This is a genomic window from Sphingomonas sp. Leaf38, from assembly GCF_001421825.1.
GTDB lineage: Bacteria > Pseudomonadota > Alphaproteobacteria > Sphingomonadales > Sphingomonadaceae > Sphingomonas.
The window spans coordinates 66392-174554 of sequence record NZ_LMLD01000009.1; the positions used below are offsets into that span (position 1 = coordinate 66392).

Below are 108163 nucleotides of genomic sequence, written 5' to 3' on the forward strand. Positions count from 1 at the left end.
CTCGACCTCTTCCGGGGTGACGAGCGTCGCGGGGACGCCGCCCATGTCGACCTGCTCGATGCGGACATCTGCAGGCGTCGGATGCTCGGCCATTTTGCGAACGTAGGATTGGCGGATCTCGTCGATCGTCACGTCCCTGGTCTCGCCGAGGATGACGGGGCCGAGGTCCTGCAGGCTCCCAGCCCATTGGTCGAGGCGATGTGTCACGATGTCGTTGAAGGCCATTTCATTTACTCCTGATGCCGATAATCTGTTCAGGACTTCCATATAGTTCATCGATTGGCGAACGGGCGTCGACACTGCGAAGGAGCGGGAGCGCCTCATGGCACCGGGAAATATCAACGACATCGTCGCCTTCGTGGCAGCAGCCGAAGCCGGGAGCTTCGTAGGCGCCGCGCGCGCGCGCGCGATGACGCGGTCGGGCATCGCCAAGAGCGTTGCCCGCCTGGAGGATCGGCTGGGCGTTCGGCTGTTCCACCGGACCACACGCAGCCTCGGGCTGACCGATGACGGCCGCGTTTTCCTGGATCGCTACACGCAGATCCTGGCCGACCTGGAAGAAGCGGAATTGTCGATGTCCGATGGCGGTGGAGAGCCGCAGGGACTGTTCCGAATGACCGCGCCGATGACGTTTGGACGCCTCCTGATCCTGCCGTTGCTCAACGACTTCCTTGCGTCGTGGCCCAGGCTGAAGGCGGATGTGAGCTTCACGGACCGGGTCAGCGACATCATCGAAGACGGTCTCGATCTGGCAATCCGCATTGGCGAGACCCGCGAGAACAGCAGCCTCATCACCAGAACGCTGACCCATCAGCATGACCTGGTAGTCGCGAGTCCGGCCTATCTGTCGGTCGCTCCGGCACCGCAGCATCCCGACGATCTGCTGGGCCACACTTGCTTGAATTACGTCAGCGCCGGCCAGACGCGTGGCTGGCGTTTCGCTGTCGAGGGTAAAACCGTCGTCGTTAAACCGCGGGCACGCCTTTCGCTCGACAGCGGGGAAGCGTTACGCGATGCCGTAGTCTCGGGGGCGGGACTGGCATTCCTGCCCAGCTATGTCGTCGACCAGGATCTGTCCGAAGGTCGTCTCGTCGCAGTGCTGACGACCTATGCCGCGCCCCCCGTGCCGATCAGCATGATCTATCCAAGTCGTCGACACCTCGCTCCGAAAGTCCGCCGCTTCATCGATCTACTGGCGGGTAATATCTGATACTCAGGGCGTCGGTTTCGGGAAAGCTGGCTGCGATGAAACCGTTACCGTGCGAGCCGTTTCCAGCCAAGCCAGATGCCGCTTATCGATGTCACCACACCGGCGATCGAGAACAGCCAGATCAGACCATCCCAGGCCGGGCGGTGCAGCGTCAGGATGTTCAGATCCCATTTGTGGAGGAGGTCGAATACCCAGCGGTACGCTCTTTGTCGTTCATCGACCGTCCGGAGAATTTCCCCGGTAGCAGCATCGATATAGAACCAGGTCTGCGCCGGATCGGCGAAACGGAGCTGCAACACTGGCAGACGCGGTAGCATCCCGACCGCATACCAATATGCATCGGGCGCCGTCAGGCGATCGACCGAGCGTAGCAGCGCGGGGCTCTCCAGATGCCGTGCGGCCCTCACGATGGCAGCCTCGGTGGCTTGAGACGGCGCGAGTGTTGCCGCATTCAACACTATTCGCCGCCCGTCGTGATAGGACAGCAGGATAAGCGGAGTTCTCGCATGGTCGGTCAACTCCGCTACAACCGCACCTGCGCCTGCTATGCGGAGACGGTCGAGTGCCAGGCCCGGCATCGGATCGGATGCCTGATATGTTCGCATCGCCGCCTCGCCCGGCTTCGTCCCGCCAAACAGATGGCCGGGGTCGACCGACAGCCACCCGCTGAAGATCCAGGCGACTAAGAAGGCGCCACCCACTAGTCCCGCGACATGATGCCAGAGCATCCAGCCTTTGTAGGGCGTCATCCGCGCGCCTTTGAAGCGCCGTGCGCCGATGCGGGTCCGCAGGATGCCGATCCACATCCCTGCAACCGCCGCGGCGATGCAGGGGCCGGATACCCACAGCACGACCTGACGCCAGGCCGATTGATCCCGTCGCAGCACCGTCGGATAGAGCCAGTGCGGCACCGAACCGAGCCAGTTCCAGAACCGCTCGCGACGCGTCGTTACTTGAACGACGGCGCCCGTAGTCGAGGACACATAGGCCTCCGTGCCGGACGCATTGGCAAGCGCAACCTTCCAAAGGGGACGGTGTCGATCGAAGCCGCCAGCGACCGTCCACTGATCGCGGGTCAGCCGTTCTACGTGCTGCGTCGGTGCGTTGCCAAAGTGGCCAGCGACCCGGCCGGCGTAAAGAGCGTCGACCGGTCGCAGGACAGCGCCGCGACTGGCCGAGACCGTCGTGTGCGTTCCGTTCCATCCGGTCACGCGCCAGACAGGCGTGCCGTCGCGCATTTCGAGCAACAGTGCCTGTGGTAACCGTCCGCCGTCCAGCGGAGGCGGCACGTTCACTGCTGGCCAGTCGATTGCCTCGCCCCCAGCCAGCGTCTCGGCTGGCGAGAGGGAGGGGTAGGGCACGTAGAGCATCACCAGCCCGGACAGAAACCACATGGCGAAGAACAGGCAGCTGGCGATGCCGATCCAGCGATGAACGAGGTACAGCCAGCGCCGGGCAGTCTTGCCAAGCGCCGGCCGTATGAAGGCGTTAAAAGCTGGCACGAAGCGACACGTCGATTGAGCGGGGACGACCAAGGACCCACTGCTGATTGTTGTACGTGCTTAACGCGTAGGCCCGGTCGAACAGGTTGTAGGCGTGGATATCGACCGCGAGGCGTCGCGTCACCGCATAGGAAAGCGTGGCATCGACCGTGGTGTAGCTGGGGACGCGGAAGCTGTTGGCGTTGTCCGAATAGCGGCGCCCGACGTAGCGCAGCCCGGCGCGTGCCTGGAGCGCACGCGTGGCGTTCCAGCGCAGCCAGAGATTGGCGAGCGTCTCGGGCACGTCCGGCGGGGTATTGCCGTTGAAGATCGAGCCGCCGGAGACGAAGTCGTCGAACGTCGCGTCGAGCACGCTGCCGTTTGCATCGATCCCGACACCGTAAGGCAGATCGAGCGACACCGCAGCCTCGATACCCCTGGCCGATCGCTGGCCGACCTGCTCGACCGGGCTTGTCGGGGTCAACTGTGCCAGCAGGCGTTTCTTGACGATGCGGTAGGCGGCGAGGGTGGCGGTGCCGCGACCGTCGAGGAACACCGCCTTGGCGCCGACCTCGACCTGATCGCCCACCGCGTTGCTGAACTGCACCTGCCCGGTCGAATAGGTGGTCAGCGTCCCCAGCGGGTCCACGCCGGTGGCATATTGCGCATAGAGCGACACCGTCGGGATCGGCTGATAGACGCTCCCGACCCGCCAGGTCACATTGTGCAGCCGCTTGTCGAGCGCGAACGTCTCGGTGCTGACGCCGCCTGGATCATCGATCCACCAGCGGCGGATCGTGTCACGCTCGTAGCGCACGCCACCGACGATCGAGACGTGCGTCCCGAGCTTCAGCCGGTCCTCGGCAAAGACCGCATATTCGGTGGTGCGTGTGCGATAACGCGGTGCGATGCCCTGTGTGTCGATGATCAGACCGGGATCGAACGCCGCGGGATCGACCTCCAAAATCTGGGGATCAGACCCGAAATTGTGTGAATAGGTCAGTTTGATGAGGTTGACGTCGAAGCCCACGATAAGGTCGTTGCCGACGCCATCGGCGACGTCCGTCCTGAGCGTCACGCTGCCCTGATCGCCCCATTGCGTCTGGTCGTGGACGATCCCGGTCATGTCGGTACGCAGGATGCCGCCCGGTGTGCCGGTGTTGCCACTGGCGTTGGCGCAGACGCCGTCCGCGGCGATCCAGCAATAGCTTTCGAGATTGAGCCAGGAGCGTTTGGAGGTGAGGCGATAGGCCTGGTTGCTGACGGTGACCATGTCGTTCGGCGTCCAGTCGACCTGCAGGCTGGTGCGGTTGTCGCGGTAGCGAATATAGCCGTCGCGCGTGTTGTAGTTGCGTTTCCGGATGCGGTCGTCGAGCCGTCCGCCGATCAGCGGCGTACCGAAATAGCGCATCGGCTTCTGATCGCCGTAATCGTCCCGCGCGGTGATGACGAGCGTGTCGGTCGGTGCCCAGCGCAGCGTCCCCGAGACGGCATGGCTGCGCGACTGGCCACGATCGACATAGCCGTCGGACCGCCGATAGCTGCCGTCGATCCGGTAGGAGAGGCGCTCGGTGATCGGCCCCCCTGCGCCGGCCGCCACATGCAAGCTGTCCTGCGAGCCATAGCCGATCTCGCCTTCCATTTGCGTCTGCTGCGTATGGGGTTTGCGCATCAGGACATTGACCGCGCCGCCCAGCGCACCCTGGCCGTAGAGAACCGAGGCCGGGCCGCTCAGGACGTCGATTCGTTCGACCATCCAAGGATCGGTCGGGAAGGTAATCGTGCCGGCAGCCGGAAACAGCCTTATGCCGTCGATGAGTTGGAGCACGGATCCCTGACCGCTGAAGCCTCGTGCGGCGAGCGCGGTGCCGCCATTGCCGGGGTTGCCAGCGTTGCTGATGCCCGGTGCGCGGCTCGTCGCGTCGATCACCGACATGTCGCCGCGCGCGCGGATCGTGGCGCCATCGATGACCGAGATCGTCGCGGGGGTCTCGAGCGGCGTGAGGCGCAGGCGGCTGCCGGTCTGATTTGGCGTGGTTAGCGTGTCGCGGGCATGCTGGCCGATAACCAGAATGTCCTCATTGTCGGTGGCAGGCAAAGACTGAGCGTTGAGCGGTGCTGCGAAAACAGGCGACAGCAAAGCGCCCGCGAACGCGAGGCGAGACAATTGGAACGGCATTACGGTAACCCCCGGGGCGTCGAGCGAACCCGGCAGGGACCTCCCGCGAACGGCCGACATTCGCGCCAGCCGGACGCCATCGCGACCGGCACGCATGCCAGTGCGGTCCCCACCGCACACGTCGTCGCTCGACGGAGTACCGTGCCGCGGCCACCCCCTGGGCCAGGCAAGAGCGACCAGACGCCGGCAGGTCTCCTGGCTCACGGGTCGTCACACGATGCACGGCCTTCCCAGGCCTTCGTAACTTACGTCCGGCCCAGTGGCTGCCCCTTCCTATGAGGGAAGGAGCGATATGCATCGCGCTCGCCGCTTACAGTTGCAGGGACAGCCTCGGATTCAGGCGGCGAACCACCTTCACCGCGTTCCCTATTAAGTCCCTCTCAGGACACCGACGCGATCATGCCGGCCTGCTTCAAAAGCAGATCAGCGCCGCCGATGTATCCCGACCAATGCCTTCGGGCAATCGCCATAGCCGAACGTCACGGTCTAGCGTCCCTACCGGCTTTCCCCATAGCGAGGGATCGCTCATCCATGATCATCATGTGGTGGTCAGATGTGGGAAAAACCGGTCTGCATCTCCACGTTGCGGCGACCAGTGTTTTGCGCCGCCTGCGCCGACCGGCCGGCGCTTGGCGCATATCTGGGGCCGTTCTATGTACCGACTCCAGAAACGGCGAGTGCGCAAAAACTTTGGCTGCGGAACGCCGTTCCCCGTCAAAGTGCGTCGTACCGGAAGTCGCGAAAGCATGCCTCTCCGCTACCCGCCGAGTGGAGGTCGGGACGCAACATGGGGGAGTCGCCCCGGACATCATGGTGATAGCCCGACACCTCGATGCCTCGATACACGCGTTGCCAGGTCTTGCCGGCATCGCCGCTGGTAGGGACCGCAACGATGTGGCGTGCGTTCGTGATCCGTGTCGGCATGCGGCGTCCATGCTCACTGGCCGGACGCCTGAGCGCAAAGCCAGGTCCGCGCGGCGCCTCAGCGGGTGGCATGCACGTCGGTATCGGGATCAACTTGGCCTCTCGCGGAGGTTCTGGAAGTAGAGGCGGGGAGGCACTCGTTCTTGGCGCGGTCGGGACCTCGCAGGTGCACTTGGAACGGCTTGAGACGGTCGCGGATGCTCGGCAGGGTCGCGAACCGGTCGATCGAGGGGAGCATGTGGTTCGCAGAAACATGCCCTCAAGGCCGAAGCTGTCGAACAGCGCTTCCGACGCTCTCGCCCGCTCGCTTATCATTGGCCCGTCTCCGCTCACCTCACGAAGATTGAATCAGACCATCGAGACTGTTGCAGGGTGAGCTTATCGCCATAATCGACCAAGCGCGGACATTCCGCGTTGCCTGCAATCCTTCTCCAACGGCCGTTCACGCAATTTCAAGCGTCGGTCCTTGCGATCAGGCGGTCAGGCGTTGGGTAACCTTGCCGCGCTGGGACTCGATTTCGGATCGGGCGCGTTCCAGCACTTCGACTTCGGTTGCGGCCAGCATGTCGTCGACTACGCGGCGGAGATGATCGCGCATCGTCTTGCGCGCCTGCGCGGAATCGCGGGCGCGCAGCGCTTCGACGATCAGGCGATGTTCGTCGACGCGGGGGTGGATGCCCTCACGGCGGGCCTCGGCGAACATATGCACACTCAGGGGTGACTGCTCGCGCAGATTCCAGAGCATCTCGACGACGGTGCTGATGACTGTGTTGCCGGTCGCTTCCGCGATCGAGAGATGGAAACGACGATCGGCATCCATCGCCTCCGGGCTGTCGGGGAGAGCCGATGCCATGTCCTCGAGTGTCCCGTCCAATATCGCCAGCGTTTCGTCGTCGATCACCGTCGCAGCGACCGCGGCTGCCTCGCCCTCGAACAATATCCGGGCCTCGATCAGTTCAAATGCGCCGACATCCAGCTCCGCCGGGTTCGCGACGTCGGTCGGCGACGCAATGACATAAAGACCGGAGCCATGGCGAGCCTCGACCAGTCCGCCGATCTCGAGCGCGATCATCGCCTCGCGTACCGTCGGGCGGCTGACCGAAAAGTCCTCGGCCAGTTCACGTTCGCCAGGCAGGCGCGTGCCGACGCGATAGCGGCCTTGGACGATACCTTCGGTGATCGCGGACGCGACCCGCTGGTAAAGCTTTTCCGTGCGCTGTTTCATTACTTGGAAGATCCCACATCACCCCGATTGACACAATAGGCCAATTCGGCCAAATTGGCCTTGCCAAAAGGAGAGGCCAATTTCCCGTCGCCGAGAGGCCCGGGATTGGCCGCCCTGATGACAAGCAATGCACTGCTGGCACCGACCGGGGACATACCACGGCGGACCATCGGACCGATGGAAGAATAGGGGGAGGTCTATGACGCACGTTGCGAATATTCGTCGGAATACGCTGGCCGCACTGCTCGGTGCGACAATGTTGACCGCCATACCGGTCGCTGCACAGCAAGCGCCCGCCACGCCTGCACCGACCGTGACGCCGGCATTGCCCGCGCCCAATCCGGCCACGCCGACCGTCGCGACGCCTGCCAATCCGTCACAGACCACTGCCGCCGATCCGCAGTCGCAACCAGAGGCAGCGGAACAGCCGACCGCGGACATCGTCGTCACCGGTTTCAAGCAGAGCTACGCCGACGCGATCCGGTCGAAGAGGTCGGAAATCGCGATCACCGACGGTATCTCGTCGGACGGTCTGGGCCGCTTTCCCGATCTCAACGTAGGCGAGGCGTTGCAGCGCGTGCCGGGTGTTCAGATCAACCGCGAGGCCGAGGGCCGCAACGCGACGATCAACCTGCGTGGCCTGCCGGGCGAATATGCACGTCTGACCTTGAACGGCGTCGCATTTGCCGAACCCGTCCTGACCGAAGCGGCGCCGCTCGGCGCGTTCAATGCCGACATCTTCAGCGCCATCGTGATCGACAAATCGCCGCTCGCCAACGCGCAGTCGGGCGGCCTGTCCGGCAATGTCGATCTCCAAATCGCGCCGGCGCTCAGCCGCAAGGAAGGCGGCTTCGTCAAGGGCGCAATGGAATATAACCAGTTGGGCGACAAGTTCGCGCCAGCCGGAACGGTGGGATACAACCACCTGTTCTCCGACAGCTTCGCCATTTTCGGCGTGCTGGCGTATAAGAAGGAGAATTTTCGCCGCGATACTGTGCAATTCAACAGCTATTCAGCCTTCTCGGCCGCGCAGGCCCAAGCCAATGCCTCGACGCTGGGTTCCTATTATTCGCGTTCGGCGGCATGCCCCTCGTGCACGGGTTCGAACGGCACCGCCGGGGTGCTCTACAACTCTCAGCTGCGCCAATATGCCCGACTGAACAACGGCGACCTGTACACCGGCGCCGCCGGCGCGGAATGGAAGCCGAACGCGCAGACACGGATCGGCGTGACCGGTTTCTACACCGATCGCAAGTTACCCAAGACCAATCAGTATTTCTCGATCCTCAGCAATAACGACGCCAGCTTCGTCACGCCGACCAGTACGCCGGTAAAACTGGCCGACGGGCGTTATGTCGTCACCGACTACGACTTCACGAACCCCGATGCGCGCATGTCGACGCGGCGGCTGGCGTTGCGCCAGAAGGCGTGGGGGATCAACGGCAAGGCGGAGTGGAGTGACGACGCATGGCGTGTCAGCACCATCCTCACCGCATCGAAGGCGAACAACCAGTCGGAAGAGACATCGCTCGATTTCGATCGCCTGCAGACGGCGAGCGGCAACGGCGCCAGCGGCACGATCCGCACCGGTGCCGGAGAGATTGGCGACCTGTTCTATTCGCTGGCGCCGAACCCGATCGTCTCAAGCATGGTGTCGAACGGCTGGTACTGGGGTGGCGTCGCCGATCCCACGCAATATTATAATTCGCCCACTGCCGCCGGTCGCACGCAGCGCCTGCAGCTGACGGGGACGCAAAGCTATGCACAGACCGATCTGCTCGCCTATCAATGGGACGTCGAGCGCAGTTTCGAGGATAGCGTGCTTAGCGGTATCCAGGCAGGATTCCGGTTCGAACACAACAAGTTCACGTCGGAAGGGTATCGGACGCAGGCGTTCGGCATTCAGACGCAGAACATCGACGGCACCTTCCTCGAGGCAGCGCCGGTAGTCGGGGATTTCTTCGGCGGCAAGGCAGGGACGACAAGCCCCAACTGGCAGTCGGCGCGGCTGGATTATGCGTTCGACAAGCTGAAACCAGTGACGGTATTTCCAGGCGGCGCGCTGTCCCCGCTGGGCTTCAACATCCGGTACAACGACAGCAACTATGCGCTGTACAACTTCACCAACCAGACCGACATCGCCGCCGGATATGGGCAGATCAAGTATGAAGTCACGGTGGCGGGTGTCCGCATCCGCGGCAATGGCGGCGTGCGGTATGAATATGCCCGCAACAAGATCGATGCGCTCGACCGGATCTCGTTGACCAGCACGATCGGCTCGCCCGCCGATTTCCGTACCAACACCTATTCGCGTACTTATGGCAAGCTGCTGCCGTCGTTTATCGCCGTGGCCGACATCAGCAGCAAACTGTTGCTGCGCGGCGCTGCCTATCGCACCTATGTCCGGCCGCAGCCACGCCAGTTCACGCCGTCGACAATCGTCGGCAATCCGGTGAACGGGGTGTATTCGGTGACGCTGGGTAATCCCGACCTGAAGCCCTATGATTCGACGTCGCTCGATCTGTCGCTGGAATATTATAATCGGCCGAATGGGATCATCTCGCTGGCCGGCTTCCAGAAGCGGATCAAGGGGCTGATCGCGACGGTAAACGATCCACGACTGCTGTGCCCGGCGGATTCGACCGCGCTGGGGCTGGGTCTGCTGACGGTCAATGGCGACCGGTGCGAGAGCAACCAGATCTACACCGGCGGTGCGGTACCGACGCCGTTCATCGTGGCAGCGACGGGATTCCTGAACCAGGACAATCCGATCACCGTGCGGGGCTTGGAGTTCAACCTTCAACAGTCGCTCGATTTCCTGCCCGGCGTGCTCAGCCATCTGGGAGGTGGCTTCAACTATGCGTTTACCGACATCAGCGGAAAGGCATCGAATGGCACCGCGGCGACGCTGCCGGGCGTGTCGCGGCACAACGCCAACGTTATCGGCTATTACGAGACGACCAGTTACGGCCTGCGCCTCGTCTACAACGTGCGCAGCAACTATGATCTGGCGTCTGCCGGTACGCTGACCGGCGCGGCGCGGCAGGTACGGTCGCGCGGCCAGCTCGATCTGTCGGCGTCGTACAACGTGTCGGAAGCGATCTCGCTGTCGTTCGATGCCTACAACCTGACCAACGCGTTGCGCATCGAATATGAGGGCGACGAGAGACTGATCCGTCGTGCCGACTATGACGGTCGGACGTTCACGGTCACCGCCCGCGCCACGTTCTAGACAAACGATCCTCCCCTACTGGCGGTGTCTCTCTTGCGAGAGGCACCGTTTTTTTTGTCAGTCGCCGACGCCGTAGCGCGGGCGGGCGCGGTCGAAGGTCAGTTCGATCCGGTCAAGCATCACGCCGGGGTCCAGCGGGAAGATGCGCAGGCGATGGGCGCCGGGCGCGACCGCTGCGATTGGAATCGCGGCGGTCGCCGTATTGGACAGGACATTCGCTCGCCACCGGTCGCTGCGCGCGACCGTCGCAAGATCGATCTCGACTAGGGGCCTATTATCGAAGCCCACCGCGATGCGCTGGCGATGGCCGGGGTCGATCGGGTGCGCAGGCAGCGCGACGATGCGCAAGTCCGCCCCCGTCGCCGTGACCGTCGAAAAGCAATAGGTCGCGGGGACTACGTCGACCAGATCGGCGATCTTGCGGGTCGGCAGCGTCAGTCGCGCGCGAATGGCCGCGCCAAGGCTGGCGAGCCCGGCGACCCGCTCCCAATCCGCTCCGGTCGTCGCCGCCACCGCAGGCAAGGTCACGCGGCGTTCGCGTTCGTCGGATGCAGTCGACGTCAGCGCCGTGTGGATCGGCAGAGTTGCGCCGCCGCAGGTGAGGGCGATGGGGCCGACCGGGCCACGGCCGTCATAGGATAGGGTCAGTCGCTGCTCGTAGCCGTTGGTCGCCGTCAATATGCCTGATCGGATCGACACCGACACGCCGCCGGGGCTGCTCTTTACCGCCCATGGCTGAGCGTGCGGCTGGCGACCGTAAAGAGTCACGGTGCGGCGATCGGGCTTCCCCTGCACGAACGTCAGCGTATTTTCGTCGTTGATCCATTCGCCCCACAAGGCGGTATCGCAGCCGGTTTTTGCGGAAGCGTCCCAATGCGGCCATTGCGGCTCGTCGAATACGGGCAGCCGTCGTGGGGCCATATCCATCATGCCGCGCCATTTGCCCTGAGCCAGCGCATCGTAGCGCGCGGTATCGGCAAGCAGCCCGGCATGCGCGCTGCGCGCGGCGGCGACGTACCAGTTTGCGCTTGCGCGGTTCTGGCCTGCGTAGAGGGTCGCCAGGTCGAGCCGCAGGATGCGCTCGTTCAATCGGGCCGCGGCACGAACGGGATAGAGGACCAGCTCGAAATACGCATCGCGCCGATCGGCGGGAAGCTGCGCCGCGATCGCCTCGGCTCGCGCAACCAGATCGGCATAGGCGACCAGCCGGGTCTGTGCTTCCTCGCCATCGCTCTGAACATAGGCGGTAGGGCGATTCGACGTCACCCATTCGGTTTCGCCAAAGCCCATAAACTCGGGCTTTCGTTCCCAGGCCAGCGCATAGAAGCGCTGCATGACTGCGGCAATGCGCGGGGCGAGCGGCAGACCGAACTGGTCGGCCATGAAGCCGGTCAGGTGGGTGATCGACGGTGTGCGAAGCAGCCGGTCGTCAAAGGCGAGATCGAGGAAATATTGCGATAGATATTCGATCGGCTTGATGTCGCCGACGTTGACGATCCACATCCGGCGAGCGTCCGTATCCCAGGCGCGGCCCATCTGTTCGCGGATCATTTCGGGATGGGTGGTGCCGAGCCAAAGATAATCATGCGGCCGCCCCCAATAGGAGAGATGGTAATAGATCCCGGCTCCACCCGGTCGCAGGCGTTCGGCGGGGGTGCTCAGGCGCCGGAGCCAGCCGTAATTGTCATCCGTCCACATCAGGGTGACGTCGGGCGGCACGAACAGGCCGGCGTCATACGCCTCCTGCAACTCGTGATAGGCGACGAAAACCTGCGGGATCGTATCGATCGGCCGCTTCAGCGTTTGCGCCAGCAGCCCCCGTTGCAGGCCAATCACGCGTTCCAGAATAGCGCGCCGAGCCTCTGTCGTCGTGGCGCCCTGCATCGGGCCGTCATGGATACCGCGCAGGCCGAGCGTGTAGATCGCGTCCACGCCCGATGTCGCGGCGACACGCTCACGCCAGTAATCGAGGATCGCGTCGGAGCGGCGGGTGAAGTCGAACGGCCCGCGAATCGCCTCGTCCCACTCGCGCAGGTTGTTGCGCATCATCGGTTCCGCGTGGCTCGTACCGACGACGATCGCATAGCGTGCCGCCATCGGCGCATTGCCGGGATCGCCGTAGAATGGCGTCGAGACGGAATGCATCGCCGGCCAGAGCGTGTTCGCCTTCAGCCGCCACATCAGTTCGAACACGCGCTGATAGGTGCGAGGGCCGATATTGCCCTTGGCGGCGTCATAGGTCTTTGCGGCCCAAGGCAGCAGGCCCCAGTCCTCGTCGTTCAGAAAGATCCCGCGATACTTCACCGAGGGTGCGCGGGAGACGAAGGCCGCATCGTCGATCGTGATGGCCGTGCGGCGGCGGGGCGTGACGTCGGCCCACCATGTCCACGGCGAAATGCCAAGCGCACGCGACAGGTCGACTACCCCGTACACGGTACCGCGCGGGTCCGATCCAGCGATCAACACGATGCGCCGGTCGCCGCGTCGGATCACCGCCCGGACATGGCGTTCCCATGTTCCGGCCAGCATCGAGAGGTCGACACCGCCCTCCCTGGCAAGGCGGGCGACGAGTGGGGAATCATAGCGGCCGATGACGACGCAGGTTTGCGGGCAGGTTGCCAGATCGGTCGCGACGCCCGGGCGGTGCGCGCCCAGCGCCGTCAGATCGCCCGCGAGCATGTCGGCGGCGATGGCCGTGACGTCACCAGTGCCGCTTCCGTCGTGAACGATCCCGGCGCGGGTCAGGTCTAGCGGCGCGGCGAAGGCGGGCGGGGCATACCATGCGGTTGTCGCCAGCAGGGACATCGCGGCATAGCGTCTCATCGGCGTTCTCCCAGGGGCGTCATGCCAATCCATAGTGGCTGGTCATGCCACTATGATCGCGCTAGGTCGAACGGACAAGCCGGCGCTGACCGGCGCCACGATCCGGGAGAGCCTGTCATGTCACGCATGGTCCGCACATCGTTCGGGATGGCCGCTCCGATAGGGTTGCTGTGCTCCACCGGTATCGGGGCGCAATACACCGTGTCACAGCAGGCCGGCTTGCCGGCGTATCGCTACGTCGATCCACGGATCGGCACCGGCAATGACGATCAGGGTGATACCGTACCGGGCCCGACGCGGCCCGCCGGGTCGATCCATCCGAGCCCCGAAACGCTGGTCGGCAGCAATGCCGGGTACGACAAGGATGCACCGATCAGCGGCTTTGCGCAGTTGCATACGCAAGGGTCGGGCGGGCGGACGACATACGGCACGTTCCTCGTCTCGCCGCAAACCGGCGCGCCGCAGTTCGATGAGCCGGAGCATCTTTCGCCCAAGGCGGACGAGCGACTGGCGGCGGATGCCTATGCGGTGACGCTGTCGCGCTGGGGCATCCGGGCCGAGGTGACGCCGGCGGAAAACGCGGCGTTGTACCGGTTCGCCTATCCCGCCGGGTCGCCCGCCACGATGGTGTTCGATATCACGCGCAAGATCCGCGGCGAGCTGGCGAGCGATGGCGCGGACGTCACGATCGATCCCGCGCGCGGAAGGATCGTCGCGCGGGTCAGAGCCAAGGATTACTGGAATCCGGCGCGGACCGATATATGGTTCGTGGCGCAGCTCGACCGGGCACCGACGCGCTGGGGAGTGCGTGCGGGCACCGCGGTCAAACCGGGCGTGACCACCGCCTCGACGCCGGCGGACACCAGACTGGCGGCGTGGTGGCAGTTCGATCCGACTCCCGGAAAACCGGTGATGATGAAGGTCGCGGTGTCGTTCACCAGCGCGGAGCGCGCGGCGGAATTGCTCGACGAGGATATCCCGGCCTGGGACTTCGATGCCGTTCGGGCCGGTGCCCAGACGGCGTGGAATCGCGAGCTGGCCCGGATAACGATCGACGGCGTCGGCGAGGCGGACAAGCGGCGTTTCTATACCGCCTTGTATCACAGCGTGATCCAGCCGCGCGACCGGAGCCGCGACCAGCACGTGGCGGATCGCACGACACCGCATTGGGACGATTATTATACGTTGTGGGACACGTACCGCACCGGCTTTCCGCTGATGTCGCTGGTCCGGCCAAGCGTCTATGCGGGCAATGTCCGATCGATCGTCTCGACGTTCCGGAAGTTCGGGGCGGCACATACCGCCTTCATCGGCGGTCGCAACTATCAGGTCGGGCAGGGCGGCGACGAAATCGATAACGTGCTCGGCGAGGGGTTGATCCGTGGCGTGACGGGGGTCGACTGGCGCGCCGCGGCCGAGGTCGCGTTGCACAATGCGTGGCAGGAACGGCGGCCGCGCTACCAGATTGACGGCTGGTTCGCGGTCGGGGATCGCAGCCCCGAGCCGGACAACCAACGCGCCCGGTCGGGGTCGTCGACACCCGCCTTCGCGCTCAACGATTTCTACGCAGCCAAGCTGGCGGCGGCGGCGGCGCGGCCGGAGGAGGCGGCGGCATTGGCGACGCGATCGGGCAACTGGCGCAAGGTGTGGGACAACGACGCGACGAGCGACGGCTTTTCCGGGTTCATCATGCCGCGCCATGCCGATGGCCGGTTCCAGGCGATCGACCCGAAGCTTGGCTGGGACGGCAAGAAATACGACAATGTCGGGTTCTACGAAGGCACGGCATGGGTCTATTCCTACGCGATGCTGCACGACCTGCCCGGCATGATCGCGGCGATGGGCGGACGGACGCGGTTCATCGCGCGGTTATCGCACGCGCTGGAGAGCAACCTGATCGATATCACCAACGAGCCGAGCTTCGCGACGCCGTGGTTGTTTAGCGACGTCGGCCGGCCCGATCTGGCAAGCTACTGGGCCGACCGTATCTTCCGGCGCTTTACCGCCGACGCGTATCCGGGCGACGAGGACAATGGCGCGATGAGTTCGCACTATGTGTTCAACCGGATCGGGCTGTTTCCCAAGCTGACGACGGACCTGTTCTATCTGCATGCGCCGCACCAGCCCAAGGCGACGATCACGCTGGAGGACGGGAAGACATTTTCGATCGTGACCCGAAACTGGAAACCAGGGCGAATCTACATCGCGTCGGCACGGCTGAACGGACGGCCGCTGACGAGGCCGTTCGTCCGCCAGGCGGATATTGTAGCCGGCGGCACGCTGGACCTGACCGTCGCGGCCAAGCCTACCGGCTGGTTACGCGACTGATGCGATCGGTGGTGGATCAGACCGAGGTCAGTCCGCCGTCGCCGGTCTGGCCGCGGCGATGGTCGTGCCCGCGCCCGTGAACGGTTCCAGCCGGAACGCGAACCTAAGAGGCGCGACGGGGACGCGGTATTGCGGAAGGGGGCGGCCATCCTTGTTCCACTGGGTATCGCCGCCGACCCCGGACTGGGCAGCATCGACCAGCAGCGTGACATGGCCGTGCGGCACGATATCGGTGCTCTTGCGGGTGCCCGGTGCCCGTCGAGACAGATCCTCATAGGGGAAGGCTAGCGCGTTCATCGCCAGCGGCACGCGGCCGGTGACGCGCAGGCCGGGCGCGGTGCCACCGGTCAGTTCCATCCAGCGAACGTCGGTCTTGTTGCCGGTATCCTGCGGGCGAATATAGTCATGATCCTGGGCGGCGATCGCCCCGCGCCACAACCCGATCATCGCGCTCGTCTTGCGGTCGACATAGCTTTCATGCGGCCCGCGGCCATACCATTCCACCGTCTCGAACCGGGTCGGCATGGCGTAGGCGAAACCGATCCGCAGGGGATCCGGCAGGTCGCTCGCCAGCGGGGTAAAGACGCCCTCCACCGCGACCGATCCGTCGCCGTCCATAGTGTAGCGGGTGACGAAACGGACCGCCTTGCCCGCCTTCGTGCCGTCGCCCATTGTTGCGTCGACAGTGACGGTCGCCCCGTCAGCGGTAACGCGGTCGATCGTGCGGGCATCCGACATCGCCTGCCATGTGGCGTGCTTCTTGTCCGGATCAGTACCGATATCATTGTCGGTCAGCGCCCGAGCGAAGTTGGGCGCACCGCCGCTGAGGATATCGGTGGTACCGACGCGGTAGCTGGCAATCAGCCCGGTCTTGCGGTCGACGGTCAACATGGCGCCGCCGGCCGCCAGCGACACCGTGCCCGGCTTTTCCGATAGCGTGACGCGACCGGGTCGCGGTGTCGGTACGGCGGGTGTGGCGGCCAGCGCAAACTGCTCCCACCCAACGATCGCGTTGGCAGGGACGAGCGGGATCGAGCCGGACTTTGCAAGGGCGCGGATCGTGACCAGATATTCGCTGCCGGGGGTGGCTGACAATGCCGGCAGCGCCAGCGCGAACGGCTGCGTGGTGCGCGCCTTGGTCGCGAGTCGTGGCCCCGCACCGCGCGCGACGACGACCCCGTTCCTGGTTACCTCCCAGTCGAGGGTAAACCCCGACAGGTCTTGGAAGTCGTGGTGATTGGTGACCGTGAAGCGACCCGATCCGGCATCGGCCGCGGCAAACTGGATCGGTGAATAGACCTTTTGCAGTTCGTAGAAATGCGGGTTGGGCGTGCGATCGGACTGGAGCAGGCCATCGCCGAATTCGATCTCGCCACCGGGGTTCGGTCCATATTCGCTGCCGTCGCCCCAATAGCGGTGGCCGGCCTTGTCATAGCGATACATCGACTGATCGACCCAGTCCCAGACAAAGCCCCCCTGCAACCGGTCGGGATGGGCGTAGATCGCGTTCCAATAGTCGGTCAGGTTGCCGCCCGAATTCCCCTGCATATGGGCATATTCGCACTGGATCATCGGTTGCCGATATTCGGTGTGCCGTGCGTACTCGATCATCTTGGCCGGGCTGTCATACATCGGCGCATAAATGTCGGAGAACGGGTTTGGGCGGAAATCCTCCAATTGGGTCCAGCCGAGATATGAGATCAGGCGGGTAGGATCGAGAGCGCGCGCGGCGGCCGCGGCGGCTTCGAAATTGGGGCCGTTGCCGGATTCGTTGCCGAGCGACCAGAAGATGATCGAAGGGTGGTTCTTGTCACGCTCGACCATGTTGACGACTCGTGACACCTGCGCCGCGCGCCACGCCGGGTCATAGCCGATCTCGTACTTCGTGCGGTCGACGTCGGTGCGACGGGCATTGATCATGTAGCCGTGGCTCTCGATGTCCGCCTCGTCCATCACGTACAAGCCGTATTCGTCGGCCAACGCATATAGCCGTTCGTCATTCGGGTAGTGCGAGGTGCGCAACGCGTTGATGTTGGCGCGCTTCATCAGTTCGATGTCGCGCCGCATCGATGCTTCGGAAATGACGTGGAAGGTTTCGGGATCATGTTCGTGACGGTTGACGCCACGGATCGTGATCGGTTTGCCGTTGACGGTGACGACCCCGTTGCGGATCGCGACGGTGCGAAAGCCAATCCGTTGCCCGGTCGCCTGAACCACCGTCCCCTTTGCGTCGATCAGTTCGACCAGCAGGGTATAAAGGTTGGGGGTTTCGGCGGTCCACGGCTTTACCGACTGAACGATGCCGGTGATGCTAACAACCGGCGTGGCGGGTGCGATCTTCGTAAAGAGAGCGCGCGTGCCGTCGATCAGCGTGACGCGCGCGGTCATGCCGCGAGCGGGATGAGTCGTCTTGAGCGAAAGCGCCAGCGTGCCATCACGCCATGCGTTGGTCAGGCCGGCTTGCGCGGATATGTCCGCGATCCGGGCCTTGGGCGCCGCAATCAGATAGACCGAGCGTTCGATACCAGAAACACGCCAGAAATCCTGGTCTTCGAGATAGCTGCCGTCGGACCAGCGGTGGATCTGGATCGACACGCTGTTGCGACCGGCCTTCACGAAGCGGGTGACGTCGAATTCCGACGGCAGCTTCGAATCTTCCGCATAGCCGATCTTGTGGCCGTTGACCCACACGACATAGGCAGACCCTGCCGCGCCGATATGCAGGATTACGTCTTCTCGCACCCAGTCGGCCGGTAGGTCGACGTCACGGCGATAGGAACCGACCGGATTGGTGGCATGGGGGATCAGCGGCCGGTTGGCGGGAAACGGATAGGTGATGTTGTTGTATCGTGGCTGGTCATAGCCTTGCGTCTGCCAGTCCGCAGGCACCTTTATCGCGTTCCAGCGCGATACGTCGTAATCCGCGCGCGCAAATTCGGTCGACGCCTTGTCCGCATCGGCGGAGAAGGCAAATTTCCACATCCCGTCGAGCGACAGGAAACGGCGCGACCGGCTATGGTCCCCCATCAGCGCGGCAGCGCGCGTTTCGAATGGAAAACCGGTGGCGTGCGCGGGCAACCTGCCGCGTTCGAAGACTGCCGGATTTTCCCAGTCGGGTCGGGACTGGTCGACCTGTGGCTGGATCGGCAGCACCATTTGTGCGGACAGCGGGGTGGCGCTCGACAGGAGCAGCCAAACGGTGCGCGAGGGTTTCATCGCTGGCCACGCCGCGACCAGGAGGCACGGCGGTTCGCCGTCGTCGCGCCGGGCGGGGCGGTGGCATAGGCGATGCCTTGTTCAAGCCCGCGCAATTCCGCTAGCCCGCGCAGCCGCCCGATCAGCGAATAGCCGGGATTGGTAACGCGGCCGAGATCGTCGAGCATCTGGTGGCCGTGGTCGGGACGCATCGGGATGCTGCGGCCGGACGCGGTCGACAGGCGATGCACGGCGGCGATGATCGCGGGCATGTCGGCGCTGCCACCCAGATGGGTTGCCTCGTGAAAGGCCGTCTCGCCTTCGCGTTCGACCGCGCGGAGATGCAGGAAGCCGATCCGCTCGCCCAGCCGGTCGATCATGCCAGGCAGATCGTTATCCGCCCGCGCGCCCAGCGATCCGGTGCAGAAACACAAGCCGTTGGAGTCATGGGGGACGCTGGCGAACAGCGTGGCGAGATCGGCCTCGGTACTGACGATGCGCGGCAGGCCGAAGATCGGAAACGGGGGGTCGTCGGGATGGACCACCAACCGGATACCCAGCGTGTCGGCATGGGGGCACACCGCCTCGAGAAAGGCGACGTGATTGGCGCGCAATCGCTCTGCGTCGATGGTCGCGTAATCGGCGATCGCAGCGAGGAAGCTGGCGGAGGTGAAGCTCTCCTCCGCGCCGGGCAGACCCGCGAGAATGGTGGCTTCGAGCCGATCGCGCTCGGTCTGGTCCATCGCAGCAAAGCGGCGTCCGGCGGCTTCGACGATCTCGGGGGCGTAATCGTCTGCCGCGCCGCGCCGGCACAGAATATGAAGATCATAGGCGGCGACCGCTTCCCATTCGAACCGCAGCGCCAACGCGCCGTCGGGCAACGCATAGGCAAGATCGGTGCGGGTCCAGTCGAGCAGTGGCATGAAGTTATAGGTGACGACGCGGATACCCTCAGCCGCGAGATGACTCAGCGATTCTTTATAGGCCTCGATCAACGCGAGGGCGCGCGGGCCACCGGTCTTCAACTCGTCGTGCACGGGCAGGCTTTCGACTACCGTCCATTCGAGGCCAGCCGCCTCGATCAGTGCACGGCGTTCGGCGATCGCCGCGCGGGGCCAGACTTCGCCGTTCGGGATGTCGTGCAGGGCGGTGACGATGCCGGTTGCGCCCGCCTGGCGAATGCCCTCCAGCCTGACGGGATCGGCCGGGCCGAACCAGCGCATCGTCTGCGTCATCAACACGTCATTCGTCTCCATCGATTCAAACCGCCATCGATCCCGCAAGATAACAGGCCAGTGTGAAGTTATTGGTCGGTCCACTTTATCGTCCGAGCCGCGCAATTGTGCAAGCGTATCGCCGTGGCCACCGGACGGTGCGACCGCTGCAGGTGTCGGACAGGTCGACATGACCGCCCCCCGCGCCGCCGTGGCTACGATTTCAACGCATTCGCCGCGAACCGAGCACAGTCACGACCTATTCGCGACTGGTGAGGATGGGCAGGCATTGCGCTGACGCTACGGGGGGCGACCGGGACCTCAATCCTCTCTCACGCGGCCACGGCGAAGGGCGAGTTGGCGTGATCCCTGGACGCCTTTTTCACATCCGTCCAGGACGCCGCCGGGCTTTCCCGGCCGCGCGGTTTGGCGGACGCGTGCGGTTGGGTTCCGCGATCAGCGCGCGTTGGGCAGCGACCGCCTCGTAGTGACCATGATCCGGTTGGCGATACCCCTCGATTTCCTCATGGGCGAACGCCAAGATTTGGCCCGGGATGCCGACCGTCACATCACTGCCATGGGAGAGGCGTTCGAAAGTCTCCGGGTTAATTGCGACGAGATCGGACCGATATTCGAACGATAGCGCTCGGTGCTTGATGCCACAGTTTGCAGATTCCAGCCTAGGCGGCATAAGCGAGCAATCCGATCGCGATTGGAGCGGCGCCATGGCGGCCTTGTCGAGCATGTGCGGCGTTACGAAGAGGTGCACGGTTCATTTGTGCAACCCAGCGCAATTGCTAAATGGTCGATCGTGTCCCGCCGGGTGATGTAGCTTTGGCGGCGTAGCGGTATTGATCGCCGGTCTGGCCGGCATTGGTCGGGCGGTCACGGATGGCAGCGTGACGGCGGTATCATCGTCCCATTGCGTAGCGTTTCCCGGCGTCATGTAGCGACCCCGGGAAACCGCCCGCTTATCGGCCTCCTCCAATGGCAAAGCGCTGGCGACGCGGGTAATGGCATCCTCGATGGGAAAAATGCCGACGATGCCGGCGTCTCGTTTGATCGCGCCGTTTGGCGGTCGAGTGGGTTGGCGCTGTGCTGTGCAGCGATCCGGTGGCGGGAACAATATGTAGGGGAGCACGTCGTCCTCAGCCGCATATCAGTCGCACGCGGCCGGTCAGGGCCCAGACACGCCCGATTGACCTCCTCGTCACCGCTATGCTGGTTACCCCAGCGCCGAGGAGCGCCTTGGCGATCTGGTCGTCCACGGGGTGCTCGCCGCTTGCGCCGAAAGCGCGCAGCCGGGCCGGACCATCGGTGCCACGCGCCCGGCGCGGTACCAGAGCAGGCGAATCCAGTTCGTGCCAGCCTGCTCGATGTCACCGCTGTGGGACTTCGGCGACGGCCCTCGCGAACCTCGTCCTGTCGCCCGGCACGAGGCTCCAATCGGTGCTGGACCCAGGGCCTATGATGGCCGGGGTATAGAGGTCGTCGACGTCGCGCGACCGCGAGCCGGGGGCGGCGGCGAGTGCCATGACCGTCAGGGCGTGTCGTTTGGGACCTGTGGGGCCACCATCGTCGCCGGCGCCTCGTACCGGCGCGGCTCCAGGGCTGCGGGGGTGGGGACGAGCGCCATCCACCGCGGCGCGTCGGCGGGCGCAGTCTCGCAGGCTGCGTACTCGCGGGCGAAACCGAACTTGGCGTTCACTAAGGTCCTTGGTGAGAAGCGACACCTTCACGACGGCCTTGCCGTCGAAGGCCCCAAGGGGCGCGTGTCAGGCGGCGCATCTGAAGTAGGGCCGGCCGGTGCCGGGATCTGCCAAGGGCGATGCCATCGCGCGCTTTGTCACGTCGTTCTGTACCCATGTGCGGTCCACATCGCGGGCAAAGATCACGTGAGTAAGAATATTTCCAAGCGTTGGTCGGAAATGGTGACCCCTACGAGAATCGAACTCGTGCTTACGCCGTGAGAGGGCGTCGTCCTAACCGCTAGACGAAGGGGCCGTGTAGCAGAAGCGGGCGTCTACGGAAGGGGGCGGCAGTCGTCAAGACGATTACCGCAAATTCCTTAGGCGCCCGCTGTTTTTTCTCAGGCGGCGACCTTCTTCCGCTCGGCCATTTCCTCGTTCAGCATCTCGGCCAGCAGGAAGGCGAGTTCGAGGCTCTGGCTCGCGTTGAGGCGCGGGTCGCAATGCGTGTGGTAGCGATCCGCCAGCGATTGCTCGGTCACGTCGACCGCGCCGCCGGTGCATTCGGTCACATTCTGCCCCGTCATCTCGGCATGAATGCCGCCGGCATGCGTGCCCTCCGCGCGGTGGACCGCGAAGAAGCCGCGGACTTCGGCAAGAATGCGGTCGAACGGGCGCGTCTTATAGCCGTTGGCGGCCTTGACGACGTTGCCGTGCATCGGGTCGCAGCTCCAGACCACCGGATGGCCTTCGCGTGTCACGGCGCGAACCAGGCGAGGCAGGTTTGCCTCGATCTTGTCATAGCCGTAGCGCGTGATCAGCGTCATCCGACCCGGGATTCGGGCAGGGTTGAGCGTGTCGAGCATCCGAAGCAGCGCTTCAGGCTCAAGACTGGGACCGCACTTGATGCCGATCGGATTGCCGATGCCGCGCAGGTATTCGACATGCGAAGAGCCTTCGAAGCGGGTGCGGTCGCCGATCCACAGGAAGTGTGCGCTGGTATCGTACCAGTCGCCGGTCAGTGAATCCTGCCGGGTCAGCGCCTGCTCATACTGGAGCAGCAGCGCCTCATGGCTGGTGTAGAAATGCGTCTGCGCAAGTTGCGGCACGGTCTCGGGGTCGATCCCGCACGCCGCCATGAACTCGAGCGCCTCGCCGATCCGGTCCGCGGTCTCGGCGTATTTCCTCGACCACGGGCTGCGGCCCATGAAGTCGTGCGTCCAGCGATGGACCTGATGCAGGTTCGCATAGCCCCCTTGCGCGAACGCGCGCAGCAGGTTGAGCGTCGCAGCCGACTGCGAATACGCCCGGATCATCCGCTGGGGATCGGGCGCACGTGCTTCGGGCGTGAAGGCGATGTCGTTGACGTTATCGCCGCGGTACGACGGCAGTTCGACGCCACCGATCGTCTCGGTATCGGTCGAACGCGGCTTGGCAAACTGGCCCGCCATGCGCCCGAGCTTCACCACCGGAAGCTTCGACGCAAACGTCAGCACGACCGCCATTTGCAGGATGACGCGGAACGTGTCGCGGATGTTGTTCGCACTATGCTCTGCGAAGCTCTCCGCGCAATCGCCGCCCTGCAGCAAGAATGCCTTACCGGCGGCGACCTCGGCGAGCGCAGCGGTCAGGTTGCGCGCCTCGCCGGCAAAGACGAGCGGCGGGAAGGTGGCCAGCTGATCGGTAGCAGCGGTCAGCGCTGCGGGATCGGTGTAGGTCGGGAGCTGGCGAGCTTCGTGCTGCGTCCAGCTGTCGGGGGCCCAGTTCACGGCCATGATATGTCGTCCGATTAGTGAATTGTGCGGCTGGCCATGCGCGAAAACCGGTTTTTGCGCAACGAAGTAAACCTTGGCTCCACATGGTACAGACCGGCATCCGCGAGTGTGCAATCACTTCGATGGATATTTTCATTCAGTGTGGCACAAATAATATATGGCGTGTTCGCTGTCGTTTAGGCATGAACCGTAAATGGATATGCCAATGCGAATTATCGTTGCGTTCTCGATCATCGCCGGCGGCGTCGCGCTTGGCGTGCCGGTGCTGATCATACTCGGCCGCCGCCGGCGCGCCGACAAACTGCGGCGGCGTGGCGTCAAAAGCTATAATCGCCGGCCGCAAGTCACGCCCGTCACCACGCGGTCGAGCGGTCAGTAACCCGCCGTCAGGTCGGCGACGTTCTGCAGCGGCGTACCGGCAAGAAATGCGGTCAGGTTCTTCATGAATAGGGTCGCACCGCGGGCGAACATCGTCGTCTGGCTGCGGCCCGACAGGTGCATCGTTATGATGGTGTTCGGCGCCGACCATAAGGGATGATCGACCGGCAGCGGTTCGGGGCTGGTCGGATCGAGGAATGCGCCCGCGATGTTCCCGTTTTCCAGTGCCGTGATCAGCGCGTCGTCGTCGATCATGTCGCCGCGCGCGATGTTGATCAGCCAGGCCGACGGCTTCATCCGTGCCAACGCGGCGCCATCGATCATCGCCTGCGTCGTATCGGTTGAGGGGGCGGCAAGGATGACCCAGTCGAATGCGCCGAGTCGATCGTACCAGGCATCCGGCGTGATCGTCCCGTCACGGCCGCTGCGGGTCACGCCGGTCACATCGACGCCGAACGCGATCAGGCGATCGCCGATCATCCGGCCAATCGTACCATAGCCGATCACCAGCGCCTTGGTTCCAGCAAGTTCGACCTTGCCGGGCGCATCCCTCAACCACTCGTGACGATCCTGCGCCCGCAGGACGGTATCGAACCGCTTGGCGGCCACCAGCACCCCCATCACGGCATATTCGGCGACGGTGACAGCGTTGATACCCGCGCCGTTGGTGAGCGTCACGTTACCGGTGCGCAGGACATCGAGCGGGAATGCGTCGAGCCCTGCATAGATCGTCGACACCCACCGCAACCGGGGACCGGCGGCGCGAATCGCCTCTGCCACGAGATGCGTCGGCTGCATGTCGACCCAGGCGATCTCCGCATCGGCGATCATTGCCTTCGCCTCGTCGGGGGTCGTGAACCAGGCGGCTGCGAGCGTTGGCGGCAGTTGCGGTTCGAGGAGGGGGCGAGCGGCGGCGGGCAAGACGGCTTTCATCCCCCCAGCATCGGCGCTGCGTGCCGTCTGTCAAGCATCGCGCGCACATCGTCCGGCCGACGGGCTAAGCGTACAATTTGGCGGAAGGGCCGAGCACCGCCGGTCGTCGCAGAATGACGATTGCACGAGCACAATCGGCTTGTGATTCGACTTTGCGAACACGTCTTTTGTTGCGACGCCGGGGCGTACGGCGATGCACTGAGAGTCTTATTGGCGGATCAACGATAGACGCCAGCAGAACCGGTCCCGGGGTGACCGAGGGGTTTGCGACTGCTGCGTCCCCATTCATCGCAGGACGACCGCTGTCGAGCCGGCCTTGCTCAAACCTCGCGCCACACGGACGGCGGGCTCCATCCCCGCCATTGTGTCGACCGTCAGAATGGCGGCGGCGTGACGGCCGAGCATTGCGCGCGGTGCGCGGCCGTCCGCTCAAGCGTCAACTGGCGTGGACGGTCTTCGTGATCAGATGTGCGGCGATGCCCTCGGGTCCGTCCTCGGAGCCGTGGCCACTCTCCTTGATACCACCGAACGGGCTGTCGACGTAGCTGAGGCGGACATTGTTGATCGCGATCATGCCCGCCTCGATCGCGTCGCCCAGAACGTTCTGGCGGCGACCATTCTCGGTAAAGCAATAGGCAGCGAGGCCGAACGACAGGCGATTGGCTTCGGCGATCGCGTCATCGTCGGTCGCGAAACGGCTGAGCAGCGCGATCGGGCCGAACGGCTCCTCATTCATCGCGCGCGCCGACAGCGGTACGTCCGACAGAACGGTCGGCTGAAAGAAAAATCCGCCTTGCCCGCCATAGTCGCCACCCGCGAGCAGCCTGGCGCCGTGGCTGGTCGCATCGCCGACCAGTTCGGCGATCGCCGCCGGACGGCGGGCATTGGCCATCGGGCCCATCTGGCTCGCCGCATCCATCCCGTCACCGATCCGCAGCGCACGAGTGCGCTCGGCAAACCCTGCGGCAAAGCGGTCGTAGATCCCGTCCTGGATATGAAACCGCGTCGGTGCGACGCAGACCTGCCCGGCGTTGCGAAACTTGTGCGCGACCAAGGTATCCAGTGTCTTGTCGAGGTCGCAATCGTCGAACACCAGCACCGGACCGTGGCCGCCAAGTTCCATCGTTGTCCGCATCATCGTGTCGGCGGCGAGCTTCATCAGCGCCTTCCCGACCGGTACCGAGCCGGTGAAACTCAGTTTCCGTGTGATCGGCGACGCGAGCAACTGGCGCGAGACCGCGTCGGGTACGCCGAATACGCATTGCGCGACGTCGCCGGGCAGGCCGGCATCCTGGAAGCAGCGCATAACCTCGACCGCGCTGCCCGCCGTCTCCTCGGACGGTTTGATGATGATCGAGCAGCCTGCGGCGACCGCCGGCGCGATCTTGCGCACGACGTTCATGATCGGAAAATTCCATGCACAGAACGCCGCGACCGGGCCGACCGGCTGGTGCAGGACGAGGCTGCGCGAGCCCGACGGGCGGGGCAGGACGCGGCCATAGATCCGCTGTGCCTCGGCCGCGTGGAATTCGAGTAGGCCCGCAGCGAACGCGATCTCACCCTTCGCCTCGGCCTGGATCTTGCCCTGCTCGAGCGTCGCGATCCGTGCGATATGATCGCCGCGTTCGCGCAGCAATTGTGCGGTGCGGACCAGGATCGCGCCGCGCTTTTCGGGCGGGGTCGCCCGCCACGCCACGAAGCCGCGCTGCGCCGCCTCCAGCGCCCGATCGAGATCCGCGGCCGTGGCAAGCGGCAACGCCGCCTGGCCCGCTCCGGTTGCCGGATTGAGCACGTCGCGCGTATCCCGTCCGTCACCGCTGAGCCATTCGCCGGCGATGTAGAGGCCGAGCGTCGTGTCATAGGGCGTGGTCATGGGTCGTCTCCGTTGCTGGCACCGCGTGAGGCTGCGTTGCTGCCGTCAGCCCAGGCCGTCAATGCGAATTCTCTGCTCGCCGGACGAGCGTTCGTCGGCGCGCCTGTGGCAATGCCGGACCGCGCGCGCTGGATGCGATAGGCGTGATAGCCGTAAACCTGCGCGCCGACCCGCGCAAAGCCGACAATGCCGTCCACCGTTTCGGACCAGCGGGAATTCTACAGGGCGTGGTCGCCATTCGGGTCGGCTGTACCGCAGGTGATGGCGCGTTTGCCATGACGCTCGGCGGATCGGACGCGGCCAGCGATCCGCGTCTGGTCAGCGTCGAAAAAGTGCGGGGACGCGGCCGCGTCCCCGCTCACGATCAATATTTCACACGCAGGCGGGTATAGTAGAAGCCGCCGTTGAACCCGAATGGTCCGCCGTTCCGCGCATAGACCTGGCCGTCGGACGTGCCGCCGGTAAGCGGGTAGATCTGCACCGTCGCATTTGCCGCAAGGCGATCGGGATGCTCGTCGGTAAAGTTCTGCGCGCCGACCGACAGCGTGAAGTTTTCGGCGAAGATGTAGCTCAGCTCGAGATCGGTGGTGAACTTGCCGCCGAAACGCTGATTGGCATACCCCTCGGCGGGCGTCGTGGCGGTGGCCGCCCTGGTTACGGTCACGCCGTAATCCTGCGCGCTGGTCCATGAGCTGTAATAGTTTTCACGCACGTTAAAGCTCAGATTACCCAATGACCAGTTCGCGTTCGCGACGAGGCGGTGTTTCGGTGCCAGGTTTTCGGCATCGATCCGTTGCGCCAGACCTATCACCTGCTGGTCGAACGATTTAAGCTTGGTATTGTTGTAGTTGTACGCCAGCGAGAAGTTGAGCATCGCGCCGCTAAACTTTGTACGATAGGTGCCGACGAAGTCGATGCCGCGCGTCCGTGTCTTGAATCCGTTGGTGAAATATTGGACCTGCCCGTCGACACCGACCGCCTGGAGCGCCGGCTGTGCGGCGACCGCCGCCGCGTCGACGATGAATGGCGATGTCAGGCCGATCCGGTTGCGCAGATCGATCTGATACCCATCGACCGTGATCGTCATGCCGCGGATCGGTTCCAGGATAACGCCAGCGCCATAGTTGGTCGATTTTTCCGGCGTCAGCGGCTGGGCGCCATAATATTGCGCCGGTGCGCTGTCGACGGGATAGGTGCCCGCCTGAAACGCGTTGCCGCCGTTGAACGACGTCGTGACGATCGAGACGTTCGACTGGCCTGGCGACGGCGCATGGAAGCCGGTGCCGAAACTGCCGCGGACCGAAAGCCCTTCAACGAGCTTGTAGAGTGCGTTGACCTTGCCGACCCACGCGCTGCCGAAGGTGTTATAATGCTCGTACCGGCCCGCTGCACCGACCGTTAGCGCGTCGGTCAGATCGGTTTCGAGACCGACATAGGCGGCATAGGCCTTCTGGTCGAAACTGCCTGCCGTCGCCTCGCTGGTGCCGGCATAGCCGCTGGCGCCGACGCCTTGCGCCGCGGTCTTGCCGGAGTCGACATATACGCCCGGCGCGGTCAGCGTGTAGAGTTGCTGTGCGACCGCATAGGGTCCCGCGCTATAGGATTGCAGATCGCCCGCAGTCTGCTCGTAGGTTTCCTTGCGGAATTCGCCGCCTGCCGAGATCGTCAGCGGCGCCGCCAGTCCAAGTTCCGCCGCATAGGTGAAGTCGGCGTTGAAGTTCACTTCCTTCTGGATCAGGTCGCCGAAATCGAAGCTCGTCTGCGTCGCCGGCCCGTAGGAGAAGTTGGCCGAATTATACATCGACAGCGATAGCTTGTTGCGCGCCAGCGTCCCCGACAGATCGTAGCTAAAGGCGCCGCTGGTGCCCTTGTAACCCAGCACGCCATAGAGCTCCTGCGTCTTGCCGACGAAGCGCGGCGTGAAGCCGGCCGGATATAGCGTGCCGAACTTGAACGTGTTGCCGTCGCGGACGAAGCCGCCGCTCTTGCAGGTCGCGTTGCCGGCGGGGCAGGGGGTCAGGAAGAAGGTGTTGTTGAACGCGCCGTTCGCGTTCTGAGGGCGGACGACGCCGTTCGTGTCGACCGCGGTGCTGCTCACCGACGCGCGATAGTTGAAGCTCTGGTTGCCCTTGCTCTGCGCAAAGTTGCCGAAGAAATACAGCTTGCTGTCAGGCGTGACGTTGATCGCCGCGTTCAGCACCGACTTGAAGCCATGCGAGGGCGAATTGCCCCAGATCTGCACCGGCAGCGGATAATTGGGCAATTGCGACGCCAGCGCGGGGAAATTCTGCGCGAAGTTCGCCGCCGACGGGCGCGTTCGGCCGCGGCTGGTCTGCCCCTCGTCGACATATTCACCGGTCGCGTTGATGAACCCCCAGTCGCCCTTTAGGCCTGCATTGCCCGCAATCTGGTAGCTTTCGCCATCGCCTGCGTAATATTGGCCCACACGGCCGACCAGTTCGATCCCCTGGTCTTCACGAAGCCCGTAGTTGAGCACCCCGGCGATCGCGTCAGAGCCGTATTGCGCAGTCGCGCCTTCGCGCAGCACCTGGAGATTGCCGATCGCAAGCGACGGGATCGCCGAGATGTCGGGCCCCTGCGCGCCACGGCCAAGCCCGGTGTCGCTCCCGCCATAGACCTGCACCAGCGCCGACCGATTGTAGCGCTTGCCGTTGAGCATCACGAGGACCTGGTCGCCCGACAGCCCGCGCAGCGAAGGCGAGCGCACGAAGGTCGACGCGTCCGAGATCGAGTTCTGCCCGGCATAGAAGGACGGGACGATATTCTTGAGCGCATCGATCATGTTCGCGGCGGGCTGCGTCGTCAGGTCGGCCGAACTGATGATGTCGACCGGCGACGCCGAGTTTGCCAGCGTTCGGTCGGTGCGGCGCGTACCCAGGACGAGAATGTCGCCGGCCGGTTCTGCTTCGGCGGGCGCGACGGCCTGCGGGGTCACATCCTGCGCGGACGCCGCGACGGCGTCCTGAACCGCATCGGAGCCGGCCGCGTGTGCGGCCGAGCCCGACAGCAATGCAATCGCCAGTGCGACGGTCGAAGTCGTATGTCTGATCATCTGAAGCCCCCGTAAGAAATCCGGCCCGTCAAGAGCCTTGTCCGGATGTTCCCAATCGCGATCGTCGCTTATCCGCGACGTATCGAAACCGCTTTTTGATCAGCCCTGCGAAGTTGTGACCGCGTCATTCCATGCGCCGTCATCAGGCGACAGAGCGACATACTAGCTCCCGCATGACAATCGAAAATGTCGCTGGACGCGGCAAAAGTATCGTGACGTTGCATTTTTAGCGCACTATCGGTGCAATTGTGGCGCAGGTTGCGTTTGTTTCTTCACCGAAACGTCGAGCGCTTGCAGATCATAGCGACCAGCATAGCGCTGCCAACGCGACACGTATGTCACGCCTTTACCACGTCGCGATACTGGGCGCTGGCAAGCGACCTGCGGCTAGCGCGCACGGGGCCGTGCGTTGGCGCGAGCGTCGCCGTCAGCCGGGTTTACGTAACGCGCACACCGCGTAGCCCAACGGCGGCAGCGTGATGGTCATGCTGCCCGGCGCGGTGACCTTGCCACAGCCCCGGCCCGCCAACGTCGTAGCCGTCGCGGCGCCGACGCCGATCTCGACCTGCCGCGTCAATGCCGTCGATGCCGTGTTGAACGCGAGCAACACTTCGGCATTGGTGGCGGGATCGAAGCGCGAAATCGCAAGCAGGCCAGGCTTGTCCTCGCGTGCGCGCAGCGTCTGCGGACCGCGGGTGAGCGCAGGGGTCGCGGTGCGCAGGCGGGCAAGCGTCGCGGTTTGGGCGAACAGCGGGTTATCATGGCCGAAATGCGCCGTCGCGGTCGTGCTGGCCGTGCCGAGCAGGCGATTGTCGTTATATACAGCGACCTTGCTCGCGAACATGTCCTCGCGCGCGTCCTGGTCGTTGCCGTCGCTGACGAAGCCCTGTTCGTCTCCCGAATAGATCGTCGGGACGCCGCGCAGCGTCAGCAGCATGGCGTTCGCCAGCATCACGCGCGCCATTACCTCTGTATCGCTGGCCTGCGGAAACGCTCTCCGAACGAATGTCGCGAACCGGCCGTCGTCGTGATTGCCGGTGAAGGTCGGCAGCGTCACCGCGGTGTCGAACCCTTTCGCATACAGCGCGTCGCCGTCGAACAGCGCTTCGAAAGCCTCGGTGCCGCGCGAGCCCGCCACCGTCTCGACCACCGCCTGGCGGAACGAGAAGTCGAGCACGGCGGGCAGCTTGTCGACGATCGTGTGCTGCGCGAGCACCGCGGGGCGGACCTCGTGATCCGACACTTCGCCGAAGATGTGGAAGTTGGGGATGCCCTTTGCAGCAGCGCGGGCGGTCATCGCGGGAACGAACTGGGCCCAGAATGCCGGGTTGACGTGGCGCGTCGTGTCGATCCGGAAACCGTCGACGGCATAGCGATCGATCCAGCCGCCGAAGATGTCGATCATGCCCGCGACAACCCGCGGGTCCTCCGTCATCAGGTCGTCGAGCCCGACGAAATCGCCCATCGTCGAACTCTCGTTACGATAGGTCGTGTCGCCGCGGTTGTGATAATAGCGGACGTCGTTGAGCCAGGCGGGCACCTTTACGGTCCGCTCGCCCGCCGGCACAAACGGGGTATAGGCATAATCGCTCCGCATGAGCCGCGCGAAATTATCGGCCGTCTGGACGTCGTCACCCAGGAAGCCGGGATTGATCGCGGTGCCGCCGGTGCCGAGATGGCGCTGATACGGATAGTCCGCGCGGCTACGATACGGGCATTCGGTCTTGCCGACGCATTCGCGGTACTGGATCACGTCGGCAGTGTGGTTGACGATGATGTCCATATACACCTTCATCCCGCGGCCATGCGCAGCCGCGACGAGCGCGGCGAAGTCGGCGTTGGTGCCGAGATGCGGATCGACCTGCGTGAAGTTGGTGATCCAATAGCCGTGATAACCCGCCGACTGCCGGCCGGGACCGCCCTGCACGGGCTTGTTGTTGAAAATCGGGCCGACCCAGATCGCGGTGGTGCCGAGCGACTGAATATAGTCAAGCCGCTTGGTCAGTCCCTTGAGGTCGCCACCGTGGTAAAAGCCTTTCGCGGCAGGATCGAAGCCGGTGACCAAGGGCCCGCCGGACAGTCCGCCGCGATCATTGGAAACGTCGCCGTTCTCGAACCGGTCGGGCAGGAGGAAATATATGACCTCGTCCTGCGGCAACCGTGAGCGGTAGTCGTCGGCATGTGTGGCCGACTGAACGCCGGGCTGGGACCCTGATCGGGCGCTCGACTGGACCGTGGTATGCACGGGAGTCCGAACGGGGATCTGCGCGGCGGCGGCAGACGCGGCGAACAGCAGCGCGAGCGCTGTTCCGGTGGCAAGCTTCGACATAGATCCTCCCGAACGTCGCAGCTTCGCCGGTCTGTCGACGGCCACGTTCGGGCGGTATCTTGCCGGCTGGCGACGGCGACACCAACCCGGTCACATACGTATTCTGTCCCGATGGTACGGCGCGCCCTTGCGATCGCAGCGTCGTGATCGGACCGAACAGGCAGCGACCGGCAATGCCACGTGCGGAACCGGTCATGAGCGGAATCACGTTGTTACAGGGTGTGCTCGGAGCGTCGAAACCGGCGACCACGCGAAACCGATCGCGCGATAGAGTGATCGGCGCGCGCCGGTAACGACGACGTCGGCGGTGTCGTGCGGCGGTGCGGTCGTGGCGGCAGACGATGCGGGCGCCATTCGGTGCGAACGCCGTCCGCATGCAACCCACTCACGGCCTCGCAGCCGCCTGGGTGGCATCTGGGCTCCTCATCATCGTGTGTCTTCCGGGCGCATCTGTACGGATCGGTTATCGGCGGACCGCGACATCCGCGCGCCGCGCCGCAAACCGCGTCGCCTCACCGATCGGCGGGAACGACGCTGGCGGGTGTGCAGCTTAAAAATGCTTGCGTCTGCTTTCAGCTGTACCGATGCTGCGCGCGTCCGGCGCGTTTCGCCCGAAATTGAAGTTGGAGTATGCCGTGCACGGTTCACCGCTTACCGCATTCGTCGCCATCGTCGTGACGCCGTCTTGACCCCGTCACGGAAAGCCTTTCTCGGCGAGCTGATCTCCGAGGCGGTGGCGATCTGCATCGTCATGACGTTCGGCCTGTCGGTCGCCGCGATGTACACGCTGTACGATCCGAGCCCGTACAAGACCGCCTATTGGGGCGTGTGCATCACCTGGGGCATGGCGGTGTCGATCTCGATCTACGTCACCGGTGCAGTATCGGGGACGCATGCCAATCCGGGCGTGACGCTCGCGCTGGCGCTGTACCGCGGGTTCGCGTGGAAGAAGGTGCTGCCCTATTGGTGCGCGCAGCTCGTCGGCGCATTTCTCGGCGCGGCGATCGTCTACGCGCTGTATTACACCGTGATCGACCACTTCAACGCGACGCAGCACCTGACGCGGGCGGGCGGCGGTGCGGCGGGCGTGTTCTTCACGGCGCCGGGGCTCGCGGTGACGCCGATGAAGGCGTTCGTCGACGAGATCATCCTGACGGCGATCCTGATCTTCGGGATCTTCGCGATCACCGACGAGTTCAACACCATGGCGCCGCAAGCCAATTTCGGGGCGATCGTCATCGGGCTTCTGGTGGCGGTGATCGGTGCATCGGCGGGGTATCTGGAAGCATGGGCGATCAACCCTGCGCGCGACCTGGGCCCGCGGAGTTTCGCGTGGCTTATGGGATGGAACGCGGCGGCGTTTCCCGGCGACGGCAATTACTGGTGGGTGCCGATCGCGGGACCATTGATCGGGGCGGTGATCGGCGGCGGAATGCAACATCTGCTGATTCGCCCGTTCCTGCCGCGCAACAGGCCGCTAGCCGGTCCCCAATGAAGACGTCCCGCAAGGCTGACGCGCGCAAAGATATCAAGGAGAGTAAGGCGTGACCGACACCATCATCCTGGCGATAGACCAGGGCACGACCTCGACGAGGAGCATGACCTTCGGCACCGACGGCGTGCCGCGGGAGACCGTGCGCCGCGAATTCGCGCAGCATTATCCCCAATCGGGCTGGGTCGAGCATGACGCCGAGGACATCTGGCGCGACACCGTGGCGACACTCAAGGACGCAGCGGCGGCGGATGGCGGCAAGGTCGCCGCGATCGGCATCACCAACCAGCGTGAGACGGTGGTGGTATGGGATCGCAGGACGGGCGAGCCCGTCCATAACGCGATCGTCTGGCAGGACCGGCGCACCGCCAAGCTCTGCGCGGCGTTGAAGGCCGACGGCAACGAGCCGCTGGTGCGCGAGCGGACCGGGTTGATCCTGGATCCTTATTTCTCGGGCACCAAGCTCAAATGGATCCTCGACAACGTCGATGGCGTCCGCGCCCGTGCCGACCGCGGCGAACTCGCATTCGGGACGATCGACAGCTTCCTGCTGTGGCGGCTGACCGGCGGGAAGGTTCATGCGACGGACGCGTCCAACGCCTCGCGCACCTTGCTGTTCGACATCCACAAGGGGGCCTGGGATCCGGACATGCTGCGCATGCTCGACATCCCCGAGAGCTTGCTCCCCGAGGTCAAGAACAACAGCACGATCTTTGGCGAGACCACGTCCGACCTGCTCGGCAGGGCGGTGCCGATCGGCGGCATGGCGGGGGACCAGCAGGCCGCCGTCGTCGGTCAGGCCTGTTTCCAGCGTGGTGACGCCAAATCGACCTACGGCACCGGCTGTTTCGTCCTGCTCAACACCGGCAAGGAGGCGGTGACGAGCAAGAACGGTATGCTGACGACGATAGCCTATCAGCTCGACGGCGAGATCACGTATGCGCTCGAGGGCTCGATCTTTGTCGCCGGCGCGGCGGTCAAATGGCTGCGCGACGGACTTGGCCTGATCAACCGCGCGGCGGATACCGACGACATGGCGACCAAGCTCGACGGCAACGGGGGCGTCTACATGGTGCCCGGGTTCGTCGGCCTCGGCGCACCACACTGGGACCCCGATGCGCGCGCGAGCATCACCGGGCTCACCTTCGCCGCGACCGGATCCCACATCGCTCGCGCTGCGCTGGAATCGGTTGCCTACCAGACGGCCGACCTGATGAACGCGATGGTCGCCGACGGCGCGCGCGATGCGCGGCAGATCCGCGTCGATGGCGGCATGGCGGCGAACGACTGGTTCTGCCAGTTCCTCGCCAACATGCTCGACACCGACGTCGTCCGCCCCGCCAATATCGAGACGACCGCAGCCGGGGCCGCCTTCCTCGCCGGCATGGCGGTTGGGATCTGGAACGGCCCCGACGATATTGCGGCCACCTGGAAGGAAGACCGCATTTTCGAGCCCGGGATGAACACCAAGGAGCGGACTGCGTTGATGGCCGGATGGCAGGACGCCGTGGATCGAACACGTTCTAGGAAGACGGCATGAGCGAGCACGACACGCATCACGAGGTCGACCTCCTCGTCATCGGCGGGGGCGTCAACGGCACCGGGATCGCCCGCGATGCAGCCGGTCGCGGGCTGAAGGTCATGCTGGTCGAGCAAGACGACTTGGCCGCGCATACGTCGTCGGCAAGCTCGAAGCTGATCCATGGCGGTCTGCGCTATCTTGAGATGTACGAATTCCGACTGGTCCGCGAAGCGCTCGAAGAGCGCGAAAAACTGCTCGACATCGCACCGCATCTGATCCGTGGCATGCGGTTCGTGATGCCGCTGGCCAAGGGCATGAGGCCCGCGTGGCTGATCCGTATCGGCCTGCTCCTGTACGATAACATCGGCGGTCGCAGCCGGCTGCCCAAGTCGATCGGTGTCCGGCTCGATCGTACCGAGTGGGGCCGGGGGCTGAAGCCGGTCCGGCGCGGTTTCGTCTATTCGGACGGCTGGGTCGACGATGCGCGGCTGGTCGTGCTGAACGCGCTCGACGCGGCCGAACGCGGCGCCGATATCCGCACGCACGTGAAGTTCGAAGGGGCGACGCGCGAAGCCGACCATTGGGCGTGTCGACTGGGCGATGGCAGCATCGTCCGCGCGCGTGCGATCGCCAACACGTCGGGCCCCTGGGTCGGTCACGTCCTCGGTGACATGCCAGAAGCCCAGCACGAGCGCCCACCGCGGCTGGTCAAGGGCAGCCACATCGTCGTGCCGCAGTTGTTCGCGGGCGACCATGCCTTCATCCTCCAGAACGCCGACAAACGCGTGATCTTCGCGATCCCGTATCAGGGCGACCTGACGCTGGTCGGCACCACCGACAAGCCGTTCGACGGTGACCCCTCCGCGCCGACGATCGATCCCGACGAGACCGAGTATCTGTGCGCCAGCGTGAACCGCTATTTCACGCGGCAGACAGCGCCCGACGACGTGGTCACGAGCTATTCGGGCGTGCGGCCGCTGTTCGACGACGGCAACGCGAACGCATCCGAGGTCACGCGCGACTATGTTCTGAAGCTCGGCACGCGTGAAAGCCCGCAGATCCTGTCCGCATTCGGCGGCAAGATCACGACCTATCGCCGGCTGTCCGAACATGCCTTGGACGAACTGGCACCGTTCCTCCCGCCGATGGGGCCGCAATGGACCGCCGACGCTCCGCTCCCCGGCGGTGACGTGCCGCCCGGCGGGATCGCCGCGTTCGCGGATACGGTTGCGAGGCGTTGGCCGTTCCTCGGCGATGCCACGGCACTCCGCATGACGCACGCTTATGGCACGCGGATCGGCGACGTGATGGGGGATGCGACCAGTATCGAGGATCTCGGCGACGGCCTGTCGACCCGCGAAGTCGACTATCTCGTCGCGAAGGAATGGGCGCGCTCGGTCGACGACATCCTGTGGCGGCGGACCAAGCTCGGCATCCACGGCGGCGAAACGCTGCGCGACGCGGTGGCGGCATATCTGAAAAGATCGGGCATCGTTACGGTCTGAGCGATCTTCTTGCGAAGAGCCAAGGGGGCGGTCGAAGCCATCAATCTGGAGCAAAGATCGGGAACGCCATGACATCGGCGATGGCACAGTTTCGCGCTGGCATCAGTTCTCCTCGGCGCACGGCCGGGGTAGGGCGACGCCGTAGCACTGCAAGGGACGAACGCGTGACGGTTCAGCTATACGGCATTGCCAATTGCGACACGATGAAGAAGGCGCGGCGGTGGCTCGACGACCACGGCGTCTCCTATGTCTTCCACGATTATAAAAAGACCGGTGCCGACGCGGCGCTGGTGCGGCACTGGGTGGAAACGCTGGGGTGGGAAACCGTGCTCAACCGCGCGGGCACCACGTTCCGCAAACTTCCCGAAGCCGACCGTGTCGACCTGGACGCGAGCAAGGCGATCGCGCTGATGCTGGCGCAACCCTCGATGATCAAGCGCCCGATCCTCGACACGGGCGAGACGCTGCTGGCCGGCTTCGATCCGAAGCGGTATGAGGCGGTGGGACTGGGGAACGGCTGAAGGAGACCGGCATGCCTGTTGCGACATGGAACGGCCAAGAGATCGCACGCTCGGACGATACCGTCGTCGTCGAGGGCAACCCGTATTTCCCCGCGGACAGCGTTGATCCGGCACTGCTGGAGGATAGTGCGACGCAGTCGAGCTGCCCCTGGAAGGGCGTGGCGCACTACAAGACGCTGGTCGTCGACGGGAAGCGCAACGTCGATTCGATCTGGTATTATCCCGATCCCAAGCCCGCCGCCGCCGAGATCAAGGGACGGTACGCGTTCTGGAAGGGTGTGTCGGTCCGCTAAGGCGTGCAGCCTCGTGGTGTGTCGTCCTTCGGACGAATTTCGCGACGCGCCCATCAGCAGGTATAGCGAGTTTTCGAAGGCGGATCAGCGCTCGCGGCGGTATCGCACCGGTCATTGGCGAATACGCGCTGAAAGTCTTTGCCTTGCGACCGGGGGCGCAAAAGTCACGGGGAGGCAACGCGCGAAAAGCCTACCCGCTTCTCCTTCCCGATCGACCAAGGCTAACCGCCCCGCCGAGGCGGGGGCGGCGTTGCAGTCAGATCGCGCCCGAGAACGTGTCGCACTGCGCGGGGTCGCCAGAGTCCAGACCGCGCTTCAGCCACGACTGGCGTTGCGCCGACGAGCCGTGCGTGAAGCTGTCGGGCACCACGCGACCCTGCGATTGCTTCTGCAGCGTATCGTCGCCGATCGCCTGCGCCGCGGTCATGCCCTCCTCGATATCGCCCGCCTCGAGCCGCGACCGGTTCGCCGCCGCCCAAACGCCTGCATAGCAGTCGGCCTGTAGTTCCAGCCGGACCGACAGCGCATTGCCCTCGGTCTCGCTGGCCTGACGCTGCGCCTGCTGGACTTGCGCGTTGGTGCCGAGCAGCTTCTGGATGTGATGGCCGAACTCATGCGCGATCACGTAATCCTGCGCGAAGTCGCCATTGGCCTTGAACCGTGTCGAGAGCTCGTTGAAGAAGCTCGTGTCGAGATAGATGCCCTGGTCGGTCGGGCAATAGAACGGCCCCATCGCCGACTGCGCCGCGCCGCAACCCGACTGGCCGTTGCCGTCGAAGAAGACGAGCTTGGGCGCTTCGAAACGCTGGCCGTTTTTCTGGAAGATCGCTTCCCAGGTGTTGTCGGCCGAGCTGAACGCGTTGCACGCGGCCTTGCTCTCGGGCGTCAGGTTGCAGCTCGACGTCGTGTCGGTGCCCGCGCGCGGCGACCCGCTCTGCGTGGTCGGGGCGGAGGACTGGCCGCCACCGAGCAGGCCGCCGAGCCCGCCCATGCCACCGAAGACCGCCATCAGGATCAACACGACGACGATGCCGCCGCACCCAAAGCGGCTGCCGATCATCGGCAACAGGCCCATCAACAGTCCGCCGCCACCGCCGAAGCCGCCGCCGCCGCCGCCCGAGCCGCGCTGGTCCTCGACGTTAATGTTCGGATCGTAATCGTCGAGCCGCATGAAAATGCCCCTTTTCGTTTCTGCTTGGGAACGAAATGCGCAAGGTGGCGCTAGAGTTGCACGGCAGCTCGATCAGCTGCGCCAAAGCGATGGGGAGTGCGCATGTTCCTGAAAGGCAAGACCGCGGTCATCACCGGATCCACATCGGGGATCGGACTGGCCTATGCCAAGGCGTTTGCGGCCGAAGGCGCCGCGGTGGTGCTCAACGGCTTCGGCGACGCCGCGGCGATCGAGGCCGATCGCGCGGCACTGGCGCGGACCAGCGGTGCGGTAGCGCTGTACGATCCGGCCGACATGACGAAGCCCGACGAGATCGCTGCGATGGTCGCGCGCGCCGCGTCCGAGACCGGCAGCGTCGACATCGTCGTCAACAACGCGGGCATCCAGCACGTCGCCGGGATCGCCGACTTCCCGATCGACCGGTTCGACGCGATCATCGCGATCAACCTGTCGTCCGCGTGGCACATGATGCGCGCTGCCGTCCCGCTGATGCGCCAGAGCGGATGGGGGCGGATCATCTCTACCGCGTCCGCGCATTCGCTGGTCGCGAGCCCGAACAAGTCCGCCTACGTCATGGCAAAGCACGCGATCGCCGGGCTGACCAAGACCATCGCGCTGGAAACCGCGACAGACGGCATCACCGTCAACTGCATCTCGCCCGGCTATGTCTGGACGCCACTGGTCGAGAATCAAATTCCCGACACGATGGCGGCACGCGGCCTGACGCGCGATCAGGTCATGAACGACGTCCTGCTCGCGGCGCAACCAACCAAGGAATTCGTCACCCCTGAACAGGTTGCCGCATTCGCACTGTTTCTGTGTCGCGACGAGGCCAAGGCGATCACCGGCGCCAACCTATCGATGGACGGCGGCTGGACCGCAGCGTGACCCAAGCCCGCGCCCCCATCGCCAAACCCACCAGCACTCGACGCGATACCCGCCTGGCAACAGCCCCAACACTGCGACAGTCGACGATACGGACCCCGTTCGGCACGGCGCTATGGATGATCATATTGGCCGTTGGGGGAGGCGTAAGTGGGATGCGGGCCGCGGCGGCGGCACCCGTGCGCGATCGCGCGGACGTCGATGTCGATTGGCGCAGCGTCGCGACCTCTGCGGATCGTGGGCGGATACGCGGATGGCGCGGCGCATGGATCGCGGCACTCGCGCAGGTCAATCCGCTGGAGATCGTGCAGGACCCCGCGCTGTTCAATCCCGATCGTTCGATGGTCAATCCGCTGCCGCCGGCGGGGCCGTATCGGTGTCGCACCTATAAGTTGGGCGCGCGGGCCGGTATCGGGCCGACCTTCACGGCATCGGGATGGTTCGCATGCCGGATCGGTACCGCCGGCGGCGAGGCGGTAGTAAGCCTCGTCAAGCTCGACGGATCGCAGCGGCCGGTGGGGACGATCTTCGCCGACACCACGTCGCGTGCCATCTTTCTCGGGACGATGGAACTCGGCGATGAGACGCGCGCAATGCGGTATGGGCATGACGCGAACCGCGACATGGCGGGGCTGATCGAACGGATCGGCGCGCAACGGTGGCGCGTCGTGTTGCCCTATCCGCGATTTGAATCGTTGCTCGATGTGGTCGAGCTAGTGCCAGCGACGTAAAGCGCGCCCCGGCGACCATGCGCGCCGCTCTAGCGCGGCGCAGCGACCAAGGGCGATGGCGTGGTCACACGCGGCATTCCCGACGCGTCGGGCGCAGCCGCGGCGGATCCCGGCGTGGCGGTACCCAGTGCGGCGGGCCCAGATGCGGCAGCCCCCGGCACGGCGGGCGCCGTCACGGGCGACGTCACGGGCAACGGAGTCGACGTGATCGGGCCAAGGCTCGCCAGATACGCGTTACCGTGCAACCCGACCGGAATGACCCGCCCCGCGTTCCCCGCCTCCACTGCCTTCAGATATGAACGCGGTTTCTTCATCAGCCCGGGTTGATCGAGTGCCGACAGCCCCACCAGTCGTGCCGCCTCCTTGACGAAGGTGACGCAATTATGGTCGGCGACGCGATAGACGCTGTCGGGCTTGCCCTCGCTCCATGCGTCGACCAACCCAAGTATCGCGGTATATTGCGCATCGGTCATGACCACCGAGAACTGCGCATCGCTGCCCTTGATGTAGAAGGGCGTGGCAATATCGAGCTTGCCGGCGACCGGCTTGAACAACAGCGCAGGCGTCAGCGACTTGGCGGTAAAGCCGAAGTTCGCATCGACGGGCGCGCCACCGGCGTCGGCGAGGCCGCGCAACGTGAAAAACGCATGCGGAAAGCTGTTGCCAAGCTCATGGCTCCAGAAGGTAATGGTGACCGCTGCCTGGGCAGGTTGGACACATCCGAGACACAGGGCGAGCAGGGCGACAAAGCGCAGCAGCGAGTTCATGACCCGCCATTATTAATAAATGTCGAGCGTTGCCAGTGTCTTGGTGCTGATTTTGATCAGTTCGGCGCGGTATTCTCTCCATCCGCAGCGCGCGCCGAGTGCGCCGGGGCGAGGACGGCGTTCTCGCGCTTCTCGGGCCTGATGTAGATCGACGACAGGGTCGGGACCGCGGCGCGCAATTCGGTTTCCATCGCCTCGATTATGGTCTCGCCGTCGCCCATCGTCACCGAATCGTCGAAGTCCGCGCTGATCGCTGCAAAGATGCTTTCTGGGGCGGTATGGATCGTGCGGACATGGTTCACCGAGACGATCGCGGGATGCGCGGCGACGATTGTGCGGATCGTCGCGATCACCGCCGGGTCGGCGCGCTCGCCGATCAACAGGCCCTTCGACTCACGAGCGAGCAGGACCGCGACCATCGCGAGGATCACACCGATCGCGATCGAGGCGGCGCCATCGATCCAGGGCTGGTTGAACGCATGGCTGGCCCAGATGCCGATTCCGGCGATCACGAGTCCGGCCAGCGCGGCCGAATCCTCGAACAATACGATGAACCCGGCCGGGTCCTTCGACCGATGAATCGCGTCCCACCAGCCAAGATCACCCTTGGCCTTGGCGAATTCCCGCATCGCGATCGTCCAACTGCTGCCCTCGAGCGCGAACGAGATCGCCAGCACGACATAGGCAACGGTCGGGCTGGTCATCGGCTCGGGTTCGCGGATATGGCGCCAGCCCTCGAAGATCGACACGCCCGCGCCGATCGCGAAGATCAGGATCGCGACGACGAATGCCCAGAAATAGAGTTCGCGACCATAGCCGAACGGATGCGCGTCATCGGCGGGGCGCTTGGCCTTTTTCTGCCCGTAGAGCAGCAGGACCTGATTGCCGCTGTCGACCACCGAATGGACGCCTTCGGTCAGCATCGACGACGAACCGGTCATCCCGGCGGCAACGAATTTAGCCACGCCGATCCCAAGATTGGCGGCGAGGGCACCGTAGAGGACGATGTCGTCCTTGATGCGAGCGGTCAGTGTCTTGGCCATGCCGCCGTCCTACACGAGGGAGGGCGGTTGGAAAGGGGTGGCTTCGCAACAGGTTGGCTAAAGTGCCTGCGCCCCTTGCCGACGAGCACGGGTCCGTAGAACAGGGATGTCCGCCGGTGGACGAACCACCGGCGGGCGCCTTTCCTCCCCAGGAAACTGGCAGCGTCAGCCGAGTCGGCCGAGGCGGTGGTACAGCGCACTCATCCGCGTCAGCCGCGCGTCGTCGATCGAGGTGCGGCTGATCATCTCGCCAAGCACCTCCTTCATCAGCGCGAAATCGTTGGTCGAAAAGACGGCGCGGGCGCGAGGTTGTTCGGTGGTCGTCTGCATGGCTTGCCTCCTTCGATGGTGATCGATGATCTTGTCTCTCTCTTTACAGAGTGGCTGTATCGAGAAAGGCGATGCACAGTTCATAGCGGACATTTTCGTTGGGTTGGAACGCACTACCGTCATGCTCCAGCGTCGCGATGTCCGTGGCGCTTGCACCTGACGTGTCGATCTGTAAACATCGTGACAGGAGGGTTTGCGATGGCGGAACGTAAATTGCTGGCGGGACACGCGATCCGTCGTTTGCGGCGCGGCGCAGGGCTGACGCAGGCGGCGATGGCCGACATGCTCGCGATCAGCCCGAGCTACCTCAACCTCGTCGAGCGCAACCAGCGGCCGATCTCGGCAACGTTGCTGATCAAGTTAGCGGAGAGCTTCGACTTCGACCCGCGCGCGCTGACCGCGGCCGAGCCGGGCGGCGGTGCGGATGCGATCCGGCGGCGGCTGGCGGATCCGATGTTCGCCGATCTCGAGATCGACCGCAACGAAGTCGAGGAATGGCTTGCCAGCGCGCCCGGCGGCGCGGCCGCGTTTGCGCGGGTGTTCGACCGGATCGGCGGCGGTGCCGCGGTCGAGGCGGGCGACGATCCGGTCACGCTTGTCCGCCGCGAGATCGAACGCTGGCGGAACCACTTTGCCGATCTCGACGCGGCGGCGGAGGCGCTGGCGGACGAACTGCGGCTGGGCGCGGGCGATCTCTACGGCGCGATTGCCGAGCGGCTGCGCGCGAAGCATGGCCTGACGATCCGCGTCCTGCCCGCCGATGTGTTGCCCGACACGCTCCGCCGGCTCGATCTTCATGCCCGCCAGCTTCAATTGAGCGAGATGCTCGACCCCGCCTCGCGGACGTTCGCGGTCGCGTTCCAGCTCGGGCAGATCGAGGCGAAGGCCGAGATTGACGCGCTGGCGGTCGGGGCCGGCTTTACCGATCGCGCGGCGGAACGGCTCTATCGCCGCCATCTGCTCGGCTATTTTGCCGCCGCGCTGATGATGCCTTATGCACGGTTCCTGCGCGGGTGCGAAACCACGGGCTACGACATCGAACTGCTGCAACGCCGGTTCGGCGCGGGGTTCGAGCAGGTCGCGCACCGGCTGACGACGTTGCAACGGGTCGGCGCGCGCGGGCTGTCCTTCTTCATGATCCGGATCGACCGCGCGGGGCAGGCATCGAAACGCTATCCCGGCGCGAGCAGCGCGACGCTGGTCGAAGCGGACGGGCGCTGTCCGCTGTGGCGCCTGCACCACGCGTTCGACCGACCGGGCAGTCTGATGGTCCAGCTTGTCGAACTCGAAGACGGCGCGCGCTGGCTGACGATGGCGCGGACGGTGACGCCGCAGGGGAGCCGCTTCGGCGAGGTCCATGCCGAGTTTGCGATCGGGCTCGGCGTCGCGGCATCGCAGGCGGGTGTGCTGGCTGCCGCGAGTGGCCTTGATCTCGCGGGCAGGGCGATGCCGATCGGTCTGGGCTGCCGGGCCTGCTTCCGCAGCGATTGCCCGCAGCGGTCGATCGCGCCCGCCGGACGCGCGCTGCTGATCAACGACCGTGAGCGGCGGACGTCCGCATTGACCTTCGCGGGTGACTGAAGCCGGGGATGGGCCTCAAAAAAATAAACATAGGTCAAGGCGAAGCTTAAGGGGCGATTGATACGTACCTTTGTACGCGGTGAGCCTGTGCGTTCCCTCGCTGGCCCGCCGCCTCGCCCCCGATCTCGATGGGGGGTCAAGAGGATGCTCGATCCGTCCTTTTGCTCAGCATGTTTAGGGTCGGATCGAGCGTCTGTTCCGGACGATCAGGCCAGCCAACCGCCCGTGAAGCCCGCGCGTTGCAGCCCGCGACGGATATGCGGGTTGCGCTGCATCGTCGACCAGACCAGCCCGGTCCGCCAGTTTTCCATCATCACGACGATCGCCCCCTGGTCGATGCCAAGATAATCGCCGTCGACCCAGCCCATCTTCGGATCGATGCTGCCATGCTTCAACGGTGCGGATGGCGTGATCAACGTCGGGTTGAACGAATCGAGAAAGCCGTATTTGCCGTAAATCTGCGCGCCGTAGCGGCCATGCATCGTCTCGATTGCGCGGCGTGCCAGTTCGGGCTCGAACGCGATCGACGCGGCCGCGGCGGTCGGCGCCAGCGTGCCGTCGTCGCGGTCGTCCGGCCCGCGTGCGGAATAGCTGAAGAACTCGCGCTTGCGGCCGCCGATGTCGGCGGTGAAGTCACCCGGGCCGTCGCACGCGGTCAGGCCCCAGACGTCGGGACCATAGCCCGTCCACCCGCCCGGATTGGCGATCGCATAGGCCCGTTGCGCACGCACGGCGCGGCGGCTGTTCTCGAAATAATCGATGCCCTTCTTCGCCATGTAGCGATCGCGGATGCCGCGGAAGTCGATCCAGCAATGGCTGTATTGATGCACGAACAGCGGCGAGAAATGGACGTGCGGCTCGCCCCATCGGTCGGTCCACTGCGTGTCGAAGCGATCGGTCCACGCGTCCCAGGTTTCTGCCGGCAACGCATGTGTCGGCGATCCCAGCGCCAGCACGTACAAGAGCAGCGCCTCGTTATAGATGTTCCAGTCGTGCGGGATGAACCCGCTTTCCGGGTGCCACCCCATCGACAGGAATGGCGGCCGCGGCATGATCCAGTTCCAGTCGATCGCGGCATAGAGCTGGTCCGCCAGCGTGCGAATCCGAAGCTCGCCCGGGTGATCCGCATCGAACCAGCTCTGTGCGAACAGCACGCCGCCAATCAGCAGCGCGGTGTCGATCGTCGACAGTTCCGCGCGCGCGAACCGGTGGCCCTTGGTCGTGCCGAGGAAATGATAGAACAGCCCCTTATAGCCGCTATCGTCGCTCTTGCTGTCGCCTTGCGGCGCGGCGGCGAAGAATTCGAGCGTGGCAAGCGTCCGCGTGCGCGCCTCGTCGCGGGTGATCCAGCCATTGACCACGCCGATCGGATAGGCGGTGAGCGCGAACCCGACCGCGGCGATCGATGCGAACGACGGCGTCGGCCAGCGATCCGGCGCCAATCCGGTCGCCGGGTCCGTCGTTTCCCAGAAGAACCGGAAACTACGCTGGTGAAGGTCGGCGAGCAGCGCGGTAGGCAACGCGGTGCCGCTGCTGCTCCCGGTACTGCCGGTCGGGCCGCCGAGCCGGATGCGCGAAGGCACGGCACAGCCGGCCATGAGTCCCGCCAGGCCCAGCGTCGTGTGGCCCAGCACCTGCCTACGATCGATCATGACGTCCTTTGGTTACTGATACGCGAGAGGACGCGGGACGCAGCCGGGCTGCGGCCCGCCATTATGCTAGAACGAGAAGCCCGCCGACAGCTTGATCGTGCGCGGCGCGTTGCCACCCGTGCTGTAGGTCGATCGCTGACCGTAATTCGGATCGATCGGGCTGTTGTTGTAGTCGGTGTAATTGCGGTCGTTCATGACGTTCAGGATGTCGAGCCGCATGCGGACCCGCGTCTGATCGGTGATGAAGCCGAGCGGGACGTATTTGGTGAACGCGAAGTCCAGCTGTCGCCGACCCCAGAGGTCGCCGAGGCTATCCGCCTGCCGGCCGACCAGCGTCCGCGAGAACGGATCCGAATTGTCGATGAACGACTTCAGATAGCTTGGCGATTCGATCTGGAACTTGCTCGATATCGTTACCCCGATCGGCGTATCGACGCTGCCTGCGATCACGAACCGGTGACGCGGCACGCCCGACGACCGCAACGTCGGATAATCCGAGATCTGCGCAAAATCGAGCGCATAGGTTTCGCCGAACTGGCGGTTCTCGTCCGCCTGCGTGTAGGTGTAGGTCGCGTCGATGCTCCAAGGCGAGGCCGCCGAATAGGTCTTGGTCAGCTTGAAATAGACCGCATCGGAATTGGTCTTCAGGCCATTCGTGCCGAGGATGATGGAGCCGTAGCCGTTCGGCGAGTAGGTGAACGGGGATTGCGGGACGTCCGACACGCTCGCCGGATCGTTGAAGAAGAAGCTGCCGTCCGGGCGGCGATTGCCGAGCAGGAACGCGAACCCGTCGTTGCTTGCGATATGCGTGAAACCGACCTCCAGTTCGACCGGCGAGAAGCGCCCGCGTAGCCCGAGGCTGAACTGGTCCGCATAGGGCAGCTTCAGGTCGTTGTTCATCATGACGATGGCACGCCCGCCGCCTGCGGCCGAGCTCGTCAGTTGCTGGCGCCCGGCGTCGGTCAGATAGACCGGGTTCCAGGCGATGCAGGTCTGGCTCGGCACGCACGGGTTGAGCGAGTCGTTGCCGATGAAGTTGAACGTGCGGACCTGGTACGCGCCCTGGCTGACCTCCTGCTGGAGGAAGTCGAACTGGTTGCGGTCATACGACCGGCCATAGCCCCCGAACATCGAGAAGCGGCCCGCCTCGTCGAAGCGATAGGTGAAGCCCAGCCGCGGCTGCCACGCGCTTTTGAACGCCTTCCGGTTATTGCCGGTCGAGATATAGTCGTTGATGTCGTAATCGGCGCCTTTGAGGTTCGTATAGTTGGCGGGCGACACCGCCGCGACGATCTCTGGCGACGTAGCATAGTCCAGATAGGCCGGCGTCCGCTCATAATCCCAGCGCAGGCCGAGATTGAGCGTCAGGTGGCTGGTGACGTCCCAATCGTCCTGTGCGTAGAACCCGATCTGGAAATTGTTCGATCGGACGCTCGCACTGCCCGACGCACCCGGCGCACCGAACTCGAGTTTATAGGGGAGGGCGTCGTTGAACGCGACGCCGGGGATCGCGTTGACGTCGTAGGTGTATTGCGGGTTGGTCAGGTTCTGCTCGAGCGTGTTGAGCTTAACCCATTTGGCCTTGGCACCGACCTTGAACGTGTGTCCCTGCAGGCCGGTGAAGGTGAAATCGTCCTGGACGGTCCAGCCCTTCTGGCCCTTGGTCTGGAAGTTGCCGCCAGCGCCGGCGCGCAGCAGGTCGGTGCGCTGCGTGCCCGTGCCGATGCGTTGCGTCGCCTGGTAGAACTGCGTGATGCCGTCGGTCGAAGGCCTTGGCGAGAAGACCACGTCCTCGTACGACACGCGCGCATCGTTGATCCACTTGTCGCCGGTATGCTGCCAACGGAGCAGGCCGCGCTTGTCGACGACCTTGTTCAAGGTCGAGGTGCTGGCGGCGTTGATACCGGTCGCGTTCTGCAGCCCGGATTCGTTGCGATACTTGCCCGACAGTTCGATCAAATCATTGTCGGTCGGCACGATATCGATCTTGCCGAAATACAGGTCTTCCTTGAACCGCTGCGCGAACGTGCCGAAATTATCCTGGTATTGCTGCGGGATGGACGAGATCGGATAGCCGTTCTCTGGCCGCACGTCATACGGGCTGGAGATGCGCTTGCCTTCGTAGGTGGCGAAGAAATGCGCCTTGTCCTTGATGATCGGCCCGCCCAGCGCCGCGCCGAACTGCTTGTTGCTGGTCTCGACCTTGGAAATCGTCGTCGGGAAGATCTCGCTCGGGCGACGGTCGCGCAGATTCTGGTTGGTGAAGTCGTAGAAGCCCTCGCCGTGGAACTGGTTCGTCCCCGACTTGGTCACCGCGGTGATCGCGACCGAGCTGACCTGATCGAACTCAGCCTTGTAGTTCGACGACAGCACCTGATACTCGCCGATGCCGAGCTGAGGGAACGGGTTGCCGGGCGAGGAATCCTGGCCGGTGATGCCGTTCTTGAGGACGTAGTCCTTCTGGCTGACGCCATCGATGAAGACGTTGACGGTGCGGCTGTCCTGCCCGCCGCCCTGGATGCGCGATGCGCCGCTTGCGTCCTCGATGAAGCGCACGCCCGGTGCCAGATCGGCAAAGGCGAGGAAGTTGCGGTTGTTCTGCGGTAGCTGTTCGATCAGCCGCGACGAGATGACGCTGCCGACCTGACCGCCGGCGAGCGAGCGGATGCGGTTGCCGGTCACGACGATTTCGTCGCCGCCGGAGGCCGCGCCCGTGGCGGGGGCATCGGCATCGGGCGTGCCCGCGGGTTCGGCCCCGGTGGTCGCCGTGGGTGCAGTTGCCGCCGACAGGTCGAGGTCGAGCCCGGCGACCTGACCGACCCGCAGCGTGAACGCATCCGAGTTGCGCGTGCCGTTGCGCTGTTTGATTTCGAGGCGATACGTACCCGCACGTAGCGAGGCGAAGTTGTACGCGCCGCCGGCATCGGCCGGGACGGTACGGCGCAAGCCGGTCGAGATTTCGACGGCGGTAACCTCGACGACCGGATTGTCGCCGGGTGCGGTGATCGTGCCGCGCAGCGACGCCTGGCCGACCTGCGCCACCGCCGGCGTCGGCGCGAACAGCAGCCCGCTCGACAGCGCCGTCATCGAGACGACCGCCGCGCGCAACATCATCTTGGTCATGAAAGTTCCCCTTGTCCCGATTGTTCGGGTTTGTTGTTGTGGACGTTGAAAGGATCGTGGCCTGAGTGGAGGCCTTGCGAAGCGTGGCGTGCCGGGCCGGTGGACTCGCGCACGATCACGACCGGTTTGCGCTGCTCGACGCCATTATGATCGTCGCCCGCGATCGCCTTCACGAGCCGTGCGACGGCACTGGCGCCAAAACTGGCGATGTCGATGCTCGCCGACGTCAGCGAGGGCGAAATCAGCCTGGTCAGCGGGATGTCGTCGAAACCGCAGATCGCGATCTGGTCGGGTATGACGATGCCGGCGCGCTTGAGCGTTATCATCGCGCCGATCGCCATCATGTCGTTGGCCGCGAAGATCGCGTCGAAATCCGCTCCGTCCTCGATCAGCGTCGTGGCGGCGGCGGCGCCCGACGGCTCCCTGAAGTCGCCTGCCATCACACGGAGCGACAGCCCGGCACGCGCACACGCCGCTTGCGCGCCGCGCAGTCGTTCGTCGGCATCGATGTTACCCACGGGCCCCGAGATATGGACGAGCCGTCGGCGTCCGGTTGCGATCAAATGCTCGACCAGTGCCGACGCGCCCGCGACATTGTCGATGCGGAGTTCGGCGCGCGCCGATCGTCCCGGCGCGCAATTCACCAGGATGGCGGGCATGCCGACGGGCAGGTGCGCCAGCAGCTCGTCCGCCGACACCTGTGGCGCCATCACCACCAGCCCGTCGACGCGGCCGCGCATCGCGTGCAGCGCCGCGACGCCGCGTCGGGCATCGCCGTGCATCACCATCATCATGCAATACAGGCCGCGCTCGGACGCCTCGCGGTCCATCCCGCGCAGCAGCTCGGAGAAGAACTCGCCGTGCAGGTCGGGCACCACAACACCGATCATCCCCGACTTTGCCGAGCTCAAATGGCGCGCCGCAGCATGGGGAACATAGCCGAGCCGCGCGGCGACGCTTTCGATGCGCGCGCGCACTTCGGGGCGCACGTTGCTGTGCCCGTTCAGCGCACGCGACACCGTCGCCACCGACACCGCAGCTTCGCGGGCGATATCACGAACAGTGGCGTGCGGCATGAAGCGTCAGGATCCCCTCTGGCACCGATCTGCGCGTTGCGACCGGTATCTTGCTCTTGATGTAACCGGTTACATGATCCAGAAGCGGGGATCAAGAACCTTGCGACGATCGCCGTGCCGGTGCGTACCGGCGCGATCGCAGCAGGCACGGACGAGAGGGACTGGCGAATGGCGACAACGACGATTTCACGACGCGCGATGCTGATGGGCGTCGGTGCGATGACCGCTTGGGCAGCGAGTCCCGCGCGCGCGTTGTTGCAGCAGGCAGTAGGGGGCGGTGCAGTGCTCCCGGCATCGGTCGAGGCGATCATCGCGCACATGACCGTCGCTGAAAAGGCAGGTCAGCTGAGCCTGATGGCAGCCGCCTGGGCTGGCGGTGCAGCGACGACGCTCAATCCGGCCGGTGGCGCGACGAGTTTCGACGGACAATTGGCCGATGTGCGCGCAGGTCGGATCGGCGGCGTGTTCAACGGAAATGGCGCGGTCATGGCCAAGCGCATGCAGACCACCGCAATGCGCGAGTCCCGCTTGAAGATCCCGCTGCTGTTTGCCGCCGACGTCATCCACGGCATGCGCACGGTATTCCCCGTGCCGCTGGCCGAAGCGGCGAGCTTCGATCCGGAATTGACCCGCCGCACCGCGCGCGCGGCGGGCGCCGAGGCCGCCGCGTCGGGGATCGACTGGACCTTCGCGCCGATGGTCGACATCGCCCGCGATGCGCGCTGGGGGCGTGGCGTCGAGGGCGCCGGCGAGGATGTCCTGCTCGGCCGGCTGATCGCAGCAGCGCGCGTGCGCGGGTTCCAGGGGGAGCATGGTCTATCGGCATCGGACGCGGTCGCCGCCTGCGCCAAGCATTTCGCGGCATATGGCGCGGCAGAGGCGGGGCTCGACTACAGTACCGTGGACGTATCGGAGCGTACGCTGCGCGAGATCTACTTCCCGCCGTTCGAGGCGGCATTCGGCGCTGGCGCACCGACGGTCATGGCTGGATTCAACGAAATCTCCGGTGTCCCGGCGACCGCCAACGACTGGCTGCTGACCGGCGTGCTGCGGCGCGAATGGGGGTTCGAGGGGCTGGTCGTCTCCGATTACACCGCGGACGAGGAATTGATCGCGCATGGGTTCGCCGCCGATGCGCGCGAGGCGACCAAGCTCGCCTTCATGGCCGGCGTCGACATGAGCATGCAGAGCGGCTTCTACCTAAAACATCTCCCCGACCTGATCGCGGCGGGTGAGGTGCCGATGGCACGGCTTGATCAAGCGGTGCGGCGCGTGTTGGCGCTGAAGGTGACACTCGGACTGTTCGACGACCCGTTCCGGCGGATCGACCCGCGCCGCGAGAAGACACGCATCCGCACGCCTGAGACGTTGGCCTTGGCGCGCGAGGCGGGGGCCAAATCGATCGTCCTGCTCAAGAACGACGGCGACCTGCTGCCGCTGCCGCGCGCGGGAAAACGGATCGCGCTGATCGGTCCGTTCACGACCGGGCCGCACGATCTCATCGGGCCGTGGAACGTCTATGGCAGCAATGCCGAGGCCGTCGATCTCGCGACCGGCGTGCGTGCGGCGGTCGCCGATCCGTCGATGCTGAGCGTCACGGTCGGGTCTGCGATCGACGCGCCGCTCGCTGGCGGAATCGACGCCGCGGTGGCCGCCGCAAACGCGGCGGATATCGCCGTTCTCGCGATCGGCGAAAGCGAGGGGATGTCGGGCGAGGCACAGTCACGGGCCGACATCGTCGTCCCCGCCGCGCAGATGGCGCTGGTCGCGGCAGTTGCGGCGACCGGCAAACCGATCGTCATCCTGCTGCGCACCGGCCGCGCGCTGGCGTTGAGCGGGCCGGTGCTCGATGCGCCGGCGATCCTCGTCACTTGGTTTCTCGGATCGCAGGACGGGTCCGCGATCGCCGACATCCTGTTCGGCCGGATCTCACCGTCTGCGCGGCTCCCCGTGTCGTTTCCGCACGCGACCGGGCAGGAGCCGTATCACTATGATCACAAGAGTACGGGGCGCCCGAACCCACCGGGACCGGCGCTGGAATACAAGACGCACTATCGGTCGGTCGTCAACGCGGCGTTGTTCCCGTTCGGCCACGGCCTGACCTATGGCATCATCGTCTATAGCGCGCTCGATCTGGGCACCGCGCGGATCGACGGCGACAAGGGCGTGCTGGTCGTTCGCGCGACCATCGCCAACACCGGCCCGCGGGCGGCAGAGGAGACGGTCCAGCTATATATCCGCGATATCGCTGCCAGCGTCACGCGCCCAGTCCGCGAACTGAAGGCGTTCCGCAAGGTCGTGCTCAAGCCCGGCGAACGACAGGTCGTAGCGTTCACACTGCGCAAGGCCGACCTGCTGTTCATTGGCCGGGATCTCAAGCCGACCGTCGAGCCGGGTCGGTTCCAGGTCTGGATCGCACCGTCTGCGCAAGCCGAGGGCGTATCCGGCACGTTCACGCTGGTCTGATGGCGCCTTGCGGATCGCGGCGACGCGGGATGGCGATCACCGCCGCCAGCATCGCCGCGATCAGCACCGCCGGCCCTGCCAGCATCAGCCAGCGGATTGCGTACAGGCTGTCCGCGGTCTGGACCGTACCCGCGACGAAGCCGTTCGCCTGATAGACAGCGCCGATCGCAAACCCCGTCACCGCGAGCGCGATCTTCTGCACCAGTGCATAGGTGCCAAACGCCAGCGCCTCGACCCGCTTGCCGCTATGCGCCTCGCCCCAGTCGACCGCATCGGGAAGCAGCGTCCAGGCGGCGAGCGCGAAACCCGTGAAGGCCATCTGCATCGCCAGCAGGAACGCCGCGGTCGCGAAGCCACCGGGATGCGCGACCATCGTGAAACCCGCGGGCAACAGCAGTGCGAGGATCCCGGCACTGAACCAGACAGCGCGCGGACCCTTCGCGCGCGCGCGCGCGGTCCAGATCGGGACTGCGATCAGGCTGCTTACCGCCATGCCCGCCAGCGCGCGCGGACCGCCAGCGGCGTCGTCCAGCACGTAGCGAAAGACGTACAGCACCGACTGGCTGGTCAGCGCGGTGGCCGCACCGCCCGCCGCGGCTGCGAGATTGAGCGCAACGAACGCGCGGTTGCGGGCGAGCGCCGCCAGCCCGGACCGGATCGTCGGGCGGCGCGCGCTATCGGCACGCGGCAACGGCTCGGGCACCCGCCATGCCATGATCGCCAGCAAGGGCACGCCGACGACCGCCAGCATCGCCGCGGCGAAATCATAGCTGCCGGTCCGCTGTACGAGCCAGGGTAGCGCCAGCGCGACGAATATGCTTGCCGCCGACCCGAACCCCATCCGCAGTCCCGCAACGAGCGATCGTTCGCGACCGGTCTGCGCCACCCGCGTGGTCCAGGCGGCGTAGGGGATGTTGGTGAAGGCATAGACGGTGCGAAAGGCGATCTGCGTCGCCAGCGCCCAGGTCGCCGCGCCGGCGGGGACCGCGAACATCGCGATGAACGTCAGGCCGAGCGGCAACGCCCCCAAGCCGACCAGACGCCGATACGATAATCGCATCCGCTCCGCCGCCGCGCCGGCGAGGAAATCCGCCGCGCCATCCCAGGTCGCGCCGATCAGGAATACCAGCCCCGCGGTTGCCGGCGGCAACGCCAGCGCGTCGATATAATAGAATAACAGGTACAGGCTGATCGCCTGCCAATACAGGTTGAAGGCGAAGTCCCCCGCGCCGAACAGGACGAGTGTGGCTCGTGCGGCAGGGACGGCAGGGACAGGGGCAGGGGTTTCGTCGCGCGGCATATCCGCCGTTCCTTGGCCAACGCGCCGCGCTAATCAATCCGCGATCGCACCGCGTTTCCTCTTGCCGAGGCGAAACGTGACGTCACGTGGCGGGGCGTGACTAAGGGAAACGCAGCGCGCGCACGGACTGCGGCGATTCTTTACCCTAGCCTCGGGGGGCGGATCTTCGCGTCGGCGGCCATCGTCCTCGATCAGCCGTCCAGCCCATAGCGCGCGGCGCGTTTGGCAACGTCCGGGTTGATCGCCAGCGCCGCCTTGCGGTCCGCGTCCGCCGCCTCGGTCTTGCCCGCTCGGCGCTCGGCCACGCCGCGCATATAGAGCGACCACGCATTGCGCGGGTTGGCCTTCAGAGCCGCATCATAGTCGGCAAGCGCAGCGTCGAGCTTGCCGAGCCGGAGCTGCACCAGCGCGCGGCTGTCAAGATAAGAGGCCGAGCCGGGTCGGAGCTTCAGAGCGGTGTTGCAATCGGACAGCGCACGGTCAAGCTCACGGTCGAGCAACGCCCGCGCCCAGCACCGTCCGTTATAGGCGGTCGCGCGATCGGCATCGTCGCCGTGCATCTTGAGCCACGCATCGTAATTCGCGATCGAACCCTCGGGCTGGTCGATCGAATCGTACAGACCGGCGAGCCGGAGCCGGTCGTCGGATCCGGCAGCCAGCGTCCGATCGGCGACCTTCATATCCTCCGCTGCGCCGACCGGATCGCGGCTCATGACCCGAAGCCGTGCGCGCAGCAGCCGCACCTCGTTGTCGTCGGGGCTCAACGCCGCCGCCTTATCGATGTCCGCGGCCGCAAGCAGCAACTGGCCGTTGGCGAGCCGCGCCTGCCCGCGCAGAAACACGTAGCGGCCCACGGTCGGCGCCATCGCCACGGCCTTGTCGAGATCCGCGAGCCCCTCGGGATAGTGCCGCTTCGACAGGAACACCGCGGCACGCCGGCTAAAGCCTGCCGCATCGGTCGGCACGCCGGCGGTGTCGGTCAGATCAAGCTTCTCGCCCCCCGTCGTCCGCGCCCCGGTCGGCGTCAGACCGAACACCGTGCCGCCCTCATAGGTCATGTACATCAAGTGATTCGCGTTCGAGACGAACATCCGGTGCGTGAGAAAGAAATCGAACCCGATCAGCATGTCGCCGTCAAGTTTGAGATCGGCGATATTGAATTTGGGTTTCGGCACGACCTCGCCACCAAGGTCGATGGTGTCGAACGGCGCGATCCAGGTCGTCAGCTGTTTTGAGCCCAGTCCGCTGTTATAGCCGACCGGCCTCACCCCCGGGCTCGTCGGCGTGATCCCCGCGCGCTTGGCCGCGGCAAGCGTCAGGATCGTCGTCTGCGCGCCCGAATCAAATACCGCGCGCATCTTCACGCCGTTGACCAGCACGGTGCCGATCGTGTGCGGCTTCCATGGTCCACCGTCGCCGCGTTCGAGCGGGATCATCGAATATGGCTTGCCTGCCGCCCAATAGGCGAGCCCGACATTACCGCAATCTTCGACCTTCATCAGCCGGACCGCGCCGTGTGGCAGATCGTATTCGACGTCGACCAACCCGAGGATGTTCTGGCCGAGCAGGCCCGCCGTGCCCGTGTCGGTGCCACCGACGATGAAGCTGACGCGCGGGAGCGGGATGCCGGCGAGCGTAAAATCCTTAGCGCTTGCGATCGAGGCGGAGGCGTCGCCATTGACTCCGCGCAGTCTGAACCACGATGGGGCGGGCGTGCTCGACAAGCCGAACTCCGCCGCCGATGCGCGCGACAAGGTGCTGTAGAACGCGCCGCTGTCGACGATGAATCGCGTATCGTGTGTGCCGAACTTGGCATCCACCATCGCCCGGCGTCCGATCAGCGTTACCGGCAATTCGGCAAGCTTGCTCACCTTGCACGCGCCGATCGCCGGACCCGCCATCGCCATCGCCATCACCGCGATCGCCACCCCCCGAACTACCGTCGATCCCCGCATGCGCATCTCCTGAGCCTCAGCCTCGCCTTAGGCACCCGAATGCTATCCCAGCGCGGATGCCAGCGCTACAGCGGCGTCGATGAGCCCGGGGGCAGGAACTGGCGTCCCGGCTTATGCGGCATGAAGGTGGCGTTAGCGAACCGGAAGTATGACCGCGGCGTCGCATCGATGCGGTTCGCGGCTCTTCACTGCACCTTGCAAGGCTCGCCGCGCGGATCGCCTGCACCGCCGCTGCGCCCACATCGCCGGCGATCCGCTGGCGGCCCGCTATGCGACGATCTGGAAACAGATCGCGGTCGATCCGCGCGCCGCATCGACACGGTTCGTCACCGACCGGGGTCGCGTAACGCCCGCCTTCCAAGATCGTCCGCAGGCTATCGCGACGGTCTTCGTGCGCTTGCTATCTGGCGAACGGCGGATCCCCGCGCTGCCTTGCGCGCTGCGACGTTGCCTCCCGCAAGACGACGATCGCCTGTTTCAGGACGCGGCTCGATGCGCATTTCGGTGGCGCCGCGGCCGATGTCGTGGTCGTGCGCGTCCGGATCGGCACGCCTCGGGCACTGATCACCGTCCCGTCGCAGAGATCGCTTGGCGACGTCGAAAACAGGCGGTTTCGTGATCGTCGACCAGCCCGCATGCCTGCATCCAGGCATAGACGATGACCGGCCCGACGAACTTGAACCCGCGCGCCTTCAGCGCCGCGGACAGTGCCTCGGACACGGGCGATTGGGTCAACGCCTTTTCGCCGTCCCCGATCACGGGAACTCCATCGACGAAACGCCAGGCAAAGTCGGCAAAATCCTCTCCGGCGTCGCGCATCGCGAGATACGCGTGCGCATTGCCGATCGTCGCCTCGATCTTCGCGCGCGAGCGGACGATGCCTGCGTTGTCGAGCATCGCCGCGATCTCCGGCTCGCCGAACCGTGCGACACGCACCGGATCGAACCCTGCGAACGCCGCCCTGAACGCCTTACGCTTGCGCAGGATCGTGATCCAGGCGAGCCCGGCCTGGAACCCGTCGAGCATCAGCTTTTCCCACAGTGCGCGCGCATCCAACTCGGCTACCCCCCATTCGGCATCGTGATAGGCCGCGAGCAACGGATCGCTTTGTGCCCAGCGGCATCGGCAGAGGTCGGCAACGATCATGACAGCGCTCGCAAACGGAAGGGAGATCGGCCTGTCCTCGGCAATGCGACCCGCCGCGCGAGCCGCACCCGTTTCGGCAGGCGGGCACGCACCCTATATAGGCCAGGTCAGCCTGCCGGTCGACGGCGGCCTGTCCGCCGCGCTCGGCCAGCCAGTTTGCTCAAGATCCGGAGGACACCATGACCGACTACAGGAAAACCGACGACGCGCTCGCCAAGCTGACGCCCGAGCAGTTTTACGTGACGCAGCAGAGCGGCACTGAACGCGCCGGCACGGGCGAATATCTGCACACCAAGGCGCCCGGCATCTATGTCGATATCGTTTCGGGCGAGCCGCTGTTCGCGTCTGCCGACAAGTTCGATTCGCATTGCGGCTGGCCGAGCTTCACCAAGCCGATCACACCCGACACCGTTGCCGAACTTCATGATCACAGCCACGGCATGACCCGGATCGAAGTCCGTTCGGCTGGTGGGGATAGCCATCTCGGGCACGTATTCCCCGATGGCCCGCGGGATCGCGGGGGCTTACGGTATTGCATCAACTCGGCATCGCTGCGGTTCGTGCCGCAGGCGGACATGGTCGAGCAGGGCTATGGCGCCTATCTCGACCAGGTCGAACAGGTCGGGTAAGCGATCGCCTTACCCGCATCGCCAGCAAACCCGGAACGTGCGCTGGCGATGCGGTCGAAATTACGCCGCCTGAACTCCGTACCGCAGATGGACGATACCGTGGTCGAGCACGTCGGCCCCCTTGAGCGTCAGCGTCACCTTGCCAGCCAGGCCGTCGGGACCGGCGATGACGATGCCCTGCACGTCGGTCCCGCCATCCAGCGCAGGCGTGACCAGTACGCCGAGTTCGTCCACTACACCCGCTGCGAGCAGCGCGCCGTTGATGCCACCGCCACCTTCGAGCAGGATCGTCCGGATACCGAACGCGTCCCCCAGCGTCTCAAGCGCCGCGACGATATCGATCTCGTCCGTGTCGGCTACGACATAGGACACGCCGTCCGCCGCGAGCTCGGCGAGATGGCTGTCGGACACGCCTGCGCCGAGTAGCACGATCACATGGTCGCCGCCGATCGCGCCTCCCTCGAAATGCAGCTTGCCTGACCGGTCAAGCGCGATCGCGAAGCGTTTCGCATCGCTTGCGACATGTACCGCCCGGTCTACCGTCCATGGCTTTGGCGGCGCATGCGGGCCGGTCGCGCTCATCTCGGCCATCGTCACGCGACCGACCATCCACGCATCTGCCGCCATCGAATCGTGCAGCGTTTCATATGCCTTCGACCATTGCTGCCGCGAGCCATCGGGGCTTTCGGTATAGCGGCTCGGATGCAACCGTCCGTCGATCGAGGACAGCATCAGGCAGGTCACATGCGGTTTCATCAGCGTCTCCAAAGGTGCAGGACGCTAGAACGGTCGTCTCACCGATCGGGCCCATGGCGACCGCTGCGTACGCCGACTTTAACGCCAGATCCGGTTGCCGAGAACGATCCCGAACGGCAGGCCCCGTCGTCCAGGCCCGGTCGCCCCGTCGGGCAGGCCGCGGTGCGCGCGGGCGAGACGGTCGACAATCGATAGGAGATCCCCGATCGCTTCGAGCGCGGCCCGCCAGCGCGCCAGAGGCAGCAAATACGAAGCGTCGGAGAAAGACGCGGACGATATCATCGGGGATGACGTCGGAAGTCGGGCCGACCTGTGACGATGCAGCGGCCGTCGCCAATCGGCAGGCTATATGCCTTGATCACGCCGCGTCGGATGACGTTCTTCGACCCCGGTCATCGTCGGATCTGGCCGGCGAACTGACGGGTCATGCCGGCCGGAATTACCGGCCGGCGCGTACGGATCCGTCCCGTTTTGCGAGATGGCGTGCGTCCGGGCGCGTGCGCCGCTATGGTCCCTGTCAGCATCCCGCACGCCACGTTCGGATTTGATCGATGACAGATGTTTCGCGTCGCCTGCTGCTGTCCGCCGGTGTCGCCGGGGCGGCCATGAGCGCGCTTCCCGCCGCAATCGCGCGGGCTGCAGCGATCGCCCCCGATGTGCGGACGCGCTCGATCATGGATGTCGAGCATGTCGTTATCCTGATGCAGGAGAATCGCGGCTTCGATCACTATTTCGGATCGCTGCGCGGCGTGCGGGGGTTCGCCGATCGATTGGCGATACCCGTGGCGGGCCCCGTATCGGAGCAGGCCGCGCCGACGAAGCCCGCGGTGGTCTGGGCCCAGCACGATCGGACCGCGCCTGGCGGCGCGCGTACCGTCCTGCCGTTCCATCTCGCCACGCGCGCGAATTTCGACCTCATGCGGATGGAGGGCACGCCGCATAGCTGGCCCGATGCGCAGCGTGGGTGGGACGAGGGTCGGATGGCGCATTGGCCCGAGGCCAAGAGCCAGCGCGCTATGGGGCATTACCGGCGCGAGGACATCCCGTTTCAGTTCGCGCTCGCGGAGGCGTTCACGGTGTGCGACGCGTATCACTGCTCGGCGCAGACCGGCACCAACACCAATCGGCTGTTCCTTTGGAGCGGAACCAACGATCCCGGCGGCACGCAGGGCGGCCCGGCGATCGGCAATTCGCACGACAGTTTCGTCGAGGATGGCGGCGCTCCCGACCCTTACCGCTGGACCACCGTCGTCGAGCGGTTGCAGGCGAAGGGCGTCGACTGGCGGATCTACCAGGACATGGCGGACAATTTCACCGACAACCCGCTGGTCGGTTTCGCCGCGTTCCGCGATGCGCATCGCGGGGGCGGGGAAGGGGACGCTGCTTTACGCGACCGAGCGCTGACCACGCGTGGGCTCGACGTCTTGCGCGCCGACGTGCTCGCCGGACGCCTGCCGCAAGTATCGTACGTCATCGCCACGGCGAAGGGCTCGGAGCATCCCGGTCCGTCGAGTCCGGCGCAGGGAGCGGCGTATACCGCCGACGTCCTCGACGCGCTGACCGCCGATGCCGCGGTCTGGGCGCGGACCGCCTTGCTGGTGATGTTCGATGAAAATGACGGGTTCTTCGATCATGTTCCGCCGCCTGCGCCACCGTCGCATGCCGCCGACGGCACGTTGCTCGGCGGGTCGACGGTCGATCTGACGGGCAGTTATCATATCGTCCCGAGCAAGGGCGATGCGACGCTCGACCTCCCGGCCTATCGCGGTCGCGCATATGGGCTGGGCCCGCGCGTGCCGATGTACGTCGTGTCGCCCTGGAGCCGCGGCGGCTGGGTCAATTCGCAGGTGTTCGACCATAGTTCTGTGATCCGCTTCCTCGAACGCCGGTTCGGGTTCCACGAGCACAATATCTCGCCGTGGCGCCGCGCGGTATGCGGCGACCTGACTTCGGCATTCGACTTCAGCGCCGCCGATCGCGTGCCATTCGCCGCCATGCCCGATCCGCGGCGCGACGCGGCCCGGGCCGCCGCCATTCCGAAGCAGGTCCGTCCGCAGGCATCGACCGCCACCGATCCGCCGTGGCAGGAGCCCGGTATCCGTCGCGCGCGCCCGCTTCCCTATGCGCTGACCGTGAACGACACGATCGCCGATCGGGCAGTCGAGCTTCACTTCGAGGCGGCGGGTGCGGCAGCCGCCGTGTTCCACGTCTATGATCGTGTGGATCTCCGAACTGCGCCGCGCCGCTTCACGGTCGAACCGGGGCGGTCGCTCGACGGACGCTGGGCGTTCCAATCCGATGGGCGCTATGATTTGTGGGTGCTCGGCCCGAACGGTTTCCACCGACATTTTGCTGGAACGCGTGACGATCCGGCAGCGCTGGAGGCCGTCGCTTGGACCGTGACCGCGGACACCCTCGTGCTGGACCTCCCAGGCAGGCATCATGCGCTGGGGCTGACCGCGCACGTCGAACGGATCGGCGTGCGCGCGGTGGCGGAGCCCCTGACGGCAGCACGGTATCGCTGGCCGCTGCGTGACAGCTTCGGCTGGTACGACGTCAGCCTCTCCGCAACGACCGTGCCCGGGTATCGCCGCCGTGTCGCTGGGCGGGTCGACACGCCGGGCCGGGCCACGTGCAGCGATCCGTTCGTGGCCGTCTAGGGCCGCAGCGCGGCGATGCGCGATCCGAGGCGCGCGACGAACCGGTCGAGCGGACAGAGCGACGTACATCCCGGGATCGCAATCGGCGTGACGACGACAGCGGGTCGCAATGCGCGGATCGCGGCGAGCGACTGAACGCGGTAGAACACCCTGACATAGCGCGCGTGCGAAGTCCGATCGCGCAACCGCTCGATGACAAGGGCCCCGCCCGGTGCAACGTCGTTGCGCGCAAAGCCCGGTGCGTCGAGGTCGACACCCAGCGCCGCCGCAAGCGCGGTGACATTGGTGTCGTGACCGACCATCACGTCGAGGCGGGGGGCGGTGGGGGCGGTGAGCGTTTCGACGATGCGGTGGCCGAGCGCCGACGCTTGGTGAGCCGCCATGTACGGCGATCGCGTGAACACGTCGAACAGCGCCGCGTGGAGTGCGCCGAGGCGTTCGATCGTCGCGGGATCGGCGCGTCCCCAACCGACCGCGGCGCGGGGCAGGCCTTCCGCCTCCTGAAGCAGCAGGACCTGCGCGATCCCCGAGGTTGCCCGGATCGGCCCGGAAAGGTCGATGCCACGACCGTCCGCGGACGGCGTGAGCATCGCCGGGCTGTCGGGGCTGCAGGCGCCGTCCTTGCAGCTCAGCACGCGGTCTAGCAGAGCGATCGCCGGTCGATGGCGTGCGACGAGCGCGTCCATGCCTCCCGTGTAGCGCATGATCGACGCGATCGCCTGGCGTGGATCGAACGCGGTCGCACCCGCGCTGAGCGGTTCGAAGATCGGATCGGTCCGATCGCCTGGCAGATGCCCGACCCGGACGTCGCAACCCGGTGCGAGGCCCTGCGCATAAGCCTCGCCGCTGGCGATCGTGCGCGCGGCGGTATTGGTCCAGATCCGCACGGCGCCGGGTGCCGGGCAGCCGGCAAGGCCGAGCGGAGCGAGCCAGCGGCGATCATGGCGCGCCAACAGGATCAACGCTGAGGCGCCGTGCGGCGTAAGGCGCCCCTCGGACACCGTCCAGTTCGGCCAAGCCGTGGCAGTGTGCGTGTCGGCAGGCACTTCCCCCGACAGCGGTGCACGCACGCCGTGCCGCATCAGTATCACGACGCGTTCGAGTTCTAGGCCGTGCGGGGCCGCGATCGCCCCGCTCGATAGTCCCGCCAACGTGACGGCTCTGAGGATTCTCGACAGAATACGAATACGGCGCATGGGAAACTGTCCTGGTTCGGGTAACGAAAACCGCCGGCCGCGCTAGACGCGCGACCGGCGGTCGAGGAGGGGCTACATCTTCATCGTCAGGCTGAACTGAAAAACGCGCCCGGTATTCATATACCCGCCGTTACGATCGTTCGAGATGTACCGTTCCGACTTGCCGACCGTCGCCCAATAGGTGTGCTGGTCAAGCAGATTGCGCGCCGCCACGCCGATCTCGAGATTGTCGGTCGCGGCGAATGCCAGCCCAAAGTTCAGTTCGCCGACCGGCTGGACATAGATATCGGGCTGGCTGTCTTGCACCGTGGCCAGGAACCGGCCGGTGTAATTGTACGAAAGGTTGGTGCGGAACTGGCCGTCGGCATAGAAGACTTCGGCATTGTAGATCAGGTCGGGCGCCTGCGGCAGGCTGGAACGGCGGATGTCGGTCGCCGAGATCTGATACTCCGCCTCGGTATTTTGGTAGGTGATGTTGCCGCCGACCCCAAAATTCCCGAGGAAACGCGAGCCGACCATGTCGCCGATGGTGAAGCGCCCCGACGCCTCGATCCCCTTCGCACTGCCGCCGCGACCGTTGGCAGGCTGGATCGTGACGACGCTGCCCACGGTTTCGCTCAGCGAGCGCGTGCCGGTCGGCACCAGGATGTTCTTCAAGTCCTTGTAATACAGAGCGACCTGGAGATACCGCCCGACGCCGCCATAATATTCGACGCCCGCATCATAACTCCACGCCTCGACCGGCTTCAGGTCGGGGTTCGGCCTGGTCACGGTGATGACACCGTTGGAATCCGCATCGCTGCGCCGGGTGGGGCCTGCGATCTGGTCGAACCCCGGCCGCGCATAGCTCGAGCGCACCGCACCCCGCACCACGAACCGGTCGTCGGGCTTCCACGCCGCCAGCACGCTCGGATCGAGATGGTCATAGTTGCGCCCGGCCTTTACGAAACTGCCGCCGACGCCGTTGGCATTGGTCGAGAAATAGCGCCCGTCGAAGCTGTTGTCCTCATACCGAAGCCCCGGCACGACTTCGAGCGCCCCGAGCTTCAGCGTCGCGGTGCCGTAAACGGCCTTGCGCTTTTCGTTGGCCTTCAGCACCCCTTGACTGATCACCTGCGGCGCCACCGTCGCCAGGTTCACATATTTGCTGACCTGGGAGTCGAGCTGGCTGCGATCGAGCACCTTGATCCCGCGCGCCGGATAGTAATCGAGAAAGTCCTTGAGAACATAGCCGAGATACTGGTTGATCGTCGGACCTTGTTCGGTGCCCGATTGCAACGGCGTCAGGAACCGATAGCGCGTCACGTCGGGCGACAATGACCGGCCGTCGCGATCGGAATCCTCGTACAGCCCCCCGACCGCGACGCTGGCGAGGAATCCGGTGCCCTCCCAGCCGAGGCTCCCCTTCACGGTCTTCTTGACCTCCGACAGATAATCATAGCCCTGTTGGACGTAGAGCTGGGTCGGACGGTCGAGCGAGCCGACATAGGCGCTCGCGCCCGAAGACAGCACCGGGCGGGGCGAACGTGGGTCGGACAGGTCGACGTTGACGCCTTCGCTTGCCAACCCGGTGTTGCTCACCGCACCGTTATAGGCGACGCCGCGGAACGCCGCCTCGATCCGCTGGGGCTGGTCGAACCGGCCATCGGCATAGCTGCCTTCAAGCGACGCGGTGATGCCGTTCCAATGCGCCTTGCCGCCGAGCTGCGCCGAGAACAGCTCCTGCTCGACGTCCTCGGTACGGAAATAGCTGGCCGGGTTGATGCCGAGCGGCGTGTAGATCCCCGCCGCATTATACGCCTGCGTGGTACTGCCGTTGCCAAGCGTGCGGACCGGGTTCGCGTTCGTCTGGCCGCGGGTCAGCTCGTTGCGCAGGCCGGTCTGGTTCATCGTGTTGGTGTTGAGATAGGTCGCATAGTTGACGCGGGCGAACAGCTCGACGGGATCGCTGTGAAAATCGAGCGAGCCGGTCGCGCCGTAGCGCTTGATCTCGTTGTTGTAGAAATTCCACTGGACGCCATCGGCCGACAGCGCATCGCCATTGGCGCGCGCGGTGCCGACGTTGAAGTTGGTCGTCTTATAGTCGTTCTGGACCGCGGTCGATTCGGCGTCGTTTGCGCGCTCCTCGTAATAGCCCGCGACATATACGCCAAACTGGCGATCGCTGCCGAACCGGCGTGCCGCATCGATCCCGACCGCGCCGCCAAAGCCCTTTTGCTTGCGATCGAGCGCGAGTTGGGCGCCTTGGGCGAGAACGCGGGCGCGCGTGAAGTCGGTCGAGAAGTCGAACGCGGTCGGCGTACGCAGATCGACGATACCCGCGATCGCGTCCGAATCCTTGTTCGCCCCCGGCGTCTTGTCGACCGCGATGGCGCCGACCGCGAACGGCGAGAACAGGTTGAGCGAGATCGCGCGCGAGCTGCCCGCGACCTGCGGCAGGCGCAGACCATCGAGCGTATAGGCGTTGTAGCTGGTGTCGAAGCCGCGGATCGAGACATATTGCGCTTCGCCCGTCGCGCTCTGGTTGCGGCCCTGGTCGCGGCTGACCGAGATTCCCGGCAGCGTCTTGGCGAGATCGGCGATCCCGGTTTGCGAGTGGATCGCGACGTCTCCGGTGGTGACGACGTCGATCACGCCGACGGCATCATGCTCTTCGGCGAGCACAGACTGCTGGCGGCGACCATTGACGACGATGTCGCCGGTCAACGCTTCGCTGACGGTCTCGGTCGGCGCAGCAACGGTCTTATTGTCGGCCGGGATGGTCTGGGCGGACACCGGGGTACCGAAGAACCAAACGCCGGATATGCCGACGGTCGCTATCGCCAGCGTGCCGCGGGCGGCTTGGGACAGTAAGGCAAGCGCAGGCGATCGCTGCCGGCGTACCGGCATCGTGAAGGTCGAAGTCATGGGTCCCCCCTGGGATGATCATGGGCTGAACTGCCCGATCGAGGGTTCGTTAGGACCGATTCGATACGGTTTTGTGACAATCAGGTAAGATCCTGTGTAATATCTCAACGTTCTCATCAAAAACTGATGGGGTCAGCGCTGAGTCGAACATGATCCGGGAATATGCTTGGAACCGTGACCGCCAGCCGTTAAGCACCCCGCATGATGAAGCGCAGCGATCGTCGTCAACATATCCTCGACCTGCTGCGCAACGGCGATGCGCATGCGATCGCAGAAATGGCCACGGCGCTCGCGGTCTCCGACGAGACGATCCGGCGTGAATTGCGGCAGATGGAAGCCGATGGGTCGATAGAGCGCATCCATGGCGGTGCGCGGCTTGCGAAGACCGCGGAGGAGGGCGCGTTCGAGGTGCGTCTCGGTCGCAATGCCGCGGCCAAACAGCGGATCGCTACGGCGGTCGCGCTGCTCGTCGACGACGGTCAGTCGCTCTATATCGATGCCAGTTCGACCAGCCATTACGTCGCCCGGGCGCTGCGCTCGAAGCGCGATCTGACGATCGTCACCAATGCGCTCGGCGTCGTGCAGGAGCTTGGCGGGCGCAACGGCAACCGGGTGTATGCGGCGGGCGGCGAACTTGACGATCGCTACCGAGCCTATTTCGATAGTGATGCGCGCGCCTATCTCTCGCGGTTCCGCCCTCGTCTGGCGATCATCTCGACCGAATCGGTCGATCCCGTCGCGGGCTTTACCAATTATCACGTCGGCGAGGCTGCCCTTTGCCGCCAGATGATCGCGCAATCCGAACGCGTGCTGATCGCGGTCGACGCCTCCAAGTTCGACCGGTGCAGCGTCGCAGCGGTAGCGACCTTCGCCGAGGTCGATATCTTGGTCGCCGACCGTGCGCCGGGCGAGGCCTATGCGGCGGCGATGGAAACGCTCGAGTGGGTCATCTGTTGATTCCCCGACGGAGCGTGAGCGCGAGCAGTAGCGCGACGCCGGCGATGGCGGCATGCCAGCCCCAGAATTCGGCGATTGCGATGCGTTCGTAGAAGCGACCGACCCAGCCGACGAACAGGTTGGCAAAGAAGCCGTGCAGATAGAACAGTCCGACCATCGTCCCGCTTTTGCCAGCCGGCGTAGCCGCGGTGACCAGCGCGAGTCCCGCCGGCCAGACGAACACCACGCCGAGATCGAGCAGGACGAGCGCGGCGAGCGGAACGAGTGCGCTGTCGCTTCCCGTCAGCGCCGCAGCGCCCAACACGCCGAACCCGGCAGCGATCGCGCCGCAGCCCACCGCCAGCACAGTCGCAGGCGTTAACGCCTTATATCCTCGCCGCGCGCGGACCGTGCCGATCCAGCGGACCAGCGCGACGAGCATTATGGTGAAGAACCCGTCCGCAGCGGCAAACCACGCCGGCGGTACCGCGAAGCCCGCTATGTCGAGGCGGACATGCCCGGCGATCCAGACGAGGAAGATGTTCGACACCTGCTCATAAGCGCAAAACGCAAGCACGACGATGACGATCGCCGCGACCGCGGTACCCGAATTCACCGATCGCTGCGCAGTCGTCCGCCGGGCGGTCGAGACGGCAGGGGCTGGCGGCGCGCCCAGATAGATCGTCAGCGCGACCACCATCCCGAGCGCGGCGGCGCCGAAGCCATAGCGCCATCCGAACTGCTGCGCGAGCAATCCGCACACCAGCGGCCCAAGCATCACGCCGATGTTGAGAAACGCGAGGTAGACCGCAAATGCCCGCCCGCGCCCTCCATCGTCGACCGGAAACAGATCACCGACCTGCGCCGCCAGGTTCGCCTTCATGCAGCCGGTGCCAACGATCAGCAGCGCCAGCGCAGGCAGCAGCAGGGCCTCGCGCATCAGGCAAAAATGCCCGCTGGCGATCAGCAGCGCGCCGAGCATGATCGCGCGCCGCCGACCCAGTACGCGGTCGCCGATCGCGCCGCCGATCGGCAGCACCAGATACGACAGCGCCGCGTAGAGCCCATAAAGCTGCGACGCGAAGGCGAGCGGGGTAAGCGGCCCCGACAGCACTTCCAGCATATGCCGCGCGGGTGCCAATCCGAAGACACCGTTGCTATCGTCGACCAGCACATGATCGATCAGATACAGCGTCAGCAGCGCCTTCACGCCGTGCAGCGAAAACCGTTCCCAGGTTTCGGTTGCAGCGAGATGATAGAAGCGTCGATCGAGTGCTGTCCGCGATGGCGTCGAATCCGTCATCGTCGCGCAATGATCGCTGGATATGACACTGGTGCGACGCCGCGCCGCGCGAACGCGTCATATCTACAGAGACTATACCCGATGCCCGTCATTGTCCTGCGTTTCGCCGCGCTGCTCCTGTTGTGTCTGGCCGGGCCCGTCCTGGCGCGCGCGTCCGATGCGACCCGCTTGCGGGTGATGACGTTCAACGTCCGCTACCCCAATCCGGACGACGGCGTGAACGTCTGGGCCAACCGGCGGGCGCTGTTCGTGCAGACGGTTGCGGCGGCGAACCCCGACATCATCGGCACGCAGGAACTGTTCGCCACGCAAGGCGCAGACGTCGTGCATGCACTACCCCGCTATAGCTGGTTCGGGCGCGATAGGCGCGGCGGGCATGCCGATGAGCATATGGGCATCTTCTACCGTCGCGATCGTCTGCGCCTGATCCGCCACGGCGACTATTGGCTGTCGGATACGCCGGCGGTGATCGGCAGCATGGCGTGGGGCGCGACGCTGCCGCGCATGGTCACTTGGGGAATCTTCGAAGCGCGGGCCACGCATCGACGGTTTGTCGTGTTCGATACCCATTTCGCACACCGCGACGAGGATGACGGCGCGCGCGAACGCTCGGCTGCGATGCTCATGGCAGAGCTCGCACCGATCGCCGGCGCGCTCCCGATCGTCGTGACCGGCGACATGAACGCAACCCCCGACAGCGCCGCCTATCGCCTGCTCGCCGGGCGGTTGACCGACGCCTGGGTCGCATCGCCGGTCCGCGTCGGCCCGGACCGGACCTTCCACGATTTCACCGGCACGCCCGATCGCCGGATCGATTACATCTTCGTCCGCGGCTTCACCCCGCTGGCTGCCGCGGTAAGGACCGATCACGCGGCGACGGTCTATCCCTCGGATCACTTCCCGGTGGTTGCCGAGCTGCGGTTCGACGCGATCAGGCCGGGGGGTCGAGGCTGAATCGGTCGTCGGCGTCGTCAAACACGAACAGGTCGGCCTAGCGGCCCCATTCGGCTACGGTCCGCAGCGTCGTCGCTGCGAACTCGGGCGACATATGATCCTCCAGTCCGTCGCGGAAGCGCCCCGCCTACGCCTGATGAGTCGATCGCTTGTGCGCGCACTACGCCCCGGCGGCGGATGATCAAGCGCGAACGTCTCCCAGCATCACGGCCGGGTACAGAACGCTGTCAGGACCAGGGCGCCACGTGCAACAACGCCCGGGACGCAGCCGCGATGTGCCGCTAAAGCGCGTCGGGAAACGAGGAACGGATATGATCGAGGCGGTAGCGAAGGCATGGGACGGTGTGATCGTCCGGACGTGGCTCGAACGTCGCGTCGCCGCCGCGAAGTCGGATCAGGTCGTGGCGGAGCGCGGCGGTCGCGATCGACACGACGATTGCGACAAGGCGACCGCGGAGGAAATGGTCTGCGGGCTGATGCAGGCCAAACAGGCACCGGAGACGCAGGAGGGTTTTGCCGCCGCACTACGCGCTCTGCTCGATCGCGACGAGTATATCTGGCGCGGCGTGTATGACGACACGCGTTTCGACCGCCATGTCCGCGCGATGATCAAGAAGCTCATCAAGATGACCAAGACGAACGACGGGTTCGCCAACACGACGCACTATCAGTGACGGCGCCAATGACCCTGACGACACTTGCGGATCTCGGCTGGACCACGTTCTTCAGCGATCAGGTTTCGGCGGAGGAGGCCGAACGCTGCCACCCGGTGCGCGTGATGTCGGTCCACCGCGGCAAGATATCGGTGTCGGGCGAGGCGGGGCAGCGCTTCATGACGCCGTATATTCAGGGCGCGCTACCGACCGACGATCACCCTACCGTCGGCGACTGGCTGCTGGTCGACGATGCCACCCTGCTTCCCGTTAGGGTGCTGCCGCGGATGAACCTGTTCAAACGCCGCTCGCCGGGCGACCCGCGCCGTGACCAGATGATCGCCGCCAATGTGGATACGGTGTTCGTCGTCGCGTCGTGCAACCAGGATTTCAGCGTCGCGCGACTGGAGCGCTATCTCGTGCTCGCGCGCGAAGTCGGAGTGACGCCCGTGGTGATCCTGACCAAGGCCGATCTCACCGACACGCCCGAGCTCTTCGTCACCGCGGCGCGCGCGCTCGAGCCGGGACTGCGTGTCGAGACGGTAAACGGCCGTGATCCCGGCGACGTCGTCCGCCTCGCGGCCTATTGCGGTCCAGGCCGGACCGTCGCGTTCCTGGGGTCATCGGGGGTCGGCAAGTCGACTCTCGTAAATTCGCTGCGCGGGTCGGATAGTATCGCGACGCAGGCGATCCGCGCCCATGACGGCACCGGGCGCCACACCACAACCGTCCGCGAGATGCACCGCCTGCCACAAGGTGGCTGGCTGCTCGATACGCCCGGCATGCGCGAATTGCAGCTGTCGGATGCGGCGGCGGGAATTGCCGAAGTGTTCGACGATTTCGCGCTCGCGGCGCAGGATTGCCGTTTTTCGGACTGCTCGCACGGCGTCGAACCGGGCTGCGCGGTGCGCGCCGGGATCGACAGTGGTGCGCTGACGGCGGAGCGCTTCGATCGCTGGCGACGACTGGCGGTCGAGGAGAAGACGAACGCCGACCGCCTGACGAAACGCTGGTTTCGCTAGGACGCGTCGACAAGTTGGCACGACCGCCTTCGCCCCCCGCGTACGCGACGAACCGCAGTGATCCCATGCGGCCGAAAGCGCTGGCGGGGTCTGCGCGCTGCGGGCTAGACGCGGCGTCCGACTCTTTGGGCTAGGCCTTTATTCTGCGCGCATTGTCCGTCCTCAAATCGATCCGGCGTCGTGTCCGCGCGAGCGAGGCGGCGTTCATCGTGCTCGCGACGCTAGTCGGCGCCGGCGCCGGGTTACTCAGCGTCTTGCAAGGCGCGGCAGCGCGGACGATGCAGCATGGGCTGTTCGGCCTGTCATCCGTCGCACGGCTCAGCGCCATGCCCGTTTTACCGCTCACCGCGCTCGTCGTGTTGCCGATCGGCGGGCTCGTGCTCGCGCTGTTCTCCTTGGCAACGCGCGCGCGCCGACGCCGGATGGTCGATGCGGTCGAAGCGAATGCGTTGCATGGCGGCCGCATGTCGGTCCCCGACAGCCTGGTCATCTCCGGGCAGACGATTCTGTCCAACGGCTTCGGCGCCTCGGTCGGGCTCGAGGCGGCCTATGCGCAGCTTGGTGGTGCGATCGGATCGGTCGCGGGGGCGGCGTTCAATCTGCGCCGCGCGGATCTGCGCAATCTGGTCGGTGCGGGCACCGGCGCGGCGATCGCGGCAGCCTTTGGAGCACCGCTGGCAGGCGCGTTCTACGCGTTCGAGATCGTCATCGGCGCCTACACACCGACCGCGCTCGCCCCGGTGGTCGCAGCCGCGCTGGCCGGAACGCTGGTCGCGCACCTCCTCGGCACGCAGCCCTATGTGATCGATGCGGTCGCGACGATGCCCACCGAAACGCATCACTATCTGATCTACGCAGTGCTCGGCGCGCTGTGTGCAGGTATCGGCATCGCCCTGATGCGCGCGGTCGCGCTGGTCGAGACGGCGTTGCGCCGCACCAGATTGCCCGACTGGTCGCGGCCGGCGATCGGTGGCGCCTTGCTGGTCCCGATCGCGCTCGTCTCCCCGCAAGTTCTGTCGGCCGGGCATGGCGCGCTCCACGCCGATCTTGCGCTGGGCGCGCCGCTCGCGTTCATCGGCGTGATCTTCCTCGCGAAATGCGCGGCGTCGATCGTCTCGCTGGGGTTCGGGTTTCGCGGCGGGTTGTTCTTCGCGTCGCTGTTTCTAGGTACCCTGGTCGGCCATCTGTTCGCGGGGGGACTCGCGGCGATCGCCGGCCAGCATCTGGTCGATCCGCGCAACGCCGCGCTGGTCGGGATGGCGGCCTTGGCGGTCGCGGTCGTCGGCGGACCGATGACGATGGCGATGCTCGTGTTGGAGGCGACGCGGGATTTCGCGCTGACCGGTGCAGTGCTCGCGGCGGCGCTCGTATCGTCAACGATTGTGCGCGAGACGTTCGGCTACAGCTTCTCGACCTGGCGGCTGCACCTGCGTGGCGAGACGATCAAGAGCGCGCGCGACGTCGGCTGGGTCAAGACGCTGACCGCGGGGCGGATGATGCGCCGCGAGACCAAGGCGTTGCCTGCGTCGATCACGATCGCCGAGTTCCGCCGGCGGGTGCCGCTCGGTGCGACCAGCCGGACCGTGCTCGTCGATGCGGAGGATCGCTATGCCGGGATCGTCCAGACCCCGACCGCCTATGCCGAGGGGCTTGATCCGCAGGCCCCCGTCGGATCGCTCGCGGTCGTCGCGGATGCCGCATTGGTGCCGACGATGGACATCGCCGAAGTCATGCGCCGCTTCGATGCCTCGGGCGCGGACGAACTCGCGGTGCTCGACGACGCGCGTGCGGTCCTTGGGATCCTGTCCGAATCTTTCGTCCGTCGTCGCTATGCGGAGGAACTTGAAAAGGCGCAGCGCGAACTCTTCGGGGAACGCTGAGCGCGACGGCGCAGCTGTGCCAAATCGACCGACATGCCATCGGTATCGCCATCATTTGCGACCTAGGCTCCTTCGGCAGCAATCGGCTGTGCGCAAAGAAGGACGTCGTCATGACCCTCGAATATCCCCCCGTCATCCCCGCCGACCGTAGCCGACCGCGCCACCAGCGATCGGTCACCGATGCGCCGGATCCGTCCCCACGCGCGCGCTTTACGTTTACCGAACTCGAAGCGCGCTTCGATCCCGAGCTCGACACGCTCTGGACCTATATGCGGCAACGCGTCCGACCGAGCTTCAATCCCGGGCTGCTGACCGAATTCAGCCAGTGGCAGGACGATATCGTCGCCGCCCGCCGCACCGGTGATATGCATATCCGCTATGTCGTGCTCGGCTCGCGTTTCCCAGGGGTGTTCTCGCTCGGCGGCGATCTGGATCTGTTCGCAGCGCACATCCGCGACGGCAATCGCGCTGCACTGGTCGGCTATGGGCGTGCCTGCGTGCGCATCCTGCACCGTAACATGCTCAGTCTCGATCAGCCGATCATCACCATCGGTCTGGTCGAGGGCGACGCGCTGGGCGGCGGGTTCGAGGCGTTGCTATCGTTCAACGTCGTCATCGCCGAACGCGGCACCAGCTTTGGTTTGCCAGAAACCAATTTCGGGCTGTTCCCGGGAATGGGTGCGCATTGTTTCCTGTCGCGCAGGCTCGGGTCGGCCCGCGCCGAGCAGATGATCCTGAGCGGGCGCAGCTATAGCGCCGAGGAGCTCTACGACCTCGGGATCGTCCACGCGCTGGCCGAGCCGGGCGAGGGGCGCGTTGAAGTCGAACGCTATATCCGCCACAATCGCCGGCGTCACAGCGGGCATTGCGCGATCTACGAAGCGTCGCGCTCGGTCAATCCGCTCCCGCTCGGCGAACTTGAGGCGGTCGTCGACCTCTGGGCGGATGCCGCGCTGCGACTGAGTGCCGGCGATCTTAAACTGATGCGACGGCTGGTGGGGGCGCAGACCCGCTTGCTCGGCAAGGTCCAGTCTTGATCCTCGCGGTCAGGATCCGGACCGTGTCCTGACCGCGGCCCCGTCGGCAAGCATGGCTCCGACCGAGCTTGCCGGCATCGGGTGCGCAAGGAGATAGCCCTGTACCGCATCGCACCGCGTGCGGCGCAATTGGTCGAGCTGCGCCTGCGTCTCGATTCCCTCCGCGACCGTTCGCATCCCGAGCTTCGCGGCCAAGTCGATCACCGTCTGGACGATCGCCACAGAGGCGGGGTTCTGGTCGAGATCGACGATAAACGAACGGTCGATCTTGAGCGTCTGGAACGGGAATTTGGTCAGGTAGCTGAGCGACGAATAGCCGGTGCCGAAATCGTCCAATGTCGTCTGCACGTCGAGCCGGTTGATCGCATCGAGCGCGGCGAGCGATGCCTCGATGTCTTCGAGCAGCACCGATTCGGTCACTTCGAGTTCGAGGCGTCGCGCGGACAGTCCGCTGCTCGCCAGCGCGCCTAGGATGAGTTGCGTCAAATTGGCCGAGCGCAACTGCACCGGCGAGAGATTGACCGCGATCTGGACGTCCGTCGGCCAGGCGCTGGCGATCCGGCATGCCTCGCGGATGACCCAGCCGCCGATCGTGACGATCAGGCCGTTGTCCTCGGCGATCGGAATGAATTCGGCAGGCGAGATCGCGCCGTAGCGACGGTTGGTCCAGCGCAGCAGCGCCTCGCATGATACGATGCGGTCGCCCGCGAGGTCGAAGATCGGCTGGAACACCAGATGGAATTCGCCGCGTACGAGCGCGTCCTGCATTTCCGCCGCCAGATCGCGGCTGCGTTCGATCTTTTCGTCCATCACCGGCTCGTACACGCACATCTGGCCGCGGCCGCCGTCCTTGGCACGGTACAGAGCGAGATCGGCGTTCTTCAGCAGCGTATCCGCATCGGTGCCATCGCGCGGCGCCACCGCGATCCCGAGCGACGCACCAACCCGCAACATCCGGCCGTCATGGTGGACCGGTTGTTCGACCAGCGTCAGGATCGTCCGCCCGATCGCGAGGGCGTTGTCATGGTCACGGACCGTACTGACCACGGCAAACTCGTCGCCGCCCAGTCGTGCCACGATGCCCTCGGTGCCGAATGCGTCGTTCAGCCGGCGGGCGACGCCGGCGAGCAGCGCGTTGCCGGCAAGATGCCCGAACGAATCGTTGATCTCCTTGAAGCGATCGAGGTCGATCCAGTGAAGCGCGAGGCGGTCATCGTTATAGTGCAGCGCCTGCATCCGGGCTTCGAACTGTTCGCGAAACGCGGTCCGGTTGGCTACCCCGGTCAGGTCGTCGCGGCGAGCGACCGCCGCATGGTGATCGGCGATCGCCGCCTTTTCACGCGACACCAAAGTGGCCTTCAGAATCACGCCATAGGTTTGCAGCGTGATATCCATCATCGCCACCACGAACAGCAGGATGACGACCGCCAGCACGATCTTGAGCGTCTCGACCGACAGGAACAGCCCGATCGCCAGCGGCACCGACGCAAACAGCAGTTGCGACAGGGCGATCCACGGCCGACCGGCGTTGCGTCCGGCGATCCCGGCAGCGTAGCCGATCGTCGTCGTTACCGCGAGGAGCTGCAACACGCCATCATCGGTGCGCACCAGCGTCAGCAGGCCGAAAATACCGAGCAAGGCCGAATAGCAGAGCGCACCCGATCGATAGAGTATTTCGCGGCGGGTCGTCTTGCGCGCGGTAGCCTCGGCCGACGGTTCCACACGAGCCCGGGCCGCGTCGACAATCCGGATCGCGGCGACGAGCACGATCGCCGCTGCACACACCATGATTAGGCGATCGGCACTCATCAACGCCACGATCGCGGTGATCGCACCGCTCGACAGCGCGCCGATCACCAGCGACCGGGGGGACGCATAGAGCGACTCGACCAACGTCTCGCGGACGGCGGCGGCAATCGCCTGATCGGACCGACGCAGTTGTCGCAGCCGAGAAACGAGACCCGTCACTCGGCTATCTCCGCACGGCAGGTTTGTACAAGGTGCGAAGACATACGGGCGGTGGTCACAGGGTGCCGCATAACACGGCGTGGTCGACTATGGCGAAGGCAAATGCCGAAGCAGTCTGCGGCCGACGGCCCGCACAAGCCGAGCGCACGGACAGGATGCAGACGTTTGCATGCGACGAGGGCTGGCAGCCGGGACCGATTGCGCTATCGGGCGAGATCTGTTCCTCGACGCGATCGTTCCCAACGCCGTATGAAACCGCTGCCTTCCCGTTTGCGTCGCCTCGACGACGCGCTCGCCGACCTGCCGTTCGACGAGCCGATGCTGCTTACCGAACTCGACGGGTTCCTGACCGGTGTACTGCTGTGCCCAGAGCCAATCCCGCAGGCAGAGTGGTTGCAGGGCGTCTGGGGTATCGACGACGGCAGCGGTCCGCCATTCGAGGACCCGCTCGATGTCCAGTGGTTCGTCGATGCGATCACCGCCCGCTGCACCGAGATCGTTCGCGATCTCAGCCGCGGCAAGCCTCAGCCCCTATTCGACATCGACGAGCGCAATGGCGACGTTCTCTGGGAGTTGTGGATCGACGGGTTTGCCGAAGCGATGGCATTGCGGCCCGCAATATGGGCGACCTTGGCCGCTGGCGAAGACGACGTCGCAGACGCGTTGGCGCAAGTGTCGGTGCTGATCGGCATCGCTCGCAACGATACGTCGCTCGACAGTTTGGCGATCAACGACCTTGAAGTGCGTGCCCATACCGATCTGGTCGACCTGATTGCGCGGTTGCACGGCGCCGGAATGCGCGCGGGCAGTGCGGCCTTGGCGATGCCGATCAAGTCGATACCGACCAGGATCGGCCGGAACGATCCCTGTCGTTGTGGTTCGGGCAAGAAATCGAAGCGGTGCTGTGGATAGGGTTGCGGACAAGGCAACGGTCGCGGTCGCGTCTCCGGTAATGCTGCACCAATGCTTGGCATCACGGCGTCGTCGACGCTGACCGCGCCGCCACACCCGCCGCATCGATCCTCGTCATTCTCCACGACTTCGCGTTGAGCGGGACCGGACGCGTCGGCGCCCGCCTCGCCGTCCGACTCGCCGCAGCATGGGCACGACCCAAGGTCACGGTCGCAATTTGCGCAGCGCTCTTCGACGTGAACAGCGATCGTTCTGCCGGCGGCAACCATTCGCGCTCGCCGCGCGCAATAATGAGATACTGCGGCGGCCGCGCAAGGTCAGGCTCGGCGGATCAATCTCCTGTAGAGATGCGAGTCTACCCAGAGGCGCTATTGGGATGCGCCAAAGATGAACGATTTCTCACGGAACGCAGGCAGGGCCTCGCAGGTATCTCCTGTCCAAACCCTGTCTAAGAGGAAAACTGGGATGCGTCTTACCCCTTTGTTCGCGCTTCCGCTGCTCGTGATGTCGGCCTCGCCGGTGATCGCCAAGGGCTGCATTCGTGGTGCCGCGGCGGGCGGCGTCGGCGGCCATTTCGTCGGCAAGGGGCATGCGGTGATAGGCGCGGCCGCCGGCTGTGTCATCGCGCATCATCACTATGCCAAGCAGGCCCGCGCGCAAAAGGCTGCGGCTCGCGCACATAGCTGATGAGCGAGCGAACGGGGCGGCGCGTTTGCCGCCGCCTCGTTCCGACATCGTGTACCGAAGGGCATATCGACATCGATTTCCGTCGGTTGCCAGCCACCTGCGCCGATAGCGCTTTCCACGCCCGCATCGACCGCCTAAGCGATGGCTTCCCCGGGGGGCCGCTGATGCGCGGCTGAGAGGTGGGCTGCAGCCCATGACCCGCTGAACCTGATCCGGCTTATACCGGCGTAGGGAGGGTCTGCGGCTGGCCCGTCGTCCCTCCGATTGGAGTGGATGTGAGCGTTTTTGGTTTATGGTTTTGATCGTCGCGTCGCAGCATCGGGCGCGGGGGCATGCTGTCGTTATGGCGCTCTCGGCCACGCTCATCACATCCGCGGCCGCAGCGCAGGTCGCCGCTGACCCAGACGCGCCGACTGAGATCCGCGTCGTCGGCAAACAGGACCCCGCCGGTCTGCTCCCCGACCAGAAGGTGCCGCGTGCGCAGAGCGCGATCTCCGCCGACTTCATCGTAAAACAGGCGCCGACTCTCAACGCGTTCCAGTTAGTGACGCTGCTCCCCGGCGCCAATGTCGCGTCGAGCGATCCATACGGCCTCTCGACCAGCTCCAGCCTGACGCTGCGCGGCCTTGGCCAGGACGAGATCGGCGTCTTGATGGAGGGCGCGCCGCAGAACGACATCGGCTATTACTACGCCTACCCATCGCAGTTCGCCGATCCCGAGAACCTCAAGCGGATTTCGCTGGCGCAAGGCTCGGTGGATATCGACTCACCGACGCTTGGCGGGGCCGGCGGGCTGCTGTCGCTCGCGCTCGACGATCCGAAGGCGCGTCCCGGCGCGCTCGTCGACCTGTCATTAGGTAGCTATGCGGCGCGGCGCGGCTTTTTCCGCGTCGATAGCGGCACCATCGGCAATACCGGGTTGAAAGCCTTCCTGTCCTATTCGAACACCCGCGCCGACAATTGGCGCGGTGCCGGCTACGATACGCGCCAGCATGTCGACGCGAAGCTGCTCAACGAATGGGGCGCCGGCAACCGCGCCAGCCTCGCGCTGTCGTATAACGACGCGAACTCGTCGAGTTACCCCAGCCCGACGCTTGCCGAATGGACCGCGCGGGGTCGCAATTTTAACTACGACACGCGCTACACCGCCGGGAATACCAACTATTGGCGTCTGTACCGTGCACCCTTCCGCAATCTCTACGCGTCCGCGCCGGTCCACCTGGTTCTGTCCGACCGGCTGGTGCTCGACACCACTACCTATCTTCAATTTGGTTACGGCAACTCGCCCTACGGGACACAGCTGACCACCGAGGGAAATTTTCTCGGCACCGATGAACTGACCCAGCCGATTACCCTCCCCGGCGCGGTCGATGGCATGGCGACCGTGCTCGGCAATTATACCGGCGATCAGATGCGCGTCGGCAACGTCGGCAAGCTGACGCTGAACAGCGGCATGCACACGCTCACGGCCGGGCTCTGGTTCGACTACGGCACAGACCGTGTCACGCAATCATACACCTCGATCGATGCGGACGGGCAGCCGGTCGATCGCTGGGGCTATCGCGCCAAGGCGATCCGCACCGCCGATGGCCGCCTGCTTGCCTATGAGAACCAGCGCACCGTTACCGTGACGAAGGCCTTCTTCCTTGCCGACAGCATCGCGCTGACGCCGCGGCTCACGGTCGACGCCGGATTCAAGGGCGTGACCGTGCTGCGCAATGGGCATAACTATTTGCCCGGGCCGCAAAACAGAGTGCGCAACAACAGCTTCGCGGCGCTGCCCCGCGCGGCGATCCATTACCGGCTCGACGACCGCCAGCAGCTGTTCGCCAACATCACCACCAACTTCCGCACCCCCAATGAATTCACGCTCTACAACAGCTACGCCGGTGGCGCGGTGGTCGTGCAGGGGACGAACGCACTCAAGAACGAATATTCGGTCTCGCAGGAGATCGGCTACCGCTTCATCGGCGAGCAGCTCTCCGTCTCGGCGACGGGCTTTCATTACACATTCCGCAACCGCCAACTCGCGACCGTGGTCGACCAGGGCGGGGCACAGGTGAACGCCACGATCAATGCTGGCGGACAGACCTCGTACGGCGTGGATGCGGAGATCGACTACCGCCCGGTCGCTGGTGTCAGCCTCTACCTTTCCGGCGAATATCTGCGCGCCCGGATCAACGACGACCTGCCGGTCGGTGCGGATTTCCTGCCGACCAGCGGGCGCCGCGCGGTGTCGAGCCCGACCGTCCAGTTCGGCGCCGGCGGGACCTATGACGATGGCCGGTTCTTCGGCAGCGTCGCATCGAAATATATCGGCAGCCAATATGCGACCTTCATGAACGACGAGTCGATCAAGGGGTATGCAACGCTCGACCTGTCGGTCGGCATGCATCTCGCCGACTGGCTCGACGGGAAGCGTACCGACCTGCGCGTCAACGCGATCAATGTCACCGATCCGCACGTTCTGGCCGGCGTGCAGTCGGTCAGCACGAACGCGCGGGACACGATCGGACGCAACGGTACGGTCATCGCGGGCGCCCCCCCGGCCTATTATGTCGGCAGCGGTGCGGCGGTCATGGCGACGATCTCGCGGGCATTCTGAGGTGGCGACTGAGCCTGCCCACCTCGTTCACGGCATGGGCACCGCGATGGAGGCGCCGACCTGGCCCGCGATCACCGCGGAGGAAGCCGCGGCGGTGATCGCACGTTTTCCGTCGGCGGGGCGGATGACCGGCCAGCACTGGCATTCCCCGCGGCCATTCTCCGCCGCGACGCTGGTACACACGACGCAGGGCGCGTTCCTGCTGAAACGCCATTCGCGCGGTGTTCGCACGACCGAGGGGCTCGCCGAGGAACATGCGTTCATCGCGCACCTTGCCGGCGCAGGCCTGGCGGTGCCCGAGGTGATGGTAACCGCGGACGGCGCGACGGCGGTGGCGAGCGTCGCATGGTCGTACGAACTGCACCGTGCGGCACCAGGCGCGGACCTGTACCGCGACAGCCTGTCGTGGACGCCGTTCGCGTCGCACGCGCATGCGCATGCCGCTGGGGTGGCGCTTGCGACGCTGCACGAGGCAGCACGCAGTTTCTCCGCACCGGCGCGTCGCGCTCAGCCGCTGGTGGCCAGCTTTACCATCCTCCCCGCCGCCGACCCGGTGGCCGCGGCCGAAACCTATGTCGCTGCACGCCCTGCTCTGGCGGCGTTTCTCGCACCGCGTCCTTGGCGACGCGAACTCGCCCGGCTGTTCGCCGCCTTGGGGCAGGGGCTCGCCCCGTTGCTCGCCGGGCAGGTCTCGCTGTGGACTCACAACGACTGGCATCCGTCCAACCTGCTCTGGGGGCGGGACGGCCGTGTCGAGACCGTGTTCGACTTTGGGCTCGCCGACCGCACCTGCGCGGTCCATGACATCGCTACCGCAATCGAGCGCACGGCTCTTCACTGGCTCGATCTGGGGCAGGGGACGGACGACATTGCCGATCCCGACGCGGCGCTGGCGCTGCTTGCCGGCTATGCCACGGTCGTACCGCTCGACGGTGAAGATATCGCGGCAATCATCCGCCTCCTGCCGCTGGTCCACATAGAGTTCGCTCTGTCGGAGATCGATTATTTTACGGCGGTGGTCGAAGACGAGGACTCGGCCGCGCTCGCCTGGGACGGCTATCTGATCGGCCATGCCGCGTGGTTCCTGTCCGATCCGGGCCAAGGGCTTATCCGTGCGATCGAAGCTGGGGCTGCCTCGCGATGACCGCGTTCGAGATCATCGCGGTCGCCGTCAGCGTTGCCGGCATCTGGCTGACAGCCACCCGTCGGATGCTGTGCTGGCCGGTCAACCTCATCGCCTGCGCGCTCTATTTTAAGCTGTTCCTCGAAGTCCGGCTCTACGCCGACATGGTGCTGCAGGCGCTGTTCGGATGCGCGATCCTGTACGGCTGGGCCGCCTGGCGCCGTGGCAAGGACGACGCTGGTGACGTCGTCGTCGCCCCACTACGTCCTGGGGACGCGCTCGCAGGTCTCGTCGCCGGCGCGCTTGGTGCGGTTGCGATCGGCTCGTTCACGAGCCGCTACACCAATGCCGCGCTTCCGTGGATGGACGCCGGGCTCAGTAGCTTCAGCCTTGTCGCCCAATATTGGACCGCACGCCGCTACACCGCCAATTGGCTGCTCTGGATCGCCGTCGACATCCTCTATGTCGGGATGTTCATCGTCAAAGGCCTGATGCTGACCGCAGGGCTGTACGCGGCGATGATCGGGCTCGCCGTGATCGGCTACCGCCGGTGGCGCAGCGCCGCGCGGTCCGCGTCAGCCTGATCTTGCATCGAAGCCCACGCAGTCGGCTCACCGGCGCTTCAGGCCGCCGAACAGGATCTCGTCGCGGCTCAGGCGCCACTCTACGTTATTGGCACAGCCGTCGGCCAGTATCGACACGGTCGTTCACGGCCTCCCCACGGAGGGGGGATTGGATCGCGCCTTTCCCACCAAGTGATCCTGACCCCTGGCGTTGGTCATTCCCAAATACCCCGGCAATGCCGGCCGATGCGAAATCTGCGTAGTTCCCGAGGGTCTCCGCACGGCGACGCAGCCCGTAGACCGTTTTGGCAATGGCGCAGCGAGCTACCGAGCGATCGCAATTCGAGAGTCCGCTGTAACGCACGCCGACGGAGATCTTGCGATGACGGTCACGGACCATGTTTCGACAGGCGGCAGGCATGCGGTGATCCTGTGCCATCCCGACTCGTCTAGCTTCAATCATGCCATCGCGGACGCCTATTGCGACGCCGTCCGCGCGACAGGGCAGGCGGTCGTGCTGCGCGATCTCTATGCGATCGGGTTCGATCCGGTCCTGAAGGCAGAAGAGCGACCGACCCGCATCGCAGCCTCATACGGCCAAGATGTGCTCGACGAGATCGAGCGTATCAGGGGCTGCGAGGTGTTCGTGCTGATCTATCCGATCTGGTTCGGGACCCCGCCGGCGATGCTCAAGGGCTATGTTGAACGCGTGTTCGGTGCAGGCGTGCAGCCCGACGCGGTGCAAGGGCGCGTCCGTACCGATCTTCTCGGTCGCAAGCGGCTGCTCAGTTTCTCAACCTCCGCCGCGAGCAAGGTCTGGCTAGACGAGCAAGGGCAGGGCCAGGGTCTCAACAGCGTGTTCGATCAGTATCTGGTCCATGCGTTCGGAATGCGATCGCAGGAGCATCGGCGCTTTGCGCATATCGTGCCGGGGCTGAGCGCGCGCTTCGCCGATCAGTATCTGCGCGAGGTGGCGGTACAGGCGCGGCGGACCTGCGCGCAGATCGCGTTCGGCGACGAGGCACTGCTGGCCGACCCCGCCATCGTCACCCGGATGGCGGGGTGAATCCTCCGCATCTTCAAGGACAATCCATGACCCATATGATGCACGCCGCCGTCGTCGAGGCGTTCGGCAAACCGTTGACCCTGCGCGAGTGGCCAATGCCGACCGCGGGGCCCGGGCAGATCCTCGTCAAGACCGAGGCGTGCGGGGTGTGTCACACCGACCTGCACGCCGCACGCGGCGACTGGCCGGTCAAACCGGTGCCGCCGTTCATTCCCGGCCATGAGGGGATCGGGATCGTCGTCGAGGTCGGCGCGGGCGTGACCACCGTCAAGCTCGGCGATCGGGTCGGTGTGCCGTGGCTCTATTCCGCCTGCGGTCACTGCGAATACTGCTTGTCCGCCTGGGAGACGGTGTGCGCCGAGGCGCAATTCGGCGGTTATACGCGCAATGGCGGGTTTGCGGAATATATCCTCGCGGACCCGAATTACGTCGCGCACATCCCCGTAGGCCTGTCCGCGGTCGAGGCGGCGCCGATCATCTGTGCGGGGATCACCACGTATAAGGGCATCAAGGAGACCGCGGCACGGCCGGGCGAGTGGATCGCGATCTCAGGCGTCGGCGGGCTAGGGCATCTGGCGGTGCAATATGCCAAGGCGATGGGGTTGCGGGTCGCCGCGGTCGATGTCGACGCGGGCAAGCTCGCGCATGCCGAGGCGCTGGGCGCGGACCTGATGGTCGACGCGCGACAGTCCGTTGCGATCGCGGCGCTGAAGGACGGCACCGGCGGCGGCGCGCACGGCGTCCTGATCACCGCGCCGTCGCTGACCGCGTTCAACCAGGGCGTGGCGATGACGCGCCGGCGTGGGACGTGCGTGCTCGTCGGCTTGCCGCCAGGCGACTTCCCGCTGCCGCTGTTCGACGTGGTGGCGAACTGCATCACCGTGCGCGGCTCGTTCGTCGGCACGCGCAAGGACATGGCCGAGGCGCTCGCCTTTGCCGCCGACGGCAAGGTCAAGGCGGATATCGAGGTGCAGCCGCTGTCGGCGATCAACGCCGTCTTCGACCGGCTCGAACACGGCCAAGTCGCGTCGCGCGTTGTCCTCGATTTCGGGAGCCAGACATGAGCGATCTGGCGACCCATTCGTCGGTCCCGGCACCGACCAGGGCTCACCCGCTTTCGCCCGACATGCTGCGCCGGATGGACGCCTATTGGCGCGCCGCGAACTATCTGTCGGTCGGGCAGATCTATCTGCGCGACAATGCGCTGCTCGAACGGCCGCTGACGATCGCCGACGTCAAGCCGCGGCTGCTCGGCCATTGGGGGACGACGCCGGGGCTGAATTTCCTCTACGTCCATCTCAACCGGCTGATCGTCGAGCATGACCTCGACATGATCAACATCATCGGGCCGGGGCATGGCGGCCCCGGGCTGGTCGCGAACACCTATCTGGAGGGCTCGTACACCGAACGCTATCCGGCGATCGAGCGGAGCCGCAGCGGCATGCACCGGTTGTTCCGGCAATTCTCGTGGCCGGGCGGGATCCCGAGCCATGTCGCACCCGAGACGCCGGGATCGATCCATGAGGGCGGCGAGCTCGGCTATTCGCTGGCGCATGCCTATGGCGCGGCGTTCGACAATCCGGACCTGCTGGTCGCGTGCGTGGTCGGCGACGGCGAGGCGGAGACGGGCGCGCTAGCGGCGAGCTGGCACTCGAACAAGTTCCTGAACCCCGCGCGCGACGGCGCGGTGCTGCCGATTCTGCACCTCAACGGCTTCAAGATCGCCAACCCGACGATCCTGGCGCGGATCGACGGGCATGAGCTCGACGCGTTGCTGCGCGGCTATGGGCATGAGCCCTATTATGTCGGGGGTAGCGATCCCGCCGCCGTCCACCAGCAGCTCGCCGCGGCGCTCGACAAGGCGCTGGCGCGGATCCAGGCGATCCAGGCCGCGGCGCGCGTGCCGGGCGCGACGCCGGCGCGGCCGCGCTGGCCGATGATCGTGTTCCGCACGCCCAAGGGGTGGACCGGGCCGAAGATCGTCGACGGCAAGCCGGTCGAGGGCACATGGCGCGCGCACCAGGTGCCGATCGCGGATTTCAAGGATCCCGAGCATCTGCGCCAGCTCGAGGAGTGGATGCGCAGCTATCGCCCCGAGGAGCTGTTCGACGCGTCGGGCAAGTTCCTCGCAGAGTATGCGTCGCTCGCGCCGACCGGGCATCGGCGGATGGGATCGAACCCGCATGCCAATGGCGGCGAGCTGATGGTGCCGCTGTCACTGCCCGATTTCCGGGCGTATGCGGTGCCGGTCGAGGCACCGGGCCAGGTGAAGGCCGAGGCGACGCGCGTGCTCGGCCGCTATCTGCGCGACGTGATGAAGCTCAACCTGGCGACGGTGAATTTTCGCCTCTTCGGTCCGGACGAGACCGCGTCGAACCGGCTCGCCGACGTGTACGACGTGTCGGGCAAGGTCTGGGTGGCGGAGGTCGAGCCGGTCGACGAGCATCTCGGCCCCGATGGCCGGGTGATGGAGGTGCTGAGCGAGCATCTGTGCCAGGGCTGGCTCGAGGGATATCTGCTGACCGGGCGGCACGGGCTGTTCTCGTGTTACGAGGCGTTCGTCCACATCGTCGATTCGATGGTCAACCAGCATGCGAAATGGCTGAAGGTCACGCGCGGCATCCCGTGGCGGCGGCCGATCGCGTCGCTCAACTATCTGCTGACCTCGCATGTCTGGCGGCAGGATCATAACGGGCTGTCGCACCAGGATCCGGGGTTCATCGATCATGTCGCGAACAAGACCGCCGACGTCGCGCGGATCTATCTGCCGCCAGATGCGAACTGCCTGTTGTCGGTCGGCGATCACTGCCTGCGCAGCCGCGGCTATGTGAACGTGATCGTCGCGGGCAAGCAGCCCGAATGGCAATGGCTCGGGATCGACGCGGCTGTCCGACACTGCACCGCGGGCGCGGGGATCTGGGACTGGGCGGGCGACGATGCCGACCCCGACGTGGTGATGGCCTGTGCGGGCGACGTGCCGACGCTCGAGACGCTGGCGGCGGTGACGATGCTGCGGGCCTATGTGCCGGACATCCGGATTCGGGTGGTGAACGTCGTCGACCTGATGGTGCTGCAACCGCGATCCGAGCATACGCACGGGCTCGACGCGCGCGAGTTCGATGCGCTGTTCACGACCGACAAGCCGGTGATCTTCGCGTTCCACGGCTATCCGGCGATGATCCACAAGCTGACCTATCGACGCACCAACCATGCGAACATCCATGTCCGCGGCTATAAGGAGATGGGCACGACGACGACGCCGTTCGACATGGTCGTGCTGAACGATCTCGATCGCTACCGGTTGGCGCTCGACGCGATCGAGCGGATTCCGCGGCTGCGCGATCATGTTCCGCGCGAGACCGCGCGCTATTGGACGACGATGGAGCGGCACAAGCTGCATATCGCCGAAGAGGGCGACGATCTGCCGGAGGTGCGTGACTGGCAATGGTCGCGCTAGTGGCGGGCGCGGTCGTTCTGGCGCTCAACAGCGGGTCGTCGTCGCTGAAATATGGGCTGTACGCGGTCGACGAGGCGGCAGTCCTGCTGGTTGGCGGGACGATCGAGACGACCGACGACCATGGCCATGTCTTCGACGCGATCGAGAAGACGGTACAGGGGTGGCCGGCACCGACGGTAATCGGCCACCGGATCGTCCATGGCGGGCCGCACCGCGACGCGCATTGCCGGATCGACGATGCGGTGATGGCGGATCTGGCGACGGCGTGCGCGTTCGCGCCGTTGCACGGGCCAGCGTCGCTCGCGCTGATCCGCGCGGCGCCGGCGCGCTATCCGGGGGTGCCGCAGGTCGCGTGTTTCGATACCGCGTTCCATGCGGGGATGCCCGATATCGCCACGACGCTGCCGATCCCGCGCGCCTACCAGGCGAGCGGGATCCGTCGCTACGGCTTCCACGGGCTGTCGTGCGAGTCGATCGTGAGTCAGCTGGGCAGTGACCTGCCCGCGCGGCTGGTGATCGCGCATCTCGGCAATGGCGCCAGCGTGACGGCGGTGCGCGATGGCCGGTCGATCGACACCAGCATGGGGCTGACCCCGGCCGGCGGCGTGATGATGGCGACGCGGACGGGCGATCTCGATCCGGGCGTGCTGCTGCACCTGTTGCGCGAGACGGGGCTGGACGCACCTTCGCTGGCGACGCTGGTCGATCATGCATCGGGCATGGCCGGGATTTCAGGTGTGTCGGGGGACATGCGAATTCTGCGCGCCGCCGCGACCGATGAGGCCGACCTCGCGATCCGCATGTTCGAGCGATCGGTGTGCAAGCAGGTCGCAGCGATGATCGCCTCGCTCGGGGGTGCGGACATGCTCGTGCTGACCGGCGGAATCGGCGAGCATGACGCGCCGACGGCGCGCGCGATCCGGGCGGGGCTGGTATGGGTGCCGGGGTTGGACATCCGGATACTGCCCTCGCAGGAGGATGTGCAGATCGCGCGTCACGCCGCCACGCTCGCCTGACGCAACGCGGGGATTACGTGTTTTCCGATGCCCGACTCCGTGGCCGGCTCGCGATATTGTCTTGATGTGGATCAGCTCTCCAGACCCCGCATCGTGCGGCAGCGGGCGCGGACCAGCGGGGAATTTGCGATGAACGCCGTCCAGACCGAGATGCTCTATGTCCAGCGCCGCCTCGCTGCCACGCGCGCGATGGCCGATGCGGCGGCAGGGCCGTGCGCGCGCGCCGCACACGAAACGCTCGCGCGGTTGTACGCCGCTCGTCTCAGCGCACTCGCCGCTGCGGTGCCATGCCTGATCGCCGAGCCGGCGGTCGCGCGCCCGCGCCGCGCGGTCTTGCCGGTCTTGGCACCGGCGTTGCGACGCGGGGCGCCGCGGCCTCGTTTGACGCTGAAGCTCGCCAGCTGATCTAGCCTCCGGGCCTGCGACCCGCGAGCGATCCGGCGATTGCGGTGAGGAGGGGGGCGTCGCCCGCGGCGCGGTCGAGCAGGCGGTCGCCATTGCGTTCGGCCGCGTGGACCAGCGCGGGCGCGGGGGCGGTGCCGAGCAGGATCGCGCCGCCACGCCACCCCGATCGTCGCATCGCGTGGAGCGTGTCCATGCCACTGCCGCCGATATCGACGACTATGCAGGCGACCGCGCGCGAGCGGGGATCGGCGAGCAGCGCCGCGCCGGTCGCGTAGGAGCGCACGTCATAGCGTTCGGAGAGCAGCATGATCTGGCGTGCGCGGCGGAGCGCGGGATCGCCATCGACCAGCGAAACGGCGATGCCGTCATGCGGCGGGGTTGGATGGTGGATCATCAGGCGTCCTTGTCGGACCCTGGATGCCATGCGTGTCCGCAGTCGTCTGTACGTAGTAGGCGAGGGTCTCAGCCCGGGTCGACAGGGTCGTCGCCCAACCCCGCCGCAAACGCTATGCGGAGGACGTCCGACAGGCTGCGTGCGGCCAGCTTGTCCATCAGGTTGGCGCGGTGGACTTCGACCGTGCGCGTGGCGATGTCGAGGTCGAACGCGATCAGCTTGTTCGGACGGCCGAGCATCATGCCGTCGAGCACGTCGCGTTCGCGCGGGGTGAGCGCGGCGAGCCTGATGCGCGCCTCGACCGCGGCGAGCTGCTCCCGGTTCGTCCGTGCGGCGTGTGCGAGCGCGGTCTCGATCGCGGCGAGCAAGGCGGTGCGTTCGAACGGCTTTTCAAGAAACTCGATCGCGCCTGCCTTGATCGCGCGGACCGCCAGCGTGACGTCGCCGTGCCCGGTCAGCATGATCACCGGCAGCGTGATGCCCGACTGGGCGAGCCGCGCCTGGACCTCCAGTCCGTCGAGATCGGGCATTCGGACGTCGAGCAGCACGCAACCACGAGTCTCGCGCGTGACCGCCTTCAGGAACGGCGTGCCGGCGGGATAGGTGCGGACCGCGTAGCCGCCCTTGCGGAGGAGGAAGCCGATCGACTGGCGGATCGCCTCGTCGTCGTCGACGATATGGACGATGCGGGTCGGATCAGTCACCGGTGTAGGCCTCCGTCGGCTGTCTCAGAGGCGTCCGCGCGGGCGGCGAGCGGCACGGTGAAGTGGAAGGCTGTGCCACCGGTGGCGATGCCCTCTGCCCAGATCCGTCCGCCATGCGCCTCGACGATCGTCCGGCAGATCGAAAGGCCGAGCCCCATGCCGTCCTCCTTGGTGGTCGCGAACGCCTCGAACAGGCGGGCGCGCACCGTGGCGTCGATCCCGGTGCCGGTGTCGCCGACGGTGATCTGCATGCAGCCGTCGCGTTCGGGCGCGGTGGCGATCGTCAGCACTTTGTCGGGCGAGGCCGCCATCGACTGGATCGCGTTGCGGATCAGGTTGACGAGTACCTGCTGGATCTGGATGCGATCGACCAGCACCATCGCGCCGCCCGGTGCGACGTGGGTGGCGACGGCGATCCCCGCCTCGCGCGCGCCGAGCAGGCCGAGGCTGGTGGCCTCCTCGACGAGCAGGTCGAGCCGTTCGTCGCGGAACCCGGTATCGCCGCCGTCGACGAACGCGCGAACCCGCCGGACGATCGCCCCCGCCCGCAACGATTGCGCCGCCGCCAGCTCCAGCGCCTCGGCGACGTCGGAAAGCAACGGGGCCAGTACCGCGTCGGGGCTGTCACCGATCATCGCGCGTGCCGCCTCCAGATAATTGGCGATCGCGGTCAGCGGCTGGTTGATCTCGTGCGCCAGCGTCGAGGCCATCGTGCCCATCGCGCTGACGCGCGAGACATGGACGAGCTCGGACTGAAGCTCCTTCAGGCGGCGTTCGGTCGCGCGGCGGTTGGTCAGATCGCGGATGAACCCGGTGAAGATCCGTTCGCCGGCGATTGACGCCTCGCCGACCGCGAGCTCGATCGGGAAGGTCTCGCCGCCCTTGCGCATCGCGCGCTCGAGACGGACGTTGCCGATCACGTGGCGCTCGCCCGTCTCGCGGTAGGTGCGCAGATGCTGGTCGTGATCGCGCGCCTCGGTCTGCGGCATCAGCATCGCGACGTTCTGGCCGATGACGTCGCTCGCCGCATAGCCGAAGACGAGTTCGGCCGCCGCGCTGAACGACGAGACGATGCCGTTTTCGTTCATCACGATCATCGCATCGGGGACGGTGTTCAGGATCGAGCGGAGATGATGTTCGCGCCGCACGATCGCGGCCTCGGCGGCCTTGTCCTGCGTGATGTCGCGGATGACCTTGCCGAACCCACGCAGCGCGCCCGCGTCGTCGTGGAGCGCGGTGATCGTGACGTGCGCGAGGAATTCGGAGCCGTCCTTGCGAACCCGCCAGCTCTCCTCCTCGATCCGTCCGCAGGCGTGCGCGCGCGCGAGGTCGGCGTGCGGCCTGCCTGCGGCGATATCGTCGGCGGGATAGAAGATTGAAAAGTCGCGGCCGATGATCTCCGCCTCAGCCCAGCCCTTGATCCGCTCGGCGCCGCGGTTCCAGATCGTCACGCGGCCCCGCGGATCGAGCATGTAGATCGCATAGGTCGTGGCGCCATCGATCAGCAGACCGAGCTCCTCCGCCAGCGTCGCATCGCCGCCCGCGACGGACCCGGGCGTGTTGTGGCCGTGCGGAGATTGGCCCTGCGGAGATTGCGACGCGATCATGCGGGCGGTACGATTGCTCGTGGCGCGATGCGGCAATTCATTGAGCGATGGGCCTTGTTCGGCGAACGGTTCCGATCCGCCAGGAGTCGAGGTATCGACAGCCGACATCGCAACATGACCCATGCTAGGCGGTTTAGCCACTATACGCCAATACTCCTTCGATCGCCGTTATCGCGAACAATATTGTTCCGCCAATCCCTAGTCTTGGGTTTATTACTGCAAGAGTTCCCATATACTTGTGGATTGCGCGGCGTGCCATCGCTTAATGCGACAACAAAGTGCAGCACCGGCTGTGCAGCAACAGGTCTCGCGTCATGCCGCCGAATGCCCATTCGCGGATCCGGCTGTGACCGTAGGCGCCGGCGACGACGAGGTCCGCCTCGACCTCGTCGGCGAGGGCTGCGAGCGTGTCGATGCTGGTACCCTTCATCCGAGCGACGACCTTGTCCGCATCGACGCCGTGGCGCGCGAGCCAAGCCGCGGCATCGTCGATCGGTGTGCGCGCGTCGATCGGGTCGATCGCGACCTCGGCGATGACGACGCGGTCGGCGGTGCGGAGCATCGGCAGCGCATCGCTGATCGCGCGGCGGCATTCGCGCGTGTCAGTCCACGCGACCATGACGGTCGAGAAGGTCGCTGTGGCGGGACCGTCAGGAACGACGAGCACCGGGCGGCCGGCGCGCAGAATCAGGTCGCCGGTGTCGGCATGCGTCGCGAGGTCGGTCAAACCAGGCCCTGCGCTTGTGATGATCAGATCGGCGGCGCGCGCCTGCTGTGCGACGACGTGCGCGATGTTGGCCAGCGTCGGGATCGATCGCCATTCGAGACTGTGCCGCGCGAGGCGTTTGTGCGCGTGGAATTCGGTCTTGGCGCGGGCGAGTTCGTCGGCGACGATCTCCCGCTCGATCACCGCATATTCGCCGCCGAGATAGCCGTCGCACGTCGCGATCGGGATCGGCCGGCACGCCGCGATCCCGATCACCGCGGCGTCATACTGGTCGGCGAGCGTGGCCGCGACATCGAGCAGCGCGGCATTGGGGCGGCCACCATCGAGGTGCACCATCAGGGTCGAATAGGTCATGCGTGCTCTCCCTCCTTGCCGCGTTGTCGGCGTGGGGGAGGGCGAACAAAAGTATCGGGAATTACGCAATGTCGGGACCTGCGTAGTTCCCGAGACTGTCGGCGGACGGCCGCGTCGATAGGATTGCGCGCATCGGTACGGGACCGCCTGCGCCGCGATTTTGGGAGAGTGTCATGTCGCACGACGCAAGACTGCAAAAGGCCGTGCTCGCCGAACTCAACTGGGATCCCAGCGTCCCCGCCGGGCATATCGGCGTGACCGCGAACAACGGCGTCGTCACGCTGAGCGGCCATGCGGGCAGCTATGCGGCCAAATATGCCGCCGAACGCGCCGCGGCGCGCGTCGACGGCGTCAAGGCGGTGGTCGAAGCCATCGAGGTGCAACTAGAGGACCGCTTCAAGCGCGGCGACGAGGCGATCGCCAGCGCAATCGTGGAGCGGCTGTCCTGGGATACGACGATCCCGCACGACAGCGTGAAGGCGCAGGTCGAGGATGGCTGGGTGAGCCTGCGCGGCGAGGTACGCTGGCATTTCGAGCGGGATGCGGCCGAGGCGGCGGTGCGGCCGCTGGCGGGCGTGGTCGGCGTGATCAACCACATCACGCTCAAACCGCGCGTCGACGTGACCGATGTCAGCAACGATATCCGGACCGCGCTGCACCGCTCGTGGTTCTTCGACGGCGACACGATCAAGGTGTCGGTGGATGGGGGCACGGTGCGGCTGACGGGGTCGGTCGATTCGCCGCACGACCGGATGGTCGCCGAGCGCACCGCCTGGGCCGCGCCGGGTGCGGTGAAGGTCGAGAACATGCTTGAGATTGTCTGAGGTTAGGCGCTGTCGTCGGACCACGAACGTCATGTCGTCGACCGGTTCGGTTGGTGGCGCGCGACGCGTCGTGGGGGAGTCTCGACTCAATCCGAGCGACTAGTAGCCAGCTCTTTCGATGGCGAACGTCGATCATCCGATGCGAACGTGAAGCAACTCGCTTCGCCCGGCCTTTCAAAACGCCAGACGAGATGGTCGGGGAGACAGGATTCGAACCTGCGACCCCCTGGTCCCAAACCAGGTGCGCTACCAGCCTGCGCCACTCCCCGACTGTGACGGCCCTTAGCCTCAGCCTTCGCAGTATGGCAAGCGGCTTCGTATCCCGCGGGACGAAAGACGCTGCCGGGGGCAGCGGGGAGCGCGCGGTACGGTCGTGCGTGCGGCGGGTGCGACGATGCGAGGTTCCGATCGCGGCGCGGCTGTGGCAGAGCCTTCGCATGGGTGGGACATCGAAAACCGCGCGGTTGCGCAATCTCGTGATCGGCGTCGTCGCCATGCTGGCCGGCAGTGGTCCGGCAGCGGCGCAGGACGATGCCGGATTTCAGGCCTATATGGTCGCACTTCGGCAACAGGCGCTTGCCGAAGGCGTCAGCACGCGGACGGTGAATGCGGTGTTTCCTGGCCTGACGCTGAACCAGCGGGTCATCGATCTCGACCGGCAGCAACCGGGTGCAGCCAATCCGAGCGCGGTACCGGCGTTCGCGCCGTATCGCTCGCAGCATGTCGATGCGGCAAGGATTGCGCGCGGTCGCCAGACCTATCAGGCGCAGCGTTATCGTCTGCAGCGGATCGAGCAGCAGACCGGCGTGCCTGAATCGATCATGGTCGCGATCTGGGGGCATGAAACGAATTACGGTAGCTATACCGGCAATTTCGATCTCCTACGGTCGCTCGCCAGCCTCGCCTATGAGGGGCGTCGTCGATCGCTGTTCGCGGGCGAGTTCATCGCCGGGCTTAAGATGCTCGATCGCGGCGTGACGCGCGAGCAGCTCAAGGGAAGCTGGGCAGGCGCGACCGGCAATCCGCAGTTCCTGCCGTCGATCTATCTGCGTCTCGCGCGGGACGGCGATGGCGACGGGCGCGCGGATATCTGGAAAAGTGCGGCCGATACGCTGGCGTCGATCGGCAATTACTTCGTCGATGCCGGCTGGCGCGCGGGGCAGCCCTGGGGCGTTGCGGTCAACGTACCCGCAGCATTCGACCGGTCGCAGGTCCGCAACCGGCTCGTATCGCCCCGTTGCCCGCGCGTTTTCGAACGGCATAGCGGCTGGCGCACGATCGCCGAATGGCGTGCGCTCGGCATCACGCCGCAAGGGCGCAGCCTGCCCGCGGACAGCGTGATGGCGACGCTGCTCGAGCCGGACGGGCAGGGGGCGACCGCGTATCTGCTGACGAGCAACTACCGCGTGATCCTCGATTATAACTGTTCGAACTTCTACGCGCTGTCGGTCGGGCTGCTGGCGGACGCGGTCGAGCGTTAGGCGGAATTTACGCGCAACGCGGGCGTGACGCGGTCGCGCCGCGGGGCTATGACCTGCATCACATCCTGCCCACGGATCGAGTTCCCTTTTGCTCACGGAATACCCCATGAAGAAGCTGATCGTCGCACCGCTCGTCGCCCTCGCGCTGGCGCATCCATCCATCGCCGCTGCGCCGCAATTCCAGACCGCGGCGCCGATCGCGTATATGGAGGATCTGTCGTCGGGCGCGGTGCTGTTCGCGCGCGATGCCGATCGCCGCATGCCGCCGGCGTCGCTCGCCAAGATGATGACGGTCTATGTCGCGTTCGACATGGTCAAGAAGGGCGAGCTGAAACTCGACCAGATGATGCCGGTGCGGCCCGAGACCTGGGCAAAATGGCATGGTCCGTCAGCGGGTTCGACGATGTTCCTGTCGTCTGGTGAGAATGTCAGCGTCGCCAATCTGCTGTACGGCATCGTCACGCTGTCGGGCAACGACGCCTGCATCGTGCTCGCCGAGGGCATTTCGGGGTCGGAGCAGGCCTTTACCGAACGGATGAACCGCAAGGCGGCCGAACTGGGCCTGAAGGATAGCCATTTCGGCACCGCGAACGGGTGGCCCGACAACGGCGTGACCTATGTCACAGCGCACGATCTTGCCAAGCTCGCGGCGGCGACGATCACCAACTATCCTGACCTGTACAAGCAGTTCTACTCGAAGCGCGACTTCACCTGGGGCAAGACGATGGGTGGCAGCGCGATCACCCAGGCGAACCGCGATCCGATCCTCGGTCGCGTCGCGGGCGCCGATGGCCTGAAGACCGGTCACACCGAGGAGGCGGGCTATGGCTTCACCGGCTCGGCGGTGCAGAACGGCCGTCGCCTCGTGATGGTGGTCGCCGGCCTGACCAGCTCGGGTCAGCGCGCCGAGGAATCGGTCCGCTTCATGGAATGGGGCTTCCGCGCCTGGCAGTCCAAGCCGATCGTCGCCAAGGGCAAGATGGTCGAGACCGCCGCTGTCCAGCTCGGCGATTCGTCGTCGGTCGGGCTCGTCGCGCCCAAGGCGCTGACCGTGACGCTGCCCGCCGGCACCTCGCCGACGATGACCGCCAAGGTCGTCTATAACGGCCCGATCAAGGCACCGATCAAGGCGGGGCAGCATGTCGCCGATCTCGTCGTCACCATCTCCGACGGTCTTCAGCAGACGATGCCGCTGGTTGCCGAAAAGGACGTCGCCGAGGCCGGCTTTTTCGGCCGCGCATGGGCAGGGCTGACCGGCTTTTTCGGCTGATGACGCCGGCGCCGATGGCGGTGCAGGCATGACGCCGATCATCGGCAACACCGCTGCGCAGGCTGCTTTTCTGGCGGCGATGCGCGGCGGGTCGCTGCATCACGCGTGGCTGATCGCGGGGCCGCAGGGCGTCGGCAAGGCGAGTTTCGCGCGCGCCGCGGCGATGCGGATGCTGGCGGATGCGGCCGAACCCGATGGCGGGTCGGCCGGGTGGGAGGTTCCGGAAGGAAACCGGACGCGGTCGCTGATGGAGGCGGGCTCGCACCCCGATTTCCGCGTACTCGCGCGATTACCGAAAGATCCGGAAAAGCCTGACCAGGATCTGGCGCGCAGTATCACGATCGCGCAGGTACGCACGCTGCAACCGCTGTTCGCGACCACGCCGTCGATGAGCGCGCGGCGCGTCGTGGTGATCGATGCGATCGATGATCTGGAGCGGGGCGGGGCCAACGCGCTGCTCAAGAACCTCGAAGAACCGCCGGCAGGAACGATCTTCCTGCTCGTCAGCCACGCGCCGGGGCGGTTGCTGCCAACGATCCGTTCGCGCTGTCGTCTGCTGCGGTTCGAGGCGCTCACCGACGGCGATGTCGCGACCGCGATCCGGACGCTGCAGCCCGACGCTGGCGAGGACGAGGTCGCCGCGCTGGTCCGCGCGAGCGACGGCGCGCCCGGCCGCGCGCTGCGCTATGCCGGGCTCGACATCGCCGCGATCGACGATGCCATCGCCGCGATCGCACAGGACGGCGACCGCGATAACGGACGCCGGTTGAAGCTCGCCAAGGCGCTGGGGCTCAAGGCGGCGCAACCGCGCTACGAGGCATTTCTCGACCGCGCGCCCGCGTTTATCGCCGACGCGGCACGGACCCGGTCGGGGCCGGCGCTGCGCGCCGCGCTCGATGCGCACGCCGCTGCGCGCGAGTTGGCGGGGGCTGCGATCGGCCTGTCGCTCGACGCGCAGGCGACCGTGTTCGAGATGGCGGGGATCGTCGCGACATTACGCCAGTGAGCGCCTGCACAGGCTTCACCTGATCGGGCCGATGCTCTAGGAGCGCGGCATGGCCGACCCTTTCTATATCACCACCGCAATCCACTATCCCAACGGCCGTCCGCATATCGGCCACGCGTACGAGATGGTCGCCGCGGATGCGATCGCGCGCTTCCAGCGTCAGGCCGGGTGCGACGTGCTGTTCCAGACCGGCACCGACGAGCATGGCCTCAAGATGGTCCAGACCGCGCGCGAGCGCGATATCCCGGTGCGCGACCTTGCTAACGAAATGTCGTCCTATTTCCATGAGATGGCGGATCGTTTTGGCATCTCGTACGACCGTTTCATCCGCACCGTCGACGAGGATCACTACGCCGCGAGCGCCGCGATCTGGCAGGCGATGGCGGACGCCGGCGACCTGTATCTTGATCGGTACGAAGGCTGGTATTCGGTCCGCGACGAGGCGTTCTACGACGAATCCGAACTGACCGGGGAGGGCGATGATCGCCGCTCGCCGCAGGGTACGCCTGTCGAATGGACCGCCGAGGAGACCTGGTTCTTCCGCCTGTCGAAATATCAGCAGCCGTTGCTCGACCTCTTCGCCGCCAACCCCGATTTCATCCGCCCCGAGAGCCGTCGCAACGAGGTGATGCGCTTCGTCGAGGGCGGGCTGAAGGATCTGTCGGTCTCACGCACCAGCTTCGACTGGGGCGTGCCGGTGCCCGGCAGCCCGGGACACGTCATGTATGTCTGGGTCGATGCGCTCACCAACTATCTGACCGGGATCGGTTATCCCGACATGACCGGCGACAAGGCGAAATACTGGCCGGCGGATATCCATCTGATCGGCAAGGACATCGTCCGCTTTCACGCGGTCTACTGGCCGGCGTTCCTGCTGTCGGCAGGGATTCCCTTGCCGAAAAGCGTGTTCGGCCATGGCTTCCTGCTGACGCGTGGCGAGAAGATGTCGAAATCGGTCGGTAACGTCGTCGACCCGATGGCGCTGGCGGATGCGTTCGGCGTCGACGCGCTGCGCTATTTCTTCCTCCGCGAGGTCAGCTTCGGCCAGGACGGCAGCTATTCGCCCGAGGCGATCGTGATGCGGGTAAATGCCGAGCTGGCGAACAGCTTCGGCAACCTCGCGCAGCGGACGTTGTCGTTTATCGCCAAGAACCTGAGCGGTGAGTTTCCCACGGCTGGTGATGCTCAGGACGCCGACGGGATGCTGATCGAAGAGGTCGTCGTCGCCTGCGCCGGGTTGAAGTCGGGCTTCACCGATCTCGCGCTGTCGCAAGGCATCGAGGCGTGGATGCGCGGCGTGTTCGCGTGCAACCAGTATATCGACGCGCAGGCCCCCTGGGCGTTGCGCAAGACCGATCCCGAGCGGATGCACGCGGTGCTCCGCACGCTGGTTCGCGCGATCCGCATGCTGGCGATCGCGATCCTGCCGGTCGTGCCGGAGTCCGCGGGCAAGGTCCTCGATCAGATCGGCGCGACCGAGCGCGACCATGCGGCGATCGACGATGACGGCTGGTACGACCGGACTGCGGCATCGGGCTTCCGGATCGCCCCCCCATCGCCCGTATTTCCCCGTCTCGAAATGCCCGCGGAGGCCTGATGCTCGCCGACAGCCATTGCCATCTGAACTACAAGGGCCTTGTCGAGGACCAGCAGGCGGTACTCGAGCGCGCCCGGGCGCGTGGTGTGACCGCGATGCTCAACATCTCGACGCGCGAGAGCGAGTGGGACGATATCGTCGCGACCGCCGAACGTGAGCCAGACGTCTGGGCGACGATCGGCATCCACCCGAACGAGGCCGACACCTATCCCGACGTCGACGCGGCCAAACTGATCGCGCGCGCACGACATCCGCGCGTGGTCGGTCTCGGCGAGAGTGGCCTCGACTATTTCCGCGATACCTCGGACCGCGCACGCCAGCAGGCAAGCTTCCGTGCGCACATCGCGGCGTCGCGCGAGACCGGGTTGCCGATCGTCGTCCACACGCGCGATGCCGAGGACGATACCGCGGCGATCATGGCCGAAGAAATGGGGAAGGGGGCCTATCCCGGCGTCATCCACTGCTTCACGGCGAGTGGAGCTTTCGCCAACAAGGCGTTGGATATGGGGCTTTATATCTCGATATCGGGGATCGTGACGTTCAAGAACGCGCGCGACCTCCAGGAGACCGCGGCGCGCCTGCCGATCAACCGCCTGCTGATCGAGACCGATGCGCCGTTCCTCGCGCCGGTACCGCATCGTGGCAAGACGGGCGAACCTGGCTTCGTCGCCGACACCGCCAAGTTTCTCGCCGACCTGCGCGGGGAGAATGTCGAGGATTTGTCGCGTCGTACCGCGGAGAACTTCCACACGCTGTTCGCCAAGACGAGGGTGTCCGGGGCGGTCGTATGAAGATCACGATTCTCGGCTCCGGCACATCCTCCGGCGTGCCGAGGATCGGCAATGATTGGGGCGACTGCGACCCGGGCGAGCCGCGCAACCGTCGCACGCGCGCCTCCGCGCTGGTCGAGCATGACGGCACGCGGATCCTGATCGACACCAGCCCTGACATGCGCGAGCAGTTGCTCGCGGCGGATATCGACCGGGTCGATGCGGTGATCTGGACGCACGACCATGCCGATCATTGCCACGGCATCGACGATCTGCGGCAACTATATCACGCAACGGGAACGCCGGTGCGTGGGTACGCGCGCCCCGCGACGCTGGCGGCGCTGGACGCGCGTTTCGCCTATGCCTTTAACGGCCGGGCAGGGTATCCGCCAACGATCGCCGGGGAGCCCTTGCCCGATCGACTAACGATTGGCGGGATCGATATTCGTGTCACCGACCAGCCGCATGGCAACACGCAGGCAGCCGGACTGCGGTTCGAGGCGGATGGCCGTTCAATCGGATACGCGACCGATTTCAACATGATGACCGATGATATGGCTATTCTGTATGAAGGCTTGGACGTCTGGGTCGTCGATGCGTTGCGCCGGCGACCGCATCCGACCCATATGGAATTGCCGGCCGTCCTCGCCTGGGTCGATCGCCTGGCGCCCAAACGCGCCGCGCTGATCCACATGGACCAGAGCATGGACTATGCCTCTCTCTGCGCAGAGCTGCCGGCGCGGGTCGAACCCGGTTATGACGGACTGGTGCTCACCGCCTGAGGCTTGACGGTGAGCCCCAGCGGTGCGTCAGAAACCCTTTTTCAGCGAGACGAAGAACTGCCGTGGTGCGCCAGCGAGCAGCGTCTGGTTGTCACCGCTGGCGGTGAAGCCGTTCGAGCCGATCGTCGCAATATATTTCTTGTCGGTCAGGTTGGTGACGCTGCCCTCGATCGCGACGCCGTGCAGTGCGCCTTCGCCGTCGAACCGGTAGCCGATGCTGGCGTCGACCAGCACGCGGCTCGGCACCGACTGGTCGTTGCGATAGGTGAAGTAGCGCTTGCTCATGTAATCCGCCCCGACCCGGCCGGTGAAGCCGGACTGTTCGAGCACGATCTCACCCTTGACCATGTGCGTGGGCGTATCGACCACGGTGTCGCCCCTGCGGACCTGGACCAATCCAGAGGCGTCGGTGACCGTGTCCTGATATTCGGCGTTGGTGTAGGAATAGCTGGCGAACAGCGAAAGTGGCCGGAACACGCGGTAGTTGGCCGAGACTTCGGCGCCGTAGGTCCGCACGCTGCCGGCATTGTTGAGCGTCGGCGCATTGCCGAGGATGCCGACGCCGTTCGCGAAGGCGAGCAGTCGGTTCGAGAAGTCGACATAATAGCCGACCGCCGAGGCCTGGAACGGTCCGCTATGCAGGCGTACGCCGCCCTCCGCGGTCTTCGAACGCTCGGGTTTTAGGCGGCCGCGAACCGCGTTGAAGCCGGCCTGGGTCGCCGCGAACGGCCCGGTCGTTGCCGACGAGACGAAGGCGCGCATGTTCTCGGTATAGTCCGCAAAGATTTCCGCTGCGGGAGTCAGCTTGAACAGGATGCCCGCCTGTGGCTGGAACCAGTCCTTTGCTGAGATGCGGCCGACGGATAGCGGCGCGGTCGTATCGGGCAGCATCGTCGCACTGTTGACGACATACGCCCCCTTCCACCCGGCGTTGACGATCAGCCGATCACCCGCCAGCTTCAGCGTATCCTCGACATGATACTGCATCGTGTCAGTGCCGTACTTGCCGTCCCACTGCGTTGCATAGGCGTTCTTCTGGAACTTCAGCACGTCGCGGTTGGGCGCGGCGCTGTCCGTCATCCCGTAGAAGCGACGTGCCTGCGTGAAGGTGTTGGTTTCGAGCCAGCCACCCACCTCGAAGGTGTTCGCGCCCGTCTCATAGGCGATGTTGCTGAGCGCACCACCGCGCTTGATGCTATATTCGGTCGTCCGGAAGCCAAGCGGGCTCGCTGCCGTGATCGCACTGCCATCCTGGTCCAGCGCCCCTACCGGCGTCGGCGAATAGGGCGTGATCCATGACCCTTGGCCCTTGTTGTCATGATAATAGCCGGTCGTGACCATCGTCAATTCGGGCGTGAGGTTGGCGTTCAGCGTGACCCCGCCAAGATAGTCGCGGCGCACTCCACCGGCATCGAAATACGCATCGTCGACCGTACCGAACCCCGTTGGAAAGGTCGTGCCGATGCCCGCCCACGGTGCGGCGAAACCGACCGACGAGCCGTTGTTGGCCCTGGTGTAGGTCGCCAGCGCGCCCTGGTTCTGGTAGGTCTTCGCGATCTGCAGTGCGAGCGGATAATTGGCAGCGATATTGTCGTTGCGCAGCCCGCGACGACGGATGATGTCGTAGCTGAGATCCTGGTAGTCCTGCTCGCGACGATCGGAGAAATTGAGGAAAGCCGACAGGCTGCCGAACGCACCAAGGTCCTTGACGATCTTCCCGTTCGCCTGATGCTGACGCTGGACGCCGTCGCCCTTCCATTTGTCGGTCGTCAGGTAGCCATAGCTGAGATAGCCCTTGAGGCCGCCGCCGAGATCGCCGCTGTCGAGCCGGGCATAGCCGCGATAGGTATTGTCCGACCCATAGGTGCCGCCGCCGGTGACGTTCGCGGTGTCGCGCGGCTTGTCGCTGAAGAACTGGATCGTGCCGCCGAGATTGCTGGTCGAGGCGGTGCCGAGGGCGCCGGCCCCCTGCGCGACTTCGGTACGGGCGACGTTCTCGGAGATGATCGCGCGGCTGATGTGGAGGCCGTTGACGTTGCCATAGCTCATGTCGCCGAGCGGGACGCCGTCGAGCGTGAAGCCGAGCTGGTTCTGGTTGAACCCGCGCAACGAAATGCGGACCGCCCATTCATAGGCGCCGAACGGATCGGACGCCTGGAAATTGACGCCGGGTAGCTTCTCGATCGCCTTTAACGGGCTGGAACCGGGGGTGAGCCGTGCGAGATCGACCGCGCTGACGCTCTGCACCTGACGGCTCTGGCCGAAGCCAAGCACGACGATGTCAGCAGGGCTATCCGGCGACGCATCGGCGCCACCGCCTGGCAAAGGCTGGTCCGCCTGCGCGACCGAAGCAGACGTGTCCGGGGCGGTCTGTGCGACGGCGGGTGCGGCGATCGCGAGCACGGCGACACTGGCGAAAAGGCCGGATAGACGGTTCATGTTGGTCCCCCGCGCTGCCATGACGCAACGCTCTCAGAGCCCCATCGGCGCGCCAGGTTACCAGGCAGCGACGTTTCAATGACGGTTCGATGTCGATCAGTTAATTCCGGGCCGGTCCCTTTCGCCAGGCGGATTTGGCGGCTCCGGCGTGTCCGTTCCGCAACACCGGACATGGCGCCAGCAAAGCTGCGCGCCTTGAGGCAGGTCGGTTCTGGGCCGGCACGGAACCGATTGCGTCGGCGACGCTTTGCATTGGTCAATACCGCATGGGCCCGACGACGCACAGTCGCGGAAGTTTCGACGGGGCATCACGGGGGCGGATCATCACATGGGAACGAACGCGCAATGGCTCAAACGATCGCCGACATCATGGCACTCACGCTGGCCGACGCCGGTGTAAAGCGAATCTGGGGCGTCACCGGTGATAGCCTCAACGGTTTGAACGAGACGCTGCGAAAGATGGGTCGCATCGACTGGATGATGACCCGCCACGAGGAAGTCGCGGCGTTTGCAGCAGGCGCTGAAGCGTCGCTGACCGGCGAACTCGCGGTATGCGCAGGCAGTTGCGGCCCGGGCAATCTGCACCTTATCAATGGTCTGTTCGACTGTCATCGTAACCATGTCCCGGTACTGGCTATCGCCGCGCATATCCCGTCGTCCGAAATCGGCCTTGGGTATTTCCAAGAGACGCATCCGCAAGAACTGTTCTGCGAATGCAGCCACTTCGTCGAGCTTGTTACCAACCCGGCACAGATGCCGGAGGTGATGCACCGGGCGATGCGCGCCGCGATCGGCAAACGCGGTGTCGCGGTGATCGTGGTGCCCGGCGACGTCGCGCTGCTCGATGCGCCGAAGGGAGCGACCGGGATGTTCCCTCGGCTGAATGCGCCGCGGATCGTACCGAATGCTGACGATATCGACACGCTGGTAACCTTGCTCGACGAGGCCAGAACGGTCACGATCCTGGCCGGCGCGGGCTGTGCAGGACAGCATGATGCCGTCGTGGCGCTGGCGGACACGCTCGGCGCGCCGGTGGTCCACGCGCTGCGCGGCAAGGAGCATGTCGAGTGGGACAACCCGTTCGACGTCGGCATGACCGGTCTGATCGGCTTTGCATCGGGTTATCAGGCGATGGAAAACGGCGAGCTACTGCTGATGCTCGGCACCGACTTTCCGTATCGCAACTTCTATCCGAAGGGCGCAAAGATCGTCCAGGTCGACCGTGATCCATCGCAACTCGGGAAACGCGCGGCGCTCACGCTCGGCATCGTCGGCGATGTCGGGGAGACGCTCGCGGCGGTACTGCCTCGGCTGACGCGAAGGACCGATCGCAAATTTATCGATGCGGCGCGCAGCCATTATGCCAGCGCCCGCAAGGGCCTCGACGACCTCGCGACGCCGTCAAAGCCGGGGCGCCCGATCCATCCGCAGTATCTGGCAAAGGTCTTGAGCGATGTGGCCGCGGACGATGCGGTCATCTCCGCCGATGTCGGCACGCCGACCGCCTGGGCGTGTCGCTACATCACCGTCAACGGCAGACGCAGGCTGCTTTTCTCGGCCAATCATGGATCGATGGCGAACGCACTGCCGCAGGCGATCGGCGCACAGGCAGCGTATCCCGCGCGTCAGGTCATCTCGCTATCGGGCGATGGGGGGTTCGCGATGTCGATGGGTGACCTGTTGACGTTGAAACAGCTCAACCTCCCGGTGAAGATCGTGATCGTCGATAACGGCGAACTTGGGTTCGTCGCGCTCGAACAGAAGGCCGGCGGGTTTCTCGACGTGAACGTGAAGTTGGAGAATCCGGATTTCGCGATGATCGCGCAGGCCTCTGGTATCCTGGGTATCAATGTCACCGAGTCCGCGGATCTCGAGGAATCGCTGCGACGGGCTTTCGCGCATGACGGACCGGCGCTGGTTTCGGTGAAGACCGCATCTTATGAACTGCTGATGCCGCCGTCGATCAAGGCCGAGCAAGCGAAAGGCTTCAGCCTGTATATGGCAAAGGCGATCCTCAACGGTCGCGGCGACGAGGTGATCGAACTCGCGCGGACCAATTTACGGTAGGTGGTGCGGCGACTGCACAGAGCCAGCGGGGAAGGTGGGGAAGGTCGTCGACCCTCCCCAGTCTTGCTTACTCTTCGTTGCCGAGCGTCTTCTTGGCAGCGTCGAGCGCGGCCTTCCCGCTCTTGCGGACAGTCTTGCCCACGGCGTCCCCAGCCTTCTCGACCGTGCTGCCGGCCTTGCGACCCAGACCGATCGACTTCGCCATCGCGCGTCGCGCTTCGGAATAGTTCGCGGCGACCATCGGATAGTCTGCCTTGAGGTTGAACCGCTCGCGATACTGCTCGGGCGTCAGTCCGTTAGTGGTGAGGTGGCGGCGCAGCGTCTTGTACTTCTTGCCGTCCAGCATCGAGATGATGTGATCGGGCGACGCGAGCGATTTGCGCGCCGTGACGGCAGGCTCATAGCTCTGCGCTGGTGCCGTCTCTGCATCGCTGTCCTCGCCGTTGGTCAGCTTGACCACGGCGGCATGCATCGAGAGCAGAAACGCCGGGACGTCGTCGGCCGACGTGCGAGTGTTCGGGTTTGCGAGCCAGGCTGCGGTCAGTTCCGCGGCCAGTTCCACGGCATTCATTGTATCGGTCACACTCAGTCCTTGTCTCTACGGCCCCCCGGCGCGGGGGTGACTACAACGTGCGCATCGAAATGAAAACCCGCGAAGAGATGACATCTTTGACAATATTCTTCTTGCATAAGTGCGCGTTAGTCTGTCGGCCGATCACTGTGTCAGGCGTTCGATACACCATCAACGCTGACCAGATCCGCTGTTATGGCGACGCCGATTATACGCACGCGCTTATGAACATGATCGACCGGGACGCGTGCCAATTGAAGTTGGTATCTGCCCCCATCATCGCGCTGCAATACGAACGCACCGTCCTCACGGATCAGCGTTCCGGTTTCATCGATTGGCGTGGGTGTGATGGTCATTAAGCGGTAACGCATGACATGCTGACAAGATCACCGGACATGGACGGGGTGATCAGCTAGGGAATACGGATGTCGCTCCCCATCCTCTACAGCTTTCGCCGCTGCCCCTATGCGATGCGCGCGCGCCTCGCGCTGCTCGCGAACGGGCTGTCGGTCGAATTGCGTGAGGTCTCACTGCGGGCGAAGCCGGCGGCAATGGTCGCGGTCTCGCCCAAAGCGACGGTGCCGGTATTCATCCTGCCCAACTGCCGAGTGATCGATCAGAGCCTCGACATTATGCGCTGGGCGTATGCGCAGCGTGGCAACGTCGAGACCCTGGACGCTTCGGCCGAAGCTTTGATCGCAACCAATGATACCGCGTTCAAGCATCATCTCGATCGCTATAAATATGCTGAGCGGTATCCCGAGGACGCGATAGAACATCGCGATGCGGCGACTGCGATCCTGGAACAGCTCGAGACATGGTATGCTGGGCAGGGCGTCTCAATCGACGGTCGGCCGAGTTTCACCGATATCGCGATCCTGCCGTTCGTCCGGCAGTTCGTAGCAACCGATAGTGCCTATTTCGACCAGTTGGCGCTCGCGAACCTGCAACACCGCCTAGCTGCGTTTGTCGGGTCACGACTGTTCGCGCAGGCGATGGTCCGCCTCTCACCTTGGCAGCCTAGTGACCGGCCTAGTGTGTTCGGCGCCGGACACGCGCACTCGGGGCTGGCGGAAGAGGTGGGATTCGAACCCACGGAGGGCTTGCACCCTCGCTGGTTTTCAAGACCAGTTCCTTAAACCACTCGGACACTCTTCCAAGCCAGTCGGTGAGCGCATCTAGGCGGTGCGCGGCATGATCGCAACACCTGCCGTCGGCGGTCCTGAATGAGGAACCCGCCGAACCATTTGCATGCGGACCGCGCCCGCGGCAAAGCGCGCGAATGGACCTAGACTCGATCTCGCAGCATTTCTTCGGGACGACCGATATTGATACGCTCGATCCCCACGCGCTCGAAGTCGGGCGGGACCGGGTGTCGCTGGCGTTCGGGACCGAGCGGGAGCCCGGGCGTCGATTTGCGCTTTGGGCGGTGCTGCGAGCGACCGGCGAAGCGCCGGCGCCAGCGGTTGCGTTCGAGAATGCGCACGAGCGGCGAGCCGCAGAGGCCTATGCACACCTCATGGGATTCTCGGGCCGGTCTTAGAAAGCGTGATCAGGCGGCGCGGCGCTGTTGAAGAGCGCGGTCGATCCGACAGATCAGGTCGGAGATTGATGGCCGGTCGAACTCGGTCGGCATCAGGTCCAACCGAGTCGGCGCGATGCGCATCCGGTTACCGACCAGCGTGAAGACATCCTGTTGACGTGCCATCGATCCACATCCCTTGCGATGCCGATCATCATGCCCGCGAACCGTTAACCAAAGATTGGCGACCGCGTGAAAAAACCTGAGTTGTGCACCGGGGTGACGTCTTTTGCGTCGAGCGCCGAGGGAGAAAGTGTTCGCTGGGCGCGTTGAGGCGGCACTGTTCCCCAGCGAAAGACCAGCTATGCACAACGACCTGACGGGCCAGGCCGCGATCGTCACCGGCGCAAGTTCGGGTCTTGGCCGCGCCTCCGCCATCGCCTTTGCCAAGGCGGGTGCGAAGGTTGCCGTCAACTATAACAGCAGCGCCGACAAAGCGCGCGAAGTGGTCGAGGCGATAGAACACGCAGGCGGTGAGGCGTTCGCCTGCGAGGCGGATACGTCGGACGAGGCGGCGGTATTGAAGCTCTTCAACGACACGACAGAGCGATTCGGCGGCGTCGACATTGTGTTCGCCAATGCCGGCATGCAGAAGGACGCAGCGTTTGCCGACCTGACACTGGAGGACTGGAAGCGCGTCATCGACGTCAACCTGACGGGGCAGTTCCTCGTCGCGCGCGAAGCCGTGCGCCGGTTCCGTAAGCAGGGCGACCGCGGCATCAGCCGATCGATCGGAAAGATCCTGTTCATGAGTTCGGTGCACGAGGTTATCCCCTGGGCAGGCCATGCCAACTATGCGGCATCGAAAGGTGGCAGCGGGATGCTCATGCGGACGCTTGCGCAGGAGGTTGCCGGAGACCGCATCCGCGTGAACGGCATCGCCCCTGGCGCGATCGCGACCGAGATCAATGCCGACGTGACCGCAGATCAGGACAAGCTGCTCGAGCTGATCCCATATGGCCGCATCGGCGACCCGGAGGACGTGGCGCGCGCTGCGCTGTTCCTCGTCTCGGACGCGGCGGATTATATCGTCGGATCGACGCTGACGATCGATGGCGGCATGTCGCTCTATCCCGGCTTTCGTGACAATGGCTGAGCGGGTGGTGGAGCCCCGGATCTTGATCGCGGATCACGGCACGATCGGCAACCTGGAGACGATCGCGCTGATCGATACGGCGGGAACGATCGACTATCTCTGCTGGCCTTGTCTCGACAGCGCGTCGGTCTTCGCGCGCCTGCTCGACGGCAAGAAAGGCGGGCACTTCGCGGTCGAGCCCGACCTCTCCGATGCGAACATCGTCCAGATGTATCTACCGGAGACCAACATCTTGCTCACCCGCTGGATGGCAAACGCGGCCAGCGTCGACCTGGTCGATCTGATGCCGGTTGGGGACTCGGCGGATGACACACCATCGCGCGTGATCCGCCGACTGACCTGCACGCGCGGATCAGCCAGGATCCATGTCAGATGCGCGCCGCGGTTCGACTATGGCGTCGTGGGCCGGACGGCGTCGGTCACCGCGAATGGCGAGAACGTCTCGCGTGGCCGGTTCGATCATGAGAGCGGATTGGCGTTGGCGCTCCACGGCCCGGGTACGCTCGTCGCCGACGGCTACGACCTCACCGCCGACATATATCTCAACGAAGGTGACACCGTTTCGCTGGTCTTGAGCAATCCTGACGACGTCTCGCTTGACACCGCTGCGCTTGATGCCGTCGTCGAGAAGGACATTGCCTATTGGCGCACGTGGAGCCGCAAGTCGCTCTATCGGGGGCGCTGGCGCGAAACCGTTGAGCGTTCCGCGATGGCACTCAAATTGCTCACTTCTCGCAAGCATGGTTCGATCGCCGCAGCGGCTACATTCGGTCTGCCTGAAGCGCCTGGTGGTGTCCGTAATTGGGATTACCGGGCGACGTGGATCCGCGACTCGTCGTTCACTGTCTACGCCTTGCTGCGGCTGGGCTATCAGGGTGAGGCCGTCGGCTTCCTTCACTGGGCGATGGACCGCGCGCAGGCCTGTTCGCAGGGCCATATTGGGGTGATGTACGCACTCGACGGCGGCGAGATCGCGGATGAACGCAAGCTCGACCTAGCGGGTTTCGAGGGTGCGTCACCGATCGTCGTGGGCAACGAGGCGAAGGATCAGACGCAACATGACATCTATGGCGCGCTGCTCGACGCGACCTATCTCGGCAGCAAGTATGGCGAGCCGATCGCGCACGATTCCTGGGTCGCGATCTCTCGGATCGTCGATCAGATTTGCAAGACGTGGGCGACGCCGGATTCAGGCATCTGGGAAGTCCGCGGACCGAAGAAGCATTATCTTCATTCGCGGTTGATGAGTTGGGTTGCAGTCGATCGCGCTGTGCGGCTGGCGCAGAAGCGCTCGTTGCCCGGGCCGCTGGTACGCTGGTCGGAAGTTCGGACCGCGATCCATGACGATATCTGGGCCAATTTCTGGAACGACGACCTCGGCCGTTTCGTCCGCGCGCTTGGCGATGCACCCGAGGACAAGGCAGTCGATGGCGCGTTGCTGATGATGCCACTGGTCCGCTTCATCGGCGCGACCGATCCGAAGTGGCTCGCGACACTGAAGGCGATCGGCGATGACCTATCTGATGACGGGCAGGTCTATCGGTATCGGATCGACGACGGCTTGCCGGGGCAGGAGGGGACGTTCGTCGCCTGTTCGTTCTGGTATGTCGAATGCCTCGCGCGGGCGGGGCGGCTCGACGAGGCGCGGCTGAACTTCGAAAAGCTGCTCGCGCACGCCAACCATGTCGGTCTCTTCGCCGAGGAGATCGCACAGGACGGCAGCTTCCTCGGCAATTTCCCGCAAGGCTTCAGCCACCTCGCGCTGATCAGCGCCGCCTTCTACCTCGATCGCGCGCTCGACCGCGACGGTCCGCGGGAATGGGCATGATTTTCATCACCACCGAAAGGACGGCATCATGAATCTCGATATCGCAGGCAAGATCGCGCTCGTAACCGGCGCGGACAGCGGCATGGGCAAGGAAACCGCCCGGCTGCTATTGCAGGAAGGTGTTCGGGTCGCGATCACCGACCAGCCGGGCGGTGATCTCGACTCCAGCGTCGAGGACCTGAAGGTGCATGGCGAGGTGATCTCGGTCGAGGCGGACCTCAACAAGCTGGACGACGTGACGACCCTATTCGCCAAAGTCCGGGCGCAACTCGGCGAACCCGACATCCTCGTCAATTGTGCAGGCGTGACGGGCGCGACCGGCGATTTCCTCGATGTCGATGATGGGGGTTGGCAGTCGACGCTCAACATTAATTTGATGGGCGCGGTGCGCGTGTGTCGCGAGGCGATCCCGGCGATGCGCGCAAACAAATGGGGCCGCATCGTGCTCATGAGCTCCGAAGACGCGGTTCAGCCTTATGTGGATGAGCTTGCGTATTGCGCCTCTAAGGCAGGCATTTCGAGCCTGTCTAAGGGGCTATCGAAGGCGTATGGCTGCGACAACGTGCTGGTGAACACCGTAGCGCCCGCCTTCATCGCCACGCCGATGACCGACAAGATGATGCGGAAACGCGCCGATGAGAAAGGCACGAGTTTCGACGAGGCGATCGAGACGTTTCTCGAGGAGGAGCGCCCAGCGATGACCCTCAAGCGCCGTGGCAAGGCGGAAGAGGTCGCGTCGGCGATTGTGTTCCTGTGCTCGGAGCGCGCCAGCTTCATCAACGGTGCGAATATCCGGGTGGATTCCGGCTCGGTCATGACAGTCGCGGGCTGAGCACGCGTATCTGATTACCGGCGGAGGCGGGGGGCGGGGATCTTAGACGAAATCGTCTGCAACCCCGCCCCCCCCCCC

The 108163-nt window shown here is 65.3% G+C and carries 79 protein-coding genes, 3 tRNA genes, 2 pseudogenes and 2 riboswitches; of the genes and pseudogenes, 44 read left to right on the forward strand and 40 right to left on the reverse strand.

Features of this window, described 5'->3' with window-relative positions:
• The coding region (locus tag ASE88_RS19165; RefSeq protein WP_200910132.1) for a hypothetical protein at window positions 1-225 on the reverse strand (225 nt) is incomplete at its 3' end.
• 97 nt (window positions 226-322) lie between these two features.
• Here ASE88_RS19165 and ASE88_RS02730 point away from each other — a divergent pair.
• Complete coding sequence (locus ASE88_RS02730) at window positions 323-1210, forward strand: LysR family transcriptional regulator (RefSeq protein ID WP_056475193.1); 888 nt, start codon at window positions 323-325, stop codon at window positions 1208-1210.
• Between the two features lie 44 nt (window positions 1211-1254).
• On the opposite strand, the gene ASE88_RS02735 is transcribed toward ASE88_RS02730, so the two are convergent.
• The 4 genes and pseudogenes from ASE88_RS02735 to ASE88_RS02745 form a co-directional block, all read right to left on the reverse strand.
• Window positions 1255-2745: a hypothetical protein gene (locus ASE88_RS02735; RefSeq protein ID WP_235527746.1), complete on the reverse strand. Its 1491-nt coding sequence runs from the start codon at window positions 2743-2745 to the stop codon at window positions 1255-1257.
• The gene (locus ASE88_RS02740) at window positions 2699-4966 is read right to left on the reverse strand and encodes a TonB-dependent receptor (RefSeq protein WP_235527754.1); all 2268 of its coding nucleotides are present in this window, start codon (window positions 4964-4966) and stop codon (window positions 2699-2701) included. Before ASE88_RS02740 ends, ASE88_RS02735 begins: the two co-directional genes overlap by 47 nt.
• 71 nt (window positions 4967-5037) lie before the next feature.
• A riboswitch (cobalamin riboswitch) is annotated at window positions 5038-5278 on the reverse strand.
• A gap of 306 nt (window positions 5279-5584) precedes the next feature.
• Window positions 5585-5836: pseudogene (locus ASE88_RS19340) on the reverse strand (xylan 1,4-beta-xylosidase); the annotation flags it as partial.
• Between the two features lie 430 nt (window positions 5837-6266).
• A complete protein-coding gene (locus ASE88_RS02745) occupies window positions 6267-7019 on the reverse strand; it encodes a FadR/GntR family transcriptional regulator (RefSeq protein ID WP_056475198.1) in 753 nt (250 codons plus the stop codon).
• 199 nt (window positions 7020-7218) lie between these two features.
• Here ASE88_RS02745 and ASE88_RS02750 point away from each other — a divergent pair, with 199 nt between their 5' ends.
• Window positions 7219-10251 carry a TonB-dependent receptor gene (locus ASE88_RS02750; RefSeq protein WP_056475201.1) on the forward strand — a complete coding sequence of 1011 codons (3033 nt, stop codon included), beginning with the start codon at window positions 7219-7221 and terminating at the stop codon, window positions 10249-10251.
• A gap of 57 nt (window positions 10252-10308) precedes the next feature.
• Here ASE88_RS02750 and ASE88_RS02755 read toward each other — a convergent pair whose 3' ends face one another.
• Window positions 10309-13074, reverse strand: coding sequence for a glycosyl hydrolase 115 family protein (locus tag ASE88_RS02755; RefSeq protein ID WP_056475203.1), 2766 nt, complete (start codon window positions 13072-13074; stop codon window positions 10309-10311).
• A gap of 117 nt (window positions 13075-13191) precedes the next feature.
• Here ASE88_RS02755 and ASE88_RS02760 point away from each other — a divergent pair, with 117 nt between their 5' ends.
• Window positions 13192-15402: a GH92 family glycosyl hydrolase gene (locus ASE88_RS02760; protein ID WP_235527756.1), complete on the forward strand. Its 2211-nt coding sequence runs from the start codon at window positions 13192-13194 to the stop codon at window positions 15400-15402.
• Between the two features lie 27 nt (window positions 15403-15429).
• Here the strand turns inward: ASE88_RS02760 and ASE88_RS02765 are convergent, their stop codons facing one another.
• The 5 genes from ASE88_RS02765 to ASE88_RS02780 form a co-directional block, all read right to left on the reverse strand.
• On the reverse strand, window positions 15430-18618 hold the full coding sequence (locus ASE88_RS02765; RefSeq protein ID WP_082466141.1) for a glycoside hydrolase family 2 TIM barrel-domain containing protein: 3189 nt from the start codon (window positions 18616-18618) through the stop codon (window positions 15430-15432).
• On the reverse strand, window positions 18615-19853 hold the full coding sequence (gene uxuA, locus ASE88_RS02770) for a mannonate dehydratase (protein ID WP_056475206.1): 1239 nt from the start codon (window positions 19851-19853) through the stop codon (window positions 18615-18617). Before uxuA ends, ASE88_RS02765 begins: the two co-directional genes overlap by 4 nt.
• Before the next feature lie 340 nt (window positions 19854-20193).
• Window positions 20194-20556 (reverse strand): hypothetical protein, encoded by a 363-nt coding sequence (locus ASE88_RS18680; RefSeq protein ID WP_156356886.1) that lies wholly within the window; start codon window positions 20554-20556, stop codon window positions 20194-20196.
• Between the two features lie 1184 nt (window positions 20557-21740).
• Window positions 21741-21815: transfer RNA gene (locus ASE88_RS02775), tRNA-Glu, on the reverse strand.
• Window positions 21816-21900: 85 nt separating this feature from the next.
• Complete coding sequence (locus ASE88_RS02780) at window positions 21901-23274, reverse strand: class II 3-deoxy-7-phosphoheptulonate synthase (protein WP_055875754.1); 1374 nt, start codon at window positions 23272-23274, stop codon at window positions 21901-21903.
• A 205-nt stretch (window positions 23275-23479) separates the two neighbouring features.
• Between ASE88_RS02780 and ASE88_RS02785 the strand changes: the two genes are divergently transcribed.
• Window positions 23480-23653, forward strand: a complete 174-nt coding sequence (locus ASE88_RS02785) for a hypothetical protein (protein ID WP_235525643.1) — start codon at window positions 23480-23482, stop codon at window positions 23651-23653.
• On the opposite strand, the gene ASE88_RS02790 is transcribed toward ASE88_RS02785, so the two are convergent.
• From ASE88_RS02790 to ASE88_RS02805, 4 genes are all read right to left on the reverse strand, one after another.
• Window positions 23647-24585 carry a D-2-hydroxyacid dehydrogenase gene (locus ASE88_RS02790; protein WP_056475214.1) on the reverse strand — a complete coding sequence of 313 codons (939 nt, stop codon included), beginning with the start codon at window positions 24583-24585 and terminating at the stop codon, window positions 23647-23649. The genes ASE88_RS02785 and ASE88_RS02790 overlap by 7 nt on opposite strands.
• A gap of 436 nt (window positions 24586-25021) precedes the next feature.
• The gene (locus tag ASE88_RS02795; RefSeq protein ID WP_056475216.1) at window positions 25022-26458 is read right to left on the reverse strand and encodes an NAD-dependent succinate-semialdehyde dehydrogenase; all 1437 of its coding nucleotides are present in this window, start codon (window positions 26456-26458) and stop codon (window positions 25022-25024) included.
• Between the two features lie 364 nt (window positions 26459-26822).
• Complete coding sequence (locus tag ASE88_RS02800; RefSeq protein WP_056475219.1) at window positions 26823-29531, reverse strand: TonB-dependent receptor plug domain-containing protein; 2709 nt, start codon at window positions 29529-29531, stop codon at window positions 26823-26825.
• 427 nt (window positions 29532-29958) lie between these two features.
• The gene (locus tag ASE88_RS02805) at window positions 29959-31860 is read right to left on the reverse strand and encodes an alpha-amylase family glycosyl hydrolase (protein ID WP_056475222.1); all 1902 of its coding nucleotides are present in this window, start codon (window positions 31858-31860) and stop codon (window positions 29959-29961) included.
• Between the two features lie 685 nt (window positions 31861-32545).
• Here ASE88_RS02805 and ASE88_RS02810 point away from each other — a divergent pair.
• The 5 genes from ASE88_RS02810 to ASE88_RS02830 all read left to right on the forward strand — a co-directional run bounded on the left by ASE88_RS02810 (window position 32546) and on the right by ASE88_RS02830 (window position 37193).
• Window positions 32546-33355 carry an MIP/aquaporin family protein gene (locus tag ASE88_RS02810; RefSeq protein ID WP_082466143.1) on the forward strand — a complete coding sequence of 270 codons (810 nt, stop codon included), beginning with the start codon at window positions 32546-32548 and terminating at the stop codon, window positions 33353-33355.
• Window positions 33356-33404: 49 nt separating this feature from the next.
• Complete coding sequence (gene glpK / locus ASE88_RS02815) at window positions 33405-34892, forward strand: glycerol kinase GlpK (RefSeq protein WP_082463249.1); 1488 nt, start codon at window positions 33405-33407, stop codon at window positions 34890-34892.
• On the forward strand, window positions 34889-36379 hold the full coding sequence (gene glpD / locus ASE88_RS02820; RefSeq protein ID WP_056475225.1) for a glycerol-3-phosphate dehydrogenase: 1491 nt from the start codon (window positions 34889-34891) through the stop codon (window positions 36377-36379). Before glpK ends, glpD begins: the two co-directional genes overlap by 4 nt.
• Window positions 36380-36543: 164 nt before the next feature.
• Window positions 36544-36900: an ArsC family reductase gene (locus ASE88_RS02825; RefSeq protein ID WP_156356887.1), complete on the forward strand. Its 357-nt coding sequence runs from the start codon at window positions 36544-36546 to the stop codon at window positions 36898-36900.
• Window positions 36901-36911: 11 nt separating this feature from the next.
• Window positions 36912-37193, forward strand: coding sequence for a DUF427 domain-containing protein (locus ASE88_RS02830; protein ID WP_056475227.1), 282 nt, complete (start codon window positions 36912-36914; stop codon window positions 37191-37193).
• A gap of 256 nt (window positions 37194-37449) precedes the next feature.
• Here the strand turns inward: ASE88_RS02830 and ASE88_RS02835 are convergent, their stop codons facing one another.
• Window positions 37450-38364 (reverse strand): neutral zinc metallopeptidase, encoded by a 915-nt coding sequence (locus ASE88_RS02835; RefSeq protein ID WP_056475229.1) that lies wholly within the window; start codon window positions 38362-38364, stop codon window positions 37450-37452.
• Between the two features lie 102 nt (window positions 38365-38466).
• On the opposite strand from ASE88_RS02835, the gene ASE88_RS02840 reads away from it, so the two are divergent.
• Window positions 38467-39252 carry a 3-hydroxybutyrate dehydrogenase gene (locus ASE88_RS02840; protein ID WP_055875784.1) on the forward strand — a complete coding sequence of 262 codons (786 nt, stop codon included), beginning with the start codon at window positions 38467-38469 and terminating at the stop codon, window positions 39250-39252.
• 152 nt (window positions 39253-39404) lie between these two features.
• Entirely contained in the window at window positions 39405-39980 is a 576-nt protein-coding gene (locus ASE88_RS02845) for a DUF4893 domain-containing protein (RefSeq protein ID WP_235527757.1), read from the forward strand.
• Between the two features lie 29 nt (window positions 39981-40009).
• Here the strand turns inward: ASE88_RS02845 and ASE88_RS02850 are convergent, their stop codons facing one another.
• The 3 genes from ASE88_RS02850 to ASE88_RS19170 all read right to left on the reverse strand — a co-directional run bounded on the left by ASE88_RS02850 (window position 40010) and on the right by ASE88_RS19170 (window position 42120).
• Window positions 40010-40747: a hypothetical protein gene (locus ASE88_RS02850; protein WP_200910133.1), complete on the reverse strand. Its 738-nt coding sequence runs from the start codon at window positions 40745-40747 to the stop codon at window positions 40010-40012.
• Between the two features lie 56 nt (window positions 40748-40803).
• Complete coding sequence (locus tag ASE88_RS02855; RefSeq protein WP_056475235.1) at window positions 40804-41790, reverse strand: cation diffusion facilitator family transporter; 987 nt, start codon at window positions 41788-41790, stop codon at window positions 40804-40806.
• A gap of 165 nt (window positions 41791-41955) precedes the next feature.
• Window positions 41956-42120: a hypothetical protein gene (locus ASE88_RS19170; RefSeq protein ID WP_200910134.1), complete on the reverse strand. Its 165-nt coding sequence runs from the start codon at window positions 42118-42120 to the stop codon at window positions 41956-41958.
• A 198-nt stretch (window positions 42121-42318) separates the two neighbouring features.
• Between ASE88_RS19170 and ASE88_RS02860 the strand changes: the two genes are divergently transcribed.
• Window positions 42319-43701 (forward strand): helix-turn-helix domain-containing protein, encoded by a 1383-nt coding sequence (locus ASE88_RS02860; protein ID WP_055875793.1) that lies wholly within the window; start codon window positions 42319-42321, stop codon window positions 43699-43701.
• A gap of 206 nt (window positions 43702-43907) precedes the next feature.
• Here ASE88_RS02860 and ASE88_RS02865 read toward each other — a convergent pair whose 3' ends face one another.
• From ASE88_RS02865 to ASE88_RS02875, 3 genes are all read right to left on the reverse strand, one after another.
• A complete protein-coding gene (locus tag ASE88_RS02865) occupies window positions 43908-45353 on the reverse strand; it encodes a glucoamylase family protein (RefSeq protein WP_056475237.1) in 1446 nt (481 codons plus the stop codon).
• 66 nt (window positions 45354-45419) lie between these two features.
• Window positions 45420-48476: a TonB-dependent receptor domain-containing protein gene (locus ASE88_RS02870; RefSeq protein ID WP_235527765.1), complete on the reverse strand. Its 3057-nt coding sequence runs from the start codon at window positions 48474-48476 to the stop codon at window positions 45420-45422.
• Window positions 48473-49552, reverse strand: a complete 1080-nt coding sequence (locus ASE88_RS02875) for a LacI family DNA-binding transcriptional regulator (protein WP_082463251.1) — start codon at window positions 49550-49552, stop codon at window positions 48473-48475. The genes ASE88_RS02870 and ASE88_RS02875 overlap by 4 nt, the downstream gene beginning before the upstream one ends.
• A gap of 168 nt (window positions 49553-49720) precedes the next feature.
• On the opposite strand from ASE88_RS02875, the gene ASE88_RS02880 reads away from it, so the two are divergent.
• Entirely contained in the window at window positions 49721-52018 is a 2298-nt protein-coding gene (locus ASE88_RS02880; RefSeq protein ID WP_055875799.1) for a glycoside hydrolase family 3 N-terminal domain-containing protein, read from the forward strand.
• Here the strand turns inward: ASE88_RS02880 and ASE88_RS02885 are convergent.
• The 3 genes from ASE88_RS02885 to ASE88_RS02895 form a co-directional block, all read right to left on the reverse strand.
• Entirely contained in the window at window positions 52005-53318 is a 1314-nt protein-coding gene (locus ASE88_RS02885) for an MFS transporter (RefSeq protein ID WP_055875802.1), read from the reverse strand. The two genes, ASE88_RS02880 and ASE88_RS02885, sit on opposite strands and share 14 nt — an antisense overlap.
• Window positions 53319-53509: 191 nt before the next feature.
• Window positions 53510-55273, reverse strand: coding sequence for an aspartyl protease family protein (locus ASE88_RS02890; protein WP_235527774.1), 1764 nt, complete (start codon window positions 55271-55273; stop codon window positions 53510-53512).
• A gap of 564 nt (window positions 55274-55837) precedes the next feature.
• Window positions 55838-56419 carry a DNA-3-methyladenine glycosylase I gene (locus tag ASE88_RS02895; protein ID WP_056475243.1) on the reverse strand — a complete coding sequence of 194 codons (582 nt, stop codon included), beginning with the start codon at window positions 56417-56419 and terminating at the stop codon, window positions 55838-55840.
• A 179-nt stretch (window positions 56420-56598) separates the two neighbouring features.
• Between ASE88_RS02895 and msrB the strand changes: the two genes are divergently transcribed.
• Window positions 56599-57048, forward strand: coding sequence for a peptide-methionine (R)-S-oxide reductase MsrB (msrB, locus tag ASE88_RS02900; RefSeq protein ID WP_055875813.1), 450 nt, complete (start codon window positions 56599-56601; stop codon window positions 57046-57048).
• A 60-nt stretch (window positions 57049-57108) separates the two neighbouring features.
• Here msrB and ASE88_RS02905 read toward each other — a convergent pair whose 3' ends face one another.
• Window positions 57109-57804 (reverse strand): RibD family protein, encoded by a 696-nt coding sequence (locus tag ASE88_RS02905; RefSeq protein ID WP_056476285.1) that lies wholly within the window; start codon window positions 57802-57804, stop codon window positions 57109-57111.
• A 551-nt stretch (window positions 57805-58355) separates the two neighbouring features.
• On the opposite strand from ASE88_RS02905, the gene ASE88_RS02915 reads away from it, so the two are divergent.
• Window positions 58356-60464 (forward strand): phosphocholine-specific phospholipase C, encoded by a 2109-nt coding sequence (locus ASE88_RS02915; protein WP_056475249.1) that lies wholly within the window; start codon window positions 58356-58358, stop codon window positions 60462-60464.
• On the opposite strand, the gene ASE88_RS02920 is transcribed toward ASE88_RS02915, so the two are convergent.
• Window positions 60461-61660 carry a histidine-type phosphatase gene (locus ASE88_RS02920; protein ID WP_056475254.1) on the reverse strand — a complete coding sequence of 400 codons (1200 nt, stop codon included), beginning with the start codon at window positions 61658-61660 and terminating at the stop codon, window positions 60461-60463. The genes ASE88_RS02915 and ASE88_RS02920 overlap by 4 nt on opposite strands.
• Window positions 61661-61732: 72 nt before the next feature.
• Complete coding sequence (locus ASE88_RS02925) at window positions 61733-64567, reverse strand: TonB-dependent receptor (protein ID WP_056475257.1); 2835 nt, start codon at window positions 64565-64567, stop codon at window positions 61733-61735.
• Window positions 64568-64768: 201 nt separating this feature from the next.
• On the opposite strand from ASE88_RS02925, the gene ASE88_RS02930 reads away from it, so the two are divergent.
• Window positions 64769-65524 carry a DeoR/GlpR family DNA-binding transcription regulator gene (locus ASE88_RS02930; protein ID WP_056475262.1) on the forward strand — a complete coding sequence of 252 codons (756 nt, stop codon included), beginning with the start codon at window positions 64769-64771 and terminating at the stop codon, window positions 65522-65524.
• Here ASE88_RS02930 and ASE88_RS02935 read toward each other — a convergent pair.
• Window positions 65514-66806 carry an MFS transporter gene (locus tag ASE88_RS02935; protein WP_056475265.1) on the reverse strand — a complete coding sequence of 431 codons (1293 nt, stop codon included), beginning with the start codon at window positions 66804-66806 and terminating at the stop codon, window positions 65514-65516. The genes ASE88_RS02930 and ASE88_RS02935 overlap by 11 nt on opposite strands.
• An 81-nt stretch (window positions 66807-66887) precedes the next feature.
• Here ASE88_RS02935 and ASE88_RS02940 point away from each other — a divergent pair, with 81 nt between their 5' ends.
• The 5 genes from ASE88_RS02940 (at window position 66888) to ASE88_RS02960 (ending at window position 72352) form a co-directional block, all read left to right on the forward strand.
• On the forward strand, window positions 66888-67760 hold the full coding sequence (locus ASE88_RS02940) for an endonuclease/exonuclease/phosphatase family protein (protein WP_056475268.1): 873 nt from the start codon (window positions 66888-66890) through the stop codon (window positions 67758-67760).
• Between the two features lie 311 nt (window positions 67761-68071).
• Window positions 68072-68434 carry a hypothetical protein gene (locus ASE88_RS02945; RefSeq protein ID WP_055875836.1) on the forward strand — a complete coding sequence of 121 codons (363 nt, stop codon included), beginning with the start codon at window positions 68072-68074 and terminating at the stop codon, window positions 68432-68434.
• An 8-nt stretch (window positions 68435-68442) separates the two neighbouring features.
• Window positions 68443-69435: a ribosome small subunit-dependent GTPase A gene (gene rsgA / locus ASE88_RS02950; protein WP_082466155.1), complete on the forward strand. Its 993-nt coding sequence runs from the start codon at window positions 68443-68445 to the stop codon at window positions 69433-69435.
• Between the two features lie 152 nt (window positions 69436-69587).
• Window positions 69588-71315, forward strand: coding sequence for a chloride channel protein (locus ASE88_RS02955; RefSeq protein ID WP_235527775.1), 1728 nt, complete (start codon window positions 69588-69590; stop codon window positions 71313-71315).
• Between the two features lie 110 nt (window positions 71316-71425).
• Window positions 71426-72352: a crotonase/enoyl-CoA hydratase family protein gene (locus tag ASE88_RS02960; protein WP_082466157.1), complete on the forward strand. Its 927-nt coding sequence runs from the start codon at window positions 71426-71428 to the stop codon at window positions 72350-72352.
• Between the two features lie 9 nt (window positions 72353-72361).
• Here ASE88_RS02960 and ASE88_RS02965 read toward each other — a convergent pair whose 3' ends face one another.
• Window positions 72362-74320 carry a putative bifunctional diguanylate cyclase/phosphodiesterase gene (locus ASE88_RS02965; protein ID WP_056475276.1) on the reverse strand — a complete coding sequence of 653 codons (1959 nt, stop codon included), beginning with the start codon at window positions 74318-74320 and terminating at the stop codon, window positions 72362-72364.
• Between the two features lie 249 nt (window positions 74321-74569).
• On the opposite strand from ASE88_RS02965, the gene ASE88_RS02970 reads away from it, so the two are divergent.
• From ASE88_RS02970 to ASE88_RS03015, 10 genes are all read left to right on the forward strand, one after another.
• Window positions 74570-75232: a UPF0149 family protein gene (locus ASE88_RS02970; protein WP_056475279.1), complete on the forward strand. Its 663-nt coding sequence runs from the start codon at window positions 74570-74572 to the stop codon at window positions 75230-75232.
• 465 nt (window positions 75233-75697) lie between these two features.
• Window positions 75698-75919 (forward strand): hypothetical protein, encoded by a 222-nt coding sequence (locus ASE88_RS02975; RefSeq protein ID WP_056475281.1) that lies wholly within the window; start codon window positions 75698-75700, stop codon window positions 75917-75919.
• 141 nt (window positions 75920-76060) lie between these two features.
• A riboswitch (TPP riboswitch) is annotated at window positions 76061-76170 on the forward strand.
• Window positions 76171-76262: 92 nt separating this feature from the next.
• Window positions 76263-78524 (forward strand): TonB-dependent receptor, encoded by a 2262-nt coding sequence (locus ASE88_RS02980; RefSeq protein ID WP_056476296.1) that lies wholly within the window; start codon window positions 76263-76265, stop codon window positions 78522-78524.
• Window position 78525: 1 nt separating this feature from the next.
• The gene (locus ASE88_RS02985; RefSeq protein WP_082463255.1) at window positions 78526-79668 is read left to right on the forward strand and encodes a phosphotransferase enzyme family protein; all 1143 of its coding nucleotides are present in this window, start codon (window positions 78526-78528) and stop codon (window positions 79666-79668) included.
• Window positions 79665-80231, forward strand: a complete 567-nt coding sequence (gene pnuC / locus ASE88_RS02990) for a nicotinamide riboside transporter PnuC (RefSeq protein WP_055875850.1) — start codon at window positions 79665-79667, stop codon at window positions 80229-80231. The genes ASE88_RS02985 and pnuC overlap by 4 nt, the downstream gene beginning before the upstream one ends.
• 361 nt (window positions 80232-80592) lie before the next feature.
• Entirely contained in the window at window positions 80593-81276 is a 684-nt protein-coding gene (locus ASE88_RS02995) for an NAD(P)H-dependent oxidoreductase (protein ID WP_056475285.1), read from the forward strand.
• A 26-nt stretch (window positions 81277-81302) separates the two neighbouring features.
• The gene (adhP, locus tag ASE88_RS03000) at window positions 81303-82340 is read left to right on the forward strand and encodes an alcohol dehydrogenase AdhP (RefSeq protein WP_056475289.1); all 1038 of its coding nucleotides are present in this window, start codon (window positions 81303-81305) and stop codon (window positions 82338-82340) included.
• Entirely contained in the window at window positions 82337-84733 is a 2397-nt protein-coding gene (locus ASE88_RS03005; RefSeq protein WP_056475292.1) for a phosphoketolase, read from the forward strand. Before adhP ends, ASE88_RS03005 begins: the two co-directional genes overlap by 4 nt.
• The gene (locus ASE88_RS03010) at window positions 84721-85749 is read left to right on the forward strand and encodes an acetate/propionate family kinase (RefSeq protein WP_056475295.1); all 1029 of its coding nucleotides are present in this window, start codon (window positions 84721-84723) and stop codon (window positions 85747-85749) included. Before ASE88_RS03005 ends, ASE88_RS03010 begins: the two co-directional genes overlap by 13 nt.
• Window positions 85750-85878: 129 nt before the next feature.
• The gene (locus ASE88_RS03015) at window positions 85879-86154 is read left to right on the forward strand and encodes a hypothetical protein (RefSeq protein WP_056475299.1); all 276 of its coding nucleotides are present in this window, start codon (window positions 85879-85881) and stop codon (window positions 86152-86154) included.
• A 1-nt stretch (window position 86155) separates the two neighbouring features.
• Here ASE88_RS03015 and ASE88_RS03020 read toward each other — a convergent pair whose 3' ends face one another.
• The 4 genes from ASE88_RS03020 to ASE88_RS03035 all read right to left on the reverse strand — a co-directional run bounded on the left by ASE88_RS03020 (window position 86156) and on the right by ASE88_RS03035 (window position 89940).
• Window positions 86156-86548, reverse strand: a complete 393-nt coding sequence (locus ASE88_RS03020; protein ID WP_056475303.1) for a hypothetical protein — start codon at window positions 86546-86548, stop codon at window positions 86156-86158.
• Window positions 86549-86616: 68 nt separating this feature from the next.
• Window positions 86617-87252 carry a response regulator transcription factor gene (locus ASE88_RS03025; RefSeq protein ID WP_056475308.1) on the reverse strand — a complete coding sequence of 212 codons (636 nt, stop codon included), beginning with the start codon at window positions 87250-87252 and terminating at the stop codon, window positions 86617-86619.
• Window positions 87249-88895: a PAS domain S-box protein gene (locus ASE88_RS03030; protein ID WP_235527780.1), complete on the reverse strand. Its 1647-nt coding sequence runs from the start codon at window positions 88893-88895 to the stop codon at window positions 87249-87251. Before ASE88_RS03030 ends, ASE88_RS03025 begins: the two co-directional genes overlap by 4 nt.
• Before the next feature lie 226 nt (window positions 88896-89121).
• The gene (locus ASE88_RS03035; RefSeq protein ID WP_055875873.1) at window positions 89122-89940 is read right to left on the reverse strand and encodes a universal stress protein; all 819 of its coding nucleotides are present in this window, start codon (window positions 89938-89940) and stop codon (window positions 89122-89124) included.
• Window positions 89941-90113: 173 nt separating this feature from the next.
• Here ASE88_RS03035 and ASE88_RS03040 point away from each other — a divergent pair, with 173 nt between their 5' ends.
• Entirely contained in the window at window positions 90114-90764 is a 651-nt protein-coding gene (locus ASE88_RS03040) for a BON domain-containing protein (RefSeq protein ID WP_056475309.1), read from the forward strand.
• Window positions 90765-90956: 192 nt separating this feature from the next.
• Here the strand turns inward: ASE88_RS03040 and ASE88_RS03045 are convergent.
• A tRNA-Pro gene (locus tag ASE88_RS03045) sits at window positions 90957-91033 on the reverse strand.
• A 168-nt stretch (window positions 91034-91201) separates the two neighbouring features.
• Between ASE88_RS03045 and ASE88_RS03050 the strand changes: the two genes are divergently transcribed.
• From ASE88_RS03050 to ASE88_RS03075, 6 genes are all read left to right on the forward strand, one after another.
• Window positions 91202-92245, forward strand: coding sequence for a lytic transglycosylase domain-containing protein (locus ASE88_RS03050; RefSeq protein WP_056475312.1), 1044 nt, complete (start codon window positions 91202-91204; stop codon window positions 92243-92245).
• A gap of 106 nt (window positions 92246-92351) precedes the next feature.
• The gene (locus tag ASE88_RS03055) at window positions 92352-93515 is read left to right on the forward strand and encodes a D-alanyl-D-alanine carboxypeptidase family protein (RefSeq protein WP_056475315.1); all 1164 of its coding nucleotides are present in this window, start codon (window positions 92352-92354) and stop codon (window positions 93513-93515) included.
• A 28-nt stretch (window positions 93516-93543) separates the two neighbouring features.
• The gene (locus ASE88_RS03060) at window positions 93544-94521 is read left to right on the forward strand and encodes an AAA family ATPase (protein WP_056475317.1); all 978 of its coding nucleotides are present in this window, start codon (window positions 93544-93546) and stop codon (window positions 94519-94521) included.
• Window positions 94522-94570: 49 nt separating this feature from the next.
• Window positions 94571-96118 (forward strand): methionine--tRNA ligase, encoded by a 1548-nt coding sequence (gene metG, locus ASE88_RS03065; protein ID WP_056475320.1) that lies wholly within the window; start codon window positions 94571-94573, stop codon window positions 96116-96118.
• A complete protein-coding gene (locus ASE88_RS03070; RefSeq protein WP_055875890.1) occupies window positions 96118-96909 on the forward strand; it encodes a TatD family hydrolase in 792 nt (263 codons plus the stop codon). Before metG ends, ASE88_RS03070 begins: the two co-directional genes overlap by 1 nt.
• Window positions 96906-97670: an MBL fold metallo-hydrolase gene (locus ASE88_RS03075; RefSeq protein WP_056475323.1), complete on the forward strand. Its 765-nt coding sequence runs from the start codon at window positions 96906-96908 to the stop codon at window positions 97668-97670. The genes ASE88_RS03070 and ASE88_RS03075 overlap by 4 nt, the downstream gene beginning before the upstream one ends.
• A 27-nt stretch (window positions 97671-97697) precedes the next feature.
• On the opposite strand, the gene ASE88_RS03080 is transcribed toward ASE88_RS03075, so the two are convergent.
• On the reverse strand, window positions 97698-100109 hold the full coding sequence (locus ASE88_RS03080) for a TonB-dependent receptor (RefSeq protein ID WP_200910135.1): 2412 nt from the start codon (window positions 100107-100109) through the stop codon (window positions 97698-97700).
• Between the two features lie 345 nt (window positions 100110-100454).
• On the opposite strand from ASE88_RS03080, the gene poxB reads away from it, so the two are divergent.
• Complete coding sequence (gene poxB, locus ASE88_RS03085) at window positions 100455-102176, forward strand: ubiquinone-dependent pyruvate dehydrogenase (RefSeq protein ID WP_056475329.1); 1722 nt, start codon at window positions 100455-100457, stop codon at window positions 102174-102176.
• A gap of 67 nt (window positions 102177-102243) precedes the next feature.
• On the opposite strand, the gene ASE88_RS03090 is transcribed toward poxB, so the two are convergent.
• Both ASE88_RS03090 and ASE88_RS18125 read right to left on the reverse strand, forming a co-directional pair.
• Complete coding sequence (locus ASE88_RS03090) at window positions 102244-102747, reverse strand: MucR family transcriptional regulator (protein WP_055875899.1); 504 nt, start codon at window positions 102745-102747, stop codon at window positions 102244-102246.
• Window positions 102748-102899: 152 nt separating this feature from the next.
• Window positions 102900-103103 (reverse strand): DUF5818 domain-containing protein, encoded by a 204-nt coding sequence (locus tag ASE88_RS18125; protein WP_082463257.1) that lies wholly within the window; start codon window positions 103101-103103, stop codon window positions 102900-102902.
• A 69-nt stretch (window positions 103104-103172) separates the two neighbouring features.
• On the opposite strand from ASE88_RS18125, the pseudogene ASE88_RS19765 reads away from it, so the two are divergent.
• Window positions 103173-103394, forward strand: a pseudogene (locus tag ASE88_RS19765) (glutathione S-transferase N-terminal domain-containing protein); the annotation flags it as partial.
• A gap of 421 nt (window positions 103395-103815) precedes the next feature.
• Here ASE88_RS19765 and ASE88_RS03105 read toward each other — a convergent pair.
• A tRNA-Ser gene (locus ASE88_RS03105) sits at window positions 103816-103905 on the reverse strand.
• A gap of 124 nt (window positions 103906-104029) precedes the next feature.
• Between ASE88_RS03105 and ASE88_RS03110 the strand changes: the two genes are divergently transcribed.
• The gene (locus tag ASE88_RS03110) at window positions 104030-104290 is read left to right on the forward strand and encodes a hypothetical protein (RefSeq protein WP_056475335.1); all 261 of its coding nucleotides are present in this window, start codon (window positions 104030-104032) and stop codon (window positions 104288-104290) included.
• A 9-nt stretch (window positions 104291-104299) separates the two neighbouring features.
• Here ASE88_RS03110 and ASE88_RS18685 read toward each other — a convergent pair whose 3' ends face one another.
• Window positions 104300-104455, reverse strand: a complete 156-nt coding sequence (locus ASE88_RS18685) for a hypothetical protein (RefSeq protein WP_156348206.1) — start codon at window positions 104453-104455, stop codon at window positions 104300-104302.
• 178 nt (window positions 104456-104633) lie between these two features.
• Here ASE88_RS18685 and ASE88_RS03115 point away from each other — a divergent pair, with 178 nt between their 5' ends.
• Genes ASE88_RS03115 through ASE88_RS03125 form a run of 3 tightly spaced genes read left to right on the forward strand, consistent with a single transcriptional unit; the run spans window position 104634 to window position 108085 of the window.
• Complete coding sequence (locus ASE88_RS03115) at window positions 104634-105425, forward strand: glucose 1-dehydrogenase (protein WP_056475339.1); 792 nt, start codon at window positions 104634-104636, stop codon at window positions 105423-105425.
• Window positions 105418-107253: a glycoside hydrolase family 15 protein gene (locus tag ASE88_RS03120; protein ID WP_056475343.1), complete on the forward strand. Its 1836-nt coding sequence runs from the start codon at window positions 105418-105420 to the stop codon at window positions 107251-107253. Before ASE88_RS03115 ends, ASE88_RS03120 begins: the two co-directional genes overlap by 8 nt.
• Window positions 107254-107281: 28 nt before the next feature.
• Window positions 107282-108085: an SDR family NAD(P)-dependent oxidoreductase gene (locus ASE88_RS03125; RefSeq protein ID WP_056475345.1), complete on the forward strand. Its 804-nt coding sequence runs from the start codon at window positions 107282-107284 to the stop codon at window positions 108083-108085.
• Window positions 108086-108163 lie beyond the last annotated feature (78 nt).

What these genes read in the sequence shown, in the direction of transcription:
- ASE88_RS02730 (WP_056475193.1), top strand. Translation starts at nt 323, where the DNA reads ATGGCACCGGGAAATATCAACGACATCGTCGCCTTCGTGGCAGCAGCC.
- ASE88_RS02740 (WP_235527754.1), bottom strand. Translation starts at nt 4,966, where the DNA reads ATGCGTGCCGGTCGCGATGGCGTCCGGCTGGCGCGAATGTCGGCCGTT.
- ASE88_RS02745 (WP_056475198.1), bottom strand. Translation starts at nt 7,019, where the DNA reads ATGAAACAGCGCACGGAAAAGCTTTACCAGCGGGTCGCGTCCGCGATC.
- ASE88_RS02750 (WP_056475201.1), top strand. Translation starts at nt 7,219, where the DNA reads ATGACGCACGTTGCGAATATTCGTCGGAATACGCTGGCCGCACTGCTC.
- ASE88_RS02755 (WP_056475203.1), bottom strand. Translation starts at nt 13,074, where the DNA reads ATGAGACGCTATGCCGCGATGTCCCTGCTGGCGACAACCGCATGGTAT.
- ASE88_RS02760 (WP_235527756.1), top strand. Translation starts at nt 13,192, where the DNA reads ATGTCACGCATGGTCCGCACATCGTTCGGGATGGCCGCTCCGATAGGG.
- ASE88_RS02765 (WP_082466141.1), bottom strand. Translation starts at nt 18,618, where the DNA reads ATGAAACCCTCGCGCACCGTTTGGCTGCTCCTGTCGAGCGCCACCCCG.
- uxuA (WP_056475206.1), bottom strand. Translation starts at nt 19,853, where the DNA reads ATGGAGACGAATGACGTGTTGATGACGCAGACGATGCGCTGGTTCGGC.
- ASE88_RS18680 (WP_156356886.1), bottom strand. Translation starts at nt 20,556, where the DNA reads ATGCTCGACAAGGCCGCCATGGCGCCGCTCCAATCGCGATCGGATTGC.
- ASE88_RS02780 (WP_055875754.1), bottom strand. Translation starts at nt 23,274, where the DNA reads ATGGCCGTGAACTGGGCCCCCGACAGCTGGACGCAGCACGAAGCTCGC.
- ASE88_RS02785 (WP_235525643.1), top strand. Translation starts at nt 23,480, where the DNA reads ATGCGAATTATCGTTGCGTTCTCGATCATCGCCGGCGGCGTCGCGCTT.
- ASE88_RS02790 (WP_056475214.1), bottom strand. Translation starts at nt 24,585, where the DNA reads ATGAAAGCCGTCTTGCCCGCCGCCGCTCGCCCCCTCCTCGAACCGCAA.
- ASE88_RS02795 (WP_056475216.1), bottom strand. Translation starts at nt 26,458, where the DNA reads ATGACCACGCCCTATGACACGACGCTCGGCCTCTACATCGCCGGCGAA.
- ASE88_RS02800 (WP_056475219.1), bottom strand. Translation starts at nt 29,531, where the DNA reads ATGATCAGACATACGACTTCGACCGTCGCACTGGCGATTGCATTGCTG.
- ASE88_RS02805 (WP_056475222.1), bottom strand. Translation starts at nt 31,860, where the DNA reads ATGTCGAAGCTTGCCACCGGAACAGCGCTCGCGCTGCTGTTCGCCGCG.
- glpD (WP_056475225.1), top strand. Translation starts at nt 34,889, where the DNA reads ATGAGCGAGCACGACACGCATCACGAGGTCGACCTCCTCGTCATCGGC.
- ASE88_RS02830 (WP_056475227.1), top strand. Translation starts at nt 36,912, where the DNA reads ATGCCTGTTGCGACATGGAACGGCCAAGAGATCGCACGCTCGGACGAT.
- ASE88_RS02835 (WP_056475229.1), bottom strand. Translation starts at nt 38,364, where the DNA reads ATGCGGCTCGACGATTACGATCCGAACATTAACGTCGAGGACCAGCGC.
- ASE88_RS02840 (WP_055875784.1), top strand. Translation starts at nt 38,467, where the DNA reads ATGTTCCTGAAAGGCAAGACCGCGGTCATCACCGGATCCACATCGGGG.
- ASE88_RS02845 (WP_235527757.1), top strand. Translation starts at nt 39,405, where the DNA reads ATGCGGGCCGCGGCGGCGGCACCCGTGCGCGATCGCGCGGACGTCGAT.
- ASE88_RS02850 (WP_200910133.1), bottom strand. Translation starts at nt 40,747, where the DNA reads ATGAACTCGCTGCTGCGCTTTGTCGCCCTGCTCGCCCTGTGTCTCGGA.
- ASE88_RS02855 (WP_056475235.1), bottom strand. Translation starts at nt 41,790, where the DNA reads ATGGCCAAGACACTGACCGCTCGCATCAAGGACGACATCGTCCTCTAC.
- ASE88_RS19170 (WP_200910134.1), bottom strand. Translation starts at nt 42,120, where the DNA reads ATGCAGACGACCACCGAACAACCTCGCGCCCGCGCCGTCTTTTCGACC.
- ASE88_RS02860 (WP_055875793.1), top strand. Translation starts at nt 42,319, where the DNA reads ATGGCGGAACGTAAATTGCTGGCGGGACACGCGATCCGTCGTTTGCGG.
- ASE88_RS02865 (WP_056475237.1), bottom strand. Translation starts at nt 45,353, where the DNA reads ATGATCGATCGTAGGCAGGTGCTGGGCCACACGACGCTGGGCCTGGCG.
- ASE88_RS02870 (WP_235527765.1), bottom strand. Translation starts at nt 48,476, where the DNA reads ATGACCAAGATGATGTTGCGCGCGGCGGTCGTCTCGATGACGGCGCTG.
- ASE88_RS02875 (WP_082463251.1), bottom strand. Translation starts at nt 49,552, where the DNA reads ATGCCGCACGCCACTGTTCGTGATATCGCCCGCGAAGCTGCGGTGTCG.
- ASE88_RS02880 (WP_055875799.1), top strand. Translation starts at nt 49,721, where the DNA reads ATGGCGACAACGACGATTTCACGACGCGCGATGCTGATGGGCGTCGGT.
- ASE88_RS02885 (WP_055875802.1), bottom strand. Translation starts at nt 53,318, where the DNA reads ATGCCGCGCGACGAAACCCCTGCCCCTGTCCCTGCCGTCCCTGCCGCA.
- ASE88_RS02890 (WP_235527774.1), bottom strand. Translation starts at nt 55,273, where the DNA reads ATGCGGGGATCGACGGTAGTTCGGGGGGTGGCGATCGCGGTGATGGCG.
- ASE88_RS02895 (WP_056475243.1), bottom strand. Translation starts at nt 56,419, where the DNA reads ATGATCGTTGCCGACCTCTGCCGATGCCGCTGGGCACAAAGCGATCCG.
- msrB (WP_055875813.1), top strand. Translation starts at nt 56,599, where the DNA reads ATGACCGACTACAGGAAAACCGACGACGCGCTCGCCAAGCTGACGCCC.
- ASE88_RS02905 (WP_056476285.1), bottom strand. Translation starts at nt 57,804, where the DNA reads ATGAAACCGCATGTGACCTGCCTGATGCTGTCCTCGATCGACGGACGG.
- ASE88_RS02915 (WP_056475249.1), top strand. Translation starts at nt 58,356, where the DNA reads ATGACAGATGTTTCGCGTCGCCTGCTGCTGTCCGCCGGTGTCGCCGGG.
- ASE88_RS02920 (WP_056475254.1), bottom strand. Translation starts at nt 61,660, where the DNA reads ATGCGCCGTATTCGTATTCTGTCGAGAATCCTCAGAGCCGTCACGTTG.
- ASE88_RS02925 (WP_056475257.1), bottom strand. Translation starts at nt 64,567, where the DNA reads ATGACTTCGACCTTCACGATGCCGGTACGCCGGCAGCGATCGCCTGCG.
- ASE88_RS02930 (WP_056475262.1), top strand. Translation starts at nt 64,769, where the DNA reads ATGATGAAGCGCAGCGATCGTCGTCAACATATCCTCGACCTGCTGCGC.
- ASE88_RS02935 (WP_056475265.1), bottom strand. Translation starts at nt 66,806, where the DNA reads ATGACGGATTCGACGCCATCGCGGACAGCACTCGATCGACGCTTCTAT.
- ASE88_RS02940 (WP_056475268.1), top strand. Translation starts at nt 66,888, where the DNA reads ATGCCCGTCATTGTCCTGCGTTTCGCCGCGCTGCTCCTGTTGTGTCTG.
- ASE88_RS02945 (WP_055875836.1), top strand. Translation starts at nt 68,072, where the DNA reads ATGATCGAGGCGGTAGCGAAGGCATGGGACGGTGTGATCGTCCGGACG.
- rsgA (WP_082466155.1), top strand. Translation starts at nt 68,443, where the DNA reads ATGACCCTGACGACACTTGCGGATCTCGGCTGGACCACGTTCTTCAGC.
- ASE88_RS02960 (WP_082466157.1), top strand. Translation starts at nt 71,426, where the DNA reads ATGACCCTCGAATATCCCCCCGTCATCCCCGCCGACCGTAGCCGACCG.
- ASE88_RS02970 (WP_056475279.1), top strand. Translation starts at nt 74,570, where the DNA reads ATGAAACCGCTGCCTTCCCGTTTGCGTCGCCTCGACGACGCGCTCGCC.
- ASE88_RS02975 (WP_056475281.1), top strand. Translation starts at nt 75,698, where the DNA reads ATGCGTCTTACCCCTTTGTTCGCGCTTCCGCTGCTCGTGATGTCGGCC.
- ASE88_RS02980 (WP_056476296.1), top strand. Translation starts at nt 76,263, where the DNA reads ATGGCGCTCTCGGCCACGCTCATCACATCCGCGGCCGCAGCGCAGGTC.
- pnuC (WP_055875850.1), top strand. Translation starts at nt 79,665, where the DNA reads ATGACCGCGTTCGAGATCATCGCGGTCGCCGTCAGCGTTGCCGGCATC.
- ASE88_RS02995 (WP_056475285.1), top strand. Translation starts at nt 80,593, where the DNA reads ATGACGGTCACGGACCATGTTTCGACAGGCGGCAGGCATGCGGTGATC.
- adhP (WP_056475289.1), top strand. Translation starts at nt 81,303, where the DNA reads ATGACCCATATGATGCACGCCGCCGTCGTCGAGGCGTTCGGCAAACCG.
- ASE88_RS03005 (WP_056475292.1), top strand. Translation starts at nt 82,337, where the DNA reads ATGAGCGATCTGGCGACCCATTCGTCGGTCCCGGCACCGACCAGGGCT.
- ASE88_RS03010 (WP_056475295.1), top strand. Translation starts at nt 84,721, where the DNA reads ATGGTCGCGCTAGTGGCGGGCGCGGTCGTTCTGGCGCTCAACAGCGGG.
- ASE88_RS03015 (WP_056475299.1), top strand. Translation starts at nt 85,879, where the DNA reads ATGAACGCCGTCCAGACCGAGATGCTCTATGTCCAGCGCCGCCTCGCT.
- ASE88_RS03020 (WP_056475303.1), bottom strand. Translation starts at nt 86,548, where the DNA reads ATGATCCACCATCCAACCCCGCCGCATGACGGCATCGCCGTTTCGCTG.
- ASE88_RS03035 (WP_055875873.1), bottom strand. Translation starts at nt 89,940, where the DNA reads ATGACCTATTCGACCCTGATGGTGCACCTCGATGGTGGCCGCCCCAAT.
- ASE88_RS03040 (WP_056475309.1), top strand. Translation starts at nt 90,114, where the DNA reads ATGTCGCACGACGCAAGACTGCAAAAGGCCGTGCTCGCCGAACTCAAC.
- ASE88_RS03050 (WP_056475312.1), top strand. Translation starts at nt 91,202, where the DNA reads ATGGGTGGGACATCGAAAACCGCGCGGTTGCGCAATCTCGTGATCGGC.
- ASE88_RS03055 (WP_056475315.1), top strand. Translation starts at nt 92,352, where the DNA reads ATGAAGAAGCTGATCGTCGCACCGCTCGTCGCCCTCGCGCTGGCGCAT.
- ASE88_RS03060 (WP_056475317.1), top strand. Translation starts at nt 93,544, where the DNA reads ATGACGCCGATCATCGGCAACACCGCTGCGCAGGCTGCTTTTCTGGCG.
- metG (WP_056475320.1), top strand. Translation starts at nt 94,571, where the DNA reads ATGGCCGACCCTTTCTATATCACCACCGCAATCCACTATCCCAACGGC.
- ASE88_RS03070 (WP_055875890.1), top strand. Translation starts at nt 96,118, where the DNA reads ATGCTCGCCGACAGCCATTGCCATCTGAACTACAAGGGCCTTGTCGAG.
- ASE88_RS03075 (WP_056475323.1), top strand. Translation starts at nt 96,906, where the DNA reads ATGAAGATCACGATTCTCGGCTCCGGCACATCCTCCGGCGTGCCGAGG.
- ASE88_RS03080 (WP_200910135.1), bottom strand. Translation starts at nt 100,109, where the DNA reads ATGAACCGTCTATCCGGCCTTTTCGCCAGTGTCGCCGTGCTCGCGATC.
- poxB (WP_056475329.1), top strand. Translation starts at nt 100,455, where the DNA reads ATGGCTCAAACGATCGCCGACATCATGGCACTCACGCTGGCCGACGCC.
- ASE88_RS03090 (WP_055875899.1), bottom strand. Translation starts at nt 102,747, where the DNA reads ATGAATGCCGTGGAACTGGCCGCGGAACTGACCGCAGCCTGGCTCGCA.
- ASE88_RS18125 (WP_082463257.1), bottom strand. Translation starts at nt 103,103, where the DNA reads ATGACCATCACACCCACGCCAATCGATGAAACCGGAACGCTGATCCGT.
- ASE88_RS03110 (WP_056475335.1), top strand. Translation starts at nt 104,030, where the DNA reads ATGGACCTAGACTCGATCTCGCAGCATTTCTTCGGGACGACCGATATT.
- ASE88_RS18685 (WP_156348206.1), bottom strand. Translation starts at nt 104,455, where the DNA reads ATGGCACGTCAACAGGATGTCTTCACGCTGGTCGGTAACCGGATGCGC.
- ASE88_RS03115 (WP_056475339.1), top strand. Translation starts at nt 104,634, where the DNA reads ATGCACAACGACCTGACGGGCCAGGCCGCGATCGTCACCGGCGCAAGT.
- ASE88_RS03120 (WP_056475343.1), top strand. Translation starts at nt 105,418, where the DNA reads ATGGCTGAGCGGGTGGTGGAGCCCCGGATCTTGATCGCGGATCACGGC.
- ASE88_RS03125 (WP_056475345.1), top strand. Translation starts at nt 107,282, where the DNA reads ATGAATCTCGATATCGCAGGCAAGATCGCGCTCGTAACCGGCGCGGAC.